Below are 115,343 nucleotides of genomic sequence, written 5' to 3'. Positions count from 1 at the left end.
GCAGATCAAAATAGCCGTTATCCCATTGGGTTGGGTTGCTGGTCCAGGCACCTTCGATGCCGCTGGTGACGGTATCACGACCAATGCCACGGCTTTTATGGTTCATCCAGCCGAAACCTTGTTCGTGAATATCGGCCCCTTCCGGATCGGCTCCCAGATTCGCGGCATCACCATTGCCGTGGGCTTTACCAACAGTGTGGCCGCCTGCGGTTAAGGCAACGGTTTCTTCATCATTCATCGCCATACGTGCAAAAGTAGTGCGCATATCCTGAGCGGTTTTTAATGGATCGGGCTTGCCGTCTACGCCTTCTGGGTTCACATAAATCAGGCCCATCATTACCGCAGCTAACGGGTTTTCTAAGCCGTTTTCAGAGCGATCTTCGCCCGCATAACGGGTACCTTCACCGCCACTTTCCTGCAGCCAGTTTTTCTCTGAACCCCAGTAGGTGTCTTTTTCCGGGTGCCAGATATCTTCACGGCCACCGGCAAAACCAAAGGTTTTAAAGCCCATGGATTCATACGCCATATTGCCTGCCAGAATCATCAGGTCGGCCCAGGAAATTGCGTTGCCGTATTGTTTTTTAATTGGCCATAACAGACGGCGGGCTTTGTCGAGGTTGCCGTTATCCGGCCAGCTATTGAGTGGTGCAAAACGCTGATTGCCTGTGTTGGCACCGCCACGACCATCGGCCACGCGATAAGAGCCTGCTGCATGCCAGGCCATGCGAATAAATAAACCGCCGTAATGGCCCCAGTCGGCTGGCCACCAGTTCTGGCTGTTGGTCATAAGCGCTTTTAAGTCGCGTTTGACCGCTTCGAGGTCCAGCTTTTTGAAGGCTTCGGCATAGTTAAAGTCATCACCGAGAGGGTTCGTTTTGTGGTCGTGCTGATGCAGGATGTCGAGGTTTAAGGCATTGGGCCACCAGGCGGTGTTGCTGGTGGAAGACGATGTGTTACTGCCGTGCATAACCGGGCATTGGCCGGTGGAATTACCGTGATTTTCCATAATACTGCTCCTCCGGAGCCACTATGAGTTGAGGGACAATATTCATAGTAGCCAGATCCGGAAATAACGCAGTTTGATTCTCTAAATAGCCTCAATAGGCAGTTATAATCAGTCAAATTCTAGTGGTGTTGACGGTACTCGGTGGGAGTCATCCCCACTTTCTTTTTAAACAGGCGCGCAAAATATTGCGGGTATTCAAATCCTATTTGATAGGCAATGGTGGCCACGGAATCGTTAGAGGCTAATAACAAATCTTTAGCAACGTCGATCAGTTTAAGATGAATATTTTCTTTAGCTGTTTTTCCGGTTTCCGCTTTCAGCGAATCGCTCAGATAACGACTGGTCATATTCAGCGCATTGGCAACTTCATCAATTTCGGGAATGCCGTCATTGGCTGACAGCAGGTCATCAAAGACAGCTTCAAACTGAGATAACGTCGATACGTTATTTTCTTTTCTCAGCAGAAACTGACGATGATAGAAGCGATCAGCGTAACGCAGAATGGTATCGATCTGTGACAGAATCAGTTCTTTAGTAAACTCATCACGATTATTCTGGTTTTCAGATTCAATGGCCTCAATCAGGCTCATGATCTGATTTTCTTCATTCGGGGAAACATGTAAGGCTTCGTGAGTGGAGTAGTCGAAGAAACGATATTTAAGTAAGCGTTCCATAATCGGATGACCATGAACAAAGTCTTCATGAATCAGAATAGTGACCGCACTGGATTCTACTTTTACTCCTGACGTTGAAACTTCCTGGCGAGGTGCCATGAACAACATTGTTCCGCTGGAGCAATCGTATTGAGTACGGCCATAATGAATCTCTCCGGCTGTAATCTTTTTCAGGGAGATCGAATAAAAATCTGTACTGATCGTTAGCTCAGACTGGCAGGTAAGCTCCTGATTGACCTCGTTACTGGAAATACGAATTACATCAAACAGTGGGTGCTCCGGAAGACGGATCCCGACTGTTTTATGATGCTCTTCTATTGAGGAAAAATGGTATTTACTCATCACGAATCCCGGTCTGTATATTAAGCCCGGTAGGCTCAGGTTTGAATTTTCATCTTAAATGACATCAGTAAAATATCCAGTGCACAAAATAACGGAATATGGATACAAAATAACCGGCAGCCATATTGTTGGAAAAGTTGTCTCAATCGAACCCGGTATAATGTTTGACGCTGCGAGGTGGCGCCCATACCCTGCATCCAAAAGCCATTGCGCTTGTATCAGATTATAAAAACAGAAACCGGAGATTCTCATGTCGACCCACGCAGTCATCATTATTGGTAGTGGTTTTGGTGGTCAATGTGCCGCCATACGTTTAAAAGAGCAGGGTATCGATGACTTTATTTTGCTTGAGCGTCGGGAGTTTATGGGGGGAACCTGGTGCCAGAACAGCTATCCGGGAGCCGCGGTGGATGTTCAGTCGCCCTTATATTCGATTGAATCAGAGCCTTATGACTGGTCTCAGATGTTTGCAGAGCAGGATGAACTTGAACGTTACACCAATCATGTTATTGATAAACATCGTTTGCGTGATCGAACTCGTACTCACTCGAACGTTGAAAAGATTCAATGGCTGGAAGCTGAGAGCTTATGGCAGATCGATGTCCGGCATATCCAAAGCGGTGAGCCGCAAACGTTAAAAGCCCGGTTTGTGATTAATGCTTCCGGGCCACTGAGTACCCCAGTGATCCCTGATTTTCCAGGTCGAGATTCATTTAAAGGCGAGTCCTTTCATACCAATAACTGGAATCACGATTTTGATTTGCGCGGAAAAAAAGTGGCGATCATTGGCAGTGGTGCCAGTGCTGCACAGATTATTCCGGCAATTGCGCCCGATGTAGGTGAATTACACATTTTCCAGCGTAGCCCTCATTGGGTGATGCCGCGTCATGATTATCAGTTTAAAGGCTGGCAGCGAAAATTATTGCGTCATAAAAAAGTCTATCGGGCATTACGGGAAGCAATTTATTGGACGCTTGAGACCCGTATTATCGGATTTAAATATTCTGAATTTATGCGTGATTTAATGGCGACCCGCCTTGCTAAAAAGCATATTCGTCAGCAAATTAAAGACCCTGAATTGCGTAAAAAAGTCACACCTGACTGGAGCATTGGCTGTAAACGTATCATTCTTTCCAATGCTCTGTATCCGGCTTATTGCCGTGATAACGTTACCTTGCACAGCCAGGACGATAGTATTGATACCATTACCGAGGTCGGCATTAACACCACGCAGGGTGAGCAGTTAGAGTTGGACTTAATTATTTATTCAACCGGCTATGATGCCACCGATGGTGTGATTTCTTATCCCGTGGTTGGTAAAGGCGGCACGACACTGGCTTCAGCCTGGGAAGATTTCCCCAGGGCTTATCTGGGTACCAGTGCGCCGGGCTTCCCGAATTTGTTTATTGTTACTGGGCCCAATACCGGGATTGGCCACACGTCGGCTATTTTTGTGATTGAAGCGCAGATGAACTACATCATGTCTGCCATTAAGTCTGTGATCCGGCAGGCGAAACAGTCAGTTGAGGTGCGTGAGGATGCGGAAGATCGTTACACCCGGCATATTCATGAAGAAATGAACAAAACCGTTTGGCAGAACGGTGGCTGCAACAGCTGGTATAAAAGCAAAAGCGGCAAAGTAATTGCGATGTTTCCGGGGTTCAGTTTTACCTTTCGTCGCTGGACGAAAAACTTCCGCAGTAAGGATCATATTTTTAGTTAAGGCGCCTCTGAATTATTCATTCAGTGAGTCTTTGCGATAAACGCTGGGCGTGACTCCTTTCCAGCGTTTAAAAGCATGGCTGAAATTAGCGCTGTTACTGTATCCCAGACGTTCAGCGGTGACCTCAATAGAGAGCGCTTGTTTCAGGAATGCTTCCGCTAAGCCCAAACGAACATCGTCCCGGACCTGCCTCCAGCTGCTGCCTTCATTGTGAAGCTGGCGGTGTAGTGTACGGGACGTACGCGCCATGGATGATGCGACCTGCTCCATACTGCTGGTCAGGCCCAAGGTCAGAATCTGATTCCGTACCTGTTCGCAAACCGATGGTGGCCGGGAAGACGCTGACTGTTTAACGGAAGATGATTGATCGGTAGAGGATAATTGCTCAACCGATGACTGCACTGTTTGTTTTTGATTCAGCAGCTCACGGCATTGTTGCTCACACAGCTGAGCAGTCATGGCATTGGCTTTGGGTAAGGGTTCATCCAATAAGGTCGACAGCCCGGCAAACGCAAAACGGCCCGCGTTAAAGTGCCAGTTAACACCGGCTTGTTGCAGCAGTTTTGCCTGTAACGAGCCAGCAAAGCCATCCGGCTCCGGCATATCCAGTTCCACCACGATGTTATGTTTGCCTTGTTCCAGCTCGGGCAATAATTCACGCATGATCACTAACACAGCCCACATATCACGACTGGCTAATAACTTGCCGGTATCCCCGGCCAGCGGACAACGTATTTCAATCAGAGCTTGTTGCGATTCAGCTTCTTCAATTAACAGCAGCTCAGAAAAAATATAAGTCAGTGCCAGGTACTGTTGGCCAAATGTAATGGCCTGACGCAGTGTGCTGCTCGACAGCAAGGCATAACCAAAAATGCCATAACTGGTCAGCTGATAACGCATGCCCAGCTCCATTCCGGTCTCGTACGGTGACCCGGTATGGCTTAGTAAGTTGTTGATGACCTGCAATTCCTGCTGTTCATCAATCTGACAGTCTTGCTGTAGTTGCTCCGAGCGGATAGCGCTGTTGGCGATTAAATCCTGCGGGGCAAGGCCAAGGCCGCTGGCGTAATCACAGATGATCTGCACGCTGGTAATGGATCGTTGGCTCATAAGCTGGAATAACGGTGTCTGAAAATCACAAATTTAAGTCTGATTCCCTCATGGCGCAAGGGTTGTCTGAGCCAGTATGCTGGTTGTTATTATCGAACTGATCATAACAACAATAAGTGAGCCACCATCATGTTGAACACCAGCGCACAGGAAGAACAGATTCAGGAACAGGTTGATGCTATCCGGAAGGGGAAGCGAAACCCTTCGGTAATTGTGATTGGTGCCGGTATGACGGGCATTCTGATGGTGATCAAGCTGCGGGAAGCTGGCATTACGAACGTTACCATTTTGGAAAAAACCGCCAATATCGGTGGTACCTGGCGCGAGAATACTTATCCCGGTGTTGCCTGCGATGTACCGGCTCACATGTACACCTACTCGTTTGAGCCCAACCCGGGTTGGTCACACTTTTTTGCTGAAGGTGCTGAAATTCAGCAATATTTTGAGCACGTTGCCAATAAATACGGTGTGATGAACAGCGTACGGTTTAATGAAGCGGTGACCGATGCTCGCTTCAAAAACGGTAAATGGTGGGTGAAAACCAGTAAAGGTGCTGCACTGGAAGCGGACTTTTTAGTGGCTGCCACCGGTATTTTGCATCACCCGGCGTATCCGGATATTGAAGGGCTGGATTCATTTAAAGGTGAGATGTTTCATACTGCCCGTTGGAATCATGATGTTGAAATTGGCCCGAATACCAAGGTTGGTGTCATTGGTACGGGTTCAACGGCGGCGCAGTTCATTCCTGAGCTGGTGAAAACCGGTGCACAAGTGAACGTCTTTCAGCGAACCCCACAGTGGTTATTGCCATTACCGAATTTTGAAATATCCGAAAAAGCAAAAAAACGGTTAAAAAATTCTCCCTTCCTGACCGCTCTGGCACGCAAAACCAGTATTGCATTTTTAGAGCATTTTTTTACTAAAGCAGTTACTGGTCATAAGGTTCAGCGCTGGTTATTAGAGACGGCTTGCAAACTGAACCTGCGCATCAGCATTAAAGATAAAACATTACGTGACAAGCTGACGCCAAACTATCGGGTAGGCTGTAAGCGGGTGGTCATCAACAAAACCTTTTACAACGGTATCCAACAGCCGAATGCACACTTAATTACCGAAGGTATTAAACGTATCACGGAAAAAGGCATTGTTACCAAAGACGCTAATGGTAACGAACAGGAGCATGAACTGGATGTATTAGTGTTATCCACTGGTTTTAATCCATTTAATTTTATGCGCCCCATGAACATGATCGGCCGTGAAGAGCTGCACATTGACGATGCCTGGTCAGAGCGTATTAAAGCCTATCGTTCGTTAATGCTGCCGAATTATCCGAATTTTTTCCTGATGTTGGGACCCAATACGCCGATTGGTAATTTTTCGGTGATTGCCATGAGTGAAGTACAAACGGATTGGGTGATTAAGTTGATGGATCGCTGGCGCCAGGGTGAATACGATGAAGTAGAAGCGCCCTGGGAATCGGTCAATCAGTTTAATGCTTATGTGAAAGAAGGTTTACAAGGTACCGCCTGGGTTGGAGGTTGCCAAAGCTGGTACCTGGATGCTGACGGTGATCCGATTTTATGGCCTTACACCTGGCAACGTTGGGTTGATGAAATGGCCGAGCCAAAAATGCAGGATCTGATGACCCGACAGAATGAAACCATTAGTCAGCCAACGGCTGCGGCAGAAGTGGTGTAACACTCTGATTACGATCTTAGCTTTATCGAAGCAGTTCTTTTGCTAATCTTAAAGTGTCGTCATCAATGATTGGGGTAAGGAGCACGTGCAGCGTCCGGCGCCAGGTTTTACATTAATCGAGTTAATATCCGTTATCGTGCTGTTGGGGATACTGGCGGCGACGGCTTTGTCGTTGTTTGCCGATGTCGACTCCGACGCCGATGATGCTGTGTTTATGGCTCATGTGGGGGCCATGCGCAGTGCGGTTCAGATATATCATGCAACCTGGCGGGCAAGTGCTGAACCCTCCACGGCGTTTGCTAACTACCAGAGTATTCCTTCTGTATCAGGTTACCCGGCTGGGTTGTCCAACTTGAACACGGCTTTTGAAGGTGACTGTACGCTTATTTGGAGTGATCTGTTGCAAGTGTCTGACCCTGTCTTACCGTTTATCTCAGGTAATAATGGCTGGCAGGGGGCATTAGCGGAAAGCGAGTGGGCCAGAAATGCAGGTCGTATTGCTCTATTGGGAGAAAGTGCTGATATCTTTTGTCACTTTGTTTATACCGGCGCCTTTTTTCGGGGCAATGTGTCCGGGTTGGCGGGCGATCGTGTACCGGTGATTCAATACAATATTCAGACTGGTGAAACAGCGGCTCTGAGCTGGCCTTATAACCCTTAATGACGAGTAATTAATCGGGGTTGTTAATTAATTCTCTTTGTTAATTAATTCTCTTTGTTAATTAATAGAGGCGACACGGCATAAAAACGATAAGCAAAATAACTATCCTGAATTTTAAAATGCCTGACGCCGTTACCCTGAAAAACATACGATCCCAGTGCGGCTTGTTTATTTCCTAATACAAAATTTTCAGCCTGCTCACCATTAGCCATTAAACCGGTCCATACCAGTAAGGGGGATGCAGCATGGCTACCGGTTTCGGTGTATTTGATTTTACTAAATAGCCGGCCCGACAACAGCTGTTCGGCATTGTCAGCCACCTTTTCTCCCTGAAGATTATAAATCGGCCGGTTTGGCGCAAGATTAAAAACAGCGTGTGTCTGATTTGCTTGTTTTGTTGCTACCAGAGCTTTCCATTCGATATCCGGGTGATTGGTTGCTTTAACTGATGAACTATCGGCTACACTATTCACAAAATTATTATAGGTTTGTGGTGAGTCAGACTCAGCATCATGCAAGCCGGAAGTGACAAAAATCGCATAAAATAATTCGCCATTAGTTAAAGACTCTGGCACCAGCTCTGCCGGAGCTGGAATGGCTTGAGCATTGTTGTGAATTGCACGTGTCGCGATACTTGTCTGAGCCAGCGCAGTGGCTGAAATGAAGAGCAGAAGCAGCAGAAGATATGTCGGAAACTTCATAGCGACCTGATACTGTTTGATATGCGCTACATTGTATTTTTGCAGCACCAGCCTGCTATAATCAGCGTCCCATTTTTCTGTTCTTGTTGTCTATGTACCCGGATCATGATGCTGTTTTGCCTTCTGCTGTGTTTGCAACACAAGGGCTTGAGAGTGAAGAGGCCTACTGGCATTGGCAACAGAATATGGCTCCATTATTTGATGCTCAGCTAACCGCTGACGAGCGTCAGTCTTTTTCTGCCGGTGCAACCGTCTATCTGGCGGATCATTGTGTTATTTCTCAAAGCCACTTTTCTGAGCAGACATTTGAGCGTGACCGGTACTGGAGTGAACAATACGACCCGGATCATATTGTGGTGCAGCTGTACCTTAAAGGAGGGTTCAGTGGCTTTAGTGCTGGTAAAGGTATTGCGGTAAACCCGGGTGACATTGCGGTGCTGGATCTGCGTTATCCGCTGAAGACCCGTGATTTGACATCCGATGTGTTGTGCATAGTGATACCTCGTTCGGTCTATCAGTCTTATGGCGGTAAACGCGCTGAGTTAACCTCCATGGTAATCCCAGCTCAACACTCGCTGGCGCAGTTAATTGCTGAGCAGATTCAGCTGTTATGGCGGAAACTTCCGAATATGCCTGCAGCTTTAGCGAACCGGGTGGTGGACAGTAACCTGGAGTTGTTACTGGATTACCTGACGATGGCACAACGTCAGATAAGTGGTTGCTATCAGGGCAAACAACAGCAGAAAAAGCAGCGGGTTCTGGCATTAATTGAGGCCAATCTGAGCAGTGATAACCTGAGCGTAAAATCTCTGGCGCATGAATCCAACCTGTCGCGCTCGGCCATTTACCGTTTATTCGAAGAAGAAGGTGGGTTGGTGAGTTATATTCAGCGTCGCCGACTGGAAAAATGTTACCGTCTATTAGAAAAAGGCTACAGCGGCAAAATTACCGATATTGCCACGGACTGGGGATTTAACGATCACAGTCACTTTTCCTCACGTTTCAAACAAATGTTTTCAGTCACCCCTACTGAATTGCGTCGTCAGGCGAGCGTGTTATTTGGCAATCACTTTAACGGCTTAAATGTCAGCCGGCATAAATCAGAAATTCAGAACTGGTTGTTGTCACTTTAATGTGTCTATTTGGTGCGTTCGCTCCGGGCTTTTTAAGTAAGTTTGCATTCTTATGGTGCAATGTCTTCAGGAAATCATCGTTAAACCCGTTAAAAAGCTGGCATCAAATTTGTAACACTTAAGTTGTCCGTACCCTTGTCACAGCGGGCAACAATTGAACGAAATAGAACGCTAGGGTTCCGGTCTTATTGGTCTGAAATACATATCAAACCGTAAGATGGCTGGTCCGAGAGCGTTCGACCTCTCCTTTTTCTGCAACGCAATTGATTGTAGAAAAAACACAGGTTACACGGCGGGATAAAAGCCCGGGAGACTTGCTTGGCTTTGCCAGGGGTACTCCGTTTTAAACACAGCTTTTAAACCCAGTAATCTCAGAGGTTCATGATGAAACGTCTCGCTACTGCCGCTTTAACACTCTCGCTTGCTTCTTTTTCTTCCCTTGCCAGTGCTGCCGACAGCTACAAAGTGTGCTGGTCGATTTACGTTGGCTGGATGCCCTGGGCCTATGGCGCTGAAGAAGGCATCGTTGAAAAATGGGGAAAAAAATATGGCCTCGACATCGATGTTGTACAAATCAACGACTATATCGAATCCATTAACCAATACACGGCGGGCGAATTTGATGCTTGCACCATGACCAATATGGATGCGTTAACCATTCCGGCAGCGGGTGGTGTTGACAGCACCGCGTTGGTGGTTGGCGACTTCTCCAATGGTAACGATGGTGTGGTATTAAAAGGTGCTGACTCGTTAAAAGACATCAAAGGTCAGAAGGTGAATCTGGTTGAGTTGAGTGTTTCCCACTACTTATTAGCGCGCGGCTTAGACAGCGTTGGCCTGAGTGAAAAAGACATCTCTGTGGTGAACACCTCCGATGCCGATATGGTAGCCGTTTATGGTACCGATGACGTTACCGCGGTATCGACCTGGAATCCGCTGTTAAGTGAAATTGAAAACATGCCAAACAGCACTAAGGTATTTGATTCGTCAAAAATCCCGGGTGAAATCATCGACTTATTGGTTGTGAATACCGATACCCTGAAAAAAGAACCTAAATTAGGTAAAGCGTTGGTTGGTGCCTGGTATGAAATTATGGCCACCATGAGCGGCACCGATAAGGCGGCTGAAAAAGCCAAAACCTTTATGGCAGAAGCTTCAGGTACTGACTTAGCAGGTTATGAAGCTCAACTGGCCAGCACCGAAATGTTTTATACCCCATCCACTGCACTGGAATTAACCAACAGCAAACAGTTAGTTACCACCATGAAAAACGTGGCGGAATTTTCCTTTGAACATGGCCTGTTAGGAGAAGGTGCACCAGACGCTGGCTTTATTGGTATTGAAATGCCAGCCGGTGTTTACGGCGATAAAGGCAATATTCAGTTCCGTTTTGATCCAACCTATATGCAGATGGCTGCTGACGGCAAGCTGTAATCTTCCCGTTCGTTCATTGTTTTATTTCCCGGCAACTCTTGTTGTCGGGCAAACATAAATATGGCGGATATTGAGAACGGTTATGAAAAAATTAATTAATCAAGCGCCGGGCCGTTCGTTAGGGTTATTCCTGGGGTTCGCTCCGTTTATTGCCCTGCTGATTCTGTATCTGATGGGTTCAGATGCCCGGCTTGAACTTAATCCAAACGATAAATTATTACCGGCTTTTGGTCAGATTGGTGATGCCATTGAGCGTATGGCGTTTGAGCCCAGCCGCCGCACGGGTGAATATTTATTCTGGAATGATACCGCCGCCAGTCTGTATCGCCTTGGTTTGGGTGTCTTAATCGCAGCAGTTATTGGACTCATGTTAGGTGTGGTAACCGGCGCATTGCCTTTGTTTGCTTCCTGGCTTTCGCCGTTATTAACGGTAGTGTCTCTGGTACCACCATTAGCGATTTTACCGATTTTATTTATTGTCTTTGGCCTTGGCGAATTATCAAAAGTTGCACTGATTGCGATTGGTATTACCCCGTTTATTGCGCGTGATATTCAACGCCGAACTCAGGAAATTCCAACCGAACAGTTGGTGAAAGCACAAACACTGGGGGCTAACACCTCTCAGATTTTGGTGCGCGTTATTTTGCCGCAAATTATGCCCAAACTGATTGATGCAGTGCGTTTGTCGTTGGGGGCTGGCTGGTTATTTTTAATTGCCGCTGAAGCCGTTGCTTCGACTGAAGGATTGGGCTATCGCATTTTCCTGGTACGACGTTATATGGCGATGGATGTGATTTTACCCTATGTCGCCTGGATTACTTTTCTTGCGTTTGTGATTGATTACGGATTGAGAAAACTGAATCAGCGTTTATTCCCATGGGCGGAGGGAAAATCATGAGTGAAGCCCATAAGAGTGGAATCAATATGATTGAAGTGCAAAACGTCTGGAAAACCTACGGCGATAACGTTGTGTTAGAACGCCTGAACCTGACAGTAAAAGAAGGCGAATTTGTGACCTTAGTAGGTGCTTCGGGCTGTGGTAAAAGTACCTTTCTGAATATGTTGTTGGGCACAGTCACGCCAAGTCAGGGCAATATTTTATTGGATGGAAAACCCATCAGTGATGAGCCGGACGATGAGCGTGGCATCGTTTTTCAACAATATTCGGTTTTTCCACACATGACGGTACTCGACAATGTGATGGCGGCCAAAGGTTTTAAACAACCCGGTATCACAGGTTGGTTATTGGGTGAAAAACGTAAGCAGGCAAAAAAAGACGCCGAGGAAATTTTAGAACAAGTGGGCCTAAGCCATGCACTGAATAAGTACCCACATGAATTATCCGGTGGCATGAAACAGCGATTAGCCATTGCTCAGGCGCTATTGGGTAAACCAAGAATCTTATTATTGGATGAACCTTTTGGTGCTCTGGACCCGGGCATTCGTGCCGATATGCACGAACTGGTGCTTAAACTCTGGAAAGAATACCAGCTCACGGTTTTTATGGTGACTCATGACCTGAGTGAAGGTTTTTATCTGGGAACCCGGTTGTGGGTATTTGATAAACACCGGTTAGACCCTCAAGCTCCCGGACGTTATGGCGCTGGGGTCACTTACGACTTAGCGGTTGGTAACACCGCCGAAAAAGAATTTAACGCCATTAATAAAGATGTCAAAGAAACAGCCTTGGCTGTCAATGCATAACCTGAAGGCAGTTTTTGAATAAAAGTGGTAGCGAGTTAACTATGTCTGAATTAATTAAATCCATCGACTATACAACGGTTATTCCGGGTGGTAGCCATTGGTCGTTGCGGGTACGTCGTGGCACGGTATTACGCCTGACGGATATGGAAGGCAGCGCCAATATGGGCATGTTGTTCTACAACCCGGAGAACCTGCTGGAGCGTTATAACGCCCCTGATTCGTTAAAGTGTCAGCACACCTTTAAATTAACTAAAGGCAACTGCCTGTACTCCGATATGGGGCGTATTTTTGCCTCGGTTATTGGTGATGATCTGGGCTGGCATGAAACCGTGTGTGGTAACAGCCACGCCAGTCATATCGAACAGCAGTGGGGCAAGCGTGATTATCAAAGCGACCGTAATGACTGGTACCAGAATGGCAACGATGCGTTTTTAGTCGAATTAGCCAAGTACGGTTTAACCAGCGCTGATATGGCAGCCAATATCAACTGGTTCAGCAAAGTGGCGGTGGATGATGGAGGCAATATGAGCTTGGCTGCTGAGCATTCTCAGGCTGGTAATCAGGTTACTTTGCGCTTTGAAATGGACACGCTGGTGGTGTTGCACACCTGCCCACACCCATTGAATAAAGCCGAGCAATATCCACGTTTACCGGTTCAGGTTGAACTCGGTGTTGCACAGCCGATTGCGGATGATGATTTTTGCAAAAACTTCCGTCCGGAAAATCAGCGCGGTTTTGATAATAACCGTTTATATCATATTGCCGCTGGCTTCTAATTTAAGGGCTTTATTATGTTAGACAGTACGCTGAATAAAAACGAGCTAGTCACCTCTGAATTAATTCCGGAAAATGCCATTCAACGCGATACCGTTGATGCCGGTGATTATTATATTGGAATGGTAAAAGCCGGCCAGACATTCCGTATTCTGGATCTGGAAGGTAACCAGGCCGCCGATACCTTATTTTATAATGCCAACGATCCGCAGGAACGTTACAGCGCGACCGATACCATTCGTGAACAGGGTAACGTGTATTTAACCACCGGCTCACAATTACGTTCTGATCGTAATAATGTGATGCTGGAAATTGTCGCCGACACTTGTGGCCGTCATGATACCTTAGGCGGTGCTTGTGCCACCGAAAGTAATACCGTGCGTTATGATCTGGAAAAGCGCTGTATGCACGCCTGCCGTGACAGCTGGATGTTAGCCATTGCTGAACACCCGGAATACGGCTTAAGTAAACGCGACATCAGCCACAATATTAATTTCTTTATGAACGTGCCGGTAACAGCCGCTGGTGGTTTAACCTTTGAAGATGGTATTTCCGGCGCGGGTAAATACGTCGAGTTAAAGGCGGAGATGGACGTGATTGTTTTAATCTCAAATTGCCCACAGCTGAATAACCCTTGTAACGGTTATAACCCAACACCGGTTGAAGTTCTGGTTTGGAATGAATAAAAAGCATTTTTTATTAACGATAATTTTTTAAGTTATTCACCTTATTAAGATCAAACCCTTCGGTGGACGACCACCGTCGCAAGCCAGCAGAAAGTGATCCCTAAAATACAGGATCTTGGCTAACACACCGGGACGACCCGGTTTGGAAGACTTATGTCCGTCATACCTTCTTCGCCTGAGTTCAGCAAAGTTTTGATTGCGAATCGTGGTGCCATTGCGGTGCGTATTATCCGCACTCTGAAAAAGCTGAATATTCAATCTGTTGCTGTTTATGCCCAATCTGATGCAGATAGCTTACATGTCCGCGATGCCGATGAAGCCTATTGTTTAGGCGACGGAACTGCCAAAGAAACCTATCTGGATATTGAAAAAATTCTGGATTTCGCCCAACAAAGCGGCGCTCAAGCGATTCATCCGGGTTATGGTTTTTTAAGTGAAAACCCAGAGTTTGTGCAACGCTGTGAACAGCAGAGCATTGCTTTTATTGGCCCAACCGCAGAGCAAATGCTGGCGTTTGGTTTGAAGCATAAAGCCCGTGAATTAGCGATTGCGGCGAATGTTCCGTTATCACCGGGCACAGATTTATTAGCAAGTCTGGATGACGCGTTACAACAAGCCGATGAGATTGGTTATCCGGTGATGTTAAAAAGCACCGCTGGTGGTGGTGGTATTGGTATGCAATTGTGTCACAGTGCTGAGGAGTTACAGGGAGCGTTTGACAGCGTAAAACGTCTGGGTGCCAATAACTTTGTCGATGACGGTGTCTTTTTAGAAAAATTTATTCAGCGTGCACGGCATATTGAAGTACAGGTGTTTGCCGATGGCCAGGGCAATGCATTAGCCATTGGTGAACGTGACTGCTCCAGCCAACGTCGTAATCAGAAAGTGGTGGAAGAGTGCCCGGCACCCAATTTAACCGATGATATTCGCCAGCAGCTTTATCAAACGGCTGAGACTTTATTAGCCAGTGTGAATTACCGCAATGCCGGTACGGTCGAATTTATTTTTGATGCCGACAGCAATGAATTTTATTTCCTAGAAGTAAATACCCGCTTACAGGTTGAGCATGGTGTTACTGAAGAAGTATATGGCATTGATCTGGTGGAATGGATGGTGCAGTTAGCCGCTGGTCAGTCGCCAAACCTTGATCAGCAGAGAAAGCAGCTAACACCTTCCTGCCATGCTATTCAGGTACGTTTGTACGCCGAAGATCCTTATCGGGATTTTCAGCCTTGTGCCGGATTATTATCTCAGGTGCAATTCCCACAAGGTGAAGGTATTCGTATTGATCGCTGGGTTGAAAGTGGTATCGAAGTACCGCCCTTTTTTGATCCGATGTTAGCCAAAGTGATTGTGCATGCCGATGACCGGCAAGCGGCTCTGAATAAATTACAAGCAACACTGGATGAGGTGGTTTTATACGGCAGTGAAACCAATCTGGATTATTTACGGTCATTAAGCCGTGATGCTGTTTTAGCGGCTGGAGAAGTCACCACCCGTTATTTAAATGACTTTGCTTTTTATCCACAACGTATGGATGTGCTGGTGGCGGGCACACAAACAACCATTCAGGATTATCCGGCGCGCTCCGGTTATTGGGATGTGGGTGTTCCACCTTCAGGGCCGTTTGATAATTATTCATTCCGTTTATTAAATTGCCTGCTGGATAATGATCAGGATTGTGCCGGATTAGAAATCACCATGCAGGGGCCAACGCTGAAATTCTCAGCAGATACCGTGATTGCACTGGGTGGTACTGAGATTTCTGCCGAGCTGACCCAGGCAGAAAATGGCGAAACCATTGCGCTATCACTGTGGCAAACAATCAACATTAAAGCCGGTGATGTTTTAGCTTTGGGTCGTGTGAGTGAACAGGGTGCGCGCAGCTACTTAGCGGTAAAAGGGGGTATTCAATGCCCGGAATATCTGGGCTCTCGTTCTACCTTTACCTTAGGTCAGTTTGGTGGTCATAACGGTCGGGCGTTACGGGTTGGTGATGTATTAAAACTCAGCCCTGTGGATATCCCGGCGACATCAGAAAAAGCAGCGCTTAAAAAATTATTACCCACGATCAGTAATGAATGGCAATTGCATGTGATGCCGGGGCCACATGGCGCGCCTGATTTCTTCACCGATGAGGATATTAATACTTTTTATGAACACAGCTGGGAAGTGCATTACAACTCCAGCCGTACCGGCGTGCGTTTAATTGGCCCTAAACCCAAATGGGCACGAGCCGACGGTGGTGAAGCAGGATTACATCCATCCAATATTCACGATAATGCCTATGCTTTTGGCACTGTCGATTTTACCGGAGATATGCCGGTAATTCTCGGCCCGGACGGCCCATCGCTGGGTGGTTTTGTTTGCCCGGCAACCGTGATTACCGCTGATTTATGGAAATTAGGGCAGTTACGTGCGGGCGATAAAATTCGTTTTGTTCCGGTAAGCCGTGATACTGCTAATCAGTTAGAAGCTCAGCAGATCCACCAGTTAGCAACACTAACAGTCGATTCTGAACTGACCATTCAGGCTGATGATAATCGCTCGCCGTTATTGGGTGAATTAAGCGCCAACAGTGTGGGTGAAAAAGTGGTGTATCGTCAGGCCGGTGATCACTTCTTACTGGTGGAATATGGCGAACAACAGCTTGATATTGCGCTACGCTTCCGTGCTCATGCATTAATGCAATGGTTACAAAAAAATCCAAAATCGGGCCTCCGAGAATTAACGCCGGGTATTCGTTCGTTACAAGTGCATTACGACAGCCAGGTGATCAGCACTGATGAATTATTAGCGTATTTGCAGCAGGCCGAACAACAGTTAGCTACACAGGTTCAGGAATTATCGGTACCTTCGCGTATTGTGCATATTCCGTTGTCGTGGGATGACGAAGCGTGCCAACTTGCGATTGAAAAATACGATCAATCTGTGCGTACAAATGCGCCCTGGTGTCCGAGTAATTTAGAATTTATTCGTCGTATTAATGGGTTGGATAGCATCGATGAAGTGAAAAAAATCGTCTTTGATGCGTCTTACTTAGTGATGGGATTAGGTGATGTGTACCTTGGTGCGCCGGTGGCAACGCCGGTTGATCCTCGTCACCGTTTAGTGACCACAAAATATAACCCGGCACGCACCTGGACGGCTGAAAACTCCGTTGGTATTGGTGGCTCGTATTTATGTGTTTATGGCATGGAAGGGCCGGGTGGTTATCAGTTTGTCGGCCGTACATTACAAATGTGGAACCGTTATCGCCAGACTCGCGAATTTGCCAAGCCCTGGCTGTTACGTTTCTTCGATCAGATTCGTTTTTACCCGGTATCGGGCGATGAACTGTTGGATATTCGCCAGAATTTTCCACAAGGACGCTATCCAATTACCATCGAAGAAAGCAGCTTTAGCTTATCGGAATACCAACAATTTATTGCCGATAACCAGCAGGATATTAATCAGTTTCAACAAGCACGCCAGCAGGCATTCGATAATGAATTGGCGAATTGGCATGCCACAGGCCAGTTTAATTACGAAGCCGAAGAAGCCGATATTCAACAAACTGAAGCCGACTGGCCGGAAGATTCTATCGTGATTGATAGCCCGGTATCCGGCAGTGTTTGGCAGTCTGAAGTGGCTGTGGGGGATACGGTTAAGGCTGGGCAGTGTCTGATGATTTTGGAATCGATGAAAATGGAAATTCCGGTGTTCGCCCATTGTGATGGCGTTGTAACACACACCTTATTAACGGCTGGGCAACGCGTCAATGCGGGGCAAGCGTTAGTGGTCATTGAGCAGGAATAAAATACGATGAAACATACTTTAACCATTACCGCACTGCAGCAAGCGTATCAGTCTGGTGAAACAACTCCTGAGCAGGTGATCGCCGCCATAAGCGAATTGAGGAAGCAATATCAGGATCATAATATCTGGATCCATCAATTAACCGCGACTGAATTAACGCCTTATTTGGACGGTTTAAAAAATAAAGATCCACAAAGTCATCCATTATGGGGTATTCCGTTTGCGATTAAAGATAATATTGATTTAGCAGGAATTCCAACAACAGCGGCATGTGATGCCTTTGCGTATACACCAGAAAAATCAGCAGCTGTGGTACAGCAGCTGATTGATGCTGGTGCTATTCCTGTGGGTAAAACCAATCTGGATCAATTTGCCACCGGATTAAACGGCACTCGTTCACCCTATGGCGCCTGTAAAAATTCGTTTAACCCGGAATACATCAGTGGTGGTTCCAGCTCCGGCTCGTCGGTTGCGGTTGCGTTAGGGTTAGCCAGTTTCAGCTTAGGCACGGATACTGCCGGTTCTGGTCGTGTGCCGGCGTGTTTTAATAATCTGGTGGGGTTAAAACCATCCCTGGGTTTATTATCCGCTACGGGTATGTTACCAGCGTGTCGCAGCCTTGATTGTATGACCATTTTTGCACTCAACAGTGATGACGCTAACTCGGTATTTTCTGTTGCCGAAGGCTTTGACGACAGTGATGCCTACAGCCGGAAAAATACCTATTTAAATAATCCGCGCCATTATGGCCAGCATGATTTATCCAATAAAACATCGCCATTAACGGTGGGTATTATTCCAGAGGCGCAACTGAAATTTTTTGGTGATGAACATTACCAAAATGCTTATCAAAAAACCTTGACGGTTTTGCAACAGCAGAATATCAAACTGGTTGAAATCGACTTTGCTCCGTTTGATGAAGCCGCTCGGTTATTATACGAAGGCCCTTGGGTGTCTGAGCGTTACCTGGCCACACTGCCACTCATTGCGGAACAGCCAGAGGCTGTTTTCCCAGTGGTGCGCGATATTATTGCACCGGGTGGTGAACATAAAGCAACCGATTTATTCAAAGCGCAATATCGGTTAAATGCATTAAAAACAATTTGCGGCCAACAATTGGCAGATGTGGATTGTTTATTAACACCAACAGCCGGACGCTGTTTTACCATTGAAGAAATGCTGGCCGAGCCGATTCAACACAACAGCGAGTTAGGTTATTACACTAACTTTATGAACTTGCTGGATATGGCGTCGGTGGCGGTGCCGACTCAGATTACTGAACACGGTTTGCCGTTTGGTATCACGCTGGTTGGCCATGCCTTCAGTGATCGCGCACTGCTGTCGATTGCCCGCTGCATACAGCCACTGTTTGATTTACCGCTGGGCGCAAGTGACAGTAAAGCTTCTACACCAGAAGCGGTGGTAATCGGCAAAACAGACACCATTGATGTACTGGTATGTGGTGCCCACCTCGATGGCTTGCCACTTAACTGGCAGCTAAAAGAGCGCGGTGCGGTATTAAAAACCGTTACCCAAACCGCACCTGTGTATCGTATGTATGCACTGGCCGGAGGGCCACCGTTCCGCCCGGGACTGATTCTGGATGAAGAACAGGGCGCAGCAATTGATGTCGAGATCTGGTCGGTGCCAACCGCTGAGTTCGGTAGCTTTGTTGCCGGTATTCCAGCCCCGCTAGGTATTGGTAAAGTCCGTGTGGCAGATGGCTCTGTGGTTAGTGGTTTTATCTGTGAGCCTTATGGCTTGGAAGGTGCGGAGGAGATTACTCAGCTGGGCGGCTGGAAGGCGTATCTGGCTGGTAAATAGCTAATAGCGTGTTTAAAAAAAGGCCGCATTAAGCGGCCTTTTTATATAACACAATCCGAGCGTTACATGGCTTTATAAGGCTTAGTATTCACCTCAATTTCAGCTGCTTCTACTTGGTACTGGTTGGTTAAGGTTTTTACGGCATCCAATAAGTTAACGTCTTCCGAAAACTGCAACAGGTAAAATCCACCGCCAATGGTGATGGTTTCTGTTTGCCCAACTGTAATCTGGTCAATATTGTTATCGGTTTTAACAATGATTGAGCCGGTTACATTTCCCACAATATTAGAATTCAGCTGTTGAACTTGCAGGCCTTTTTTAACAACCACTGTGTCAGTATCAGCATTTTGAGCAGACTTTTGTGACGGAATTACGTAAGCCTTTCCATTGCTGTTAAATAAGCTGCGATCATTTTGATTAGTCGATAAAGGTGCTTGATCGCTTGTCTGCGACAAACTGGACTCAACGACCTCGGACTTTGGTGGTTTGCTAAAAGAAATTGCAGGCGCAGCATAACTTAATGAGCTGAAAGCTGTGCAAGAGACTAATAGGAATTTTGTAATATTTTTCATCATAACATCCTGATTAATAAAATTAATGTCCGTAAATTTTTAGTTCGGCTTTGGTTAGCTTGCCTGCATCGACATTGTTTGTTTCTCTGTATCTTGTTATCTGGCGGGTCGTCGCGTTATAACCGTAGAAGAAGAAGTCACCACTATTGGTATCAGTTACTTTAATTTTCCAATCACCAGAACTTGGCTCACCATAAAAAGCGTTTGATAACAGAACAGTGTTATTAAACTCCGTCGTCGTATCAATACGGTCTGCAATCAACAAACTTCTTGGCTGCTGAACAACAGATCTGGTTCCTGACGGCGATTCAACTTCAATCATAATATCGTTGTCACGTCGGTGCTCGATAGATACTTTGATTTGTACGGATTCGACAGTGATGTCCTCAGTTACTGACACGGTTTTTTCTACACCAGTATTATTTTCCGGAATGGTGACTTCACTGATATCGGCAGAAGCAATAAATGCCGTTTCTTGCAGTGGTGATAATAACTGATAGTTACTTTGCTCAGCCATTCGGACTGCAGCTTCTGCGTCTACCATGCCGAAGCCATACCAGTTATGGAAGTTATAGCCAGCATCATTTTTAACCCAACCAGGTTCTACTGTTAGTGTTTGCTGGTCGTTTTGAACGGTAATCGGTTGGAAATCATCATCAATTTTCTTTGCCGTTGATGCCAGGATATGGCGCACATCACGCCAGGTGAGTTGATCATTAGCTTGCATGACTAACGCGGCGACACCTGAAGCAACCGGAGCGGCTGATGAAGTACCGTTAAATGTAGAGGTGTAATGGCAGTCTTGGTTATCGCTGTTGCCACCATTAAAGCCGCTTTGTGATGCATTTGCATAACCACGGCCGCAACCTTCCAGGTCGGTTGTGATCATTGCCGGCGCATCTTGTCCATACTCACCACCAGGGGCGGATACCCACACGGACGACCCAATAGAGGAATATGACGATAATGGATTATCTGCATCGGCATTCAGTGCAGAAATCACAGTTTGATAAAAACTGGAAGACATAGGCTCATTGCCTGCCATAGATGCACTTAATTTAGGGCCGCTTCCATCATAGGCATATTCGGTCAAAATAACTTCAATTCCTCTGATGCCTGTTTGAATCTCACCAAATGAATTACCTGCTGCTTTAACAAATAAAACACCACGGTCGTTATTATTGCTCAATGTATTTTGGTAGTGCGCTTCTTCAGCTTGTGTTCCCAGCTCTTCAAAGCTCAACGGCGCAATGGGAGTTGCACCATAACTTTCGTTAATAATATGGGCATCATTACTTTTGCTTCCGCCCTGGGCTTCAATCCACTGAGAAAACTGCTGTGTTTCCAGCCAGTTGAAACCCATCAGATTAGCGTCTGGAGCAACACCACGGCCACCTTTACCGTTGAAGCCTTCTGCAGCGATTAACCCGGCAACAGAAGTTCCGTGGTCACCACCAACGGTCGCTGGTGTCGGGTCAGCATCATCATTTTTAAAATCGTAAGAGCGGCCTGCCAAAACGTTGTTAACCAAATCTTCGTGAGCAATTTCAAGTCCACTATCTACAACAGCGATATTAATGATATCTGCGGTTTTGCCAGCATGATGAAGGCTACCGATATTAATATCGTGGCCAGCTGTGCCACCCGTGTTCGAAAAAGCAGTCTGTGCAATGTTATGCATATGCCATTGTTGTGAATACAGAGGGTCAGTATTGGCGGTAAAATAAAGTGAGCCGGTATTGGTGAGTGTCCCATCGGAAACTTCTAGTTCTATCTCAATCGGACTTTTGATAGTCGATTCATTTTTAAAGCTGTACTGTCCATTAGCCTGGATAGTGAAACTTACTTGAGAAGGCAAGCTACCTGTCAGACTGAAAGTCAGGTCGTCCTGATCTGCATCAGTTGCTGACACTGAACCACTGATATCTGTATTAAGATCAGCAGTGACAGGGACTAACTGATTAAATTCGGGTGCGTCATTTACGGGGTTAATTGTAATTTGTATGTCAGTGATGGCCGATAAATCACCATCACTAACTGCAATGAAGGCCTGATCATTGCCGTTTGCATTCAGGTCAGGGATGTAAGTGATCATTCCTGAATTAGAAATATCAATTGTCCCTTTATTCGTTTGAGTGACCACTGAATATGTTAAATCAGAGTTTTCAGCATCGGATGCCTGTAGTTGAAGAGTGCTGCTGGTATCTTCATCCAGGTTTATTGTTAATGGTGTATCAGCTAACTCTGGGGCATCATTTACCGGATTAATGGTAATCAGAATCTCAGCCTGTACCAAATCCTCTCCATCGCTAATTGCAATAGTGGCTGTATCGTTACCATTTTCATTTTCATTGGGGGTATAGGTAACATTGCCTTGGCTGTTCAGGTCGAATATCCCTTTACTAGCTGGCGTAATCAGGGAGTAGCTGAGTGATTCACCTTCTACGTCTGAAGCGATAAGGCTAGTGCTGATTGGTGTATCTTCATTCAGAGTTAAAGAAGCTGAGTTCTCATGGAGAACAGGCAGGTCATTAACGGATAAAACGTCAATGGAAAAAACAGCGGAAGACGTCTGCTGTCCATCCGAAACTGATACGGTTAATTGATCATCACCATGGTAGTTCTCTGAGGGTGTATAAGTCAGTAAGCCCAGAGATGAGATACTGACATCACCATGGATGGGGTCGCTTTGGATCGCGAATGTCAGATTATCACCGTCTGCATCCGATGCGCTTACCGTATGGTTCAGTGTGCTGTCTTCGCGGGTATTCAGAGAATCACCGGTGATGTTTGGTGCATTGTTTGACGGTGTTTCACCGCCACCACCACCGCCACCGCCACCACAGGCAGATAACGATGCGATCGATAAAGCCAACAGGCTCCGCATGAGTGTGATCTTATACATATAAGTCCCTTTACTGATAGGTTTGATTACGGAGTCGGATTCTCTACGAAATTGGAATGACTATCAATAAAAAAACATACTACTTATCTGGTTAATACTGACCATAAAAAAGCCGCGTTTGCATCAGCAAACGCGGCTTGGTTTTTTAATGTGTGTACTTACTTACGACACACTACTGTTGTTATCAACGGTCTTCGTAACGTTGGTGTTTAAAGAACACACCGCCATCACCAAAGGCAGAGGTCGTCATGTCGGAGGTCAGACGAATGGTGCCTACCTTAACGGCACTGTCACGACGTTGCTTGGCATACTTCTTATTCCAGTAGCTGAACCAGCTGGTGCGAATGGTTTTATCGGTTGCATACACATCGTACAGCGCTGTACCGGCTGTCAGTGTGGTCAGGTCATCACGGAAATCATGCGCTGAACTGCTGAAGCGGTTGCTGACTTCGCTGCGGGGAACAAAATAAATCTGAGTCGGTGCTTTAGCCGAGCCCTCATCATCCCCGTTAGCGCGGGTTGCCGCCAGGTTTTCGGTCATCAGGCGCGTTGGCTTGCGGCTGACGAGAGAGAACAGGGCTGTGCTGCCCAGGGTGTCGTTGGCTTCCGCCGAGACGTACTGTGACAGTTCGTTGGCGAAGAAGTCATGGTTATCGCCCTGGCCCGACAGGGTATACAGTGCCGACACATTGCGTGACTCTTTGCCGTCAATAAAGGTCTTCCACGCCAGGCCAGGTGCAAAGCCACGATCCGCCGGATCACCGGTGACCGATAAGCGCAGCAGGCCACATTCGGCTCCTTTAAAGATGCCGGTATAAGGGTGGCCGTTACTGGCTTCAAAAGCGACGGTGGCCATTGCACCATAAGGATGGATGGGTTTTTCATAACCCAGCGGGGCAACGTCACTATCACGTTTTACTTTTTTCCATAATACGGCATCGATCAGACCACCAATATCAACGGGTTCCAGAGCAGGGCGCTCACCGTCATCATACTGGCTCGGAATAACACCGTTCTGCCACAATAAGGTTTGTTTGTCGCACGCTGCCATACTCTGGTAGTTATCCGGAATTTTAAGTCCCCAGGGCTTAAACGCATTGTCGATACCCGTGAGGCTGACTTTTAATTCCGGGAAATGACGTTCCAATACATGTTTCATATCGTTGTCTTCTACCCAGTCGATACCTTCCTGAGTGTAAATTTCAGCGCGATAATCCGACGTGTAAAAACGATCCGTCATTAAGCGGCGTGATGCGTTAAGAATAAAAATCTGGAACGCGGTTTCACCAAAAGCAAAGCCTTCTGGGCGAACCGTTTCGGCTAACTGACCAACCAAAGCGTCGATCTGCTCGATATCATTGTTATAAATGCGTTTCAGCTGAGACAGGGTTTCTGCATCACTGGTTAAATCTTCAAATTTCGTAATAGGATTCAAACCAATCTGACGGCGGAACTCATTATAGCGAGGCACGCCACGCTCACGGTCGCGAAGAATATCAATGGTGGCTAAATCAATATCATCCGAAAAAGGAATGCTCAGGTTGCGCAGAAATTCCGGATAATTATGCAGCGTTAATGAACCCGGGTACGTGGTACCAAAGGAATACCACAAACGTTCACCACCTTCGTCATCGAGAATTTCTTCGGCCTCGCCATCACGGGTATCCATCATATCGATGCGACGAGCAACTTCATTAGAACCAATGTCATACACTTCCACGTCATCACGCAATAGCGGATGCATGCGGTATACCGCGGTAAATTCTTCGGTCAGTGTGTAATCGGTACCAGCATTATAGGCTTCACGTGTACCAACTAAGCCACCTAAGGCAAAGTCGATAAAGTTAGGATCGTCGAGCTTGTCGGCCAGATCCGGACGTTTAATCAATAAGGCTTTCAGGAGCGGTGAACCGGTCAGGCCACTGGACAGGCCATCAAGAATTTTTTGTACTTCATCGCGGCTCTCACGGCTGTCTGTTAAGCCATACCAGTTTGAGCGCATCGCGCGTTCTGTCACCGGGTTCGCAATAATAGCTGGCGTCCATTCAATGGTATGAATTTTGGCCATCAGGGCAGCATTAATCAGACGTGCTTTATCGTATAACCATTGGTCACTGCGGCCTGGGTTATTGGCCTTCAGCATGTCAGCAATGGCGTTGTGTTCCAGAGTAAACAACTGGTGCAACATCGACAAACCTAACCACCAGTTTTTATTAAACCCTGTCACGGGTACACCACTCCAGTATTCGGTGGGTAAGGTGCCATCAGCGTCTAATGCTAATTTACCGTCTACAAAAGAACGGATTTTGTCATTAGTCGCTTTATCACTGCCGTAAATCTGAGAGCCATCCCACCAGTGGGTATTGGTATTGCGATACGTCGCAGGCAGTGTGGCATCTTCTTCCGGGGTACGGTCTGTATCGGCCAGAGTACGTTTGACACTCATCACTCCAGGACCTTGTGGGTCGTCGGCCGGACGCGTCACTAAAATGGGGTTGTTGTCTTCACCATCACCATGATCAACCCAGTCATGCACCATAAACTGAATCCAGGCGGCGGCAATAAAGTTAACACTCGTGGCCGGTTTAAATTCCTGGCGCGCCATTAATACGTTAGAGACTTCGCGAGGGTTCGGCTCCAGCAGTGTATCGGCTTCGGTTTCTCCGTAAGCGGCCTCCAGTGCAACGTTACGGCCAAAACGGCGATTAACAGAACCTTCGGCTGGGTTGTCCAGAATATTACAGGTACCGTCTTCTGTACGTGCTCCGAGGCTACGTTCATCACAAACAATGGTGTTGTTCAGTGACGACAGATTTTCGGTTGCAATCAGATTGTTGTCCTGAAGTTGTTGTCGTTCAAAGGCAAGAATTAATAAGCCTGCGACAACCCCGAGGCTGCCGCCAGCCTTAGCTAGGGTTGGCCAGGTGACCCAAACGGAAGTGCTCATGCGTGATCCTCTTATCTTTATTATTGAGTGGGCTGAGCAGGCTAAAAGAAAGCGTTATGAGTTACTCCCCCCCTCAGGGAGGGGGAGGGGGGATCGGTATTTAAGGAGGGGTGTGCTAAATTCATGGCAACACATGATTAAAAAACAATAAAAAAAGTGTGGCTAAGGATGAAAGAGACAATCACCACGATGGATAACGCCGGTGCAAAAGCCTCAGTGACGCTGATGGTTGCCGCTCCGGGCTTTGGAAAAACCGCTGAATTACAAAAAGCCATTGCTGACTGGAATTTAGAATCAGCCCGGGCAACTGCAATTATTCAGTGTGATGCTTGCGATACTGTTGAATCTATTATTATTAAAATTGATGAGCAGTGGAAACCGGCGAGTGACTCTGGCATTGGTTCCCGGGCTCTGTTTCTTGATAATACGCACCATCTGGAAATATCAGTCGAAAGCCAGCTGCTACGCCGTCTTATTCATGCGATGAAGCCTACTGATTATTTATGGGTTGCTTCACGAAGAATGCCCGACTTGCCCTTGCTGCAGTGGCAAAACAGTCATCAGATTCGCCTCATACAGGAAGCCGAATTAGTCAGCAATACTGAAGGTTGCTGGCCTTTGGTTTATGGCATGAGAAAAAATAACTGGCACCAGGCCGCACTGCATTCACAGATCAATCAATATTTACAGCAAGAGTTCATGCTTGCGTTGTCTGACGAAGAAATCCGGTTTTTGTCGCAATTAGCCTGGTTTGAAGAGCTGACTCCGGCATTATGGAAGCGCCTTAATATTTCAGCTGTTAGTTTATTTGATGTATGGCAGAAATATCGTTTTATATATCCGGCAGGAGCCGACTCTGAAACCTTTGTCTGGGTCGATGAGGTCAGAATATTTATATTGCAATATTATCCTCTTAATCCGGCAGGAAAAAAAAGCCTGCTTGTTAATGCCAGTGATTATTGGCTGAGAAACGGCTGCTTCCAGTTATTGATTGATACCTTGTATGACGATAGTGAAGCCTACCTGCATGATAATGGCATTATTATTCCACTGGTGATTGCACTGATCTTTACCCGGAGATTTCATCAGGCCCGTTTTGTACTGGAACAGATTTCGGTAACACAAAAAGACATCTTCATAACCGATGATACCATCCTGGTGCTCACCCGGATTCTGGCTTTGTTCTCAGCCGATGAAAATGATCCGGTATATCATGAGGACGTGCCAGAGGTCGTGACATCTGATAATGATGTCATTCATTCGTTATCCATGCTGCTATCGATCTATCAGGATTTTTATCACGGATGCCTCGATGAGGCAGCAAGACAAGCGCGGGATGCGTTGTCTTATATGAATGAGCATCAACAATTCTATCTTACCAGTCTGACCGAAATGTTATTAATCGCCTGTGATAAGTATCGCGGTTATACCCTGCAGGCATCGCAACAGCTTGAGCTGGCTTATCATAATAAAAAACAAGAACCACATGACCCGGCCTGGCAAAACTATGCCGCCGGAATTGTCGTTTTATCGTATGAAAAAAATGACATTGGGCGAGCCCGGGAGTTGTGTGAAAAAGTCATTCCTCATGTTAATCAGGCTTGTTCCACAGAAGTGATCGTCCACTTTTATATTTATTACTCACGACTACTGACGTTATCCGGAGAACATGAAAAAAGTTTTGAGTACCTGGTCCGGTTACAGCGATTTTTATCGTTAGGACATTACCCCAGGTATCAGGGGAAACTCGTGGTTGAAAGAATGCGTCAGTCAGTAATGAAAGATGATCAGAAGTCCATGCGTTATCTGCATGAAAAATTTGACCTGGCTTGTGTTGAGTCCGTTAAAGTGAATGAGATGCGGCTGGATGTTCGTGATTATTTGTCTCAGGCTAAAGCGATGCAGCTGGTTTATGATCAGCAATGTGATGCGGCTATTGCCTTGCTGGTACCCTTACGGGATATTTTGCTGAAACATGACTATCAAGTGCGTGCACTCGTTGCCGAAGCTCAGATTATTGTTGCTTATGCGCATAAAGGAGAAGCCGGGTTGGCGGCAGAGAAACTGATCGAAGCCGTTATCTTTTATGGCTGGTCGTTGTTCAATCGAACGTTATTTGATGAAGTCCCTGGTATTACTCCAGTATTAATGTCGTTGATTCAGGAGGGACGACTGCGTCCGGATAAACACTACCTTGGACGTTATCAGGATATCTTAACTGCGCAGGACAATACCGAAAGTCCCTGTATGAGTGAAAAACTTCAATTGCTGACTCTCAAAGAGCGAGAAGTACTGTTTGCATTGACCAATGGCCAGAGTAATCAAGATATCGCAAATCGGTTGGGCATTGCTGCAACAACGATTAAATGGCATTTAAAAAATATCTACCGCAAGCTAGAAGTAGAAAACCGCGCTGCGGCCATTGCCATGGTTTACCAGAATAAGCAGGGGTTGGTTTAGTGAATAATGCCCAGCTGCTGGGCATTATTCGTTTTAAGTAAACGATTTAAATTGTATCACCAACCCATATGATAATATGCCCAGACTCGCTCAATATTCATTGGTAGCCATTTATCATAAGAGCGCCAATGCTCATACTTAGGTAGTTTGATGGTTTGGCGGAGTTTATCCGGGCTGTGTACACCATTATCCATGGCCGTTTTTACGGCTGTCATTAAATCTTCAATATATTCTCTTTGTTCCGTGATCACCGAGGCCGAGTCAATCGCCGGTTGTGTTTCAGGCCCATGTGCCGCAATAACGTAATCGATATCGAGTTGTTCCAGTTCTTTCAGGGTTCGTACCCATTCATCTGGCCAGAAATCCGGCATGTTACGGAAGGCAACCCGACGTGGTGTCACGATATCAACAACAAATAAGATTTTTTCTTGTGGGAAGCGCATCACAATCAGGCTGTTGCCATGGTTGGGGCCAAAGTATTCCAATTGTAGTGTTCTTCCTCCTAAAGTTAAGGTGTAGTTTTTATCAAAGGTGATATCAGGCATTGGAATTGCCGTGTTGGGATGGTCTTTTAACTCTTTTAATAAATTGCTGTGGCCAATATAGGTGGCTCCTTCTTCTTGGTATACGGTACCTCCTGAAATATGGTCGTGATGGTTGTGGCTATACACAACATATTTTACCGGTTTATCGGTGCGTTTACGGATTTCAGCCTGCATCAGCTTGGCCGCTTTGGGGTTTATCGGATCGGCAGCAATAACGCCTTCATCAGTAATCACAAAAAAGCTGCGATACACCCACCAGCGGAATACATAAATTCCATTACCAATAGGTTTAACACTGTGCCCCCAGGTCTCACCTCCAATGGGGTCATTAATTGCGGCCTCGAATGTTTGAGATGAGGTGGCTGTTTGCGCAACTGCCATCACACTCAACAATAATCCAATAATAAATAGGGTTTGTTGAAAGTATCTTTTCATGATTGCTTGCTCCTTCTTCAGATATTTAAATTAATTACGTGGCTTTATAATGGGTAACATTCGCGGTAAGACATCGGCTTCTGGACTATCCAGAAAACGGTGTTTAAGGGCGCCGGCGATATGTGCAAAAAGGGCTATCAGCAAGCAATAAACCAAGATGATATGAGCTTGTTTTGCGAGCATCCCTAGTTCAGGGTCTTCGGAGAACAACACTGGCAAGGGTAGTACGCCAAACAAACTGACTGAATGGCCAAACAGATTGCTCATCGCGTAACCGCTTAAGGGGATGGCGAACATTAAAAGATAGAGCGTGACGGTGATTGTTTGGGATAACCCTTTCTCCCAACGATTTAACACCGTTGGGAGCTCTGGACCACGGCTGATACGACTCCAGATAACCCGGATAATGGCCAGTTGCATAAATATCACTCCAAATGACTTATGCAGCCCAATGAGCTGGAACTTGGCAGGGTCTGTTTTATCCAGGCCCGTCATATAACTTCCCAGTGTGATTAAACTGATGGCTGTTAAAGCCATAAACCAGTGCAAGGTGATGGCGACTGTATCGTAGGTTTTAGCGGCTGCGTTCATAGGCATCTCTCCTCGTGCTCTCTCTTTGTTTTAGTGTCGGCGCCCTCCGATTAGATAAGCTTATTGTTTTTAAGAGGCGTCATATATAAGCTCTGAGTTGATTAATTGTTCACTGTCAGGTTCTAATTTGAATATTCTGATGCTTATGGAGACTTTTTCTGTGGTGGTTGAGACGGGCAGTTTTACCGCCGCTGCAGAAAAACTGGGTTTATCAAAATCATTTGTCAGTAAACAGGTGTCGCTGCTGGAGCAGGACTTAGGGGCTCGTTTGTTATACCGAACAACGCGCAAACTCAGTCTGTCTGAAGAAGGCAGTCAGTTTTACAATCATTGCCAACTGATCATGCAGGAAGCAGAAAGCGCTCGTGCTGAGTTGCTCGATAGTCATAGCTCTCCTAAGGGTAAGATTCGCATGACCTTGCCACAAAGCCTGATTATTTCTGGCTTGGGTGTCATATTGATCCGATTCCAGCAGCGCTACCCGGATATTGAACTCGAAGTCATCGCCAGTGGGCGTGTAGAAGACCTGGTTGAGTCAGGTATTGATATTGCGATACGAGTTGGGCAGCTCGAAGATTCTAGCCTGATGTCGAAGCGATTAGCGGATTGCCGTTTTCAGGTAGTGGCAGCTCCACAATATATTGAACGTTTTGGTGAACCCGCTCAGCCTGCGGATCTGCTGAATCATAATTGCTTAATTTATGGTGACTCTAAGGTAAACAAAGGCTGGCCTTTCCGTTCATTCAGCGGTGAAGTCTTGACCGTAAAAACAAAAGGAAATCTAATCAGCAATGATGGTCACCTCATTGTCGAAAGCATGTTAAATAGCCTCGGAATTGGTTTTGGCCCCGACTTTTTATTTGCCCGTTACGTTGCTGAGGGAAAGTTAAAACCTTTGCTTGAGGAATATTCGTCGCCGCCGACTATGATTTCAGCGCTCTACCCAATGAATCGGAATTTACCTCGTCGAGTCAGAATACTGATTGATTACCTGGCCGATCATCTAGATGGCTCGAATGGTGAATGAACCACTACAACTTCACCAATAAACTCACACCGGATATCAGCAACATCCCCCGGCACATCCGCATAAAATTATCCTGAGAAATCAGTTTTTGAATACGGTATCCCAGGCTGACACCGATTAAAGCAAAAGGAATCAGGGCCATACTGGTCAGCAGCAGCTCGGTGCTCCAGCTGTTATTGAGGGTGTAAGGCACTAACTTGCTGAAATTAATCATGGCGAAAAAGATAGCCGCCTGCCCCAACCATTGTTGTTTCTCCAGTTTTTGCGCCAGAAAATAAATACTGATCGGCGGGCCTCCGGCATGTAATAAGGTGCTGGTAATGCCTGCGAATGTACCCCAGATCATGGCCGACCCTGGCAGTTTGGCAAGTATCGGTGCCAGCTGATCCCATAACGCAAAGCTGATGCAGAGGATTGCCAGAATCAGCTGCAGGCTTTCGGTAGGAAGCGACCCCATGGCACTGCCCGCGATAACAACACCCAATAATCCGGCGATGACGATGGTGGCAATTGAACGATAATTTTTGATGGCATGGCGATACAAACTGATGGTGCGTACATCCATAATCAGCAACAGTGGCAACATCAGCGCCGCTGCTTCCGGAATGGAAATCACTAAAGCCAATAACGGAACTGCAACCACTCCGGCTCCTCCAGCCAGGCCGGACTTAGAAATCCCGGTGAAAATGACACCAATAATGGCTAAGAGCCAGAAGAGTGGGTCGCTACTTAACATCGTTAGCGTTTTCCTGCTGTTAAGGACACGTTCAAATGAATACGTTAATCATTAGTGGGTAAGTCAAACCACAATGCAACCACAGGCTCTTTGGCATCCAGTTGTAGCGATTCTTTAAAGGCTCCCATGGCATTACCAGCGCGCAGTGTGTTGTCGTTAATGGTTACTTCGCCTTCAATCAGGTGAAAGTAACCCGGGCGCTGTCTGGTATCCAATTGCAGAGATTCACCAGCCGCTAACGCGATGCGATAAAGGCTGGCATCCTGCTGCATGGATAATGAACCGTCACGACCATCGGGTGTTACCAGTGGCGTCAGTGCTCCTCGTTGTTCTATCTTTTGTTGCTGGTAACCCGGTGTGATCCCGAGTTTGTTGGGTTGAATCCAGATCTGCAGAAAACGCAGGCGTTCCGTTTTTGAGTGGTTAAACTCTGAGTGAGTAACGCCGGTGCCCGCACTCATGCGCTGCACTTCGCCAGCGGGTACCACGTAGCTGTGCCCCAGGCTGTCTTTGTGTTCGATGGCTCCTTCGAGTATGTACGAAATAATTTCCATATCTCGATGGCCATGGGTATCAAAACCCGCCCCTGGTGAAACGATGTCATCATTGATCACGCGTAGTGCGGAAAATCCCATGTGTTTAGGGTCGTAATAATGGCCAAAAGAAAATGAGTGTTGACTGTCGAGCCAGCCAAAGTTTGCGCGGCCACGTTCGTTACCAGGACGAAAATACAACATAATAAATACCTCTCAGAATGAATACTATTTATAGTATTGGCACTGACCCGGATAAAAAATTGCAAAGAATTGAGCGGTTTGTTCGCAAATTTCGATTGTTGTCAGTAGCCTCAGTTTTCAGACGTGGGCATATCCAGAGTTAATAACCGCAGCTCACCAATAAATTCACGGGCTGCCGGGCCAACCTGATCTTTGTCCTGATAATTCAGATAAAAACTGGCACTGCGAAAAGCCCCTTCGGTTAATGGCAAACGTTTTAACAAACCTTGTTCTAAGACATCGTTAACCAAAGGAAAAGGCAACCAGGCAAAGCCCAGATTCTGGCTGATTAAATCGAATGAGGCGCGCAAACTCCCTACCGTCCAGCGTTGTTCAGAGCCTTGCCAGCCAGCCGTGCGTTGATTCTCACTGGCGCGTTTTTCGACAGAAGAATCGCGGGTAATAATCTGACGATAAGACTTTAAGTCTTCGTAGCTGAGTGGGCGATCAAACTGATGCAGAGGATGATCTTTATGCGCAACGGCGACAAATTCCAATGTGCAGATTTCTTCGTTAAGGCCGGATGGCATCTGGAAGCCGGATAAACCAATATCTGCTTCACGATTTTGAATCAGTTCATTGGTGCCCGACAGTACCGTATCAATAATATCGATACGGATTTGTGGAAATAACGACGACACTTTTTCCAGTGCCTGATACACAATGGTTTGCGGAAAGGCGCCATCAACAGCAATGCGTAATTCCGATTCCACCCCGGAGCTGACCGATTCTGCGACAGCTTCAATCCGTGATACTTCGTCGAGTAAATATTCCCCCCGGCGTAGCAGCAGTTTCCCTGCTTCGGTCAGTACGGTTTTTCGTCCCTCGACTTCAAACAGCTTTACGCCCAGTGATTCTTCCAGTTTGCTCACGGCATGGTGAATACTGGATTGGCTTTTATGCACGGTACTGGCTGCCTGGTTAAAGCCGCCAGCGTCAACAACGGCTTTGAACATGCGCCACTGTTCGAGTGTGGTTTTCTGCATCAAAGTGTCCTGCTGCTTTAATTCGGAAAAAGTTCAGCCCGATTATGAGGCGAAAAATAATTAATATCCGGGCCAAGTGGTATCACCTGAGTTGGATTAATCATGGTGTGGCTGAAATAGTAATGGCGTTTGATGTGATAAAAATCCACCGTTTCTGATACGTCTGGCCACTGATAGAGTTCGCGCACATAGTTAGAAATATGCGGATAGTCCTCCAGCCGCTGACGATTGGTTTTGAAATGACCGTGATACACCGCATCAAAGCGGATTAAGGTCGTGAATAAACGCCAGTCGGCTTCGGTTATCTGATTACCGGCCAGGTAGCGTTGCTTGCTGAGAGTGTCTTCAACCTGATCCAGCGCTGCAAACAATTGCTGGTAAGCACTTTCGTAAGCTTCTTGAGTGGTAGCAAAACCACAACGATAAACACCGTTATTAATGCTGTTGTAAATTAATTTATTCAGTTCATCGGTTTTTGAGCGTAAAGCGACAGGATAAAAATCCTGGGTATCACCGGTGATGTCATTAAAAGCCGAATTAAACATACGGATAATTTCAGATGATTCGTTACTGACGATGCGATTCTGCTGTTTATCCCATAACACTGGCACAGTCACCCGCCCGCTGTAATCGGATTTATGGCGGGTATAAATCTGATGCATATAATCCAAGCCGAATAACGCATCACCTGTGCTGCCCTTAGCTGGGTCGTCAACCTGTTGTGTAAAGCTCCAGCCCTGATCCAACATATCCGGGGCAACAACGGAGACACTGATATGCGCTTCCAGCTGTTTTAATTTACGAAAAATTAAGGTGCGATGAGCCCAGGGGCAAGCCAGTGATACATACAGGTGATAACGCCCTGACTCAGCCTGGAATCCGGCTTCACCGCTTGGGCCTGCTTCGCCGTTACTGGTGACCCAGTTACGCAATTGTGCTGCTTCGCGCTGAAAAGCACCGCCGGATGTTTTGGTTTCGTACCATTGGTCGTGCCACTGACCATTCACTAACAGTCCCATAGGAGCCTCATCTAACTGGATAAATAGTGTGGTTATTCGTCGTTGATTACCAGTTTACTGATGTTATCTAGAATGAATATAGCAAATAAACGAGCGATTCATTCGTAAAAATAGAATGTTTATTGCGGGTCTTGTTTGTAAGGTTTTTTGGTCGCTCGCTTTGCTGTGGATTTTAACTGGATTGATATATGATGCGCCGCGCCAGACACCTGGCGTTTAATTCATTACATGGAGTAAGTGTAAAATGGCGAATCGTACGAAGTTAGCCTTGTTGGCAAGCCCGGTTTTAATCAGCGCTTGTGGGCAAGACGTTAATCCAGAATGGGAAACGTACTTTTCGACCTCGGATAATAAAAATAATATCGAATGGTTGAACCACGTTATTGCTGATAATAATGATGATTTGATTTTGGCGGGTAGTGTTGTCATTACCGGAGTTAACCGTAATCAGAACTCGTTATTGGCGAAATTTGATCAAAACGGAAATAAGATCTGGGATCGCACCTTTGATTTTAAATCCAACCCTCAGGCGTCCAAATCGGATGACTCGGTTGTTGATGTTGTTACTGATAATAATGGCAATATTTATGCGCTGGGCCAGACGATTGAAACCGTCAACGGGGATGCGGAATTTTCTTCTTTTATTATTAAAACCAATCAGGATGGTGATCTGATTTGGCAACAGTCGATCAGTGCTGCTCAGGATAGTTTTGATATCGAGCTGAAAGATAACGCCTTATTTGTTACCGGCCTGGCAACTCAGAAGTTATCTCTGGATGGTGAAGTCCTGTTGAGCATCGATCACTCGGATCGAAACTGGGATGTTGAGATTGATGACCTGGGTAATATTTATGTCGCTGGTCGAACCGGTGTCAGCCAGTACAGCAGCACTGGCGAGCTGGTATGGTCTCAGCCAACCACCGACAGTAACCTGAGCTATCGCGTTAACATCGAACTGGATGAATACAATAATGCGATTTTATTGGCACAGTCTGATCTGAATACCAATACACAATATATTCGCAGCTATTCATTATTCGGTGAGTCGAACTGGAGTAAATCCGTTTCGATTGGCGGTTCGAATGAGCTCGTGGGTCATCCGGCGATTGTGGTGAGCAATAATCAATATTGGTTTGCGTTATCGGATAGCAGTGAGAGAACGGTACTCAGCCTGACCGTGAATGGCGCGCAGAACTGGCGTTTTGAAGACGCTCAAGGGCCAATTCAGGCGATGGCTCGACTGGCTAACGGTAATATTGCGATCACTGGTGCTGGTAAAAGTGCTCTGCTGGGTAGCCGCGGTGATGTTGTGGCCACCAATACAGCTCAGTATTCTGGCAGCACAACCTCAGGTAGTTTGGTCGTTGATGGCAATCAAATGTTTGTGGGTACGTCGGTATCCACGCCAAATGGCATTGATATTCATCTGGCTAAGTTCGAGCAATAATCCGCACTGTGTCTGTTAACAGGCCTAAACATTCGCAGGGGTTATGCCTCTGCGAATGATCTGACTGACGTAATGATCAGGATAGTACTCCCAAAAGCGTTCAAAATGGATTTGAACACTGACACCGGATAGACTCCAGTCTCTTCTCCCTCCTTAACCTTTTTTCTTTTGCTCTGAGGAAGTGTTATGAGCCGCAAGGTATTGGTGCTGTATGCCCATCCGTCGCAACACCGGTCGGAAGTAAATCAGCCGATGTTTGATGCTGCACGTGATATTACGGGTGTCACTTTGGTCGATTTGTATCAACAATATCCAACTTACCAGATTGATATTGAGCGTGAACAACAACGTTTGCTTGAGCACGATGTGGTGGTGTTTCAGTTTCCATTGTACTGGTACTCAACTCCTTCGATTTTAAAAGAGTGGCAAGATCTTGTGCTGGAATATGGCTTTGCTTATGGCAATGAGGGTACAGCATTGCAGGGGAAACAATTTATTTGTGCAATCAGTGCTGGTGGGGCTGAACAAGCATACAAAATGGAGGGATATAATCATTATCCGCTCGAAGATTTATTACGTCCTATTGAACAGATGGCGGGTATAACCGGGATGAAGTATTTGCCACCGTTGGCTCTGTTTGGTGCCAGAACGGCAGTGGAAGAAGGGCGTATGTCACAACATATTGAGCGTTGGAAAACCTTGCTGACTTTGTTGCAAGAAGGGGCGTTAGATACTCAGAGCTGCGACGACCTGATCGCGTTACTTGATCAGCAAGCCGGAGAAGCTAAATGACGGGTTACTTTATTCAGGCCTTTATTTTTCTGTTTGCCGCAGTGGTAATGGTGCCATTGGCTAAACGTCTGGGGTTAGGTTCGGTGCTGGGTTATTTAATTGCCGGCGTTATTATTGGCCCGGTAACCGGTCTGGTGGGGCAGGAAACGAACACCATTCAGCATTTCGCTGAGTTTGGTGTGGTAATGATGCTATTTCTGGTGGGGCTGGAATTGCAGCCTGCAATGTTATGGCAAATGCGTCACAAATTATTAGGCTTAGGTGGTTTACAGGTTGGCTTAACCACTCTGGCGGTAACGGGCATTACGCTGTTGCTGGGACAGAGCTGGAGCATTGCGCTGGCTATTGGTTTGATTTTTTCTTTGTCTTCTACCGCCATTGTTTTGCAGACCTTTAATGAAAAAGGCCTGACAAAAACCGAAGGCGGTAACAGTGCTTTTTCAGTGCTGTTATTCCAGGATATTGCTGTCATTCCTATGTTGGCATTAATGCCACTGTTGGCGTTACCTGAGCTGCAGTCGGTTGGTTCAGCTGCGGCAGACCATCACGAAGAAATCAGTTTAGTGGCGCATTTACCTGGGTGGGCAACGGGTTTGGTGGTGTTAGGTACCATTGTTGGCTTAGTGCTGGCAGGCCATTATTTAAGTCGCCCACTGTTTCGTTATGTGGCTGATTCCGGATTGCGTGAAGCTTTTATTGCGGCGGCATTAATGCTGGTGATTGGTATTGCCGCGTTAATGGGGCTGGTGGGGTTATCTCCGGCACTCGGAACCTTCCTCGCTGGTGTGGTGTTATCCAACAGCGAATTCCGTCATGAATTAGAAGCCAATATCGAACCGTTTAAAGGTTTATTGCTGGGGCTGTTTTTTATTACCGTGGGCGCTGGTGTGAATTTCACCGTGTTGGGCGACAATTTCACCACCATCATTGCGTTGACGCTGGGTTTAATGTTGTTAAAAGCCGCGGTGTTATTTGTTCTCGCACTGATATTTAAAGTGCATGCCGGAGATCGCTGGTTATTTACCTTAAGCCTGGCCCAGGCGGGTGAATTTGGTTTTGTGTTACTGACCTACGCAGTTAGCCATAGTGTGTTGCCCACCGAGTTAGCTCAGCTGTTATCTCTGGTGGTTGCGTTATCGATGTTTCTGACACCTGCGTTATTTATTGTATTGGAGAAAGTCATCTTTCCGCGTTACGAACAGCAACAACAGCAGCGCGATATGGACGATATTGACGAACAGGGCAGTGTGATTATTGCCGGGATCGGACGTTTTGGACAGATCGTGAACCGGTTGCTGGTGGCCAATGGCGTGCCGACCGTGGTACTTGACCATCAGGCCGCCCAGGTTGACCGACTGCGCTCTATCAATATCAAAAGTTTTTATGGTGATGCCACACGGACAGATTTATTACATTCGGCAGGAATAGAAGACGCTAAATTACTGGTAGTGGCTATCGATGATAAGGATCGTGCTCTAGCGCTGGTTAAACAGGTGAAACATGAATTTCCACACGTTGGTATTCTCGCCCGTGCTTATGACCGTGGCCACCATTACGAGCTGAAAGATGCGGGTGCGGATTATGTGATTAGTGAAACTTATCCGTCTGCTCTGCAGTTGGGTGGAGAAGCGTTGCAGCGTCTGGGGTATCACCCGTTCCGTGCCGAGCAAATCAAGCAGCGCTTCAGCAAGCTGGAAAAACAGCACTTTGAATCGTTATTTTCCAGCTGGCTTCATGAAGGTGAGGCGCGTGACTTCAGCGACCATTACCGCTCTTTATTCTTGCAATTAGAAAGTAAGATTCTGACCGCGATGAAGCAGGAAAGCGAAGATACACGTAGCGATGAAGAGAGAGGCTGGACGCCACCACCTAAAACGTATCAGGATGATTTCAACCGTTGATTTGAAAAATGGTGTACATGGACGTCTTTCAGACACTTTCCGGATCTTGGCTATACTGAATTCCATCGTGATTATTCATCGTGCAGCGTGATACCGCAGCCGTTATGGGGTTGATTCGTGGAATTTCTGTCAAAAAGTATTGTTTGGAAGCTGGTACTGCCAATTATTGGCTTTTTTCTGCTGGTATTGGCGGCGCTGATGTTCTTTTTACCAACAGTGCTGCATTCCAACACCGCTGAAGTTGTCGTGGCAGATGCTGTTGATAATGCCAAACAGCTGAAACGGTTACGCACCTATTACTCCACTAATATTCTTCAGTCGGTCGTCTCAGACAGCGATATTTCGGCTTCAACTCAGCATAAACAACAAAAGGGGGTGATCCCGGTTCCGGCTACTTTCCTGCATGATGTCAGTCAGGAGATGAGTGACGAGAATACCCAGTTTGCTTTTTATAGTCCGTACCCATTTGCAAATCGCAGTAGCCGCCAGATGGATGAGTTTGGCCGTAATGCCTGGGCTTATCTGAATGATAACCCGGATGCGGCTTACGCTGAGATGATTGAGCGTGATGGGCAGCAGTTTATGCGGGTTGGGGTGGCCGACCATCTCAGTGCTGAATCCTGTGTAGCGTGCCACAACAGTCATCCGGGTTCCCCAAAGCGTGATTGGCAACTGGGACAGGTACGCGGCGTGTTGGAAATGACCGTGAATATTGATGAACAATATAATAAAGACAATAACCTGGTAGGTATCATCGCTGCTATTTTGTGTCTTTTGCTGGTGGCTGTGCTTGCGGTGGTTAGCTTCAGTTTCTCGCGTTTTATTAAAAGTAAGGTGTGTCAGATAACCAAAGCGGTTGATCGCGTGGTTGGCGGTGATTTAAGTGTGGAGTTAAAACAGGGTAAATCACAGGATGAATTATCGGTGATTATGGCTTCCTTTAACCGCTTAACGCATCAATACCATCAAACTGTAGAGCTGATCAGTGCCTCATCTCTGACGTTGCAGGATAAAGCCAACGCCTTACACGACATCACTTTGCGTACCCGTGATGGCAGCCAACAGCAATTCCAGCTCACTGCCGATACCGAAACATCGATGGTTCAGATGTTGGATACTGTGCAGCAGGTCGTTGATAGTTCATCACATGCCACCGATATTGCGGTGGCGACCGAAGCGGTATCGGCTCAGGGAAAACAAGTGGTGGATGATTCCGTGGTGGTGATTAAGGAGATGTCGGAGCAAGCGGAGCAATCGACACAAATTATTCATCAGCTGCAGGAAAACGTAGAACAAATTGGCGATATGTCATCGGTAATTGGTTCCATTGCCGAACAAACCAATTTGTTAGCGCTTAACGCCGCCATTGAAGCTGCCCGAGCTGGTGAGCAAGGGCGTGGCTTTGCCGTGGTGGCCGATGAAGTGCGTTCTCTGGCGAGTAAAACCAAAGATTCTACCGATAAGATTGATCAAATTCTGACGGACCTGAAAGGCACAACTGGGGTGATGGTTGAGTCGATGGAGCTGACCAATGACAAAGCTACAAATGCGGTTATTCAAATTCAGAATACCGAAGAATCGCTGTCATCCATTAGTCAGCAGGTGGCTGAAATTACTCAGGCGAACCAGCAGATTAAACAATCAACCGACGCTCAGGTTGCGGTATCGGATACGGTGAACGGTAATATTTCACGGATTGCGGATATCTCCAAAGCAGTCTCCGGTGGTGCCGAAGACATTGCTCAGAGCACGGAAGCGTTGAATGAAATCTCGCGTCAGATGTCTGAGCAGTGTCGTCACTTCACGTTAAAATAGCAACCAGGGCCTGTTAACACGGTTTACGGCGCCAGTTTCTTTTTCAGTGCCCGGGTCAGTGGCAACGGTAAGCCGGGTAACGATTTTAAGATCCACGGTAACACTTTGCGTTTGGTACCATTTAACGATTCCGGAATCATCACTTCGATCAGGTTCGGGCCGTTATGCGCCAGCGCATATTCCAGCGCTTTGTTCAGCTCTTCAGCCGTTGTGATGCGTGTGCCATGCACGCCCATGCCCTGCGCCAGCTGGGCAAAGTTTAATGCTGCACCACCAATATTCAGTTGTGATTTGGCTTTTTCTCCCACGGATTCTGCACCGACGCGCTCTAACTCAATATTCAGTACCGAATAAGAAGCATTGTTAAAAATGATACTGGTGACATTGAGGTTTTCATTCGCCATGGTCCACAACGCCTGGTTGGTATACATCGAGCTGCCATCACCAATCAGAGCCAATACTGGCCGATCGGGGCAGGCAACGGCAGCGCCAACGGCGCTGGGTAATCCCTGGCCGATTGCGCCACCGGTTAAGGTCAGCATGTCGTGACGTGGTGCCCCTGCGGTCATGGTGTTCAGCATTAACCCGGAGGTGATGGATTCATCGACAATAATGGCGTTATCGGGTAAGAAATGACCGACGGCTTTGCAGACTTTTTCAGCAGTCAGTTTGCCTTTAGGACGAACCGGGCGGTCGGCTGGCTGAAGCTGTGGCAGGGTATCGTTTGCTGCTAAAGCGGCTACCAGTTTTTGCAGACTTTTGATGGTGTCTTGTTCCGGCGTTGCAAGTTCAAACAGGTTACAACCATCCGGTACCAGGTAGCTTTTTTTGCCGGGATAGGCAAAAAAAGAAACCGGTGCTTTAGCATCCACGGTAATCAGATTTTTAATATCGGCCAGCTGTACGCCCACCAGTTCGGCCAGATAGGCGATGCGCTCAACCGGTGGTAATCCGGCTCCGCGTTCGATACGGGTTGGGAAGGTTTCGGCAAATAATTTTACCCCGTGTTTGGCGGCAATTTTGGCGGCTTCCATCAGGCTTGGCTCACGTAACGCACGGCCTCCTAATAACAGGGCGGTCTTTTTACCGCCGCTTTTGGTAGAGAGTATCGCTTTGGCAATTTTTTCAATAACCGCGTCTTCTGCTACAGGTGCTGCAGGCAGTGCCGGAACAGCAGCAGGCGTAGCCCCTTCACCCCAGGACACATCGGCGGGCAGAATTAAGGTTGAGATTTTATTCGGGTAAGTTTGCGCTGCGGTTAATGCATCAGCGGCATCCTGGCATAACGCTTCGGTCGTTTGTGAGGTGCGTACAAATTCTGGTGAAACATTACGGGCAACGGTTTCGATATCCGATTGCAGCTGAGCGTCGTACTGTACGTGGTAGGTGGCATGATCACCGACGATATTAATCATCGGTACCTTGCCTTTACGGGCATTGTGTAGGTTGGCTAAGCCGTTACCCAGACCGCAGCCCAGGTGTAACAAGGTTGCCGCTGGTTTATCAGCCATACGTGCGTAACCATCGGCAGCACCGGTAGCAACACCTTCAAACAGTGCCAGAACAGCGCGCATTTTGGGTTCGTTATCCAGTGCCGCAACAAAATGCATTTCGCTGGTGCCCGGGTTGGTAAAACAGACGTCAACGCCAGAATCGACCAGAGTTTTCATTAACGCTTGAGCGCCATTCATTTTTTTTGCCATGGTAGTTAACTCGTTTATATTCTTATTTTTGAAATTATTGCCGCTATTAAGCGATCAGGCACTTTCGTTGATAATAGATCTCGCCGCTGCCCGGGCGGTCATAATACACCCGGGTAAAAAAGTGCCTTCTAATGAACGTTTGCCATTTGAGCCGCCGCCACCAAAACCAGCGGCTTCACCCACACAATATAACCCTCGCACTGGCCGGTTGTTCTCTGCCAGTACTTTGCACTGTAAATCGGTGCGTAACCCCCCCAGACTTTTGCGGGTAATTAATTGCATACGAATTGCAATATACGGCCCGGAGCCCGGCTTTTGAAGCGGTGCTGGTTTGCAGGTGCGCAGTTTATCCGGCCCCCATTGGCGCGCATGTAGAATACGACGAATCTGATCGTCATTTTCCAGTGCGCTGCCTTTAGCAAAATTGGCATCAAACTCGTCGGCAGTTTGTTGCAGTTGCACTGGATCAATATCGTGTGAGCAGGTGAGGGCATTCATTTTTTCAGCCAGCTCCTGCAATGTATCCGCAACAATAAAATCATCGCACTCGACTGCCATTTGTTTGATTAAATTTTGGTTGCCGGTGATTAATAATTCATAAATAAAACGAATAAATTGTTTGTCGCGAATACGCTGATTATGTTCCGCACCGGAAAGGGCAAATTCTTTAATGGCAATGCGCCAGTTTAATAAATGCCAGGTCCAGGGCTTTTCCTGCTCTGCCACCCGCTGACACAATTCATGGGTATCAAAGCCAGTGACCAATGGTTCCGGACCCATTCGCTCACCTTTATGATTCAACCACAAGGCGGATTTACACGGAATGGTGGATAACCCATGACCGTCAAAATGCGGATAAGGGTGTGGGAAGCCGGCGGCGTAGTTCCACATTTCTCCGGCGTTGACGATATGGCCACCCAGCTTATTAGCTACTTCATGATGTAATGCACCATCAGCATAAGGGTGTGCACCGTTGAGCATGGTGTCTGGCATGGCGCGCTCAACCGGCCAGTTTTGTCGAACCTGCTGGTGGCTGCCGTTAATACCACCGGTGGCGAGCACCACGTTATGGGCTTTGAATTCGATCCGTTCGCCAGTGTCCAGATGATGGCCGATGGCACCGTTTACAACGCCGTTCATAAAGTTGCCTGCCTGAATCAGTTCATCAATGCTGCAGCGGTGTAATAAGGTCAGTTGATCGTTTTTATTCGCTGCATGCATGGCAGTAATCAGGGTGCGGGTTAATTCGCGTGAGGTTCCCCACACCACATGGTAACGCGGTACGCTGTTGCCGTTACCGTATAAACCACGTTCAACCCAATTGACCGCAGGCATAAATTTGATGCCTTCATTGCGCAGCCAGTCGTAGACTTCAGTACGGGAATGTTCAACGTAGTATTTAGCCCAATCGAGCGAGTGGCTGTCATTTTTATTCAGTTCACCAAAACGCAGCCAGTCGCGGTATGCGCGTTCAGGGGTATCGGCAATCCCCATCTTTTTCTGCAGCGGTGTGCCAACTAAAGTCATGCCGCCAAAGGCCCACAGTGCCAGCCCGCCAAGGCGTTCGGGTGTGTCTTTATCAACCAAGGCAACCGACTGACCAGCGCGAAGCAGCTCAAGGGCCGATACAATACCGGCGATACCACCACCGACTACCAAGGCATCGGATGAGATGAGTTTTGCCATAGCAACTGCCTTATCTGATTATTGTTATGGCAGCCAGTCTACGGCAATAAAGGACAAGTCGCTTGACCCTGTGCGACGCACTTTTTGACTCTGGAGGACAGAGTCAAAAAGTGGTTTAGGTGTTATTCACTGACGGGTGGCTCGACCCGGTCATAAGCAGTTGGTTTGGCATACACTAAGCGGCCATCCACAACGGTGGCTTGTACTTCGATATCGCGTAATGCTGCTGCGTCAATGCTTAAGGGGTCCGCATCTAATACAACAAAGTCCGCTTTTTTGCCCACTTCCAGTGATCCGAGCTGATCTTCAACGCCAAACTGATAAGCCGCATTGGTGGTGTACGCGGCCAGTGCTTGTTGTGCCGTGATTGCCTGGTCTTTGCCGATCTCTCGGCCGGAAGAGCTGGTACGGTTAACCGTGATCCACATGTTAAAAATCGGATCGACGGGGGTTACCGGCGGATCGTTATGCATGGTTGGTTGAATGCCTGCTTTGTAGGCATCGGCCATGGCACTTAAACGCTCTGAACGATCTGGGCCAACGGTGCGCTCATAATGTAAATCTCCCCAATAATAAACGTGCGTTGGGAAAAAGGTGATGCCGGTATTCAGTGCTTTGGCTTTTTGAATTTGTTCCGGACGAGTATATAGCGCATGAATTAAATGCGGACGTATTGCGGCCACATCACCGCCGTTTTCTTTATAGCTGGCTTGTGCCGATTCAATCGCGGCTAACGCAACATCGGTTGCACCATCGCCATTGGCGTGAACCGCAGGCCATAAATTGTTTTGGTAAAAATCATTGAGGATTTCATTAAAGTGTTCTTGTGAACCTTGTGCTTCTGCACCGCCAAATTCCGGATCATGATAGCCATGGCTGAAAAATGCAGTACCGCCCTGTGGTGAGCCATCGGTCCAGGTTTTACCAAAACGAATGGTGAGGCGATCCGTCTCATACGCTTTGATATTTTCAGCGACTTCATCAAAGTTTTTGGTATTACTGGTTAATGCGCCCATCACCCGAATCGGAAAATCATGCTGGGCCGTGGTTGCTCGCGCCAGTTCCAGGCTGGTGGTATCCATAAAGCCCATTTCAGAGGCGGTGGTTACCCCTTCTTTTGCTCGTGCATTCGCGGCTTTGAGTAAATTGTCTGGGTTTGTTGGTGGGTAGCCATGCACCTGGAAAAAGGCTGGTTGGCCACTGAGATAACCGGTTAACTCACCATGTTCATCTTTTTCAAAATAGCCGCCATCCGGATTTGGTGTGTTGTTATCAATGCCTGCCCGGCGTAAGGCTTCACTGTTGGCAAAAGCACCGTGACCACTCAAGTGGAAAATCAACACCGGAACGTCAGGGTGCAGCTTATCCAGTACATCACGGGTTGGCCCTTTCTTTTCTTCATACAATTGTGGGTCAGCACCAAATGCCAGAATCCAGCCATCATCATTTGGTTTGGCCGATGCGATCACTTCCAGAGCGCTGGCCAGGGTTGGATAATTAAAGGGTTCAACGTTGGCAATACCGTATGACAATGACCCTAATACGATGTGATCATGGGTCTCGATAAAACCGGGCACAACCGTTTGGCCAGATAATGAATAGGTGCGGTGTAAACCAGATAGCTGCTGGCGTATCGTTGCTTCATCGCCCACAGCCGTGATTTCACCCTGGTGGAAAATCATCGCGTTTGCGCGTGGTTGGTCTGGATTCATGGTGATGATATTGGCGTCGACTACCAATACCGGAGTTTCCTCCGCATCACCGGAATCAAATAACGAGCGGGTGGATGAGCAGGCAGTTACCGCTGATACCAACCCGGCCAGTAATAACAGCTTGGCGTTTTTCCTGAACCTTTCTTTATGTTTCAGCATTGTGGTCTCCATACATGTATTCATCGGTGTGGAATTTCAGGTTATGACGAGATTCGTGGTACTGCTCATTACCACGGCAGAGGGACAACCGGGGTGACTGAAAAGCGAAGTTGGTATTCCGGCCCAAAAGCATCGGGGGCGTCGGTGTAGTGCCATAATTGCAGGCCAAACTTCCAGGGAGCGCCACCGATAATTTCCGTTTTAGCCACACCAATGGCCAGTGGGAAGGTCAGCTCCTGGCCTTTTTCTGCATTATGGTTGTAAGAGTAGGTTGGCTGCATCTGGATTTGCCACGCGTTTTCCAGGTTATATGTGAAGAAGTACTGGCCGCCCGTGATGCTGGTGTTGTAGTCGTCCTCACCGGCAATGTCCCACTGGTGAGTCACAAGAATGCCCATATGGCCAAAGCTGGTGTTGCGGCCATAATAAAATTCAGGGCCCAGCAGCCATTGATCTAAACCCACATCGTCATCCGTTGCGGTCGGTAAGGTACCGGTCACACCCGCAATCAAAACGTTTTTATCCACGGTTTTGCCAATCGCCACATCAAAACCAATATCGCCCAGTACCAGTTCGCTGGTATTGAAGTTATCCGGCGCTACCGATGGGTTCTGATCACCAATCACGGGTGCAGGTTGCTCGATTAACAAGGGTATCAATGGGCGTACAAACAGGTTGGTACCTTCTCCCAGGGAGTAGGGCAGGGATGGTTGAAAGCTGATTTTTTGAGCCGATTGGTCATTGGCGCCAGGCAGGTCACCATCGTAACTGACATGATCAAAGTTAAAGGTCATCAGGCCCATATTGGCATTTGGGTCCGCCATCTTTTTAGCTGCGGCACTGGCATCGGATGCCGATTCTGCTGAAGCAGTTGTGGTAAGTACGGCACAGGATAGCGCTAAAAGCGTTTTGCTAGGGGTAGGCATGGATTGACCTCCGTGTGAGTGACCTTTATCAGTTTATGGTTATTTTTAAATAAAACGTTGAAAAAGGTAATACCAATAGTGAGGATTTTGTGACTAGGAGACCAGAACTTGATCTGAGGCACCTCTGAATCATTCAGTGCTCGCCTCAGCTTGTTCAAATCTTAGCTGCGGATGTTAATTCCTGACGAACAATTTCCGTTCCGGCACTCAGTGCTTTCAGCTTCTCGCGTGCAATATCTCGCGCTAATGGCGCCATGCCGCAGTTGGTACAAGGGTAGAGTTTATCCGCATTAACGTATTTCAACGCTTCACGCAGAGTGGCGGCAACCTCGTCTGGAGTTTCGATTGTATCTGTGGCGACATCGATTGCACCTACCATGACTTTTTTACCCCGAATCAGTTCCAATACTTCGAACGGTACCCGGCCGTTGTGGCATTCCAGTGAAATAATATCGATGGATGATTGTTGCAGTGCCGGGAAGGTTTTTTCGTAGTGACGCCATTCATCCCCGAGTGTTTTTTTCCAGTCGGTATTGGCCTTAATGCCATAGCCGTAACAAATATGAACAGCGGTTTCGCACTTTAAACCTTCGGTGGCTTTTTCCAGTGCTTCGATGCCCCAATCAACGACGTCATCAAGAAACACGTTAAACGCTGGCTCGTCGAACTGAATAATATTAACACCTGCCGCTTCCAGTTCTTTTGCTTCCTGATTCAGCGCCTTGGCAAATTCAAACGCCAGCGTTTTACGATCTTTGTAATAATCATCATACAAGGTGTCGACCATGGTCATTGGGCCGGGTAAGGCCCATTTAATTGGCTGATTCGTTTGTGAACGTAAGAATTTTGCGTCTGCAACAAATACCGGTTTTTGGCGTGACACCGGGCCTACAATGCCTGGTACTTCTGCATCGTAGCGGTTGCGGATGAAAACCGTTTTTTTGTTCTGCCAGTCAACACCACTCAGGTGTTCGATAAAAGTGGTGACAAAATGCTGACGGGTTTGTTCACCATCACTGATGATATCGACTCCGGTTTGCGTCTGCTCCTGCAATGTGACGTGAAGTGCATCCTTTTTAGCAGCAATTAATTCTTCACCTTCCAGCTTCCAGGGCGACCAGAGTGTTTCCGGCTCTGCCAGCCAGGAGGGTTTTGGTAAGCTGCCAGCGGTTGACGTGGGCAATAGCGTTTTCATATTTTTTATCAGGCCTTATAACACGTGATTTTCAGACCATTGATCCAGTAATATCTGGAACGGTTTAATAAAGTTTTCTTCGGCAAACTTGCCTTGTTTTATCGCCAGCTGGCTGCGTTCTACCCGGTCATACACGATTTGAGTTAGTGAATGATCCGGGTGTTTTAAATTCGGTTGATAACGAGTTCCAGCAACGGCGTTGGCGTTGTAAATTTCCGGGCGATAAATTTTCTGGAAGGTTTCCATGGTACTGATGGTACTGATCAGCTCCAGATTGGTGTAATCCGTCAGCAAGTCACCAAAGAAATAAAACGCCAGTGGGGCAACGCTGTTCGGTGGCATAAAGTAACGCACCTCAAGGCCCATCTTTTTAAAATACTGCTCGGTCAGAGACGATTCATTTGGCAGGTATTCCACACCCAATATCGGATGTTGGTTTTCTGTTCGCTGATACACCTTATTGTCGGAAACACTCAAACAAATAACCGGTGGTTTACTGAAGTGTTGCTGGTAGGTTTTTGAATGCACAAAGTCTTGAAATAATTTACCGTGTAAATCACCGAAGTTATCCGGAATCGTGAACTTAGGCTGATTTTTGTTGTGATCTGGCAATAACACGCTGAAATCGTAATCACGCACGTACGATGAGAAGTTATTCCCGACAATGCCTTCAATACGTTTGTTGGTTTGGTGATCAACAATATTGGTTTTTAATATCTCAATGGTCGGAAAGGTTTCTCCTGTGCCCGCGATATCGATATCTACCGAAACAATTTCCAGCTCCACAGAATAGCGATCACCTTTTGGGTTATCCCAGGGGGTCAGTGCGTTAAAGCGGCTATTCACCATCCTTAGTGCATTGCGCAGGTTCTGTTCGCGACTGTCGCCACGTGCCAGGTTAGCGAAGTTAGTGGTAATGCGGGTACCATCGGCGGGTTGGTAGCTTTCGTTGAAGCGGATTTTTTTGATGCTGTAGTTAAAGTTGCTGCCGGTAAAGCCGCTGTTGAATTCGTTATTCATGATCCGGTATCCAGTAGGAAGATAAATCTGGAGGTGCGTTGTTAACTGCACTGTTAAGTGTGATTTATACGCGGATCTATTTATGAGTAAAAACGATATTAATTCAATTTAAGGTGAGATTTTCTAATGATTGTGTGATGAAAGGTTGGTTGTATCGTAGGTTTCCGTATTGTGGACGGGGGTTCAAATCCCCCCATCCCACCAGTCCGGCCTCGGTTGCCATGTGTCTTTATAATCCAGATTTCAGCCAATAAAAAACCCCCGACGTTTTAACGTCGAGGGTTCTTTGTGTGGTGGAGATGGGGGGATTTGAACCCCCGTCCGCCAATCCTCCACTAGAGAATCTACATGCTTAGCCGTCTCTATTCATTTAACTCATCACGACCCGAGGGGCAGGGTGTTTAGAGCTGTCTCGATTAAGTTTTAACCTGTTGGACTACGAGCGAAGTCCGCGAGGCGAGGCTATAAGACGATGCCACCGTCCCCCGGCTATAGCCACCCGAGTTCTGGTGTAAGCGGGCTTATGCCGCTAGTGCGTAGTTTTCGTCGTTTGCGACTATAACTAATGTACAGCGTTTATTTACGAGATCACCGTACGCTCTCGACATGCATCCATAGCTTTGTAATCAACGTCGAATCCTAATCATCCCCGAATTCTTGTGCTTACCAGCATGGTGTCATCAGTCTCTAACCTGACGACGTACTACTTAAATGGTGGCGAGACTGAAAAATTCAACCCGCGATCCACTTAGTAGTGAAAAACGCCTTAGATATTAGCACGTTAGCGTACTGAATGCTTCATCAGGCGTTCTTTTTGTTTGTTCCAGTCTTTGTCTTTGGTTGCCGCACGTTTGTCGTGGTTCTGCTTACCTTTGGCCAGTGCCACTTCGGCTTTCACATTCGGGCCTTTCCAGTACAGTGCTGTGCACACGCAGGTATGACCTTTAGCTGCGATTTTCTGTTGCAGGCGATCCAGCTCTTTACGGTGCATCAACAACTTACGTTCACGACGGGGTTCACAGATGACGTGAGTCGATGCTTCTTTTAACGGCGTGATTAATGCGCCGGTCAGCCAGGCCTCACCTTTGTGAAAAACAATGTAGCTGTCGACCAGCTGCACTTTGCCCTGGCGCAGGGCTTTGACTTCCCAACCTGTCAGGGCAATGCCAGCTTCGAGCTTATCTTCGATAAAATAATCGTGGCGGGCTTTTTTATTCAGGGCAATGGTATTGCCACTTGGCTTTGGTTTCTTTTTGCTCATGGGCGCCATTATAGAGGAGGATGCTGTGGCTGGTAAGCCTTGGCGAGCGTTTGTGGATAAGTCTTTGATTGGACTGACCTTTTCATTCCTCTGAAAGCATGTTTGGAATTAAAACCTGACTATCTGGTTTACCAGGTTACTATTGTCCTTTTTTTAATCAGAAAGCGTGGATTCGTGCTTGAGCAGACATAACAAATCTTTAACAATACGCCCCGAATTGAATGAATCGTAACCGCATAACGGATAATAAAATTATGAATAACGATAAACGGGGAATGCACGGCATTTGGAACAATCGCTGGACCTTTATTCTGGCCGCGACGGGTTCTGCTGTGGGCTTGGGGAATATCTGGAAGTTTCCGTATATCACCGGTGAAAATGGTGGTGGTGCGTTTGTACTGATGTACTTACTGTGTATTCTGGCAGCGGGTATCCCGGTCATGTTGGCAGAGGTGTTGATTGGTCGTAAGACACGCCTGAGTCCGATTCATGCAATGCAATCGATGACCAGTGAATACGATGCGCCTAAGTTCTTCCGTGTTATCGGTTGGATGGGTGCACTGGCTGGTTTCTTTATTTTGTCTTTTTACAGTGTGATTGCTGGCTGGACACTGGAATACATCGGTGAGATGGCGGCAGGTACCTTCGCTGGTGCCGATGGTGATAAAGCTGGTGCTGTGTTTAACGAACTGTTAGCTAACCCGGTGATGCTGACGGTCTACCACACCATCTTTATGGTTCTGACCGCCTTTGTGATTGCACGGGGTGTGAACAAAGGGTTGGAAAACACCATTCGTGTTCTGATGCCAATGCTGTTTATTATGCTGATCCTGTTGTTGGGTTATGCCATGACAACCGAAGGTTTCACTCAGGCATTACATTTCCTGTTCGACTTTGACTTCAGCAAGTTAACCGGCGAAAGCGTGGTGGTTGCTCTGGGTCACTCCTTCTTTACCCTGTCTCTGGGTATGGGTGCCATCATGGCGTATGGCGCGTACATGCCAGAAAAAGAGTCGCTGGGTAAAACCGTGTTAACCGTTGGTTTCCTCGATACGCTGGTGGCGCTGGTTGCCGGTATCATTGTGTTCTCTATCGTATTTACCAACAACCTTGAGCCAGGTGCTGGCCCGGGTCTGATGTTTGTGACTTTCCCTCTGGCTCTGGGTGGTCTGCCGGGTGGTGACATTCTGGGTGTGTTGTTCTTTGTGCTGGTTGCCATTGCGGCCTGGAGTTCGGCGATTTCAATTGCCGAACCAGCAGTCGCCTGGGCGGTTGAGCGTGGTTTGAGCCGTGTACAGGCAACGGTTGTGATTTGTGGCCTGGCGTGGATTCTGGGTATTGGTACCGTGTTGTCATTTAATGAATGGGCTGAAGTGAAATTCTTCGGTAAAACCATTTTCGATAATCTGGACTTTGTTTCTTCCAACATCATGTTGCCTCTGGGCGGTATTCTGATTGCGATTTTTGTTGGCTGGTTTATGAAAGAAAGCCACACCGCTGCGGAAGTGGATAAGGGTCGCTCGGCTATTTACAACATCTGGCGTGTGATGGTTCGTTTTGTGTCACCAATTCTGGTGGGCATCATCTTCCTGAACGGCTTGGGTGTTTTTGGCTAAGCAAATAACGCCTTAATGCTCTGATACGCCGGAGCGGGTATACTCCCGCTCCGGCGTTTTTGTATCGGTTTGCCATGCCGTTTGAATAAGTGAGGTGCCATGACCACGATTACCCGCAGTGCTTTGGTAATGCACACTGCTGAGCAGATGTTTGATCTGGTTAACGACGTTCGTCGTTATCCTGAATTCCTCAGCGGCTGTGAAAAAACACATGTGATTGATGAGGGCGATGACTTTATCAAGGCGGAGTTAACCATCTCTAAGGCCGGTATTCATCAGAGTTTCTCTACCCATAACACACTGGAGCGCCCGGCACGTATGGAAATGCGTTTGCTCGACGGTCCTTTCAGTCACTTTTATGGCGTGTGGACGTTTGAAGCCTTGTCAGAGGAAGCCAGCAAAGTATCACTCGATCTTGAGTTCGAAATGGGCAACAAGGTAAAGGCAATGGCAATGGCGGCGGTCTTTAAGCAGGTCGCAAATATGATGGTTGATTCGTTTGTGAAGCGGGCAGCTCAAGTTTACTGACAGCATCAGGAGAAAATAATGGATGACGTAGCCATGATTGAAGTTGAAGTCGCGTATGCCTTACCTGAGAAGCAGAAGATTCTGACGGTGCAGGTGGAAGAGGGCTCAACTATTTTGCAGGCGGTACAGCAATCGCCGATTCTGGAAGAGTTTCCGGAGCTGAATCTCGATGAGGCCAAGTTCGGTATTTTTGGTAAGGCGTCACGTGCGCCACAAACGGATACGGTACGGGATGGTGATCGTATTGAAATTTATCGACCACTGCTAATCGATCCAAAACAAGCCCGGGCGAACCGGGCTGCTAAAACAAAGAAGTAATAATGTAACGGTAATCAGGAGGCGAGCAGGCCTTCTGCTTTAACCGGTTTTTCCTGTTCTTCCTCAGCTGGCAACTGTTGCTTTTTCTCTTTCAGAGGATCAACCGGCAGCTGACCTTCGTAATGTGTATAAATGCCCTGTTCATCAAAATACACACGGATATGATAGCGCTTGGTGACTTCGTCGTTTTGTTCCAGAGAGTAGAGATAATCCCAGCGTTGTTGTTGATACGGGGTTTTCACTACCGGTGTTCCCATCACATATTCTACCTGACGCTGAGTCATGCCTGTTTCCAGCTGAGCCAGCATGTCGTCGGTCACAATGTTGCCTTGTTGGACGTTCAATTTATAAACACCAGGAAACGCGCAGCCCGCAAGGGTTGCAATACCCAGTAAAACAGTCAGAATTGACGCTCTCATACATACACTCGTTATTGGCAAATCGTATGTCGCCGCAGTAAGCTGACAAGCAAACGCTTATCAGTTGCGAAGGGCGACTCATACCAGCGATAATACCCGATAATACAACTGGCTGTGAAATATTCGAGGAAAGCATGTCCGATCAAAATGTGGAGCTGCGTAAAGCGGGACTGAAGGTCACCCTGCCACGGGTAAAAATCCTGAGCATTCTGGAAAGCAACCCAGAGGCCCACATGAGCGCGGAAGATGTGTACCGTTCTCTGATTGATGCCGGGGAAGACGTGGGTCTGGCAACAGTTTACCGGGTTCTGACTCAGTTCGAGAGTGCTGGTCTGGTTGAACGTCATAACTTTGATGGTGGCCATTCTGTGTTTGAATTGGCGCGTGGCGAACACCACGACCATATGGTGAACGTTGATGATGGCACGGTTATCGAGTTCTCTAATGAGCAGATCGAACGTTTGCAGCACGAAATTGCTGAGCAGCATGGATTCGACTTGGTGGATCACAGCCTGGTACTGTACGTTCGCAAAAAATAATGGCGCTGCCATTACGTTGAACATTTTGATGGCCTCTGATGTTACGGTGAAAATCGTTAATGTCAGAGGCCATTTTCATTCTAACTGCCCAAGAGATACATATGACAACCGGAAAAACAGACCACCTTCACGGCATAACGCTTGAAAAATTGTTAACTGAGTTGGTCGAACACTATGGCTGGAAGACGTTATCAGGCTGGGTTCGTATTAATTGTTTTCGATCGAATCCCAGTGTTAAGTCCAGCTTGAAATTTCTGCGTCGGACTCCTTGGGCAAGAGCACAGGTTGAAGCGGTATTTATTGCTTACAAAGAAGGTAGTAATAACCAGCAAATTACTGACATCATAAAAAAAATGGCAGGCTTTTCTGCGAAGAAAACTGCTTCAACTTCTGTTTCTGAAAAAAGCCCGGTTAACCCCTGGAAAAAATAATCTCTGTTTTTGCGGATTTTGCATTGAGATTATATAAACGGTTGAGTTCTCTTTTTTCAGAATAATAAAATAATATTAAATTTTTACTCTGATGACCCCTTTGTCGTAAATAATTGAAAAATGACCTTGTAGTTATTTGGCGTATCGCATGTTTTGCGTTTTTATAGCGCCACAAATTATTCACAGTATTTCGGCACAATGTGCTGAAGTAACAACGGAGGTTATGATGAAAAAAACATTCCTTTCTTCTGCAATTGCAGTTTCTTTAATAGCGCCAGCAGTATCGGCTAATGACAACGCTGGCTGGGTTGGTGTTTTTGGCGAATATTATAATCCTGATAATAATAAACCAGAGCCAACGGGTTACCTGGAAGACGGTAATGGTGTCGGTATCGAAGCGGGCTGGCACTTATCAGAAGACTGGGCGGTGCGTGCTGAACTGGCAAAAAACTACTTAGGCCGCAAGAAAAGTGATATCCGTGGTTTGGATGTTGAAGATGAAGGCATCCGCGTTGGTGCCGATGTACTGTATTTCCTGACGGATGATCAGTGGTATGTTTTCTCCGGTTTAAAACATCAGGAAATCGAAGGACAGCGCACATTGCTGGATTTGGGCTTCGGTAAACACTGGGAACTGTCCGAACGTTGGCAGGGTATTACCGAAGTGGCCGCTTATCAGGATATCGATGAAAGCTTATTGGACTTCGGCCTGAAGCTGGGCATCGCATATAAGTTTGGTTTCTCTGATGATGAAGGAAACAATGCCGCTGCAGCTGCTGTCGCGGCAGGTGGCGCAGCGGCAGTTGCAGCAACCAGTGGTACGGAAGCTGATTCGTTAACAAAAGATTCCGATGGTGATGGCGTTGTTGATGCTAAAGATTTATGTGCCGGCTCCGAAGCGGGTGTTGCAGTCGATGCTGCTGGTTGTGCGGTGGTCGCTTCTACAGCTGCAGCAGTGATCGACTCTGATGCTGATGGCATCGCTGATGAAATGGATAAGTGTGCCGACACGCCAGCAACTGATAAGGTGGGTGCTGATGGCTGTAGTGTGCTGACTGAACAGGAAGTATCAGTTGCTCTGAACGTTAATTTCGCTAACAACAGTGTTGAAGTGGCGAACCCGAATGACCCTCAGTTTGCAGAGTTTGCGGCATTTATGAAGCGTTTTGGTAAAGCAAACGCAGAAGTTGAAGGTCATTCTTCTGCTGGCGGCGCAGCCTCTTATAACCAGAAACTTTCACAGCAGCGTGCCGAAGCCGTCCGTACCTTGTTGATTGAGCAGTATGGTGTCGATGCATCACGCCTGACTGCAAAAGGCTATGGCGAAAGTCGTTTACTGGATACCTCTGGTACGGCAGCAGCGGCTAAGCGTAACCGTCGTATTGAAGTAAAAGTATCGGCGACTCAGGTATCCGCTGAGCAGCGTTAATTTAGCTGACTTTATTCGTGCTTTTATACTCATGCTCGGGTGGCTTCCGGTTTTCGGAACTCCCTGAGTATGAGTTTTATCATTTATAAGCAACAGTGCGTTGCTTTTCTTCTTCTTTGTTCCCTTCTATTGTTGTTCCCATAGCAGCTGATTTGCAGTTCTTAATTGGAGAATAACCATGATTAAAGCCTATGCAGCGACAGAAGCCGGTGGCGAGCTGAAACCGTTTGAATACGACCCTGGCCCATTGGCTGATCACGATGTTGAAATTGACGTTGAATATTGCGGCATTTGTCACAGTGATCTGAGCATGCTGAATAATGAATGGGGTATTACTCAATATCCGTTTGTTCCCGGCCATGAAGTGGCGGGTAAAATTTCCGCCGTTGGCAAACACGTCAGCAAGTTCAACGTCGGCGATCGTGTTGGTTTAGGTTGGCATGCGGGCTACTGCAATGACTGCCAAACCTGTACCGAAGGTGATCATAATCTGTGCTCCTCCGTCCAGGGCACCATTATTGGTCGCCATGGTGGTTTTGCTGATAAGGTTCGCGCACAAGCCACCAGTGTGGTGGCATTGCCGGAAGGGCTGGATAGTGAACAAGCCGGGCCACTGTTTTGTGGTGGCATCACGGTTTACAACCCGATGGTGCAGTTTGATGTGAAACCAACTGCCCGTGTGGGGGTGGTGGGCATTGGTGGTTTAGGCCATCTGGCATTGCAGTTTCTGAATGCCTGGGGTTGTGAGGTAACGGCTTTTACCTCATCGGAGGCCAAGCGTCAGGAAGCTCTGGAGCTGGGTGCGCATCACACACTCGATTCGCGTGACAGTGAAGCACTGAAAGCAGCGGCGGGTAGTTTTGATCTGATTTTATCCACCGTGAATGTGTCTCTGGACTGGAATGGTTATATCAACACGTTGAAGCCACGTGGCCGTTTGCATCTGGTGGGGGCGGTACTGGAACCGGTCGCGGTGAGCGTGTTTGCACTGATGGGCGGGCAACGCAGTATTTCCTCGTCGCCAGTTGGCAGCCCGGCCGTGATTGCGCAAATGCTGGACTTTGCTGAGCGTCATGATATCGCGCCAAAAGTGGAGGTATTTGATATGGCGGATGTGAACAAAGCCATTGAGCATCTGGAAAACGGCAGCCCACGTTATCGGGTGGTTTTGAGGAAGTAAGCGAAACCTCAGGTGCAGCCGGGCGAAAGCAGCGCGGCTGTGCCATAAATGTACACGAAAAAACACGCAAAGAAATTTACCCCGAATACCTCTTCTGGTATCCTGCCCTCCCATCTTGAGTGAAGCTTTGACGGCCCTTTCCCAGCAGGGGGAGTGACCTTAAAGTCTTCCAAAATATATTCATCTTCTCGTTCTGCGGACCTTCTATGACACGTTTTATCTTTGTCACGGGTGGTGTTGTTTCTTCTTTGGGGAAAGGCATCGCTTCTGCTTCTTTGGCTGCTATTCTGGAGGCGCGTGGCCTCAAGGTAACCATGCTCAAGCTGGATCCATACATTAACGTGGACCCGGGCACCATGAGCCCGTTCCAACACGGTGAAGTATTCGTAACCGAAGATGGTGCTGAAACCGATTTGGACCTTGGTCACTATGAGCGTTTCATTCGTACCAAGATGTCACGTCGTAATAACTTCACTACCGGCCGTATTTACACCGACGTGTTAGCCAAAGAGCGTCGTGGTGATTATCTCGGCGGTACCGTTCAGGTAATTCCGCACATCACGGACGAGATCAAGCGTCGTGTCTTAGAAGGTGCTGAAGGTGCCGATGTAGCGCTGGTGGAAATTGGCGGTACTGTGGGTGATATCGAATCTCAGCCATTCCTGGAAGCGGTTCGTCAGATGAAGGTAGAGCTGGGTTCCAAGCGTGCATTGTCGATGCACCTGACGCTGGTTCCTTACATTGCGACAGCAGGCGAAACTAAAACCAAGCCGACTCAGCACTCGGTAAAAGAGATGCGTACCATTGGTCTGCAGCCAGACATCCTGATCTGTCGCAGCGATCACACCATTGATGCCTCTTCCCTGCGTAAAATTGCTTTGTTCACCAATGTGGAAGAGCGTGCCGTGATTCCGCTGGAAGATGCCGACACCATTTATAAAATCCCGGCGATGCTGAATAAGGCTGGCTTGGATGAGTACATCGTTGAAAAGTTTGATTTAACCTGCAACGAAGCGGATCTGTCCGAATGGGCGGACGTTGCGGATGCCAAGCTGAACCCTGAGCGTGAAATTAATATCGCCATGGTTGGCAAATACATGGAGCTACTAGACGCATATAAGTCTTTGATCGAAGCGATTGATCACGCCGGCATCCACCATAAAGTAAAAGTGAAAATTGATTACATCGATGCTGAAGATGTCGAGCGCAAAGGCACCGATATTCTTAAAGGCAAAGATGCGATTCTGGTTCCGGGTGGTTTTGGTAACCGCGGTGTGGAAGGCAAGATCAAAACGGTTCAGTACGCTCGCGAAAACAAAGTGCCATTCCTGGGGATCTGCCTGGGGATGCAGAGTGCGGTGATTGAATTTGCCCGTAACGTTGTTGGCTGGGAAGATGCGCATTCTTCGGAATTCAGCAGTGGCACTCAACATCCGGTTGTTGGTTTGATTACCGAATGGACGGATGCGTCGGGTAACACCGAAACCCGTACTGAAAATTCTGACCTGGGTGGTACGATGCGACTGGGTGGCCAGGAGTGTCGTCTGACCGAAGGGTCGAATACCGCGCTGGCTTATGGTTCTGATGTCATTGTTGAGCGTCACCGTCACCGTTATGAGGTGAATGCCACCATGATCGCAGAGCTGGAAAAAGCGGGTTTACGCATTGCCGGTCGCTCCATTGATGGCGATCTGGTCGAAGTGGTTGAGGTTGCTGATCACCCTTGGTTTGTGGGTTGTCAGTTCCACCCTGAGTTTACGTCTACACCACGTGATGGACACGGACTGTTTAAAGCATTTATTAACGCAGCCATTGATCAGGCTGACAAATAAGATTTTTTTACGGAGATTAAAATAGCATGGCTAACATTATCGACATCAAAGCACGCGAAGTTCTGGATTCCCGTGGTAACCCAACCATCGAAGCAGACGTGACTCTGGAAGGTGGTTTCTTTGGTACTGCTTGTGCGCCAAGTGGTGCATCGACCGGTACTCGTGAAGCACTGGAACTGCGTGATGGCGATAAAAGCCGCTACCTGGGCAAGGGTGTTCTGAAAGCGGTTGAAAACGTAAACACTACTATCAAGTCTGCACTGGTGGGCATGGACGGTACTGATCAACGTGCTTTGGATAACAAAATGCTGGAGCTAGACGGTACTGACAACAAAGCTAACTTAGGTGCCAACGCGATCCTTGCTGTATCTCTGGCGGCGGCTAAAGCAGCTGCAACTGCTAAAGGTGTTGAGCTGTACGAACACATCGCTGACATCAACGGTACTGCTGGCCAGTACTCTATGCCAGTACCAATGATGAACATCATCAACGGTGGTGAGCACGCAGATAACAACGTTGATATTCAGGAATTTATGGTGCAGCCAGTGGGAGCTCCAACGTTCGCTGAAGCGCTGCGCGCTGGTGCTGAAATCTTCCACAGCCTGAAAAAAGTGCTGTCTTCTCAGGGCCTGAACACTGCTGTTGGTGACGAAGGTGGTTTTGCTCCTAACTTAGCTTCTAACGCTGATGCTCTGGCTGCAATTAAAGAAGCCGTTGCTAACGCTGGTTACGAGCTGGGTAAAGACACTACGCTGGCTCTGGACTGTGCCTCTTCTGAATTCTACGTTGACGGCAAGTACGACCTGAAAGGTGAAGGCAAAGTATTCTCTGCTGAAGAGTTCTCTGACTATCTGGCAGAACTGTGTGACCAGTACCCAATCGTTTCTATCGAAGACGGTCAGGACGAATCTGACTGGGATGGCTGGAAGTACCAGACCGAAAAATTGGGCGCTAAAGTACAGCTGGTGGGAGACGACCTGTTCGTGACCAACACCAAGATCCTGAAAGAAGGTATCGAAAAAGATATCGCGAACTCTATCCTGATCAAGTTCAACCAGATCGGTTCTCTGACCGAAACTCTGGAAGCGATTAAGATGGCGAAAGACGCGGGTTACACGGCTGTGATTTCTCACCGTTCTGGTGAAACCGAAGACACAACCATTGCTGATCTGGCTGTTGGTACTTGTGCTGGTCAGATTAAGACGGGTTCTTTGTGTCGTTCTGACCGTGTTGCTAAGTACAACCGTCTGCTGCGTATTGAAGAGCAGCTGGGCGCAAAAGCACCGTACAATGGTCTGAAAGAAATTAAAGGCCAATAATCTGAGCTAGCTGCGTTGTTGTCGCGGCGTTAAAAAAAATCTCAAAATGCTCACTTATTTCAATAAGCTCCGCGTTTGAGATCTTTTTTGCCTTGCGACAACGGCCTCGCTAACGCTCAGACATTCAAGCTGAGGTGTTAGCAAAAAATAAGAAAGAGGTTGTTTATATATTCTTAAAACAGCGACAGGATGTCGCGGTAGGATCGAGGGCCATGGATGGCCCACCGATCCGGTGGCTAAGAATATATAAGTAACCTCTTTCCCTATTTAGGAAATCTTTAAAAGGAGGGAAAATGCGCTGGCTGATTTACACCTTAATACCTGCAGCATTACTGCTGATCCTCCTCTATCGGTTGTGGTTTGATGATACTGGTCTGGTTGCCAGTAACGAACTGCAGCAAAAAATCGAACAACTACAGCAGGATAATGAGGTTCAGCAAAATCAGAACCGTGCATTAATGGCTGAAGTCAGAGATTTAAAAACCGGTAATGAAATTCTTGAAGAAAAAGCCCGCGAAGATCTGGGTTTAATTCGTGAAGGTGAAACCTTTATTCTCTTTGTTGATCCCGCCAAAAAATGACCAACACGAACAACTCTTTAAATTCGGCTTCCTCAAAAGCTTCACCTAAATGCTGGCCAATTTTACCCGCTGCCGGTGTTGGCAGCCGGATGCAGGCCGATCGCCCTAAGCAATACTTGCCGTTACATGATCAGTTTCTGATGGATCATACTTTGCGACTGATGTTGAGTTATCCAAAGTTTGAGCAGCTGGTGCTGGTGTTATCTGAAACCGACCCCTATTGGCCGGACAGTGCATTTGCCAATGATCCACGCATCATTCGTGCGCCGGGCGGCAGCGAGCGTTGTTATTCGGTTTTAAACGGCTTGCGGGCACTGGAAGGCATGGCTGCTGAAGATGACTGGGTTGCCGTGCATGATGTGGCTCGCCCGTGTTTGCATCACTCAGATTTAGATGCGCTGTTTTCGGCAGTAGAAAATTCAGCCATCAACAATACCGGGGCTTGCGGCGCGATCTTAGCGTCTCCGACACGCGATACCATGAAACGTGGCATTAAACAGCCGGATGGAACCATCACCATTGATCACACGGTTGAGCGTGACCAACTCTGGCACGCATTAACGCCGCAGGTATTTCGTTACGCTGAATTAAAACAGGCACTGGAATTCTGTTTGCAGAATCATCTGGAAGTGACCGACGAAGCTTCTGCGATGGAGCAGGTTAACAAGCAGCCATTACTCGTCGCAGGCCGATCCGATAATATTAAAGTGACCCGTCCGGAAGATCTGGCACTGGCTGAGCTGTTTTTAGCTCAGTCCTTAAACCAGTCTTAAATTGATTAACCATACTGAATAAAACAGAGATCAGATTATGCGTATTGGCCACGGTTTTGATGTTCATAAATTTGGTGAAGGGGAGTTTGTTACCCTGGGTGGCCTACAAATCCCTTATGAAAAAGGTCTGATTGCACATTCAGATGGTGACGTCGCTTTGCATGCATTAGCGGATGCATTATTGGGCGCAGCAGCGTTAGGTGATATTGGCAAACATTTCCCTGATACTGATGATGCCTACTCCGGTGCTGACAGCCGGGTTTTATTACGTCATGTGGTCGGTTTAATTCGTGATAAAGGTTACCGCGTGGGTAATGTGGATATCACTATCATTGCTCAGGCACCCAAAATGGCACCTCATATCCAGGCGATGCGCGAACATATCGCAGCGGATTTACAGGTTCGCCTCGACGATGTGAACGTCAAAGCCACAACCACTGAAAAACTGGGTTTTGAAGGCCGTAAAGAAGGTATCTCGACACACGCTGTGGCGTTATTGCTGGCAGCCGAATAAAGAATCAATGACATGACTGAATCTGCATTACCCGTTTGGCCCAAACTCTATCCGGATACCCACGCCACTGGTTGGCTGAAATGTCATAACCAGGACTTCAAAGTGGTAGAGATTCCACTGAGCTTACCCTGTGGTGAGGGCGAACATATCTGGCTGGAAATTGAAAAAAACGGTGTAAATACCGGTTGGATTGCCAAACAATTGGCTGAGCTGGTAGGTGTTAAAGAAATGGATGTGGGTTACGCCGGTTTAAAAGATCGTCATGCCATTACCCGCCAGTGGTTCAGTATTTATTTACCGCTGGTGCGTTTGCCCAACGGTGAGCCGGATTTTTCTTCAATTGAAAAAAATGAAGATGGCGAACAAATCCGTATTCTTCAGGTAACCCGTCATTCGAAAAAATTACGCCGTGGCGAATTACTGGGCAATCGTTTCGAGATTCGTTTACGTGATATCAGTTATCGAGAAGGTGGTGATAAAGCCGCACTGGAACGTAATCTGGAAGCCGTAAAACAAGGCGGTGTACCCAATTATTTTGGCGAGCAGCGCTTCGGCCATAATGGCGGCAATATTGAAGCCGCACGGCAGATGTTGACGGGAGAAGCCAGCGTTAAAAACCGCAGTAAAAAAAGCATTTATTTATCGGCGGCGCGCTCTTTAATTTTTAACGAAGTTGTCGCTGCTCGTATTCAGCAGCAAACTTATTCTCAGGTTTCTGAAGACGATATTGCCGCCGAACAACAGCTTAATGGTCAGGCAATTCCGACCGCGCCGTTATGGGGGCGAGGCCGATTGCAAACCCAAGGCGATGTATTGGCACTGGAGACTGAAATCGCTGAGCGGTATGCCGATATCTGTGATGGCCTCGAACATCGTGGATTAAATCAGGAACGTCGGGCTGTGATCGCTGGGGTGGAGAACTTTACCTGGCAATGGTCGGTATCAGACTCTGAAATGGCGGCCAGTGGTGATCCGGCTTGGCAAGGCACCAGTGGAGACGATTTAACGCTCTGCTTTTCTTTGCCAAGTGGGTATTATGCAACGTCTGTCATTCGTGAGTTGTTATCTCCATTAGAGAAGACACCCGCTTGGCAAACTGACAACAAGCCACGCACCGACGATAAACCATAAACCGACGATAAATAGTTTTTTACGAACAGAGACATAATCATGAAACTGATGCTTTCCAATGATGATGGTGTACATGCACCGGGCCTGAGAACACTGGCGCAAACATTGGAACAACAAGGTCATCAGATTCATGTCGTTGCCCCCGACCGTGATCGCAGCGGTGCCAGCAATTCATTAACACTGGATCGGCCGCTACATCCCACTCATCTCGATAACGGCTTTATCAGCATCAACGGTACGCCGACGGATTGTGTTCATCTGGGTGTGAACGCTTTTTTTGATGGCGAATGTGAGCGTGTGATTTCCGGTATCAACGCTGGAGCCAATTTGGGCGATGATGTGCTGTATTCCGGCACGGTAGCAGCCGCAATGGAAGGGCGCTTCCTGGGGAAAACCCCAATTGCGGTGTCTCTGGTTGGTAAACAACATTTTGTCACGGCGGCACGGGTCATTATTGAGTTGTTGCCACATGTTGAACAACTGGCGCTGCCTGCCAACTCTGTGATTAATATCAATGTGCCGGATCTTCCCTATGAGCAATTGCAGGGATTTGTTGTCACCCGTCTGGGCCATCGTCAGCGTTCCGATAATCCGGTGTTAACCACCAACCCGCGTGGCAAGGAGTGTTACTGGATCTCTGCCGCGGGTGATGCCGCCGATGCAGGAGAAGGCACCGACTTTTATGCGATAAAGCAGCAACAGGTTTCCATCAGCATTATCCATATGGATATGACCTTACATACGGCCCAAACGGATGTTGCTGAGCAGCTACAGACATTGATTGGTCAGCAGAATGGAATGGGTGGATAACCGTCGTGAACGAAAAATATTTCGCCGGCATTGGCATGACCTCACAACGTACCCGTAATCGTCTGGTGGATCGGTTGCGGGAATCCGGTATTAAAAACGATGACGTGTTACAGGTGATTGCCACCACGCCGCGTCACTTTTTTATTGATGAAGCTTTAGCCCATCGTGCGTATGAAGATACCGCGCTGCCGATTGGTAATGGTCAGACGATCTCTCAACCCTACACCGTTGCACGTATGACCGAAGTACTATTGGCGGCTGGCCCGCTGAATAAAGTCTTGGAAATTGGTACTGGCTCCGGCTACCAGACAGCGGTGCTCAGCCCGTTAGTGACGCATTTATACAGTGTTGAGCGCATTGAAGCTTTGCATAAAAAGGCGGCCATGCGTCTGGAGGCGTTACAAATGCGTAATGTCACGCTGGCATTATCGGATGGTACCTGGGGCTGGCCTGAGCATGGCCCGTATGACGGTATTCTGGCTGCGGCAGCACCGGAAGACGTCCCTCAGTCTCTGTTGGATCAGTTGGCAGAGGGTGGCCGTCTGGTATTGCCAGTGGGTACGGAAGAGCAAAAGCTGGTGTTGATCACCCGTCGGGGCAATCACTTCTCACGGAAAACATTGGAGCCAGCGCGTTTTGTACCGTTTTTGTCGGGCGTTCAGCGTTAAGGCTCTCAATTAGCCGGTACATATTTATCACTTTTACCTTTAAGGAAACCTTATGAAGCACCTATGGCTGTTTCTGAAAGGCATTGCTATGGGAGCGGCAGATGTAGTTCCCGGTGTGTCTGGTGGCACAATCGCCTTTATTACCGGCATCTATACCGAGCTGCTGGATTCGATTAAAAGCATTAATCTGAATGCGCTGCAAACCTTGTTTAAGCAGGGGCCAAAGGCGGCCTGGCAAGCTATTAATGGTACCTTTCTGCTGGTATTAGGCAGTGGTGTATTACTGGCGTTGTTATCCTTGGCGAAAGTGCTGCATTACTTATTACTGACACAGCCGGAATTATTATGGTCTTTCTTCTTTGGTTTGATCATTGCCTCCAGCTGGCATATCGGCAAAGAGATTCGGGGCTGGAACCTCCGTAAAGGAATGACGTTACTTGCAGGTATTATCATCGCAGCGGGCATCAGCCTGGCATCGCCGTCCTCACTTGAGCCGACGCCGTTGGTTCTGTTTGGTGCTGGGAGTATTGCTATTTGTGCCATGATTCTGCCTGGGATTTCCGGCAGCTTTATTCTGCTGCTGATGGGCCTGTATGAACCGGTTCTGAGTGCATTAAAAGCGCTGGATCTTGGTGTCATGGTGTTGTTTGCTGGTGGTGCTGGGGTTGGCCTGCTGGTGTTTTCCCGTATTCTCAGTTGGTGCTTGCATCATTATAAAGATGTCATGTTCTCACTCTTGACCGGGTTTATGTTGGGCTCACTGACAAAAGTCTGGCCCTGGAAAGAAACGATCAGTACTCGGATCAACTCCAAAGGAGAGGAAGTTCCTTTCCTGCAGAGCAATATTTTGCCGCTTGAGCAGCCAGTCGATGCCATCATTGTTGCCGCTGCTTTGATGATTGTTGGTGCTGCATGCGTGCTTATATTAGAAAAAGTGGCACAATCACGTTGATGAAAGCGGTAGTTGCTGTTTGAAAAATATGCAAACAAGTGTTCAGTAAAAGAATGAAGCGGCAGGTTAGTTCTGCCGCTTTTTTGTATCTGAGCGTATGACTAGCGTATAGAAAGATCTTTTGGAGTAAAAAAATTCTTTTTTTTAGAGTTTTTTGGAATAACTATTTTAATTTTAATTTTGAATGGTTAGAAAGAGCGTGGAATTCGTCACAAAACAAAAAGCTGTCGTTTCTGAGTGTCAAAAAATAACCATCTATGGGCAATCATGAAAATTACCTCCCCTGTCATATTAGTCATGTTAGTTACACTCGTAACAGGATGCCTCTCCAGTCGAGATTTTGTTTCAGTTGAAAGAAAGTTCAGTAGTGAGGAAAAGACGCCGGGATTCCATCATGTGAAAAAAGGTGAGACCTTGTTCTCGATTGCCTGGCGCTACGGGCTAGACTTTAGAACGTTAGCAAACACTAACTCGATATCAGCCCCCTATACCATCTACCCAGGACAAAAAATTGACGTTCGTAATGTACCAAGGCCTAAGACGACTCAGGCCAGTCGCAGTGTCGAAAAACCGTCAAAACCACCAGTGCCGAACACCGTCAAATCTCAGCCTGAAGTTAAAAACAGTCATAGCGCGCCACTTACTGCTGCCAGCACTTCGAATGCAAAGTGGATGTGGCCAGTGAACGGTCGTTTAATTAGCCGTTTTTCGACCAAAAAGCCGGTGAATAAGGGGATTGATATCGACGGTGCTTTGGGTGAATCTGTTTTGGCAGCAGCGGCTGGAACCGTAGTTTACGCGGGACGTGGACTACGGGGTTATGGCAACCTGGTAATCGTCAAACACAATGAGACATACCTCAGTGCCTACGCCCATACCAGCCGGATTGTGGTCAGTGAACAAGACGTTGTTAAAGCTGGCCAGAAGATTGCCGAAATAGGATCTACTGGTACCGACAAAGTGAAACTTCACTTTGAGATCCGCAAAAACGGCAAGCCGGTTGATCCACTTAAGCACTTACCTGCCAAACGGAGGTAAGGATTCCGAATCCCGGACTTGAGTGGATAAAAAGTAATCAATCGTTCTGGTATGAAATCTGTTTCGGTTCAGATTCAGGATGATCACACTAAACAAGGCGGGAAACGACATGGCAGCACAACAACGTGAATTACGCGAAGAAGACGTTTTTGAAGATGTAGAAGCACTGGCTCTGGTTGAAGAGTCAGGCGATGAGGCAAAATCAGACGAACGTTTTGCCGCAGATACCTCATATAAAGCACTGGACGCAACTCAGTTATATCTGAACGAAATTGGCTTCTCACCGTTATTGTCAGCCGAAGAAGAAGTGCATTACGCACGTCTGGCTCGCAAAGGTGACGAAATGGGCCGTCGTCGTATGATCGAAAGTAACCTGCGACTGGTGGTAAAAATCTCCCGTCGTTACGTGAATCGTGGTTTATCACTGCTGGATCTGATCGAAGAAGGCAACCTGGGCCTGATTCGTGCCGTTGAAAAGTTCGATCCGGAGCGTGGTTTCCGTTTCTCAACCTACGCAACCTGGTGGATTCGCCAGACCATCGAACGTGCCATCATGAATCAGACCCGCACCATCCGTCTGCCGATTCATGTAGTCAAAGAATTAAATGTTTACCTGCGTGCTGCCCGCGAGCTGACTCAGAAGCTGGATCATGAGCCAACCGCAGAAGAGATTGCTGAGCTGTTAGAAAAGCCGGTAGCGGACGTTAAGCGCATGCTGAAGCTGAATGAGCGTGTTACTTCGGTAGACACGCCATTAGGTCCAAGCTCTGACAAGTCTGTACTGGATACCATTGCAGATGAACGTGTGTCTGACCCAAGTGAAGAGCTGCAGAATCAGGACATTCACGCCAACCTGGGCCAGTGGATTGAAGAGCTGCCAGAAAAACAACGTGAGGTATTATCCCGTCGCTTCGGTCTGCGCGGTTACGAAACCAGCACCTTGGAAGATGTGGGCCGTGAAATTGGTCTGACCCGTGAGCGTGTTCGCCAGATTCAGGTTGAAGCTCTGAAGCGTCTGCGCGAGATCATGGAAAAACAAGGTCTGAACGCGATGACCCTTTTTGGTGAAATTTGAGAGTGGCAAAATCTGAGTTTGGTGAAATCTAAGCAGCAGATATAAAAAACAACCAGCTGACATACTAATGGCGATAGCTTGATAACCGAATTACAAGGTATCGGTTGAGCATGCCGGAGAGGCAAATGAACTCCCGCATTGTGTTTGTTTTAACGGCATGTTGTGAGTTGGTGTTATAGCGATAAAAGTTATAACAATAAAAAAGCGGAAGCTGGTAAGGCTTCCGCTTTTTTTATGCTTTGAAGAAGGTGCTAAAACACCGTGCTACAACAATAGTTTGCTCGGTTAGCGTTCCAGATGTTCCAGCTTGTCGGGTACGCCATCCCATTCTTCAGCATCCGGTAACGGGTCTTTTTGTTCGGTGATGTTGTTATCCACCCATTCTTCCGCCAGTTCCGCGTTCAGTTCAATGTATTGTTCCTGACCAGCCGGTACTTCATCTTCTGAGAAAATCGCCTGTGCCGGACATTCTGGTTCACACAGCGCGCAATCAATACATTCATCCGGGTGAATTACCAGAAAATTCGGGCCTTCGTAGAAGCAATCAACCGGGCACACCTCAACACAGTCGGTGTACTTACATTTCACACAGTTATCAGTCACCACAAAAGCCATGCGGTAATCTCCTAGTTGTCATCAAATAATTCGGTTTGCCGCTGCAATCAAAATCGAGCGAGTCAGCATATTTTTAATAATTAGTCGGCAATTTTAGGTAGCCCTTGCCCGGGCCGCAAGCTTCCGACCAGACCAATGGGTTATAGTTTCCATTAGTCTGGTTCTAAAAAGACCACCTTATATAAGTGGTTTTCATAAGTAATTTTTAAAACGGGAGTGGAATCAGAGCAACTCTTTTAAGTGATACAAGCTCTCCAGCGCTTGTCGTGGCGTCATATTATCCAGATCCAGTGTGCCGAGTTTCTCTTCCACAACCGATGGCATCACAGAGAACATATCACCTTGCTGGGGCTGATGTTGGGACTGGGGTTGATGTTGGATGTCGGTTTGTGATTGGTTTTGAGGCTGAGCTGGCTGTTCGGCAGCGGCCTGAGCGCTAGCGGCCGGTTCTTGTGACGCAGGTTGTACCTGAGTCGGCGCTTGCTGCTCCAGTTGTTGTAGTTGCGTTTTGGCCTGAGTGATGACATTGGTCGGCACACCGGCTAACTGTGCGACCTGCAAACCATAACTCTGGTTGGCTGGCCCTTGTTCAACCGAATGCAGGAAGATAATTTTATCGTCGTGCTCGGTCGCTTTCAGATGGACATTGCAGGCATTGTCATGCTGTTCGGGCAGAGCAGTCATTTCAAAGTAGTGAGTGGCGAACAAGGTAAACGCATTAATGGAATCGGCCAGGTGGGCTGCACTGGCCCAGGCCAGAGATAAGCCATCAAAGGTGCTGGTGCCACGACCGACCTCATCCATCAGCACCAGGCTATTTTCGCTGGCGTTATGAAGGATGTTGGCGGTTTCGGTCATTTCCACCATAAAGGTTGAACGGCCACCGGCGACATCATCGGCGCTGCCCATGCGGGTAAAGATACGATCAATCGGCCCCAAAGTGACAGCTTCCGCCGGAACATAGCTGCCAACATAGGCCAGCAGGGTGATTACTGCCACCTGACGCATATAGGTCGATTTACCGCCCATGTTGGGGCCGGTAATAATCTGCATCCGTTGTTGCTGATCTAGCTGGGTGTCGTTGGCGACAAACGGGTCGGTAATCAGGTTTTCCACCACCGGATGGCGGCCTTGCTGAATATGTAAGACCGATTCATCAACCAGTTGTGGTTGTGCAAAGCGTAAGGTTTCCGCCCGTTCCGCTAGGTTAGTGAGCACGTCGAGTTCGGATAAGGCCGCTGCACTGACCTGCAAATTGATCAGGTCTTCGCCTAACTCGCGAACCAGAGTTTCATACAGCATTTTTTCCCGGCTTAATGCGCGGCTTTTGGCACTCAGTGCTTTGTCTTCAAACTCTTTTAATTCGGGAGTGATAAAACGTTCAGCATTTTTCAGTGTCTGGCGACGGATGTACTCGGTAGGCGCCTGATCCGACTGAGCTTTGCTGATTTCAATATAGTAACCATGCACCCGGTTGTAGCCGACTTTTAAGGTGTTCAGGCCGGTGCGCTGTTTTTCCCGCTCTTCCAGTTTGACCAGAAAGTCTCCGGCGTTTTCACTCAGGCCACGCAGCTCATCCAGCTCGGCATCGTAACCTTCGGCAATCACTCCGCCATCACGAATCACCACCGGCGGATTTTCAATAATGGCTTGGGTTAAACGCTCAACCCAATGCGGAAATTCCTGCGCCCGATCGTGTAACGCCGCTGCCAGTGGTGTATCCAGGTCACGCAATTGTTGGCGAATATCAGGTAATACGGTGTACGCATCGCGCAAACGTGCCAGATCCCGAGGGCGGGCAGAACCCAATGCCACGCGAGATAAAATTCGTTCGATATCGCCTACCTGTTTTAGCGCTTTATGGATGCCTTCCCAAGCGTAGCCATCAATCAGTTGGCGAATAAAGCCTTGGCGTTGTTGCAGTTGTTGCTGATCCCGAATTGGCCGGTTGAGCCAGCGTTTTAACAAACGGCTGCCCATGGCGGTGGCGGTTTTATCCATAATCCAGGTCAGGGTGTACTGATCATCACCTTTCTGGTTGATGTCGATTTCCAGATTACGGCGCGATGCAGGGTCAATCACAATGGCATCGTCTGGCTGCTCCACGGTGAGTGTACGAATGTGTGGCAGATTGTTACGTTGGGTGTCTTGAGCGTAATGCAACAAGGCGCCAGCGGCACGAATGGCTACTGTCATGGCTTCACAGCCAAAGCCCCGTAAATCGCGGGTTTTTAATTGTTGCGTTAGCAGTCGTAGCGCGGTGTCTGATTCAAAATGCCAGGGCGCCATGCGCTTAAAGCCCATGCGCTCGCTGATCATCTCCGGATAAACATTCTCTTCATTTGCCAATAATTCCGCCGGACGCAGACGCTAAACTTCGGCCAGTAAAGCTTCTTCACCATCGACTTCTAATACCGAAAACCGTCCTGAGCTGATTTCCAATACCGCCAGGCCATGGCGTTGCTGATCTGAGCACAAGGCAACCAGTAGGTTGTCACTGCGTTCATCTAATAACGCTTCATCGGTTAGTGTGCCGGGTGTTAATACCCGAACCACTTTGCGTTCTACCGGTCCTTTGCTGGTCGCCGGGTCACCGATTTGTTCAGCAATGGCGACCGATACTCCTTGCTTGACCAGCTTGGCAACATAGTTCTCTGCGGCATGAAATGGCACACCGGCCATCGGGATTGGCTGACCATCGCCGCTTTTACCACGAGCCGTTAAGGTGATGTCGAGCAGTTGCGCTGCCTTTTTGGCATCGTCATAAAACAGCTCATAAAAGTCGCCCATGCGATAGAACAGAATAGTGTCAGGAAAGTCGGCCTTAATACGCAGGTATTGCTGCATCATTGGAGTATGTTTGGTGCTGGGCTGAGCTGCCATGACAGGTGTCCTTAATCGCGTAGATAGTGGATACAAATACGAGTGAAAAATGAAAGAGGGAATTGTAAGGGAGAGGGGTGAAAAAAGCCGTTAAAAAATTCCTGTATATCTTTCCAGTATTTTTTACTCCGAAGGGGTTGGCGACTAAAAAAAGCTATGGTTAAATACTGGTTAAATTTACAGTGATCGAAACAGGTGTTTCACCCGCCGGTCTGAATGGTTAAACATTAAAGGAATTCTTTATGGACGCGAATAAGCAAAAAGCGCTTGATGCTGCACTGGGCCAGATTGAACGTCAGTTTGGTAAAGGCGCCATCATGAAGATGGGTGAACAACCACGTGAAGCGATTCCGGCGGTTTCCACTGGTTCTCTGGGGCTTGATATTGCTTTGGGCATTGGCGGTCTGCCAATGGGCCGTATTGTTGAGATTTATGGCCCGGAAAGCTCAGGTAAAACCACCATGTGTTTGTCAGCGATGGCACAGGCGCAAAAGGCTGGCAAAACCGTTGCCATCATTGATGCGGAGCACGCGTTAGATCCACTGTATGCCGAGAAGCTGGGTATTGATCTGGATAGCCTGCTGGTATCACAGCCGGATACGGGTGAACAGGCACTGGAAATCTGTGACAGCTTGGTTCGTTCTGGTGCGGTTGATGTGATTGTGGTGGACTCCGTTGCGGCGTTAACACCAAAAGCTGAAATTGAAGGCGATATGGGTGATTCCCACGTTGGCTTACAGGCTCGTCTGATGTCTCAGGCGCTGCGTAAAATTACCGCCAACGTTAAAAATGCGAACTGTCTGGTGATCTTTATTAACCAGATTCGTATGAAAATTGGTGTGATGTTTGGTAGCCCGGAAACCACCACCGGTGGTAATGCATTAAAATTCTACTCATCTGTTCGTTTGGATATTCGTCGTACCGGTTCAGTGAAGCAGGGTGATGAAATTGTTGGTAACGAAACCCGGGTGAAAGTGGTGAAAAACAAAGTATCACCACCGTTCCGCCAGGCAGAATTCCAGATTATGTATGGTCAGGGCATTTACCACATGGGTGAGGTTATTGACCTGGGTGTGAAATGTGAGCTGGTTGAGAAGTCTGGAGCCTGGTATAGCTACAAAGGCAATAAGATTGGTCAGGGTAAAGCTAACGCTTCCAAGTTCCTGGAAGAAAATCCTGAAATGGCCGCTGAAATTGAAGCTCAGATTCGTGCCCAGTTGCTAAATATCTCAAATGAAGAATCGGCTGCCGAAGATGTGGATGCAGCAGAAGAAGCCTGATTTCCTCGATGAAAATGAATTGCGTCGGGCAGCGGTCGATCTGCTGTCGCGGCGTGATTATTCCCGCCTTGAATTATTTCGAAAACTTAAGTCTCGTTGCGAAAAGATTGAAATACTTGAGCAGTTGTTAGACGACCTTCAGCAACGTCAGTGGCAATCAGATTTACGCTTTGCGGAGTCATTTCTGAACTCACGCTTTGCTCGTGGCCTTGGTCCTTTGCGCATTCGCCAGGAACTGAAAGAAAAAGGAATTAATGCCCAGACGATTACTTTGACGTTTGAGTCTTTTGAGGGCGATTGGTATGACAGTGCCTTGCAAACACTGAAAAAAAAATACCATTCACTGAAAGAAAATGACCCGAATCGTAAGCAGAAACTTTATCGTTTTATGGCGTATCGTGGTTTTTCTCAGGACTATATTACTTACGCACTGGATGAGCTGAATAATACTCAGTAATAAAAAACTTTTATTTTTTGTCGCATATTTCCAGTCTTTGTAACGTCACTGGATATTTTACGCTGACATTTGTTTCTCTGTCGTCTCAGTCTATTGACAGAACACCCACTGGAAAACACACTCGCAGGTATATGCCTAAAATCTGTATCTCTGTATCTATATTCTTACAGCGATATGTTTATAAGCTTATTTACCGGGAAGTGATAATAAATAATCAAAAATCCACGTTGAGAAAGGATATAAACTCAACAGCTCAGGTTGATGTGTCCATCATTCAGCATTTGCTGGCGTTCTGGGAAAGCCGGGGCATAAACACTACTCCTGTTTGGCAACTACTTAAATTAAATCAAACTCAGACATTGCCACGCTGGGTGGCTGCTGCGCGCCTGTCTGACGTCTATTTGTATATGGTGCAGCAAGGTTTTGACTATCGTTTATTAGTCTCTACCGGGAAATACCTGGCAGCTCAGGATTTATCTCTGATTCGTTTATTGCATTATGGCGATAGCTTTGAAAATGTACTGCCACAATACTGTCGGTTTTCACATTCTGTTGTCGGCAGAATTGCGTTTGATATAGAAAGTGATGCCGGAGAAAAACGGATTGTGTTGAAGCCTTTGGCCTCAGACAATACGCTGAATTATGCCGCTGTTCTGGTCGCATCAACATTGTATTTTGTTTGTCAGACGATGCTCGAAGGTACTGAATTTTCAAATGACCTGACATTATATTTGCCTTCCGATTGTTACCAGAAAATTGGTTTTTCTGGCCTGTCAGATTCTTCGGGGCAGCCCGACTCTTTAGCGTTGGCGAATATTTCTGTGATGGAAGCCGATGTATTTGCGTTAGGCTTTTCCAGAGTTTTGTGGCAACGCAATAATCCTTTTCAGCAGCCTGAATTGTACCGCAATGAATTACGCAATCTTGAGAAAGGCAATCATAAATTCAGAGAATATCTGGATGTCTACGGTGAACTTAAGGGCATGCTTCAGGCGTGTTTACTTGAGCGTCAGGTTTCTCAGGAATACATGGCTGAGCGTTTAGGAATCAGTGTTCGTAACTTGCAACGACGTTTGAAAGCCTTAGGGACTAACTACCAGAATTTGTTGGATGAGGCTCGCCATACGTTATCGCTGGAGTTATTGAAAAGCGAAGAACTGCCTTTATACGAAGTGGCGTATATGGTGGGGTATACAGAGCCCAGCGCTTTTTATAAAGCGTTTAAACGCTGGACCGGGATGACGCCAGGCGATTATCGCCTGGCGGATGATCAGCCGTTAATGCAGCTTCAGTCTGGGTCTGATGACCTTGTTGATATGGCCGACCAGTGACAGCAGTATAGTGTGCCAATAACCATGTAATGCAATCTGATGTAATCGGTATAACGATACATAAACCAGTCTTGCCAGTCGGCCTTCAATCATCATTGAGCCTTGAGTCAGGTTACCCATCAAGCTGCCAACGGTACTGTAACGACTGAGTGAAACGAGTGAACCTTTGTCCTTGTAAACAAACTCAGGCATTGGCTTATTTTTATGCCGGGCTTTGAGTGCTTTAAACAGATGGCTGGCTTGTTGATGTGCAGCCTGCGCCCGAGGTGGTACGGGTTTGCCATCCTCTTGCAGCATACTGGCACAGTCACCCAGTGCAAAAATGTTGTCATCCTCTGTCTGCAAATGTCGGTTCACAACAATCTGATTGACGCGGTTTGTTTCCAGTCCCAGTGTTTTCATAAACTCAGGCGCTTTCACCCCTGCAGCCCAGACCTTTAACTTGGCTTTGATCGGCCCCTGGTCTTTTGTTTCAAAGCCTTCTGCTGTTGCAGCTGTAATCAGAGTATTGGTTCTGACGGTGACTCCCAGCTTTTCCAGCTCTTTTGTGGCTGCGGCTGAAATACGTTGTGGCAATGCTGGAAGAATGCGTTCGCCGGCTTCGATCAGGGTAACCTTCAGGTTTTGTGGCTTCAGGTTTTTTAAGCCATAACTGACTAATTCTTCAGCCGTGTTGTATAGCTCAGCGGATAATTCGACGCCGGTTGCACCTGCGCCAACAATCGCGATATCCAGATCGCGAATCTGATCATTGTCGCCACTTTTGGCATTAGCTCTGAGAAATTCATTCAACAACGTCTGGTGGAATTTATCCGCTTGTTTGCGGCTATCCAGAAAGACACAATGCTCTTTGGCACCAAGGGTGCCAAAATCATTGGTGACACTGCCCAGTGCCAGTACCAGGGTGTCATAACTCACTTTGCGTTCAGCCAGAACTTCATCACCCTGATCATCCACCATAGGGGACAGAATGATGTGCTTATTGTCGCGGTCAAGGCCCGACATCCGGCCTAACTGGAAGTTAAATCCATGTTTTTTACCATGGGCACGATAATTCAGTTCATCAATTCCTGAATCTAAAGCGCCGGTGGCAACTTCATGTAGTAATGGCTTCCACAAGTGAGTCGGATTGGCATCAATCAGTTCAATCTCTGCTTTGCTCGTTCGGCCTAATGACCGTCCGAGTTGAGTTGCCAGTTCCAATCCGCCTGCGCCACCGCCAACAATGACGATACGTTGCATAAAACGAACTCCGAAAAGTGAATGCTAAGGGCCTTAGAATCATTCTCAGGGCCCTGAGTGAAAAAACTGCAAATATTATACGGGTAATAGGCGGTTTTTATAACGCTTGAGATGGTTATTCGGCGGGTAAAAAAGAGATAGCGCCCAGTAAATGCGCAGTCGCAATAAGAATAATTATTATTGCTGCTGAGCTTAATGTCTTTCGTAATGGAGCCGGGTATTTAAGGTAGGATTGGTGAAGGTGAATAAAGCGAACATGGCCAAAAGGTCCAACGGCCAATTGCAGCATCAATAATGCTGCTGAAAATATCAGTGCAATCAGAATAACAGGGGTTGCGATATCGGCCGGAAAAGGAAGAGTCATTCAGTTACCTGCAAGAGTGAGCGTTGATAGCTTATTCTGACATGCTTGTTGATTTAATGCTTCTTCTGCGCTGTATACCGGCAGGCTGACACAGCTTGTCAGAGCCTGGCCAATCTCCTTGGCATATTTGCGGGAATCAAGGCGGGTCATTGCTGTGGCATATTCATTAAAAATAACAGGCAATTCACTCTCTAATTGCAGAGCTGCCTGAAAATGTGCAATCGCTCTGCTTTCTGTTGAGCCGTAAGTAATGCGACCAACAAACGATCCTACGCGCTCAACAACGCCAGCATGGAGGCCGCCAAGCATGGCCGGATAGATGGCTCGTTGAGGAAACTGCTCCCGCATCTGAGTTAATAAATCATTGGCTGCTTCAAGGTGACCACTACTAACAGCGGCTGATGTTGGTAATAGTTCTAGTTCCCGGGCATAGGCATAGGTGAGGCCAAACAAGGCCGGTTGGTAATTGTTTACATGCTCCGCAATGGTTTCTGACAGTCCTATAATTTCCTGAAAATTGGCGAGTCGGCGTTCCGGGTCACTCTCTAATAAAGTGGTGTACATCATTTTTGCGTAAAACGCCGGTATTAAACCGGCATAACCCAGTTGAATACCCAAGGTATATGCTTCTTCAAACTCTCCCTGGTAGTGGTGACGCCACACCTGAGTAATGGCTTCAGATAACGCATTAAAATCTCCGGCCTGCGCTTGTTCCACCGCTGGGTGCAATGATGTTTGATGTTCAGCTTGTTGCGTGATCAGAGAAGGGAATTGTAACGCAACAGACTTGAGTTGATCCGGGCTGGGGTAAGGAATGAAGCTACTTTTGGTTAACTGTGGCCAATGGTGTTTTAGTTTGTCGCCGCTGTAATCAAACTTTGGGAGTGTGTCAGGGTAACTAACCCAATGGCCCGGCTCGGTTGCCATCACGTCCGTGACTCTTATCATCAGCGGAACAAAAATCATCAGGATCAAAAAACGGAGCAACATATTCAACGCCTCTGGTTTGAAGGGAAGGATAGAAGGGCGTGATTATAGAAGCTCCGTTTTTGTGTGGTAGGTGTGATCCAGCCAACTCTAATTAAACGCGTTACCTGGTTTGACTCCCAGCTTTTTCAGCACTAATGCCATGGGGCAAAACCCGGTGAAGGCAGATTGCAGCATGACAAAGCCAATAAACCCGGTAAACCCAAGCCAATAAACGCTGTGTACCTGAGATAAAATAACGCTGAGCAGGATCAGTGTGCCTGCTCCGGCAAAAACACTTCGGTCAAGATTCATAGTGGTCTCCAACTTTTATTTAAATATGAATATATGGTTATTTATGATTCATTCTAAGTCAAGTAATGAGATCTGATCGCAGGCGTTAGCCCCCGCCTGGGGAAACCGCTATACTTCCGCTTTTTATTTTATCCGTTCGGATTTAGCACCGTATGAAAAGCTCTGAGATTCGCCAAAAGTTCCTCGACTTCTTTGCTTCCAAAGGCCACGAAGTGGTTGCTTCCAGCCCTCTGGTTCCGGGTAATGACCCGACTTTGTTGTTCACTAACGCCGGTATGGTGCAGTTTAAAGACTGTTTTCTCGGCCAGGATAAGCGCAGCTATACCCGCGCCACGTCTTCTCAGCGCTGTGTGCGTGCGGGTGGTAAACACAATGACCTGGAAAACGTGGGTTACACCGCACGTCACCACACCTTCTTTGAAATGTTGGGTAACTTCAGCTTTGGTGACTACTTCAAGCAAGATGCGATCAAATACGCTTGGGAATTCCTGACGTCAGATCAGTGGCTGAACTTGCCAACCGAAAAACTGTTGGTGACGGTGTACGCTGAAGACGACGAAGCGTTTGATATCTGGAATAAAGAAGTGGGTATCCCGGCAGACAGCATTATCCGCATCGGTGACAACAAAGGTGCGAAATACGCCTCGGATAACTTCTGGCAGATGGGTGACACCGGTCCTTGTGGCCCATGTACCGAAATTTTCTACGATCACGGTGAGCATATCTGGGGTGGTAAGCCAGGTACGCCGGAAGAAGACGGCGACCGTTTTATCGAGATCTGGAACAACGTATTTATGCAGTTTAACCGTACCGAAGACGGTGAAATGCAGCCGCTGCCAAAACCATCGGTGGATACCGGTATGGGTCTGGAGCGTATCTCGGCGATTATGCAGGGTGTGCACTCTAACTACGAAATTGACCTGTTCCAGGCGCTGTTAAAAGCGGCGGGAGATGTCACCGGTTGCACCGATACTGAGAACAAATCTCTGCGCGTTATTGCTGACCACATTCGTTCAACCGCATTCCTGGTGGTGGATGGTGTCTACCCATCGAACGAAGGCCGTGGTTATGTATTGCGCCGTATTATTCGTCGTGCGGTACGTCACGGTCATATGTTGGGTGCTCCGGCTGGTTTCTTCCACAAGCTGGTTCCGGCGTTAGCGGAACAAATGGGCGAAGCTTACCCAGAGCTGGTGAAGCTGCAGGATCAGGTATCCAAGGTATTACGTTTAGAAGAAGAACAGTTCGCTAAAACGCTGGATAAAGGCATGGGCATTCTTAACGATGCCATTGCCAAGCTGGAAGGCGACACCATTCCGGGTGAAACCGTATTTAAGTTGTACGACACCTATGGCTTCCCGGTGGATTTAACCGCTGACGTGGCCCGTGAAAAAGACCTGAAAGTGGATGAAGAAGGCTTTGATAAAGCCATGACTCATCAGCGTGAAACCGCCCGTGCAGCCGGTAACTTCTCAGCTAAAGCAGCGAGTGGTTTAGGTCTGGAAGGTGAAACCGAATTCTGTGGTTACGATCAGCTGAGCAACACAGGTTCCGTTCAAGCGCTGATTAAAAATGGCGAAAAAGTGGATGTCCTGACTGCTGGCGACGAAGCGCTGCTAGTGCTGGATGCAACTGCGTTCTACGGCGAGAGTGGTGGTCAGGCCGGTGATAGTGGCTTCCTGAAAGCCGCTGGTGTTGTATTCCAGGTTAAGAACACCACCAAAGAGGACGGTAATCACGTTCACCACGGTGTACTGGTAGAAGGCAACATTAAGGTTGGTGATCAGCTGACCGCTGAAGTGGATGCGGAAAAACGTGCGGCAACCACGCTGCATCATACGGCCACTCACTTATTACACGCGGCGTTGCGCACTGTATTGGGTGAGCATGTTGCTCAAAAAGGCTCGTTAGTAACCTACGACAAACTGCGTTTTGACTTCTCTAATCTGGAAGCCATGACCCCGGAAGAAATCACCGCGGTTGAAACCATGGTGAATGACCAGATTCGCGATAACAGTGAAGTGGTGACCAAGTTGATGAATATCGACGATGCCAAAAACAGCGGTGCAATGGCGTTATTCGGTGAGAAATACGACGACGAAGTTCGCGTATTGTCGATGGGTACCGGTGAAGGTGCTGAGCAGTTCTCAATCGAATTATGTGGTGGTACTCACGCCAAACGTACTGGTGACTTAGGTCTGCTTAAGATTACGACCGAAGCTTCAGCAGCAGCGGGTGTCCGCCGTATTGAGGCGGTGGCTGGTCAGGCGGCGTTGGATTTTGTGGCCGAACAGGAAGCGGCGTTAGGCGGTATTGCTCGTCTGGTGAAAGGCAGCACCGATAACGTTGGCGATAAAGTAGAGCAGTTGGTGGCTCGCAGCCGTCAGCTGGAAAAAGAAATCGAAGCGCTCAAAGCTAAGCTTGCCAGCTCTGCGGGTTCGGATCTGGCCGCACAGGCAAAAGACATTGCTGGAGTGAAAGTTCTGACAGCCCGTATTGACGGCACCGATGTGCCAACTATGAAAACTACGATGGATGGCCTGAAAGACAAGTTGGGTTCTGCGCTGATTCTGCTGGCGGCTGATAACGATGGCAAAGTGACGTTACTGGCCGGTGCGACCAAAGATGTGATTGGTAAAGCCAAAGCCGGTGATGCGGTGAAAGCCGTTGCTGAATATGTGGATGGCCGTGGTGGCGGCAAGCCGGAAATGGCCCAGGCAGGTGGTCAGAAGCCGGAAGGTATCGATCAGGCACTGGAAGCATTTGAAACTTGGGCTGCTGAAAAGCTGGCTTAATGTTCTGCGCTGTCTCTGTTTGAGATTGAAGCCGTGTTATTGATATTCGATAACACGGCTTTTTATTGCCAGATATTTGAGTTGGGTCAGGAGTTATTCGTTAAATCCCGACTTACTTTGTTAAATGCCCTTGAAAATTGCCTGAATTACCACCAAATCTTTTCTGAATGGGCCAATTAGTGTTTAATTAGCGCCCCTTAAATTCAGTCGACCCAGTGAATTATCATGGCGTTATACGTACAGAAATACGGTGGAACCTCGGTTGGTTCGATCGAACGCATCGAGCACGTGGCAGACAAAGTGAAGTCTTTCCACGACGCTGGTCATCAGGTTGTGGTTGCCGTCTCGGCAATGAGCGGTGAAACCAACCGTCTGATTGGTCTGGCAAAAGATATTTCAGATAACCCAACTCCCCGTGAAATGGATGTGTTGGTATCGACCGGTGAGCAAGTCACCATTGCTTTATTATCGATGGCATTACAAAAGCGTGGCATTGATGCCCGTTCTTTCACCGGCTGGCAAGCGGGTATGAAAACCGATAATGCCTATATGAAAGCCCGTATTGAAGATATCGATACCGATGCCATGCGCGCTCAGTTGGATGCTGGCGGTGTATGTGTGGTTGCTGGTTTCCAGGGTATCGACGAAGACAATAATATTACCACGTTGGGTCGTGGTGGTTCTGACACCACGGGTGTGGCACTGGCTGCGGCATTAAAGGCCGATGAATGTCAGATCTATACCGATGTTGATGGTGTGTATACCACTGACCCGCGTGTTGTGCCTTCTGCCAAACGTATGGAAAAGGTTACGTTTGAAGAAATGCTGGAAATGGCCAGCTTAGGCTCTAAGATTCTGCAGATTCGTTCGGTTGAATTTGCAGGCAAATACAAAGTTCCGCTCCGTGTTCTTTCCAGCTTTAAGGAAGGAAACGGCACTCTGATCACAATGGAGGAGAACAGCTCCGTGGAAAATCCAGTTATTTCCGGTATTGCTTTTAACCGTGATGAAGCCAAAGTGACCGTAAAAGGTGTGCCTGATATCCCAGGTGTTGCTTCAAAAATTCTGGTTCCTGTCAGTGATCAGAATGTTGAAGTCGATATGATCATCCAGAACGTTTCTGCAGATGGCACCACCGATTTTACTTTTACCGTACACCGTAATGACTACCAGAAAGCTCTGGAAATTTTACGTACGACCGCCGCTGAGTTAAATGCACGTGAAGTTACGGGAACCGATGACATCTGTAAGGTGTCTATGGTGGGTGTCGGTATGCGTTCCCATGCCGGTGTTGCCAGTAAAATGTTTAAAGTTCTGGCGGATGAAAATATTAATATTCTGGCGATCACTACTTCTGAAATTAAAATCTCAGTAGTGATTGAAGAAAAATATCTGGAATTGGCCGTGCGCGCCCTGCATACAGCATTTGGACTAGACGCTGAAGCAGACGCCTGATTTCTGCCTTTCCTGATTAGTATTAAAGAGAGCTCAATGATTGGTCTCTCTTTAATAACTAAAAATTCTCAATAACCCTAAAGTTGTAGCTTTCAATCTGACCAGACTGGTCAATACTGGATGCAAGGGATGAGAACTCGGCTAACGCCAACAGCACCCTAAAATCGAACAGGAATGTTAGGAGAATCCTATGCTTATTTTAACCCGTCGTGTAGGCGAAACACTGATGGTTGGTGACGATGTGACCGTTACTGTCCTTGGTGTCAAAGGAAATCAGGTACGAATTGGTGTGAATGCACCAAAAGAAGTGGCTGTTCACCGTGAAGAAATCTATCAGCGCATTCAGCGTGAAAAAGATGGTGATGGAGAGGCAAACGGTAACTACTGATCCCTCGTATTTCATCAAAGGAAAATTTCTAAAGCATTAATTTCTTTGAAATTTTTCTTTGATTTTCAAAATAACGTGGTATTATGCGCGCCGTGACATGGAGAGATGGCCGAGTGGCTGAAGGCGCGCCCCTGCTAAGGGCGTATAGGTTTACCCCTATCGAGGGTTCGAATCCCTCTCTCTCCGCCACGTTTTTCTGCTTCTTGCAGAAGCGTATAAAGTTAGTTGACAGTTATTGTTTACTCTCTATAATACGCGCCCCACGATGCGCGCTCGTAGCTCAGCTGGATAGAGTACCTGGCTACGAACCAGGCGGTCGAAGGTTCGAATCCTTCCGAGCGCGCCATTCTTTATTGAATGATTCCAATCGTGATTTATCTCTGTATCAGAGAATGCTTTAAGAGACGCGCTCGTAGCTCAGCTGGATAGAGTACCTGGCTACGAACCAGGCGGTCGAAGGTTCGAATCCTTCCGAGCGCGCCAATTAAGCAACCTTCCTCGAAATTAAATACTCCTGATTATCTTCAACTGTTTAGTTTCTTCGCTTTAGCGACGAAGGTGAGAACCTTCTGGTTCGTACCGAGCGCAGCTAATTAAGCCATTCAAATCATTCAATCCTTCATCTCCTAGTCTCTCTGCTAGTCTTAAATGACATTCCAGGAGAACGTTATGAGCTGGTCGCATTTACCCCTGAAACGAAAATTGCTGTTGGCGATGGCCGGAGCTTTATTTATTTCTATCACCTTATCCACCATTCTGACGACCGTATTGGTGCGTGACAGTACTATCGAGCGTATTTCAGAAGCTGAAATCCCTGCAACTTTGTCAGCAGTTTCCGCTCAGGTAGCCCGAGAAATTGAAACCCGACTTGCGGTTGCCAGTACGATGGCAATGAATGTACCTGTTAATCAATGGTTGAGCGATGGTGAGCCAGAGCTTCAGCGGACTCAGGTTATTCAATATCTCAGTAATGTGCTGGAGCAGGAGTCTGCGTTAACGACTTTTTTAATATCCGGAAAAACGGGTAGTTATTACACTCGAGATGGGCTTGCCAGGAAGCTCGACCCTAATAATGACACCTGGTTTTATGATTTTGTTAATAGTGGCAAAGCATACAGCCTGGATCTGGATATTGATGACACGACTAAGGTGCCGACATTATTTATTAATTACCGCATTCCCGGGCAACAGGCAATTACAGGGATTGGTTTAAAAATCAGCGAGCTATCGAATTTTATTCGCAACTATCAGGTGGGGCAGTCTGGCTTGGTTTATCTGGTTGATCCGGAAGGCGCTATTAAAATTCACCCTCAGGTGGATGTGTCTGGTGAAAAAAGCCTGACTGAAAGAAGTGAGCTTTCTGGTCTATTGGGAGAGTTGCTGAACCCTGTCGGGAGTCAGGTACTGACTGTACAGCAACCAACGGAGCGGTTGATGGCAGCTCAATATATTGAATCGCTGGGTTGGTATGTGGTGGCTGAATTACCAACCAGTGAGCTTTTTTCTGCGTTGCGTGACATGACCATGCTGACGATCGTGCTTAATCTGATTCTGGTAGGCGGTTTTATTTTGATTGCTATGTGGCAGTCATCAACTATTACACGCCCGATTGCAAATGCGGCTGATATGTTACAGGGCATTGCCGATGGTGACGCCGATTTGACTCGCCGGCTAACGATTTACAGTCACGATGAAGTAGGAACACTTTCCAGCGCTTTTAATCGCTTCAGTGAAAATATGAGGAGTTTAATTGCACAGTTAGCGGGTACTGCTGAGCAGGTCCATAATGCTGCCTCTCAGGTACAACAATCATCAAAAGACTCTCATCACAACTCGCAAGAACAGGTTGAGAGTATTGCACTGGTAGCCACAGCCATTACTGAGATGGGGGCCACCGTAAAGGAAATTGCTGCAAACGCGGAGCAAACTGCCACTGCCAGTCATACCGCAGTGCAGGAGTCAGATTCCGGCCAGCAATTAATGCAACATACAACGCAGGAAATGGAGGCGCTGAATACTGAACTGCAGGATGTTGCAGCAGCGGTTGAGCGATTAGCTGATGACGTGGGTCAGATCAGCTCGGTTTTAGGTGTTATCTCAGGCATATCTGAGCAAACCAATTTATTAGCGCTTAATGCGGCCATTGAAGCAGCGCGTGCCGGAGAACAGGGGCGTGGTTTTGCAGTTGTTGCTGATGAAGTGCGTAATCTGGCGCAGAAATCTCACCAGGCGACAGAAGAAATTGGCAGTATGATTGAAAAGCTGCAGTCGACTTCTGCTGCAGCGGTCAATGCGATGCAAAAAGGCGGCGAGCGTTGTGCTACGGTCGTGTCACAATCGTCGCAAGCATCTGAAGCATTGGATGCTATCCGTCATTCCATCAGCACCATGACGGACATGGCCACCTTGGTGGCAACAGCAACGGTAGAGCAATCCAGTGTTGTAGCGGATCTTGAGAAACACGTTACTCGTATTAACGTGTTGGCTGAACAAACTTCAGAAGCTTCGGAAGTCACTGCTCAAGTTGCCGAACAGCAACTGGATACCGCGTCGTCGGATCTGAATACCATTGTGGCTAATTTCCGCTACTGAATCTGCTTATCAAAGCGGTTCCTATCCGAAACAAAATCCGCGAAAATAGTGCATTAAGCATTATTTTTGCGGATTTTCTGTGACTTCTTTTGATTCGGACATTTCACAACCTTCTACATCTAAAATGACTCGTGTTGCTATTAACGGTTTTGGTCGAATTGGCCGTTGTGTGCTGCGTGCTCTGTATGAAAACGGCTACCGTGATCAGTTGCAGGTCGTGGTTATTAATGAATTGGCCGATATCGAATCACTAAGCTATATGTTGCGTTATGACAGCACGCATGGCCGCTTCCCTGGGGAGGTCAGTGTGGCGGATGAGCGTCATTTATTAGTAAACGGTGATCGCATCTGTGTGCGTCATATTGAAGATCCTACAGAGCTGAACTGGGACGAACTGAATATTGATCTGGTGCTGGAATGTACTGGCCAGATCACTCATCGTGATGGCGCACAATTGCACCTGGATCGCGGCGCATCCAAAGTGCTGATCTCCAACCCCGCAGACGCCTCTGTGGATAACACCATTATTTATGGCCTTAATCACGACACCCTGACTTCAGAGCAGAGCATTATTTCCAATGGTTCCTGCTCAACCAACTGTTTGATACCGGTACTGACTCTGTTGGATCAGGCTTATGGTGTGGAAGCAGGAGTCACCACTACCATTCACTCAGCCATGAACGACCAACCCGTGATTGATGCTTACCACTCGGATTTACGCCGTACCCGTGCCGCCGGGCAAAGCATTATTCCGGTAGAAACGGGTTTATCCAAAGGCATTGGCCGTTTAATGCCACATCTCGATGGCAAAATAGAAAGTCTGCATGTGAGGGTGCCCACCGCCAATGTGTCAGCATTGGATCTGAGTATTCAGTTAAAACAAAACACCACCTCACAAGCGGTGAATGACCTGATACAATCCGCCGCCGAAGGTGAGCTCAGCAGCCTGAATCTGAAAGGCATTGTTGGTATTAGTGCTGAACCTCATGCTTCCATTGATTTTAACCATGACCCCAGATCTGGGGTGGTGGATGCCACGCAAACTCGTGTGAGTGGTGGCAAGTTATTAAAGCTGCTGGTGTGGTTTGATAACGAGTGGGGATTTGCCAATCGCATGCTCGATACCGCACGTTTGATGGCGAAACACTTCTAGTTAATTTAGTTAGGACATTACAATGACTGTATTAAAAATGACTGATCTGGACCTGAAAGGAAAACGCGTCCTGATTCGTGAAGACTTAAATGTGCCGGTAAAAGACGGTAAGGTAACTTCTGACGTGCGTATTCGTGCGTCTTTACCAACCATTCAACACGCGCTGGAAGCGGGTGCCAAAGTCATTGTGATGTCTCACTTAGGCCGCCCAACCGAAGGTGAATACGAAGAAAAATTCTCCATGCAACCGGTGGCTGATCACTTAGGTGGTTTGCTGGGTCGTGATGTTAATGTGGTTAAAGACTTTAAAGCCGGTGTTGAAGTGGCTGAAGGCGAATTAGTACTGCTGGACAACGTTCGTTTTAACCCGGGCGAAAAGAAAGACGAAGACGAACTGGCTAAAGCCTATGCTGAGCTGTGTGACGTATTTGTTATGGATGCGTTTGGTACCGCTCACCGTGCACAAGCGTCTACTCACGGTGTAGCTAAGTTTGCTCCGGTTGCTTGTGCTGGCCCGTTGCTGGCAGCTGAGTTGGACGCATTAGGTAAAGCGCTGGATAACCCGGCTCGTCCGCTGGTAGCAATTGTGGGTGGTTCTAAGGTTTCGAGCAAGCTGGAAGTGCTGGAAAGCCTGTCTGACATCTGTGATCAGATCATCGTTGGTGGTGGCATTGCTAACACCTTCCTGGCAGCGGCAGGCAAACCAGTGGGTAAGTCTCTGTGTGAAAATGACCTGATTCCAAATGCTAAAGCGCTGATGGAAAAAGTATCCATTCCGGTTCCAACTGACGTAGTGTGTGGTAAAGAGTTCTCCGAAACGGCAGAAGCGACTCTGAAATCTGCGGATGACGTGGCTGAAGACGATATGATTTTCGACATCGGCCCAGACTCAGCCAAAGCACTGGCTGAGCAGCTGAAAGAAGCAAAAACCATTATCTGGAATGGCCCGGTGGGTGTGTTTGAATTTGATCAGTTTGGCGAAGGTACTAAAGCCCTGTCACTGGCGATTGCGGACTCTGATGGCTTCTCTATCGCCGGTGGCGGTGACACCTTAGCCGCCGTTGATAAGTATGAAATCGCTGACAAGGTTTCTTATATCTCCACGGGCGGTGGTGCTTTCCTGGAGTTTGTTGAAGGAAAAACGCTGCCAGCAGTTGCCATTCTGGAAGAGCGCGCTAAGTAAGCCGAAATTCCTGTTTGTGTCTGAATAAAAAACCGGCTCTGTTCTGCAGAGCCGGTTTTTTATTGCACAGAAATCGCTTTCATCTATTCCTGATCCGCAGAAACCGCTAGAATAGCGCGCAATTGAAATACACCAGATAAGGTATTTATACATGGCTCTGATCAGCATGCGTCAGATGCTGGATCACGCCGCCGAATTCGGCTACGGCGTACCAGCTTTCAACGTTAACAACCTGGAACAAATGCGCGCCATCATGGAAGCGGCCGACAAAACCGATTCTCCGGTTATTGTTCAGGCTTCTGCTGGTGCCCGTAAATACGCCGGTGCGCCTTTCCTGCGTCACCTGATTCTGGCGGCGATCGAAGAATTCCCGCATATTCCTGTGTGTATGCATCAGGACCATGGTGCTTCACCGACCGTATGTCAACGTTCTATCCAGCTGGGCTTCAGCTCAGTAATGATGGACGGTTCTTTGGGTGAAGATGGCAAAACGCCAATGTCTTATGAATATAACGTCGATGTTACTAAACGCACCGTTGAAATGGCCCACGGTTGTGGTGTGTCGGTTGAGGGTGAGCTGGGTGTGTTAGGCTCTCTGGAAACTGGCCAGGCCGGTGAAGAAGATGGCGTTGGCGCAGAAGGTACGCTGACCCATGATCAGATGCTAACTGACCCAGAAGAAGCAGCTGATTTCGTTAAGCAAACAGGTGTGGATGCTCTGGCTATTGCCTGTGGTACTTCTCACGGCGCTTATAAGTTCACTCGCCCACCAACAGGTGACATTCTGGCTATCGACCAGATTAAAGAAATCCACAAGCGTATTCCTAATACTCACCTGGTGATGCACGGTTCGTCTTCTGTGCCGCAGGAATGGCTGGCCATTATTAACGAGTTTGGTGGTGATATCCCGGAAACTTATGGTGTGCCGGTTGAGCAGATCGTTGAAGGTATCAAACATGGTGTTCGTAAAGTGAACATTGATACCGACCTGCGTTTGGCCTCTACTGGTGCGATCCGTCGCTTTATGGCGGAGAACCCAGGTGAATTCGATCCACGTAAATATCTGGCTCAGTCCGTTAAGGCGATGTCTCAGGTTTGTATCGACCGTTATGAAGCCTTTGGTACTGCTGGTAACGCGTCTAAGATCAAAGCGCTGTCTCTGGATGCGATGTTCGATCGTTACCAGTCGGGCGAGTTAGACCCTAAAGTTAACTAATACTTTTTGGGTTTTTAAAAAATAAAAAAGCGGCTCAACTTTTTGAGCCGCCAGACTGCTGACAAAGTCCTCGCCCTAAGCGGCGGGGATTTTCTATAGTGGGTCATGCTTAAAGATCGCCCACAAACCCAGTCCTCAATCGAATTCGTCTGTATTGATGAACTCGTTCCTCAATACCACCTGCTGCGTAAAATCGATAAGCACATCGATTTTTCCTTTATTCACGACCTCGTTAAAGACCTCTATTGCCAGAATAACGGCCGTCCAGCTCTTGATCCCACATTGATGTTCAAGCTTTTGCTGCTCGGATATTTGTTTGGTGTTCGTAGTGAGCGCCAGTTAATTCGGGAAGTGGAAGTCAATGTCGCCTATCGCTGGTTTTTAGGATTGGGGCTGACCGACAGAATTCCGGATGCCTCCACCTTGAGTCAAAACCGCCGACGTCGCTTTAATGACTCGGATGTTTACCAGCAAATATTTGATCAAATCGTATTGCATGCGATGCGTAAAAAACTGGTCTCAGGCCACGTGCTCTACACCGATTCGACACACATTAAAGCCAGTGCCAACAAAAACAAGCATCTAAAGGTCACGGTAAAACAAGAGCGCCAGGCGCATATGACCCAGCTGGATCAAGCGGTTGAAGAGGAGCGGATACGTCATGGAAAAAAGCCCTTAGCGCCGCCATCGAAGGCGCCAGCCGAGAAGACGATTAAGCAAAGCACAACAGATCCAGAAAGTAGCTACATGGTGCGCGACCATTTTTCTATCTGGATCATCGCACGGTTGATGGTAAAACCAATATCATTACCGACGTCCACGTTACTGCCGGTAACGTACACGACAGCGTGCCTTATATAGAACGGCTGAAATGTCAGCAAGCACGGTTTGGCTTTAACATTAAAGCGGTTGGTCTGGATGCTGGCTACAACTCCGCACCGATCTGTAAACAACTTGAAGATAAGCAGATTTTCGCTGCCATCGCCTATCGCCGGTTAAATCATAAGCCTGGGATGTTCTATAAACGAGAGTTTGTGTATGACTCAGAACACGATCATTACACCTGCCCTGAAGGCCAGATTCTAATTTATAAAACCACGAGCCGAGAGGGCTATCACCATTACCAGTCCGATGGCTCACAATGCAAAAACTGCCCATCACTAAAACGCTGCAACCAAAATGCGAAACACGTTAAAACCGTAACTCGTCACATCTGGCAAGGCAGTAAAGAACGAGCAAGAGAACAGCGGCTGAGTGACTATGGAAAAGCCATTTACGAACGCAGAAAAGAAACCGTTGAACGCAGTTTTGGTGATGCAAAAGAATTAAATGGCTATCGCTATGCGCGCTTCCGTGGTCGAGATAAAGTTCAGGCTCAGGCGTTGTTGACGGCAGCAGCGCAGAATATGAAGAAAATGGCGTTATTGGCAGCCTGACGGCTCGCCAGTCATTATTTTTTACTGATCTTGAGCCCTCAGTGGTCATCAGAAACCGTACCAACAGCTCTCAAAAAGAAAAAGTCTGTAGAGAATCATGTCCTTATAAACGACAAACCCCGGCTAAAAGCCGGGGTTTGTCAGCGATCTGAATCACCTTTGAGGGTGATCACACTTCTGAAAATATTCTTATTCTTTGTTTCCGTAAAAAATCTTTTTCTTTTGGTGCTTTATGAACAAATTCAATTTTTTATTTTCAGGCGTTGCCATTTTAGCCTGTTTAACGGCTTGTGGTGGTGGCGGTGGTTCAAGCTCTAGCCCAGAGCCTACACCTACACCTACACCGACGCCTACACCTACACCTACACCTACACCTACACCGACGCCTACACCGACGCCTACACCTACACCTACACCGACGCCTACACCTACACCTACACCTACACCTACACCGACGCCTACGCCTACGCCTACGCCTACGCCTACGCCTACGCCTACGCCGACGCCGACGCCGACGCCTACGCCGGATCCGGTAAGCGCAAGTAACTCGGTGCTTCGCGTGTTAAGCAATAATGTCAATACGGCTAGCTTTGTTCCTTTGCAGGTCAGAGCACTGGATGAAAATGGACAGCCAGTTGAAAACACAACCGTTGATTTCTCTGCATCCGATAGCAATATCTCGTTTTCACAAGCGAGCTGCCAAACCAATCGCGTTGGTGTATGTAGTGTGAATGTGAACACACAAGCTGCTGGCAGCTATGATGTTGATGTGAAAATTGATAACGAAGAGGTGCGCAATAGCCCAGCCAATATCACCTTTAATACAGAATCATCGGTTACCGTCATCAACAATGGTGCTTTCGCGAATAACATCGATGCGATTACGCTGCGTGCTCACATTGTTGATAGCAGCAACGCGCCCGTTGCCAGCGAGGTTGTTACGTTTGATAACTCCAATATCAATGCACCTGCCAATGGTGAGATTAATTTTTCGGCGCTTACCTGCACCACCGATACATCGGGTATCTGTGAAGTAAATGTTCGCTCTTTAAACTTGGGCTTTAACTACAACGTAGGTGTCAGCACCAGCAATGGTGCCGTGGGTAGTGGGCCAGTCGGCTTTTACTTTAGTCGCATCGGTAAAACTGATGGCCTATTTACGAGCATGACCCCACGTATCGTCAATAACACCAGCGGTTCTGATGACGGAATTTTGATTTATGTGGTGGTTTCTGATGCCTTTAATCAGCTTGTAGATTACGAAGAAGTGAGCTTTCAAGGTAACTCGTCGGATGTCACACTTTCAAACACACGCTGCTTTACCAAGGGGGCTAGTGGTTGCTCAATCAAGCTGACATCCAATCAAGCTGGTAGCTATAACATTACTGCTAGTATTGCCGATGACGCACTGAATGGTGGCCAGCCAATACAAGTCGAATTTTTTGCTCCGGTAACCAATGCCACACCCAGCCAGGGTTTTAACGACACAGGCATCACCATTGGCGGTAACTTCCCAAGTGGTAACAACGCCACGTGTATTGGAGAAAGTGTGGCGTACCAAGACTGTTCACACGGGCGCGATAACACCAGCAACAATGGTAGTAATGGCCTTGGTGGTTTTGATTTCACCAAGCTTGACGCTAACGGCAACGCTTTAGCAGCGAATGCCAGCAGCTGGAGTTGCGTGCGCGATAACGTGACAGGCCTGATCTGGGAAGTGAAAACCACCGATGGAGGTTTACGCGACCGAAACCACCTCTACACCAGTTACGACTCACGCTTCTCCGATGGCGATAGTACGACTGACAGCAGCAACGTTGGCACCGATAAAATCTGGGCAGGCCCCGTCGATACAGGCATTAATAGTGGTGAGGATAACTGCGGAGATAACAATCGGGTATGTACCACTGAGCAGTACGTCACCAACGTGAACAACGCGACTCTTTGCGGTGCAAGCGACTGGCGTATGCCAACCGTCAACGAGCTGCAAGATATGGCTAACCTTGGCCAGCGCGGCACCAGCCTTGATCGTGGCTATTTCCCGAATCAAATCAGCACCACAACCAATTCTTTTGTTTGGAGCTCAACGCCGAGATATATCAACAACTCAAATAGAGAAGTGCTTGGGTTCCGTTACTATACCGGCTTCATCGCGCAGGACAGCCGAAACGACAGCGGAGCTGTTCGCTTAGTTCGCAAAGCGCAAGCAGTCCGCTAACTCAATAGAGTAGAAGCACAACTGAATCGATACATATTATTTAATGATGCTTTAGTGCGTATGAACGTGCTAAAGCATGGAGAAACACAATGAAAACGAAACATCTTTTTTCGCCCAAAGCGCTTATCCCGAAATTCATGTTAATCCTAACGGCAGGACTGGGCAGCGTAAGCGTTAATGCAAATTGCTCCGATGCCATCACGCCCACAGCAGCGCTAAATAACTTCAGAGTCCTGGACTCCGCGAACGAAGTGCAAGATTTACGTTCCGGGCTGATCTGGAAACGCTGTGTGGTTGGCAGAAGCTTTGATAAAAGCACCGCCTCTTGCAGCGGTACCAGCGGTCGCTATGACTGGCAAGGTGCCTTACAGCAAGCCGAACAAGCGGCAAACAATTCAGGCTTAGCCTGGCGCCTACCAAGTATTAAAGAACTCAATAGCATTGTGGAACATGCGTGTACGCCAAAAACAAACAGCTTGTTCAGTTTCCCGTCGCCAGTCTGGTCTGGAACGCCCTATACAGGTTTTGGTAGTCAAAACAGAAGCTACCTTGTTGACTTTAGATTTGGCGTGCTGTTTGGAAGTCGTTCTATCAACAACATGTATGAAGTGATCCTGGTGCGCGAAGCTCCGCAACCCAGTTCTCAAATTTAAGCAACTGGCCCGTTAAATCATGGATTTAATGGGCATATTTTGCTCCTTTACCGCTATCGCCCCAAGCAGCTCAGCCCCTCTGTTATTGATGATCAATATCTGACTTTAATTTGATATATTATAATGTTTTATAATTCGTCGGTCGTAATATTCACTTAGGAAATGTGGAGCCAGCTTGCTCGTTATTGGTACTTATGTATTGCAAGGAGATGGTAGGAAGAAGTAATCTTTACGGCTAATGAATCGTGGGTTTGCGCCGTTGGTGCCAACCCATTATAAAATAAGCCAATAATAAAAATACAGGTGACTCACCATGAAAACTTCCCTGACTGTTGCTATGACGGGTGCATTAGCATTAGCCGCTGTGAATGGGCATGCGTTTACGCAGCCAACACACAAGCGCATTGTCACCGATGCCGTTGCTTATATGCAGGCCAACCCAGACACCACTAACTTTGCCAAGCTTCAAGCCGCCGCCAATGCTGCGGGTTATAGTATTGATGAGTTTGCGGATGCCATCGGCCAGGGAGCCTATGATGTTGATGACTTTAAAGATACTTACCTGTGTGGTTCTGTCACGGGCGATTGTGTTCAGGCACCTGTCTTTGGCATTGGTAGCTTCATAGCGACCTACACCGCATGGTGGCATTTTCAGAATCATTCCCGTAGTGGCGATGTGCATGGAAATGATATTCCGGGTTACAACAACAGCCATATTCCAGTGAAAGGTATTGAAGATCGTTTATTAAGTACCTGGCTGGTGGGTGATCATCTGGATGATGGTAAAGGTGGCATGACGGGTTGGTGCTTCTGGTGGAGTTGCGCCGAAGACTCCGAATATAACTCCTATGGCATTACCGAAAAAAATTATCGTCTCGACACGCACTCATCAAAGTCACATTACGATGATTTTGAAGATGCGGCATTTCAACCCATCGATAATCTCGGCCAGTATTGGTACAACGAGTTTCTGAAACGACCAACGGCTCAGACTCTGGGTTTTGCGTTGCATACAACCGATTTATTACAACCTCATCACACTTGGTCAACCTCGGGTAATCACCATGGCGGTTGGGAATCCTGGGTTCAGGATCATTACGACCAGAAAAACATGAATGATACAGCCGCCGTTACGGACGCGTTAAATTCATTTACCCCTATCGCTGCAGAGCAAAAAGACATTCGACCTCTGTTGACCGAGGGTGGTGCTATCTCCTATGGCCGTGGCGGTATTATTCTGAGCAGCACCAGTGATGCTGACCGCTCCGAAGTTGCTGCGATTGTGATTCCTCATGCCATTGCAATGACAGTGCATGTTTTGAATCATGCGGCTGAGCAGTTCTGACAACCGCTTATCGAGGGCCTGTTAACAGGCCCTGGCATGGAAGGCGGGCAAAGGTCCGCCTTTTTTATTTCTGAATAAGGGGGCATGGAAATCTTGTGAAGACGTTATTAACGCTGCTGTTTAATGGCTTGCTTGTGGTTAATGTCATGGCGGCAGTTCATTATGATATTTCTGACCCTGATGTGGTTGCTCAGGTTGATGATCTGATATTAAGCCCTCAGGTGATCGACATATTCTGGCAGGCTTATAATCACCCGAGTCGTCCGATCACTCCGCCTCAGGCTATGCAACGTATTGTGGATGAGGCTTTGTTAGCTCAGCATGCTCGTGCCGTGTTGGCAGACTCACAACTGAATCAGGAAAATAAGGTGGGTTTCCTGAAGCAGGTCGAACAGCAAGATCGGGCGACCGCACTACTGCGTAAATTCTTTGAAAAACCTTTATATAACGCGATTCAGAATCTTCCCGGAAAAAGTTTGGATGGCATCTATCAGTTCAATGACGATGTGAATATTACCTGGCTGAAAAAGCACTTTGTTCTTGAATCAAAACTGCGGGTGGAAGCCACCCCGGAACAAATTCAGCTGGCCAAAAACACAACACTGGCTTCCGTAACATTGAGTTCTGGAGCGCAGACCTCATTAACTCAGACCTCAGAAGAAACGGAGAAGTCGATCAAAATACTGTCGCTGTGGGATATTTATCAGCGCTTAAATGTTCAGGGGCGGGTGGCCGTTCATAATGGCGATCTGAATTTTCTCAAAGCTCAGGTTCGCCAGCATGTTGGTTCCTTATTTGTCCTTTTCTGGGCGCAATCGAATATGGCAGAGCAGGATTATCAGGCTGTTTTCCAGATTGTGATGAACGAAAGTGATAAAACCACGCTGATGAAAAACCTCGGTCTGCACACGGATATTCATAATGACAATCCGGTGTTACGCGAAAAGGCGAAGCAGGTTTCTGAGGAAGAAATCCTGGCTTTTTATAACGAGCATAAAGAAGAATTCCGGGTGATTGAAAAAGTCAAAGCGCGTCATTTGCAGTTAACGTCCCAACAACAAGCCGACGATGTGTATCAGGAAATTAAACGTGGGTTATCGTTTGAAGCGGCGGTGTTAAAATATTCTGTGGCGGATGACAAAAGCAAACAGCCTGCCGGGAATCTGGGATGGCTAAAGCGCAATGATAAACAACGCAGCTGGTTACATTCTGTGGCATTTACACAACCTGCAGGTAAGGTGTCGGTGCCATTTCGTAGTCCACAAAATGCTGGTGCGATTGTTTATGAAATTCTTTATATTGATGAGCGTGTGGAAGGTTATTTACCGGTAACAGACCCAACGGTGAACTATGAAGCCAGTCGTGATATCGCTTTAAAAAAACTGAAACGCAATTTTTCAATACTACAGGCTGAGTTACGTAAAAATGCGCACATTCGCTTAAACCAGTCGTTAAAGGGTAATGGGAGATAAAGATTTGAAAGTCGTTTGGGGTGCTGTCATCGTTGTGTTGGCAGCTGTTTATTTTTTTGTATCGGACCAGTCACGTGTCGCCATAGAAGACGCTTCTGTGTTTGCTCAGAAAAATAACATACTGATTAAAGATGCTGTACCAAGCGAAAATACGCAGCCTGTTTTGATTTCGGAGTCACATACACATACTGAGAGTGAAGAATCTGCTCACACTGAGGGCTTTTCTTTCTCAGAAGAAAAAATTGCGGCATTAAGAGAGAGTCGAATCAATGGGGATGATCGAACCCCCACACTGAACCAAACCCGTGTTAGGGATGAGTTACCCTCATCCGAAGAGCTGGCAGATCCGGAGCTGTATCAGCAGTTTGAGCGACGTCAGCAAAACCGCATGTTTCGTGCATTTGTTGAATCCAGTAAAGCGAAAGTACTGGAGCTCGAAAAAATGATTGAGCAGGGCAGAGAGCAAGGTATCAGTGATGAGCAAATAACATTTGCTGAGCAAAAAATAGCAGGAATAAAAGCAATGGCTGAGCAACTCAAGCAAGAACATCCGGAAATTATGGACGACAGCTATGCACCACCAGAAGATTGGCTGCTGCATTCATCTCAGGACGGTATTGATTAATGATTTCTGAATGCTTGTTAATAATATCAGTAAGAACGACAGGCAAAAAAAATGGGCGAAGACTTACTTCGCCCGGAATAGAGTGGATTCGTTCAAATTACATGTAAAATAGTGTGATCACAATACGACTTTTACATTAGCTTTAATAATTTTGTAACTGTCGACATTTTGACTGAGATGTTCGTCAGAAAATCAGCTTTTTTGAGCCGTTTCTTGTATTTTGTGTACCATCGCACGCAAACCATTGCCCCGGGTTGGACTCAGGTGTTTGACCAGATCAACCCCTTCAAAGTAGGCATCAATATCAAATTCGAGAATCTGCTGAGCGGTTTTATGATTGTAAGCCGCCAGAACCATCCCTAATAAACCACGCACAATATGAGCGTCAGAGTCGGCTTCAAAACTTAACACGCCATTATTATTCTGGCTGTCGATCCACACCTGGCTCTGACAGCCGCGCAGCAGGTAATCGTCATTTTTTTTATCATCGGCCATAGCCGGTAACTGTTTACCAAGATCAATGATGTATTTGTATCTCTCTTCCCAATCATCAAAAAAGCCAAGGGTATCCAGGACATCCTCACTGGTGATGGTTTTGCCGAAATCGTTTTCCGTGATGCTCATGGTTAAATGGTTCGCTTTTATTCAGTGACTGAGAGATTCGATAAACTGGCGGATACGTTGTGCTGCTTCAATACATTCATCAACGCTGGCAACCAGTGCCATACGAACCCTGCCAGCGCCAGGGTTAATGCCATCAACCGTGCGTGATAAGTACGAGCCTGGTAACACAGTGACATTTTGCTGAGCAAACAATTGCTGCGCGAACTCTTCCTCATGGATAGGCGTTTTCAGCCATAAATAGAAGCTGGCATCGGTTTGTCGGACATCTGCAACCGGTTGCAGAATGTCGAGTACTGCAGCAAATTTCTGGGTGTATTGGCGACGGTTTTCTTCAACGTGTGTTTCATCATTCCAGGCAGCAATGCTGGCCAACTGTGTCTGAATCGGCATGGCACAGCCATGATAGGTTCGATACAGCAAAAAAGGTTTGAGTAAATCCGCATCACCGGCAATAAAACCAGAGCGCAGGCCAGGTAGATTGGAGCGCTTCGACAATGAATGAAAGACGACACAGCGCTTGTAATCATGACGGCCAAGGCGTTGACACGCTTCCAGTAATCCCAGCGGTGCTTCTGTACCGTCGACATAAATTTCGGAGTAACACTCATCACTGGCAATAATGAAATTATGTTTATCGGCCAGGGCAATCAGCTTTTCCAGAGTCGCAAACGGAATGACAGAGCCTGTTGGGTTGCCAGGAGAGCATAAGAACAGAAGCTGGCAGTTTTCCCAGGTAGTGGCATCCACGGCGTCGAAGTCCGGAATAAAATTGTGCTCTTCAAGGCACGGCAAGAAATGTGGCTCAGCGCCTGCCAGGTAGGCTGCCCCTTCATAAATCTGATAAAACGGATTCGGGCTGACGACCAATGGTTGGCTGGCAGTGCGATCAACCGCGGCCTGAGTAAAAGCAAAAATGGCTTCGCGGGTACCGTTCACCGGAATCACCTGGGCAACCGGATCAATACTCTTCAGCTGAAAACGCTGTTGCAGCCATTGTGCAATGCTTTCGTTCAGTTCAGGCAGACCTTTAGTAGTCGGGTAATTCTCAAGACGATGGATATTATCAATCAGGGTTTGCTGTACAAAATCGGGGGCCGGGTGTTTAGGCTCGCCAATCGAAAGTGCGATATGTGTCAGCTCTGTATTTTCTGATACGGCCGCTTTTAATTTTGTTAGTTTTTCGAACGGATAAGGCTGTAATTTGTTAAGATCCGGATTCATACCACACCAGTGTTTTGCAAGCATTATTCAGGGCGGCAGTATATCAGTTTGTCGTTATGATTGCTGAATATGCCAATTTCTTCTGGGACCATCAGGGAATTTGATATGTACCAAGTTGTTAATGGACTAACTGTATTCTAATAATTATATGAGCCATCTATTGATAAGTTATTTTCGTAAGCTGTCTGTCATCGGTGTGTCATTGTTACTGCTGCTGGCCGCGCCTGGCGCATTATCCCGGGCAGTATCCGGGCAGCTGGACGCGTTTGACTGGGACCCTCGTGAAGAGCCACTGCCGTTAGTCGGTGAATGGGGCATGAATTGGGGCGAACTGACTCCGGCTGATCAGTGGCAGCCACCACGGGCTCCCTGGTTTGAGATGCCATCTACCTGGGATAGTAGTGCTGGACGTCAATATCCAGGGGTTGGTTATGCCACGTTTACACTCAACGTCAGTCACCTTTCATCGCGTTATGAATATGCGCTGCTCATTCCGGAGTTATCCACCGCATTTCGTTTGTATGTGAATGAGCGAATGGTGGCTGAGGGAGGCACTGTCGCGGATCAGCAAGCACACGCACAGCCCTATAGTGGTAATCAGTTAGTGATGATCCCACCTCCAGATCGTGGCCAACTTCGTCTGAAGCTGCAGGTCTCAAACTTTCATCACAATAATGGCGGGCCGTGGCAGGCTATTGCTTTAGGCCAGCGTGAAATGATGGTGGATGACTTTTTCTCGGTGACCGTTTATGAGGCCATTGTGGCGGCGTTAATGGTGATCATGGCCATCTTATTAGTGCTCGAATATCATGTTGATCCAAAAGATCGTTCTGGTTTGTGGCTTGGGTTATTCGCTCTGGTGTTAGGAGTTCGCCTGGGGGTCACAGGTTATACCCCGTTTTATTGGTTATTGGATGGGCAGCTTACCTGGGAGCTGCATATGACAATTGAATACCTGTGTATGCTGACGGCACCAATGTTTTTTCTGTATTGGATTCATGCTTGTTTCCCGCAAGATCTATCGTTACGTGTCGTCAGGCTGATCAGCTTTCCATTTGCCATCAGTGCGATCACGTGTTTGTTGTTGCCAACCCTGTACTTCAGCGTGTTGTTTGATGTCTTCATTTATATGCTGATGATCACAACGGTGGGAGGCATTCTCCTGTTGTTGCGGATCAGCTGGCGTGGACGCGAAGGTGCCGTACTGCTGTTAGTCGGAGTGCTTACCTTAGGCATTGCTGTGACGCACGATATCCTGTTGAACCTGCAGCTGATACTTGGTGCGGAATGGATTGCTGCCGGGCTGTTGTTTTTTGTATTGATGCAAACCAGTAATTTATTAAATTTGCGGGTTAAACAACGTCGTCAGATTGAATTTCTGAGTACTGAATTAGCCAACGCCAATCAGGAGCTTGAATCCCGTGTTGAATTGCGTACCCGGGATCTGGCTGACAAAGCTCAGGCGCTTGAGCGTGCCAACAATCAGCTGCAGGTACTGGCGAATGTTGATGGTTTAACCGGTTTGCTGAATCGCCGTGCGTTTCTTGAACAAATGCAACAGCTCAGTGATTTATCGGTTCGGGTTGCGTTGTTATGGATCGACCTGGATCACTTCAAGCACATCAACGATACCTACGGTCATGCCGCTGGCGATAAAGTACTGAAAAAATTCGGTCATATTCTCAGGCATTTGGGGCGTGACCAGGATCGCACAGGGCGATTGGGAGGAGAGGAGTTCGCTCTGTTATTGCTGGATTGTGATAAAGCGGGTGCGGAACATTATGCACAACGTTTACAGCAGTCCATGAAAGAGATGACTTTCCCAGACTGGCCTGAGCTGCAGGGGATTACTGCCAGTATCGGTATTGCCATTGGTCGTTTGGGAGATGATATTTGGGAAGAGCTGGTGCGCGATGCCGATGAGGCCATGTATCAGGTCAAACACGATGGCCGCAATGGTTATCGGTTTGCGGAGTAACGCAAACCGATAGACCTGTGGTTAAAAAAACAGCAGCGATCCTTTAACACCCTGTACATACCAGTTCATCCGATGCAGTGCTTCATCATCCAGCGCTTGTCCCTGGCGGACCCGTGTACGACCCCGGTGGTTGGTGATCGGCCCGGCAAACACTTGCTTTTTTCCTTCGGTAATCTGACGCTGCAACTGCTCCACATCCTGCAGAACATCGGCCGGAATTTTGCGGCTCAGATGCACTAATCGTGAGGTCGATTCTTTCATACCGGTCCATTCACTGCCGCTTTGCCAGTTATTATTCAGCAGTGCTTCGATGCGTTTAACGTAGTACGGTGCCCAGTCATGAATGACGGAGGCTAGGTGGTACTCCGGGGCAAAGGATGACATATCCGCATGATAACTGATCACATATGTCTGACGCTTCTCCGCAACCTCTGCCACGGCAGGAGAGTCTGTATGATGAGTCATCACATCCGCTCCCTGATCAATAAGTTTGTTTGCCAGCGAGGCAGCCTTTTCAGGGGCGTACCACGACTTGGTCCATTCCAGTAAAACTTCGGCATTCGGGTTGGCAGCCTTCACTCCCAGTGTAAAAGCATTAATGCCACGGATGACTTCTGGAATGGCATGGGCGGCAACATAACCAATTTTATTACTGCGGCTCATTTTGCCGGCAATATAGCCCGCCAGGTAACGCGGTTCATAGGCCCGGGTGGCGTAGTTGGCCAGGTTCACTGAGCTGCGGTCGCCGGTGGCGTGTTCGAACTTCACATCTGGGTTCTGGCGCGCAATATGAGCAGACGACACCATATAGCCCATGGATGTGGTGAAAATAATGTCATTTTCATCCGCCAGTTTTTGCAGTGTTTCGCGAGAGGAGCGACCTTCAGGTACAAACTCAACATAGCTGGTTTCCACTTTGCCGCCAAAGTGTTCATCAATTGCCTGACGGCCCTGGTCATGGGCGTAACTCCAGCCAACGTGATTAGCAGGGCCAACATATACAAAGGCTGCTTTTAATGGTGCGGCATGTGCTATTCCAGAAAGAGTGGCGAGGGCTGTAGTGAGGGTTAAGATGCTTGTAATTGTTGTAGTTATTATCAGCAGTATTCGTTTTAGGTAGGTAAGTCGACTTGCCATAGTGAAACCTCGTTGCTTCATTTGCTGATTATTTGGTCAGGCCGGGATTTTCCTGATTGAGTGGTCAGGAATCAATTGTGAGTGTTGCATTTGTCAATGCGGGCTGAGGTTTGCGCTTCCTGTTGTTGCTTTTGTGGACAATTAGCAAAGCTTTATAATTAAGCAGGCATAAAAAAGCAGCCGGTTGGCTGCTTAGAAAGGTGTGTCAGCATTTTTGCTGTAAGGCGTGTTAAACGCCTAACGTATGCTTCAGGTGATCGTTCAGGAAACGGCCCTCTGGGTCCATTTCCTGACGCACTTTGAGAAAGTCATCAAAACGCTCGTAACGGGCAGCCAACTCTTTCGCTCCCAGGGTATGAATTTTCCCCCAATGTGGACGGCCATCGTATTTCCAGAAGATTGGCTCAATGGCAGCAAAGTATTTTTTATAGTCTTTATCGTGGAAGTTATGACAACTGATTGAGAAACCATCGCGCTTATAGAACGGGCTTAACCAGAAATCATCACCTTTGACATAACGGGCTTCAATCGGGAATACCACCGGAATATTTTTTTCTTTGATCGTTGCCAAGACTTCGCGTAAACATTCAGGGCCAACTTCAGCCGGAACCGTGTACTCCATTTCGTTAAACAGAATGTCGCGCAAGTTGCCGAAAATCTCCCAGGATTTGCCGTAGCGGGTTTCCGGTTCAACGCCACTGGCGCCAAAGTTAACCAGCCAGCTACGCATGAAAGGCAGGTAGTCGATCACATTGGATAAGGTTCGGAACGCTTCATAAGCATCGCCGGAGTTGGCCGGTTCTTCTGCCGGAATATCGGCCGGATCCACCTTATCGATGGCAACACCTAACATGTAGTCGCTGTGTGGCAACGCAAACATTTCGTAATGACGATGTTGATCGCGCAGCTCCGCCGCTCGTGCCAGCCCTTCTTCCTCTGACATCATCCAGCTGTGTTCTTTCAGGTGGTAGGCTTTATCGGTTTTGATACGCGCTTTGGTTAAGATGCCCAGCGCACCCAGGTTATTACCGCCAGCGTAGAATAAATCGCTGTTGTTGGACTCGGAGCACTCAACAATGTCGCCGGCCGCATTGGCAAAACGCATTTGGGTCATATGGGTGGATATTGAGCCCAGGTTTTTACCCGTACCATGAGTTGAAGTGGCAACGGCGCCACCAAAGGCCTGAGTATCAATATCGGATAAGTTGATCATCGACATATCATGCTCCCACAGCTTTTTGCCCAGCTGTGAGAGTCGGGTACCGGCCCAAACATCGGCTTCCATGGCTTGTGGATCAACATTCTCGATGCCGCGTAACCGTGCTAATGACAATAAAGTTTGGTCGGTAGGGACCAGGCCGGAGAAGCTGTGGCCAGAGCCAACCGAGCGAATGTTCTGACTGGCGTTGCGGATAGCATCGAGCAACTGATCTTCATTGCGGGGGACCCAACGGTCACTAGGCTGACAACTCTGATTGCCTGACCAGTTGCTCCAGGGTAAAACCCGTTTCCCGTTCTTATTCACAATGCCAACCGGTGCGGCTGGTTTTGGTTGTGATGAACAACCCGAACTGCCAACAGCGGTGCCGGCTAACATGCCCAGTCCCGCCGACTTTAATAACTGGCGGCGGCTGAGTGGGATGCGATCAAAATTCATATTATTTCTCCTGCGCCATATAACGAATCAGGTCTTCCATATCTTCAGCGGCACACTCACCACAAGTTCCCATGGCTGGCATATTTCCAATGCCGGTAATGGAGTTGTTCACTAAGGTGTCCATACCCTTGTCCAGGCGATCCTGCCAGTCGCTGGTGAAGGCCTGGGGTGCGCCAGAGGCTGCTACTGCATGACACGCTGTGCAATAAAGTTCGTACAGTTCAACGGTGTATTCATCAACTTCATCATTGGCTGTGGCGCTGGTGGTGAACGCCAATTGACTGGTCAGTCCCAGCACTAAGAGCAATAAACGGTGCATAAGGTAGATCTCATAATTGTTGTTATAAAGTACTGTTTATTCAGCTTTTAACGGAGGGTACCCAAATTGGAACTCTCGTACAAATTAAAAGTTGTAATAACAGCCATAGAGAATGATTTATGGTGTGTTGTCAGTGTGTTGTTCTGGCCTCAAATGCGGGTCGGTGGAAGGGCTGAAGTTGGTATTTTGATGGCGTGAAGTGATCGCTTTGATTGCCATACCAGAAGTTGTCATTCCAGATGTTGTCCTGCCAAAGGTGCTGTTTCAGGTATTGGCTGGCACCGACCAGGCTGACGTTATGTTGTGACAAATTGGGCAATTCACGTTTCAGCACGCTCAGAGTTTCCGGGTATGGATGACCAATCGCGACTGAAATTCCCCGTTTTTGAGCGCGTTTGATGGCTTTGTCTAATTGTTGCTGAATGGCATCTTCTTCGGCGACATGATCGAGAAAAATATCGCGTTTGAGACTGGGAAGTCCTGCCTTAAGTGCTTCGCGCTGAGCGACACTGTGCGCCGTGGTCAGGCTATCGACAAAAAATAATCCCTGCTGTTGCAGTACCTGCATCACAACCGACATGGCTTCGGTATTTTCGGTCAGCTGACTGCCCATATGATTGTTAATGCCTTCAACGTAAGGAATTGCCTGAATATTATCCAGTAATGTCGCTCGCCATTGTTCCGGGTTCATCTCTTCGGTCAAACCACCCGGGCCTAATTTAGCCTGAGCTTTATTGGCCATGGGCGCATGTAGCATAACCGTGTGCCCTGACTGATGGGCTTGTTCGGCCAGCGAGCGCGAAAACGGGGTGTGCGGTAAAAACGCCAGGTTCAGTGGCCCTGGAAGTTCCAGTGTTTGTTGGCCCAGCGCACGGTTATAACCAATATCATCAATAATCAGGATGAGTTGCGGCTCAGCCAGAAGCCGGTGTGATGTGGTCAGTAAGGTCAGCAGAAATAAAAAGCCGGGCAGTTTGCCCGGCCAGTATCGAGAGTGTAACAAAGCCATCATTGGTCGTTTTCAGTAATCCGTTTAGCTTTCTTTTGCGTGATTCGCGTCTTGTGTGATTTTAACTGCTGAAGCTTCAGATTTAGACGTTTTAGGTGCCAAAATGGTCACACCACGCAATAAAGTGTGCGCTTCATACAGCTGAAAATCCTGTTTCAGCAGCTCATTAGAACTGATGGCTTTTTCTTTTGCAGACACTGTATTGTTATCTTGCGGCTGGCCATTGTTCTCTTGTGGTTGGTCATTGCTGTTTTTCAGATGGCCGTGTAAGTCCGACTCTTTATACACCCGACGCTCGTAAGGGGTGACTTCACTTTGTTCGACCCAGATATCCGGCTTGATGCCTTGTGCCTGAATTGAGCGGCCATTGGGCGTGAAATAACGCGCCGTCGTTAACTTGATGGCTTTCTCTTCGGTAATGGGCAACACGCTTTGCACCGACCCTTTACCAAACGAGCGGGTACCCACAATCACCGCTCGCTGATGATCTTGCAGAGCACCGGCAACAATCTCAGACGCTGAGGCTGAACCACCATTAATCAGTACCACCACCGGGATATCTGCTGCGGATGTCTGCTCAGTGGCGGAGAAGCGCAGTTCAGAATTGGCCGCACGGCCTTCGGTATACACAATCAAACCGTCATCGATAAACACGTCGGTAACTTCAACGGCGGCATCCAAAACACCGCCCGGGTTATTACGCAGGTCAAGGATCAGGCCGTTTAACGGCTCATCCGCTTGGGTCCACTTTTCAATGGCCTTGTTCAGCTCCGGGCCGGTTTTTTCCTGAAACTGAGTGATGCGAACATAACCGATACCACCACTCAGAGTTTCGGTACGCACGCTGGCGACTTTGATTTCGGCGCGCTCAAGGGTAAAGGTCAACAGTTCTTTTTCATTGGCGCGGCGAATTTCTAAGGTGATCTCTGAACCCGGTTCACCGCGCATGCGATCGACTGCTTCACTGAGGTTCATGCCCATCACGGCTTCGCCGTCTAACGTGACAATCAGGTCGCCACTTTTAATGCCAGCTTTTTCTGCTGGAGTATCATCAATCGGGGTGACCACACGAATCAGGCCATCTTCCATGCCCACTTCAATGCCCAGGCCACCAAACTTACCTGAGGTGCTTTCCTGCAGGTCATTAAAAGCTTCGGGTTGCAGGTACACAGAATGCGGGTCTAACGAGGTCAGCATGCCGTTAATGGCATACTCCAATAAGGTTTTGTCGTCCACTTCTTCGACGTAGGAACTGCGGATGCGCTCAAAAATTTCAGTGAAGTTTCGCAGTTCACGTAACGGCAAGCGGCCCTGTTCGGCATTATTGGCAGCAGTATCCTCTGCTGCTTCGATATGAGGTTCAGTACCGTTATCAGCAAACGCTGGTTGAGTTAACGACAGGCCGAATAACGACATTCCGATAAATAACGGGCTGATTCGCTTTAAAGATGAAGAAAGCAAGCTGGGCATCCAATCACTCAGTTTTAATAATGAATCCGAAGAATGGCACAAAAGCAGCACTTTCAAAACCTTAGCGCCTGAGAAAGTCTTTACCAGCGAAGTTGATGCAACTATTTACCAGTGAGTTTGATGTACCTTTTGAAGTGCTTATTTGCGGCTTAGCCAGGCCGCCGGATCTTTTGGCCGCCCTTGATGGCGTATCTCAAAATACAGGTTGGAGCGGCCGCTATCAGCGTTAATTCCCGCTAATGACAGGGTATCGCCTTGATTGACCCAGGCTCCCACATCATGGAACAAGGTTTGATTGTGGGCATACAGACTCAAATACCCCTGGCCATGATCAATAATGGTTAACAAACCAAAGCCGCGTAGCCAGTCTGCAAACACGACACGGCCGTGGTGCACCGCGCTAACTTTTTGCCCTTCACGGGTATTAATTAACCAACCATCCCAGCGTGCGTGTTGATCGCGACGATTACCAAAGGCTTTGGCGACGCGACCACTGGTGGGGCGGGGTAACTTGCCTTTCATTGAGCGGAACGGGCGTTCGTCGTTTTTGCGCACGCTGTTGCTGATCAGGTTTTGTACTTCACCCAATAAGTGTTCCAGTCGTTTGCGGTCGGCTTGTTTACGTTTTAACTGTTGTTCACGGCCGGATAACTGGCGGCTTAAACTGGCTAACAGTTTCTTTTGTTCAGATTTGCGGGCACTGAGTTTGCGGTTCTGTTGCAGCAACCGGCCTTCGGTTTGTTGCAACTGACGCTCTTGTGCTTCGATTTGTTCGGCGATGGTGTCGAGGCGCTGTAATTCCGCAATCAGGGTTTCGATATGTTCAATCCGGGCCTGATTAAAATAGCTGAAATAGCGCATCATGCGTTGCGCTTGTTGTGGATCATCCTGATTCAGTAGCAGTTTTAATGGCCCCTGATCGCCCAACTGTTGCGCCGCGCGCAATTGCTCGGCCAGATGAGTACGATGCTGTTCACGGAGTTGGCGTAGCTGGGATTGCTCCCGGCGCAGCTTTTTTAGGCGGGCCTGCTCCTCCTTAAGCTCGGCACGGGTGGACTCGATTTTTTTCAGCAGTTCGGCAATTTCCAGATCGGATTGGCGTAATGCCTGGTCGAGCTGGCTGTATTCGTCTTTGGCCTGATTCAGCCATTGTTCCAGCTTTTTGATTTCCTGCTTCAGGTTGTTCAGCTGCTGCTCATCATTGGCGAACGCCAAAGGATGAAACAACAACGCACCAGAAAACAGCAACAGCAGTGATATCAGACGCATAGTCAGCCCGCTCTTATGAAAAAACCGACGCCATCAGGAGAAATTGATCAGCGCATTGCCGCTCATTTCTTCTGGCTGCTGTAAGCCCATCATGGCCAGCAAAGTTGGGGCGACATCACACAAACGACCCGGTTGCAGCTGCAGAGCTTGTTCACGGCCGTGCACATAAATCATATCCACCGGGCCGGTGGTGTGTTGTGTCATCGGGCGACCCTGATCATCCACCATCATTTCCGCGTTGCCATGGTCGGCGGTGATCAGACATTCGCCACCCACTTCTAATAGTGCCTCGGTCACACGTTTGATGCTGGCATCAATGGCTTCAGCGGCTTTTAGCGTCGCTTCGTAAGAACCGGTATGACCAACCATATCGCCATTGGCGTAGTTGCATACAATCAGGTCATATTCCTGCTCTTTGATAGCCGCCACCAGTTTGTCGGTGACTTCCGGAGCGCTCATTTCTGGCTGCAAATCGTAGGTGGCTACATCCGGCGATTTGATCAGTTCACGGGTCTCGCCGTCGTACAGATCTTCACGGCCACCGGAGAAGAAGAAGGTAACGTGAGCGTATTTTTCGGTTTCCGCAATACGCAGCTGCTTCAGACCCAGATTCGACACGTACTCGCCTAAGCCGTTGGTCAGCGCTTCCGGTGGAAAGGCGCAATTAGCAGGAATCGTAGCGGCGTATTCGGTCATCATCACAAAGTCGGATAACGCTGGCGTTACCGCACGCTCAAAACCATCGAAGTCGTTACCGTCCACAAACGCACGGGTTAACTCACGGGCGCGGTCCGGGCGGAAGTTAAAGAAGATAATACTGTCGCCATCTTTTACCTGGGCATCGGCATCGCCAATAATGGTGGCCTGAACAAATTCGTCGTTTTCATCACGGGCATACGCGGCGTTTAACGCGTCGATGCCATTGGCGGCGCTGAACGGCGCTTTGCCTTCGGTCATGGCGACATAACCTTGTTCAACACGATCCCAACGGTTATCACGATCCATCGAATAGAAGCGGCCAATTAAGGTCGCCAGCTTGCCGTTGCCCAGTTCTGCCAGTTTGTCTTCAATCAGTTGAATTGACGGTTCTGCAGAACGCGGTGGCATATCACGACCATCGAGAATGCCGTGCACGTTAGAGCGTTTAACCCCTTTGGCTTTGGCCATTTCCAGCAGTGCAACCAGGTGGTCTTCGTGGCTGTGAACACCACCGGGAGACAGCAGGCCAACAAAATGCACCGCGCCGTCATTGGCGATAGCTTTGTCCATCGCAGCGACCAGAGCGTCGTTGTTTTGCAGCTCGTTATCGGCGATGGATTTGTTAATACGGGTGTAGTTCTGATAGACGATACGACCCGCGCCCAGATTCATATGGCCGACTTCGGAGTTACCCATTTGTCCATCTGGCAGGCCAACGGCAGCGCCGGAGGTCTGGATCAGTGCATTCGGATATTCTGCTAACAGACGATCCCAGGTGGGCGTTGGAGCGTTAGCAATGGCGTTATGTTCGGTTTCTTCACGATGGCCCCAGCCATCCAGAATGATCAGTGCAGTTGGAGTAGGACGTGATGTCATGCGGGCAAACTCAACTCAGAAAATAAGAGGGAACGGGCAAGCCGATGTTCAAAAGCCGCAGTGTACCTGAATTGCCGGTGTGCGGCATCTTTCGCATGGTTATGCCGCCAGCCGTTGAGATTTATCAGGCGAAGTGATTCAGAATTATTCAAGCGGCCCTTGTATTTGCCACAAACGCTCCCAGATACATTAGCAATGACCCATGCAGCGGTGGAGCCGGATAGGCTTGAGCGCTATACTGCGCGCTCATTTTTATACGCCGATGATATGACGCCATGTCATCTGCAGGTCATTTAACCGGTTAACAATATAGGTCTTGTATGGATCAGCTTTTTGAATTCATTGGAAATCACTGGTGGTTAGTAGGCATCTGGGGTGCTTTTCTGGCAGCGTTGTTGTGGGACAACAATCAGCGTGCTGGTCAGTCGCTGTCTACCGCCCAGGCTACCCAGCTGATCAACAAAGAAGATGCCGTGGTACTGGATATTCGTGATAAAGGTGAATTTGGTCAGGGTCATTTGGCCAATGCCATTAATATCCCTTACGCCAATCTGGCAAACCGTATGACTGAGTTATCCGTTCATAAAGAAAAGCCCATCATTCTGGTGTGTAAAACCGGCCAGACGGTGAGCATGGCGGGCAAAATGTTGCGTGAGCAAGGCTACAATGCTGTGCGTCTGAGTGGCGGCATGATGGAGTGGAATGCGCAAAACTTACCCGTCGTTAAAAAATAATCCGGGTGTGAACCTGGTCAGATAAAAGATTTAAGGAATTAAGACAATGGCAGAGAATCATCCACAATTTGCCCTGCAGCGTATCTATGTGAAAGATGCTTCATTTGAAGCGCCTAATGCACCGGCAGCTTTTACCAAAGAGTGGAAGCCAGAGATTAAACTGGATCTGAACTCCGGTGCCCGTAAGCTGGACGAACAGCACTACGAAGTGACCGTTAAAGTGACTGTAACCGCAACCAACGCTGAAGAAACGGCTTTCCTGGTGGAGCTGGAGCAAGCTGGCCTGTTCACCATGACCAATATTCCTGAAGACCAGCTGAAGCCGATGCTAGGTGCGATGTGCCCGAACATCCTGTTCCCGTACCTGCGCGAAAGCATTGATAGCATGGTCGTTAAAGGTGGTTTCCCGGCACTGATGCTGGCGCCGATTAACTTCGATGCCCTGTATCAGCAACGCTTGCAGCAAGAACAGCAAAAAGCGGCTGAGTCTGCAGAAAGCTCAGAAACCATTCAGTAATACTGAACTGGTCTTCGGCTTATAAAAACGCCGTTCGTGAAAACGAACGGCGTTTTTTGTATTGGATATCCCCTGGGTTGAGTTAAGAAATTGCTCCTTCATAACCCAGCTGGCGCCAGGCCTCATATACCATCACGGATACACAGTTGGATAAGTTCATACTACGGCTGTCGGCCATCATTGGCAGACGCAGCCATTGCTCTTGCGGAAACTGCATTCGCACATCTTCTGGTAGGCCACGGGTTTCCGGGCCAAACATCAAATAGTCGTCTTTCTTAAACGCAACCGATGAATGAGTCGTTTTGCCCTTGGTCGTTAAGCAGTACAGGGTTTCAGGCTGTTCTTTGTTCATAAATTCATCAAAGTTTGGATGAATTTTCACCTTGGCCCATTCGTGATAATCCAGTCCGGCACGGCGCAGTGCCTTTTCTTCCATGTTAAATCCGAGCGGTTCAATCAGATGCAGCTGACATCCGGTATTGGCACATAAACGAATGATGTTGCCGGTATTCGGAGGGATCTCAGGCTCAAATAAAACGATATTAAACATGGGCTTAGGTCATGTAATCAAAGAATTTAGTGACGACATTATAGTCACGTGAGGCGGGTAAGACTATGTCTGCCAAAAGCTGGTCTACACTCAATACAGATAAGTCAGATGATCGAGGAGTCTATGTCTGGTTTTGGGTCTGGTTTTGGGTCTGGTTTTGGGAATGGGTTCTGGAAAAAAATGCCCTGGAGTAAGCGTCAGTCTGATAGTGGCCGTTGCTTAGGCATTGAGCTGCATAATGGTCAGGCGTTTGCGGTTCTGAGGGACGTTTCGGGCGTCACTCACTGCTTTCGTTCTGAAGCAGGAGAGGCCGCTTTAACAGGATTAGCAAGCTGGATTGAGCAGCATGGCTTCGAGCATTTGCCGGTCTTTGTTTCTCTTGATCATCAGGATTATGAACTTCATCTGCTGGATGCGCCCGTCGTACCTGACCACGAGTTAAGTGATGCATTGCGTTTTCGGGTAAAAGACATGATCAGCCAACCGATCGAACAAAAAGTGGTGCAGGGTTTCCGTTTACCAGCCGATGCCTATCGTGGCCGCATGGACATGGCGTTTGCGGCTGTGATTGATCGCCAGCGAATCCAGCAGCTGGTGGGGTGGGCAGAAGAGTTAAGCCTGGAGTTAAAGGAAGTCACGATTCCCGAGCTAAGCATTCTGCAGTTAGTTGCGGCGATGGAGCCTGAAACCAGTGTGGGGGTGTTACGTTTAGATCATAACGAAGGTGATTTTTACCTGTTTCAGAACGGCGGTTTATACATGACCCGCCATTTAGGCGTGGGAACCGATGACTTGGGTCTGAAAACTCCAGCAGATGGCGACCTGTCGTCGGTGGATGGAGGGCTGTCGTTGGAAACCGATAGCCGCCTGGAAAACCTGGCCTTAGAAGTTCAGCGCTCAATGGATTATTTCGAAAGTCAGCTTGGCATGGGGAGTGTGGGCCAGATCTGGGCCATGGTGCCGGATGCGGTTGAAATTGATTCAGTCTTGCCTGAGCTGGAAACCGCGGTTAACACTCCCATTCGTACTTTCTCACTGGACAGCGCGTTTAACCGTATGTCCCCTCCGGATTCGTTAACAGCCTCGTTAGCGACGGCACTGGGAGGGAGCTTGTCTTATGAATTGGCAGGTTAAGCAGCAAATTAATTTTTACACCGATGACTTTAAACCACCGCAATTACCCAAAGACATTGCCTATGTGCTGCTTGGTGTTGGCATTAATGTTGTTGTGATGTTGTTGCTGACATTGATTTCCTGGGGGTATGAACACTGGGAGGAGCGTCAGCTCAAGGTAATTCAGAGGCAGGAAATATTTCTGCAGCAGCAGATTGAGCAGGTTATGTCTGAGCGACCAACGCTGGAGGTGGATTCATCTCTTGAGCAGAGAAAAGCTCAGAGTCAGAAAAACCTGGAAGGCAGCCGGAAAATACTCAGCTATCTGACCCAGGGGCACCTTAAACAAAGCCATTCTTATTCAAACAAAGTCGCACAGCTAGGGGACCAGTCTGTTGAGGGAGTCTGGTTGCAGCGTTTTGTGATTGCCGATCAGGGGCAGCAGGTTGTTTTGCAGGGTTTTTTGGATGACCCATCCAAATTATCACCTTATATCTCAACACTGGTTGAAAAGGATGCCTACCAGGATGTGTCTTTTCGCTTTATCGATGTGCAAAAGCAGGAAACACACTCCTGGTTGTTATTTGAATTAGACACAAAGTCACGCGATGGCAATGATGAAAATACTATCGCTACTGAACGTCATTTGGTTCAGGGAGAAAGTCGATGAGTTGGTGGCAACATCCTAATGCTGAGCGTGTCATTGAACATTATCAGGCACTGAGCCAGCGAGAGAAGTTGTTGGCTCTGATCACAATCCATGTTGTTTTGTTCTTTATTTTTATTTTGTTTTTTATTGAACCTTCCTTTAAACGGGGGCAAATGAAACAAACGGAAGCCGAAGAACATTTTGCATTAAACCTGAAACTGGAGCAGCAACTGGGTAATTTACAAAACTCACCTATTTTAGATCCTAATCAGGATCTCAGAAACGAAATTGATGTGCTGCTTGAAGAACATCGACAGGTCGAAAAACGTATCAGTATGCTCACTGATGCGCTGGTTTCACCGGAAGATATGGCAACCGTGCTGAAACAAATGTTAACCCAGGATAAAGCACTGAAAGTAACGAGCCTGGCAACATTGCCTCGAGAAAAAGTAGCGTTAGAGAACAGTGATCAAGGTATTTATTTGTACCGTCATAGTATGGAAATTCGTTTATCGACGACTTACGACAGCTTGTTGGCCTATTTAAAACGACTGGATGCTTTGCCCTGGCGTTTGTATTGGCAACTGCTGGATTATGAAGTGACGGATTATCCGAGGGGTGATTTAACGTTACAGGTATACACCCTGAGTAGCCGCGAAGATCTGGTGGGAGGGTAACCGATGATGAGAATGATTTTACTATGGGTATTCGTGATTCTGAGTACCAGCTTGCACGCCGCCGACCCAACACGCCCACCTGCCTGGTTGACATCAGAACCACGTGCCGTGGCTCCGGTATCCCAAAGATCATTAAATCTGCAGCAAATTCTGGTGCGTGATACACAACGTTTTGCCGTGATTAATGATGAAATTCTTGCCGTCGGAGATCGTATCAAACAAGCGACGGTTATTGCGATTGATCAAACGAGTGTAACGTTAAAAACGACAAAAAATCGTTTTGTACTATCTTTATTAGAGAGTGCATCTGTATCTGAGGTCAACTCAGGAAGAATCACAAAGCCAGCCGTTAAGCAGCAGTCAGAATATTACGGGAAGTAGCAGGTTTTATGAATACAGTAAGAATGAATCCAGGACTGATGTCGGTTATACCGTTGCCACACGTATTAGCGTGTGTTTTATGCCTGCTGATCTCTGCTTGTGCAACACCGACTTCACGTCTGGATGATGACAAAGAAGCCTTGCACAGCAGTGGCCAACCTGAGCAATTACTACAGGCTGATCCACTGCCGCGCAGGGCGACGTTGTTTAACCCTGAACAATTATTGCCATCACTGAGTGAAGACGATGCATTGCTGGAAAAACGCTTCGACGTGATTGCCCGACAGGTTCCGGCACAAACGTTTTTTAACAGCCTGGTGCAGGGTACAGATCAGAATCTGGTGGTTCATCCACAAGTCAGTGGTGAAATTTCTTTAAACATTAAAGATGTCACCCTGCAGGAAGCATTAAGTGCAGTTCGTGATATTTATGGTTTTGATTTTGTGATGTCGGAATATGGCATTCAGATTTTACCCAGCCTGCAGCAAACCCGTATTTATCCAATCAATTACCTGAACGTAAAGCGAAATGGTAATTCTGGTATGCGCGTCAGTAGTGGTCAGGTTAGTAGTACCACCAGTGATTCTAATTCATCGAATCGCAGTCGAACGGAAACAGAAACCAGTACCATTAATGTCAGTCAGGTTGAAACTGAATCGGGTACCGATTTCTGGACCAACCTGAGAACAACACTGCAGCTGATGACCAGCTCTGAGCAGGACGCACAGGTGGTTGTGGATGCACATGCGGGCATCGTCATTGTCAAAGGTCAGCCTAATACACTGAATATGATTGAAAAATATCTGGAGCGCGCAGAGTTAAGTGTACAGAAGCAGGTGTTGATCGAAGCAAAAATTCTGGAAGTAACGTTAAACGATGGCTATCAGGCTGGTATTAACTGGAACACACTTTCGGCTCGTAGTGATAAAAACTCCTGGGATACCAGTCTGCGCTCGATTCCTTTATTAAACCCGGATCGGATTGGTGGTGTTTTTTCACTGGACTTCAGTGTCGGTGACTTTAGTGGAGCACTTGAACTATTACAAACTCAGGGAGAAGTGAAAGTACTTTCCAGCCCTCGCATTGCTACAGTGAATAACCAGAAAGCAGTGATTAAAGTGGGTACGGATGAGTTTTTTGTTACGGAAGTAACCAACAGCACCACCACCAGTTCGACCGGTACTACCGATGCACCTGAAATCGAATTGACACCTTTTTTCTCTGGCATCGCGCTGGATGTAACCCCACAAGTGGGTGAAAAAGATGAAGTGATTCTGCACGTTCACCCAACCGTGACGGAAGTAGAAGAGCGGGTGAAAGTGATCGAACTCGGCGATGATGATTATACTCTGCCATTAGCATTCAGCCGTGTGCGTGAAACCGACTCCATTGTTAAAGCACGTTCCGGTCAGATCGTGGTGATTGGTGGTTTGATTCAACATCGTAAAGACGTAACAACCGCCAGTGTGCCGATTTTAGGTGATATCCCGGTATTGGGTTGGTTATTCCGCCAGGAGCGTGAGCAGATTCGTGAAAGTGAATTAGTGATTTTATTACAACCGCGTGTGGTTGGCTCCGGTTTATCAGATCAACAAATTGAGTACCTGAATGATCGCTATTCACAGGTGATGTTGCAGGGGAGTTGATCATGGAAGTTATGCAGCTGGCCGATTCTTGCTCACGATTTTATGGACTATCTCAGGCACCGTTTGGCCTGACCCCGAACACGGATTTTTATGTCGACCTGCCCAGTCAGCGCAAAGCATTCGATATGTTGGTGTATGCATTATCGTCGGGTGAAGGCTTTATTAAAGTAACCGGAGAAGTAGGCACAGGAAAAACCATGTTGTGCCGGCGCCTGTTAAATACGCTGGATCATAAGGGCTTTCATACGGCTTATATTCCTAATCCGGCAGTTGATCCTGAGGGCTTATGGCAGGCGATTGCCCGTGAACTGGAAATTTCGTATCAACATCACGGTGACCCGGTTCAGCTGCGCGCTGATATCGAAAATTTTTTATTGATACAGGCAAAGAACCAACATCAGGTGGTATTGATTATTGATGAAGCTCAGTCGATGCCAAGAGAAACACTGGAAGCGCTCAGACTGATTTCAAATTTGGAAACTGAAAAACAAAAACTGATTCAGATCGTTTTATTTGGTCAGCCCGAGCTGGATGTGACGTTATCCCAGCCCGAACTTCGTCAGCTGTATCAACGTATTACTTCGTCATCGCGTTTGAACCCATTGTGTGATGATGAAAGTCTTGGCCTGTATCTACAACAACGTATGTGTCTTGCCGGTTATACCGGTATTCCGGTTTTTACCAATAAAGCCATCAGTGCCTTATGGCAGGCAACACAGGGAATTCCTCGTTTAGTGAATGTGATTGCCAGTAAGGCCTTACTGGTCGGTTATGGTGCCGGCACACAACGTTTAGATGTACGGCATGTGAACTTAGCCATAGAAGACACCGAGTTTTCATTTCGTCAGTCACAACCTGTTCGCCGTTGGCCTCACTTGTTAGCGCTGGCGGTAACGGCCGTGGTGTGTTTATGAGTCTGGTGCATCAGGTTCTGAAAGACATTGATCGGCGTGAGCAGCTTGAGCCGGTTGTGCCACAGGCATTTGTCTTGCCTCAGGAAAATACACGCCGAGCTTTTTTTTCTCCATGGTTAATGATTCCAGCTTTTTTGATCGTGGGTGGTATTGCCGGGTATGTTATAAATCAGAAATCCCCAGCTGACAGCCCAACAATTGTGAAGCTGCAATATCAGACGGTTCCGGAAATTCAGCCTGAGGTCAATTTTTCGTTCGTCGAAAATGTTGCAAATAGCTCACAAACAGAGATGAATTCAGTTTCTGAAATCATCAGTGTTGCTGAAACATCAGAAAAATCCCCCCAGCTTGAAGAAGTTACCTCGACTGCAAAAACAGCCTTGGTTAAAACAACAGATTCACAGACCAGTGAACCAATAGCGGCCGCTTCTGTTGGGGAATCCTTGTCAGTAACAACCATTGCTCCTCCAATTGTGAAAGCGGTTGAACCAAAAGAAGCGCCAATAGCCGAGGCTAAAGCTAGAGAAACGATTAAGCCAAAGGTTGTGACAGCAACTGAATCTACTATTGAAAAAGATAAATCGGACCCAAACTCGTCCCACTTTGAAATTCATCGTGATGACCAGAAACTTCGTACGCAATATCTGAGTGTCAAAAACGCCATGCGTTATGGCCAATGGCAAAAAGCAGAAGCGTTGAATGCTGAAATATTGGCTCAAAAAAAATTACCTGATGATATTAAAAATAAATCACTGAGCAATCAGCTACGTATTTATCTTGAGCAACAAAAGTTTGATCAGTTTATTAATTTTTATCAGCAGCACCCGCAACAAAAAAATCAGGCCTGGTTTGCCACACTGGCGCCGGGTTTACATATGGCAG

The 115,343-nt window shown here is 47.6% G+C and carries 95 protein-coding genes, 3 tRNA genes, 1 other RNA gene, 3 pseudogenes and 1 riboswitch (2 of these 103 only partly in view); of the genes and pseudogenes, 64 read left to right on the top strand and 38 right to left on the bottom strand.

The window, feature by feature from the left end; all coding sequences use genetic code 11:
- On the bottom strand, nucleotides 1–1,006 hold the beginning of the coding sequence (gene katG, locus KFF03_RS14230; protein ID WP_255857579.1) for a catalase/peroxidase HPI. 1,193 nt of this gene lie to the left of the window's left edge; 1,006 of the gene's 2,199 nt are visible here — the first part of the coding sequence; the start codon lies at nucleotides 1,004–1,006; the stop codon falls past the left edge of the window.
- Nucleotides 1,007–1,125: 119 nt separating this feature from the next.
- Entirely contained in the window at nucleotides 1,126–2,022 is an 897-nt protein-coding gene (locus KFF03_RS14225) for an AraC family transcriptional regulator (protein WP_255857578.1), read from the bottom strand.
- A gap of 250 nt (nucleotides 2,023–2,272) precedes the next feature.
- On the opposite strand from KFF03_RS14225, the gene KFF03_RS14220 reads away from it, so the two are divergent.
- Nucleotides 2,273–3,745, top strand: a complete 1,473-nt coding sequence (locus KFF03_RS14220) for an NAD(P)/FAD-dependent oxidoreductase (protein ID WP_255857577.1) — start codon at nucleotides 2,273–2,275, stop codon at nucleotides 3,743–3,745.
- 12 nt (nucleotides 3,746–3,757) lie between these two features.
- On the opposite strand, the gene KFF03_RS14215 is transcribed toward KFF03_RS14220, so the two are convergent.
- Entirely contained in the window at nucleotides 3,758–4,855 is a 1,098-nt protein-coding gene (locus KFF03_RS14215; protein ID WP_255857576.1) for an AraC family transcriptional regulator, read from the bottom strand.
- Between the two features lie 129 nt (nucleotides 4,856–4,984).
- Here KFF03_RS14215 and KFF03_RS14210 point away from each other — a divergent pair, with 129 nt between their 5' ends.
- Nucleotides 4,985–6,553, top strand: a complete 1,569-nt coding sequence (locus KFF03_RS14210; RefSeq protein WP_255857575.1) for an NAD(P)/FAD-dependent oxidoreductase — start codon at nucleotides 4,985–4,987, stop codon at nucleotides 6,551–6,553.
- A gap of 85 nt (nucleotides 6,554–6,638) precedes the next feature.
- Nucleotides 6,639–7,214: a type II secretion system protein gene (locus KFF03_RS17700; protein WP_304941504.1), complete on the top strand. Its 576-nt coding sequence runs from the start codon at nucleotides 6,639–6,641 to the stop codon at nucleotides 7,212–7,214.
- Nucleotides 7,215–7,258: 44 nt separating this feature from the next.
- Here KFF03_RS17700 and KFF03_RS14200 read toward each other — a convergent pair whose 3' ends face one another.
- Complete coding sequence (locus KFF03_RS14200; protein ID WP_255857574.1) at nucleotides 7,259–7,915, bottom strand: hypothetical protein; 657 nt, start codon at nucleotides 7,913–7,915, stop codon at nucleotides 7,259–7,261.
- Nucleotides 7,916–8,031: 116 nt separating this feature from the next.
- Here KFF03_RS14200 and KFF03_RS14195 point away from each other — a divergent pair, with 116 nt between their 5' ends.
- The 8 genes from KFF03_RS14195 to atzF all read left to right on the top strand — a co-directional run bounded on the left by KFF03_RS14195 (nucleotide 8,032) and on the right by atzF (nucleotide 19,268).
- Nucleotides 8,032–9,048 carry a helix-turn-helix domain-containing protein gene (locus tag KFF03_RS14195; RefSeq protein ID WP_255857573.1) on the top strand — a complete coding sequence of 339 codons (1,017 nt, stop codon included), beginning with the start codon at nucleotides 8,032–8,034 and terminating at the stop codon, nucleotides 9,046–9,048.
- Nucleotides 9,049–9,208: 160 nt separating this feature from the next.
- Nucleotides 9,209–9,362, top strand: a riboswitch (guanidine-I (ykkC/yxkD leader).
- A gap of 70 nt (nucleotides 9,363–9,432) precedes the next feature.
- On the top strand, nucleotides 9,433–10,482 hold the full coding sequence (locus tag KFF03_RS14190) for a putative urea ABC transporter substrate-binding protein (RefSeq protein WP_255860930.1): 1,050 nt from the start codon (nucleotides 9,433–9,435) through the stop codon (nucleotides 10,480–10,482).
- An 82-nt stretch (nucleotides 10,483–10,564) separates the two neighbouring features.
- Complete coding sequence (locus KFF03_RS14185; protein WP_255857572.1) at nucleotides 10,565–11,380, top strand: ABC transporter permease; 816 nt, start codon at nucleotides 10,565–10,567, stop codon at nucleotides 11,378–11,380.
- Entirely contained in the window at nucleotides 11,377–12,186 is an 810-nt protein-coding gene (locus tag KFF03_RS14180) for an ABC transporter ATP-binding protein (protein WP_370647412.1), read from the top strand. Before KFF03_RS14185 ends, KFF03_RS14180 begins: the two co-directional genes overlap by 4 nt.
- A gap of 41 nt (nucleotides 12,187–12,227) precedes the next feature.
- Complete coding sequence (locus tag KFF03_RS14175) at nucleotides 12,228–12,962, top strand: urea amidolyase associated protein UAAP1 (RefSeq protein ID WP_255857571.1); 735 nt, start codon at nucleotides 12,228–12,230, stop codon at nucleotides 12,960–12,962.
- Between the two features lie 15 nt (nucleotides 12,963–12,977).
- Nucleotides 12,978–13,646 (top strand): urea amidolyase associated protein UAAP2, encoded by a 669-nt coding sequence (locus KFF03_RS14170; protein ID WP_255857570.1) that lies wholly within the window; start codon nucleotides 12,978–12,980, stop codon nucleotides 13,644–13,646.
- A gap of 153 nt (nucleotides 13,647–13,799) precedes the next feature.
- Nucleotides 13,800–17,444 carry an urea carboxylase gene (gene uca / locus KFF03_RS14165; RefSeq protein WP_255857569.1) on the top strand — a complete coding sequence of 1,215 codons (3,645 nt, stop codon included), beginning with the start codon at nucleotides 13,800–13,802 and terminating at the stop codon, nucleotides 17,442–17,444.
- Nucleotides 17,445–17,450: 6 nt separating this feature from the next.
- The gene (gene atzF, locus KFF03_RS14160; protein WP_255857568.1) at nucleotides 17,451–19,268 is read left to right on the top strand and encodes an allophanate hydrolase; all 1,818 of its coding nucleotides are present in this window, start codon (nucleotides 17,451–17,453) and stop codon (nucleotides 19,266–19,268) included.
- A 62-nt stretch (nucleotides 19,269–19,330) separates the two neighbouring features.
- On the opposite strand, the gene KFF03_RS14155 is transcribed toward atzF, so the two are convergent.
- The 3 genes from KFF03_RS14155 to KFF03_RS14145 form a co-directional block, all read right to left on the bottom strand.
- The gene (locus KFF03_RS14155) at nucleotides 19,331–19,843 is read right to left on the bottom strand and encodes a hypothetical protein (RefSeq protein ID WP_255857567.1); all 513 of its coding nucleotides are present in this window, start codon (nucleotides 19,841–19,843) and stop codon (nucleotides 19,331–19,333) included.
- A 19-nt stretch (nucleotides 19,844–19,862) separates the two neighbouring features.
- Nucleotides 19,863–22,727 carry an Ig-like domain-containing protein gene (locus KFF03_RS14150; RefSeq protein WP_255857566.1) on the bottom strand — a complete coding sequence of 955 codons (2,865 nt, stop codon included), beginning with the start codon at nucleotides 22,725–22,727 and terminating at the stop codon, nucleotides 19,863–19,865.
- A 202-nt stretch (nucleotides 22,728–22,929) separates the two neighbouring features.
- Nucleotides 22,930–25,692, bottom strand: coding sequence for a peroxidase family protein (locus KFF03_RS14145; protein ID WP_255857565.1), 2,763 nt, complete (start codon nucleotides 25,690–25,692; stop codon nucleotides 22,930–22,932).
- Between the two features lie 168 nt (nucleotides 25,693–25,860).
- On the opposite strand from KFF03_RS14145, the gene KFF03_RS14140 reads away from it, so the two are divergent.
- Nucleotides 25,861–28,152 (top strand): LuxR C-terminal-related transcriptional regulator, encoded by a 2,292-nt coding sequence (locus tag KFF03_RS14140; protein ID WP_255857564.1) that lies wholly within the window; start codon nucleotides 25,861–25,863, stop codon nucleotides 28,150–28,152.
- Between the two features lie 56 nt (nucleotides 28,153–28,208).
- On the opposite strand, the gene KFF03_RS14135 is transcribed toward KFF03_RS14140, so the two are convergent.
- On the bottom strand, nucleotides 28,209–29,132 hold the full coding sequence (locus KFF03_RS14135; RefSeq protein ID WP_255857563.1) for an MBL fold metallo-hydrolase: 924 nt from the start codon (nucleotides 29,130–29,132) through the stop codon (nucleotides 28,209–28,211).
- Between the two features lie 30 nt (nucleotides 29,133–29,162).
- Nucleotides 29,163–29,723: a cytochrome b gene (locus KFF03_RS14130; protein ID WP_255857562.1), complete on the bottom strand. Its 561-nt coding sequence runs from the start codon at nucleotides 29,721–29,723 to the stop codon at nucleotides 29,163–29,165.
- Between the two features lie 127 nt (nucleotides 29,724–29,850).
- On the opposite strand from KFF03_RS14130, the gene KFF03_RS14125 reads away from it, so the two are divergent.
- Nucleotides 29,851–30,750 carry a LysR family transcriptional regulator gene (locus KFF03_RS14125; RefSeq protein WP_255857561.1) on the top strand — a complete coding sequence of 300 codons (900 nt, stop codon included), beginning with the start codon at nucleotides 29,851–29,853 and terminating at the stop codon, nucleotides 30,748–30,750.
- A gap of 4 nt (nucleotides 30,751–30,754) precedes the next feature.
- Here the strand turns inward: KFF03_RS14125 and KFF03_RS14120 are convergent, their stop codons facing one another.
- The 4 genes from KFF03_RS14120 to KFF03_RS14105 all read right to left on the bottom strand — a co-directional run bounded on the left by KFF03_RS14120 (nucleotide 30,755) and on the right by KFF03_RS14105 (nucleotide 34,267).
- On the bottom strand, nucleotides 30,755–31,486 hold the full coding sequence (locus tag KFF03_RS14120) for a sulfite exporter TauE/SafE family protein (RefSeq protein ID WP_255857560.1): 732 nt from the start codon (nucleotides 31,484–31,486) through the stop codon (nucleotides 30,755–30,757).
- Nucleotides 31,487–31,530: 44 nt separating this feature from the next.
- Entirely contained in the window at nucleotides 31,531–32,223 is a 693-nt protein-coding gene (locus tag KFF03_RS14115) for a pirin family protein (RefSeq protein WP_255857559.1), read from the bottom strand.
- A gap of 110 nt (nucleotides 32,224–32,333) precedes the next feature.
- Nucleotides 32,334–33,248: a LysR family transcriptional regulator gene (locus KFF03_RS14110; protein ID WP_255857558.1), complete on the bottom strand. Its 915-nt coding sequence runs from the start codon at nucleotides 33,246–33,248 to the stop codon at nucleotides 32,334–32,336.
- Between the two features lie 17 nt (nucleotides 33,249–33,265).
- Nucleotides 33,266–34,267, bottom strand: coding sequence for a glutathione S-transferase family protein (locus tag KFF03_RS14105; protein WP_255857557.1), 1,002 nt, complete (start codon nucleotides 34,265–34,267; stop codon nucleotides 33,266–33,268).
- Nucleotides 34,268–34,511: 244 nt separating this feature from the next.
- Between KFF03_RS14105 and KFF03_RS14100 the strand changes: the two genes are divergently transcribed.
- The 4 genes from KFF03_RS14100 (at nucleotide 34,512) to KFF03_RS14085 (ending at nucleotide 40,222) form a co-directional block, all read left to right on the top strand.
- Nucleotides 34,512–35,714 (top strand): hypothetical protein, encoded by a 1,203-nt coding sequence (locus KFF03_RS14100; RefSeq protein WP_255857556.1) that lies wholly within the window; start codon nucleotides 34,512–34,514, stop codon nucleotides 35,712–35,714.
- A gap of 186 nt (nucleotides 35,715–35,900) precedes the next feature.
- Complete coding sequence (locus KFF03_RS14095) at nucleotides 35,901–36,506, top strand: NAD(P)H-dependent oxidoreductase (protein ID WP_255857555.1); 606 nt, start codon at nucleotides 35,901–35,903, stop codon at nucleotides 36,504–36,506.
- Nucleotides 36,503–38,407: a monovalent cation:proton antiporter-2 (CPA2) family protein gene (locus tag KFF03_RS14090; RefSeq protein ID WP_255857554.1), complete on the top strand. Its 1,905-nt coding sequence runs from the start codon at nucleotides 36,503–36,505 to the stop codon at nucleotides 38,405–38,407. Before KFF03_RS14095 ends, KFF03_RS14090 begins: the two co-directional genes overlap by 4 nt.
- A 117-nt stretch (nucleotides 38,408–38,524) precedes the next feature.
- A complete protein-coding gene (locus KFF03_RS14085; RefSeq protein WP_255857553.1) occupies nucleotides 38,525–40,222 on the top strand; it encodes a methyl-accepting chemotaxis protein in 1,698 nt (565 codons plus the stop codon).
- A 23-nt stretch (nucleotides 40,223–40,245) separates the two neighbouring features.
- On the opposite strand, the gene KFF03_RS14080 is transcribed toward KFF03_RS14085, so the two are convergent.
- The 8 genes from KFF03_RS14080 to smpB all read right to left on the bottom strand — a co-directional run bounded on the left by KFF03_RS14080 (nucleotide 40,246) and on the right by smpB (nucleotide 49,884).
- Nucleotides 40,246–41,925, bottom strand: coding sequence for an acetolactate synthase large subunit (locus tag KFF03_RS14080; protein WP_255857552.1), 1,680 nt, complete (start codon nucleotides 41,923–41,925; stop codon nucleotides 40,246–40,248).
- A 54-nt stretch (nucleotides 41,926–41,979) separates the two neighbouring features.
- Entirely contained in the window at nucleotides 41,980–43,611 is a 1,632-nt protein-coding gene (locus tag KFF03_RS14075) for an FAD-dependent oxidoreductase (RefSeq protein WP_255857551.1), read from the bottom strand.
- Nucleotides 43,612–43,733: 122 nt separating this feature from the next.
- Entirely contained in the window at nucleotides 43,734–45,482 is a 1,749-nt protein-coding gene (locus KFF03_RS14070; RefSeq protein ID WP_255857550.1) for an amidohydrolase, read from the bottom strand.
- A gap of 68 nt (nucleotides 45,483–45,550) precedes the next feature.
- On the bottom strand, nucleotides 45,551–46,408 hold the full coding sequence (locus KFF03_RS14065; protein WP_255857549.1) for a hypothetical protein: 858 nt from the start codon (nucleotides 46,406–46,408) through the stop codon (nucleotides 45,551–45,553).
- Nucleotides 46,409–46,562: 154 nt separating this feature from the next.
- Nucleotides 46,563–47,603 carry a methionine synthase gene (locus KFF03_RS14060; protein WP_255857548.1) on the bottom strand — a complete coding sequence of 347 codons (1,041 nt, stop codon included), beginning with the start codon at nucleotides 47,601–47,603 and terminating at the stop codon, nucleotides 46,563–46,565.
- Between the two features lie 15 nt (nucleotides 47,604–47,618).
- Nucleotides 47,619–48,623 (bottom strand): DUF1852 domain-containing protein, encoded by a 1,005-nt coding sequence (locus tag KFF03_RS14055; RefSeq protein WP_255857547.1) that lies wholly within the window; start codon nucleotides 48,621–48,623, stop codon nucleotides 47,619–47,621.
- A gap of 291 nt (nucleotides 48,624–48,914) precedes the next feature.
- Nucleotides 48,915–49,274, bottom strand: a transfer-messenger RNA (tmRNA) gene (ssrA, locus tag KFF03_RS14050).
- A gap of 130 nt (nucleotides 49,275–49,404) precedes the next feature.
- Entirely contained in the window at nucleotides 49,405–49,884 is a 480-nt protein-coding gene (smpB, locus tag KFF03_RS14045) for an SsrA-binding protein SmpB (RefSeq protein ID WP_255857546.1), read from the bottom strand.
- 254 nt (nucleotides 49,885–50,138) lie between these two features.
- Between smpB and KFF03_RS14040 the strand changes: the two genes are divergently transcribed.
- The 3 genes from KFF03_RS14040 (at nucleotide 50,139) to KFF03_RS14030 (ending at nucleotide 52,346) form a co-directional block, all read left to right on the top strand.
- A complete protein-coding gene (locus KFF03_RS14040; protein ID WP_255857545.1) occupies nucleotides 50,139–51,500 on the top strand; it encodes a sodium-dependent transporter in 1,362 nt (453 codons plus the stop codon).
- A gap of 99 nt (nucleotides 51,501–51,599) precedes the next feature.
- Nucleotides 51,600–52,028: a type II toxin-antitoxin system RatA family toxin gene (locus KFF03_RS14035; protein WP_255857544.1), complete on the top strand. Its 429-nt coding sequence runs from the start codon at nucleotides 51,600–51,602 to the stop codon at nucleotides 52,026–52,028.
- An 18-nt stretch (nucleotides 52,029–52,046) separates the two neighbouring features.
- Nucleotides 52,047–52,346, top strand: coding sequence for an RnfH family protein (locus KFF03_RS14030; RefSeq protein ID WP_255857543.1), 300 nt, complete (start codon nucleotides 52,047–52,049; stop codon nucleotides 52,344–52,346).
- 14 nt (nucleotides 52,347–52,360) lie between these two features.
- On the opposite strand, the gene KFF03_RS14025 is transcribed toward KFF03_RS14030, so the two are convergent.
- Entirely contained in the window at nucleotides 52,361–52,765 is a 405-nt protein-coding gene (locus KFF03_RS14025) for an outer membrane protein assembly factor BamE (RefSeq protein ID WP_255857542.1), read from the bottom strand.
- Nucleotides 52,766–52,899: 134 nt separating this feature from the next.
- Here KFF03_RS14025 and fur point away from each other — a divergent pair, with 134 nt between their 5' ends.
- The 15 genes and pseudogenes from fur (at nucleotide 52,900) to rpoS (ending at nucleotide 67,037) form a co-directional block, all read left to right on the top strand.
- A complete protein-coding gene (gene fur / locus KFF03_RS14020; protein WP_255857541.1) occupies nucleotides 52,900–53,304 on the top strand; it encodes a ferric iron uptake transcriptional regulator in 405 nt (134 codons plus the stop codon).
- 101 nt (nucleotides 53,305–53,405) lie between these two features.
- Nucleotides 53,406–53,606, top strand: a pseudogene (locus KFF03_RS14015) (VF530 family DNA-binding protein); the annotation flags it as partial.
- Nucleotides 53,607–53,958: 352 nt separating this feature from the next.
- Nucleotides 53,959–55,164 (top strand): OmpA family protein, encoded by a 1,206-nt coding sequence (locus KFF03_RS14010; RefSeq protein ID WP_255857540.1) that lies wholly within the window; start codon nucleotides 53,959–53,961, stop codon nucleotides 55,162–55,164.
- Nucleotides 55,165–55,342: 178 nt separating this feature from the next.
- Nucleotides 55,343–56,344 (top strand): NAD(P)-dependent alcohol dehydrogenase, encoded by a 1,002-nt coding sequence (locus KFF03_RS14005; RefSeq protein ID WP_255857539.1) that lies wholly within the window; start codon nucleotides 55,343–55,345, stop codon nucleotides 56,342–56,344.
- A gap of 206 nt (nucleotides 56,345–56,550) precedes the next feature.
- Nucleotides 56,551–58,176, top strand: a complete 1,626-nt coding sequence (locus KFF03_RS14000) for a CTP synthase (protein WP_255857538.1) — start codon at nucleotides 56,551–56,553, stop codon at nucleotides 58,174–58,176.
- A 26-nt stretch (nucleotides 58,177–58,202) separates the two neighbouring features.
- Complete coding sequence (gene eno, locus KFF03_RS13995) at nucleotides 58,203–59,495, top strand: phosphopyruvate hydratase (protein WP_255857537.1); 1,293 nt, start codon at nucleotides 58,203–58,205, stop codon at nucleotides 59,493–59,495.
- A gap of 293 nt (nucleotides 59,496–59,788) precedes the next feature.
- Nucleotides 59,789–60,076, top strand: coding sequence for a septum formation initiator family protein (locus KFF03_RS13990; RefSeq protein WP_255857536.1), 288 nt, complete (start codon nucleotides 59,789–59,791; stop codon nucleotides 60,074–60,076).
- The gene (ispD, locus tag KFF03_RS13985; protein WP_255857535.1) at nucleotides 60,073–60,849 is read left to right on the top strand and encodes a 2-C-methyl-D-erythritol 4-phosphate cytidylyltransferase; all 777 of its coding nucleotides are present in this window, start codon (nucleotides 60,073–60,075) and stop codon (nucleotides 60,847–60,849) included. The genes KFF03_RS13990 and ispD overlap by 4 nt, the downstream gene beginning before the upstream one ends.
- A 37-nt stretch (nucleotides 60,850–60,886) precedes the next feature.
- The gene (ispF, locus tag KFF03_RS13980; RefSeq protein ID WP_304941503.1) at nucleotides 60,887–61,363 is read left to right on the top strand and encodes a 2-C-methyl-D-erythritol 2,4-cyclodiphosphate synthase; all 477 of its coding nucleotides are present in this window, start codon (nucleotides 60,887–60,889) and stop codon (nucleotides 61,361–61,363) included.
- Nucleotides 61,364–61,375: 12 nt separating this feature from the next.
- Nucleotides 61,376–62,494, top strand: a complete 1,119-nt coding sequence (gene truD, locus KFF03_RS13975; protein ID WP_255857534.1) for a tRNA pseudouridine(13) synthase TruD — start codon at nucleotides 61,376–61,378, stop codon at nucleotides 62,492–62,494.
- A gap of 39 nt (nucleotides 62,495–62,533) precedes the next feature.
- The gene (gene surE / locus KFF03_RS13970; RefSeq protein WP_255857533.1) at nucleotides 62,534–63,304 is read left to right on the top strand and encodes a 5'/3'-nucleotidase SurE; all 771 of its coding nucleotides are present in this window, start codon (nucleotides 62,534–62,536) and stop codon (nucleotides 63,302–63,304) included.
- Nucleotides 63,305–63,339: 35 nt separating this feature from the next.
- The gene (locus KFF03_RS13965; protein WP_255860926.1) at nucleotides 63,340–63,972 is read left to right on the top strand and encodes a protein-L-isoaspartate(D-aspartate) O-methyltransferase; all 633 of its coding nucleotides are present in this window, start codon (nucleotides 63,340–63,342) and stop codon (nucleotides 63,970–63,972) included.
- A gap of 52 nt (nucleotides 63,973–64,024) precedes the next feature.
- The gene (locus tag KFF03_RS13960) at nucleotides 64,025–64,924 is read left to right on the top strand and encodes a DUF368 domain-containing protein (RefSeq protein WP_255857532.1); all 900 of its coding nucleotides are present in this window, start codon (nucleotides 64,025–64,027) and stop codon (nucleotides 64,922–64,924) included.
- Between the two features lie 267 nt (nucleotides 64,925–65,191).
- The gene (locus KFF03_RS13955; RefSeq protein WP_255857531.1) at nucleotides 65,192–65,962 is read left to right on the top strand and encodes a peptidoglycan DD-metalloendopeptidase family protein; all 771 of its coding nucleotides are present in this window, start codon (nucleotides 65,192–65,194) and stop codon (nucleotides 65,960–65,962) included.
- A 109-nt stretch (nucleotides 65,963–66,071) separates the two neighbouring features.
- A complete protein-coding gene (gene rpoS, locus KFF03_RS13950; protein ID WP_255857530.1) occupies nucleotides 66,072–67,037 on the top strand; it encodes an RNA polymerase sigma factor RpoS in 966 nt (321 codons plus the stop codon).
- Between the two features lie 285 nt (nucleotides 67,038–67,322).
- Here the strand turns inward: rpoS and fdxA are convergent, their stop codons facing one another.
- Nucleotides 67,323–67,652 carry a ferredoxin FdxA gene (gene fdxA, locus KFF03_RS13945; protein ID WP_255857529.1) on the bottom strand — a complete coding sequence of 110 codons (330 nt, stop codon included), beginning with the start codon at nucleotides 67,650–67,652 and terminating at the stop codon, nucleotides 67,323–67,325.
- Nucleotides 67,653–67,874: 222 nt separating this feature from the next.
- Nucleotides 67,875–70,535, bottom strand: a pseudogene (mutS, locus tag KFF03_RS13940) (DNA mismatch repair protein MutS).
- A gap of 242 nt (nucleotides 70,536–70,777) precedes the next feature.
- On the opposite strand from mutS, the gene recA reads away from it, so the two are divergent.
- From recA to KFF03_RS13925, 3 genes are all read left to right on the top strand, one after another.
- Entirely contained in the window at nucleotides 70,778–71,815 is a 1,038-nt protein-coding gene (recA, locus tag KFF03_RS13935; RefSeq protein ID WP_255857528.1) for a recombinase RecA, read from the top strand.
- Nucleotides 71,796–72,272 (top strand): regulatory protein RecX, encoded by a 477-nt coding sequence (locus KFF03_RS13930; protein ID WP_255857527.1) that lies wholly within the window; start codon nucleotides 71,796–71,798, stop codon nucleotides 72,270–72,272. Before recA ends, KFF03_RS13930 begins: the two co-directional genes overlap by 20 nt.
- Nucleotides 72,273–72,535: 263 nt before the next feature.
- A complete protein-coding gene (locus KFF03_RS13925) occupies nucleotides 72,536–73,603 on the top strand; it encodes an AraC family transcriptional regulator (protein ID WP_255857526.1) in 1,068 nt (355 codons plus the stop codon).
- Here the strand turns inward: KFF03_RS13925 and KFF03_RS13920 are convergent.
- From KFF03_RS13920 to KFF03_RS13905, 4 genes are all read right to left on the bottom strand, one after another.
- Nucleotides 73,550–74,845 (bottom strand): NAD(P)/FAD-dependent oxidoreductase, encoded by a 1,296-nt coding sequence (locus KFF03_RS13920; protein ID WP_255857525.1) that lies wholly within the window; start codon nucleotides 74,843–74,845, stop codon nucleotides 73,550–73,552. The two genes, KFF03_RS13925 and KFF03_RS13920, sit on opposite strands and share 54 nt — an antisense overlap.
- A 115-nt stretch (nucleotides 74,846–74,960) precedes the next feature.
- The gene (locus KFF03_RS13915; RefSeq protein WP_255857524.1) at nucleotides 74,961–75,209 is read right to left on the bottom strand and encodes a hypothetical protein; all 249 of its coding nucleotides are present in this window, start codon (nucleotides 75,207–75,209) and stop codon (nucleotides 74,961–74,963) included.
- On the bottom strand, nucleotides 75,210–76,199 hold the full coding sequence (locus tag KFF03_RS13910; protein WP_255857523.1) for a hypothetical protein: 990 nt from the start codon (nucleotides 76,197–76,199) through the stop codon (nucleotides 75,210–75,212). It lies immediately after the preceding gene.
- A gap of 87 nt (nucleotides 76,200–76,286) precedes the next feature.
- The gene (locus tag KFF03_RS13905) at nucleotides 76,287–76,490 is read right to left on the bottom strand and encodes a DUF2892 domain-containing protein (protein ID WP_255857522.1); all 204 of its coding nucleotides are present in this window, start codon (nucleotides 76,488–76,490) and stop codon (nucleotides 76,287–76,289) included.
- A gap of 152 nt (nucleotides 76,491–76,642) precedes the next feature.
- Between KFF03_RS13905 and alaS the strand changes: the two genes are divergently transcribed.
- The 16 genes and pseudogenes from alaS to KFF03_RS13825 all read left to right on the top strand — a co-directional run bounded on the left by alaS (nucleotide 76,643) and on the right by KFF03_RS13825 (nucleotide 95,021).
- Nucleotides 76,643–79,285: an alanine--tRNA ligase gene (gene alaS, locus KFF03_RS13900; RefSeq protein WP_255857521.1), complete on the top strand. Its 2,643-nt coding sequence runs from the start codon at nucleotides 76,643–76,645 to the stop codon at nucleotides 79,283–79,285.
- 225 nt (nucleotides 79,286–79,510) lie between these two features.
- Nucleotides 79,511–80,740 carry an aspartate kinase gene (locus KFF03_RS13895; RefSeq protein ID WP_255857520.1) on the top strand — a complete coding sequence of 410 codons (1,230 nt, stop codon included), beginning with the start codon at nucleotides 79,511–79,513 and terminating at the stop codon, nucleotides 80,738–80,740.
- 190 nt (nucleotides 80,741–80,930) lie between these two features.
- The gene (csrA, locus tag KFF03_RS13890; RefSeq protein WP_255857519.1) at nucleotides 80,931–81,128 is read left to right on the top strand and encodes a carbon storage regulator CsrA; all 198 of its coding nucleotides are present in this window, start codon (nucleotides 80,931–80,933) and stop codon (nucleotides 81,126–81,128) included.
- Between the two features lie 99 nt (nucleotides 81,129–81,227).
- Nucleotides 81,228–81,317: transfer RNA gene (locus KFF03_RS13885), tRNA-Ser, on the top strand.
- 80 nt (nucleotides 81,318–81,397) lie between these two features.
- Nucleotides 81,398–81,474, top strand: a tRNA-Arg gene (locus KFF03_RS13880).
- A gap of 60 nt (nucleotides 81,475–81,534) precedes the next feature.
- A tRNA-Arg gene (locus KFF03_RS13875) sits at nucleotides 81,535–81,611 on the top strand.
- Between the two features lie 186 nt (nucleotides 81,612–81,797).
- The gene (locus tag KFF03_RS13870; RefSeq protein WP_255857518.1) at nucleotides 81,798–83,720 is read left to right on the top strand and encodes a methyl-accepting chemotaxis protein; all 1,923 of its coding nucleotides are present in this window, start codon (nucleotides 81,798–81,800) and stop codon (nucleotides 83,718–83,720) included.
- Between the two features lie 124 nt (nucleotides 83,721–83,844).
- A complete protein-coding gene (locus tag KFF03_RS13865; RefSeq protein ID WP_255860925.1) occupies nucleotides 83,845–84,873 on the top strand; it encodes a type I glyceraldehyde-3-phosphate dehydrogenase in 1,029 nt (342 codons plus the stop codon).
- Between the two features lie 22 nt (nucleotides 84,874–84,895).
- A complete protein-coding gene (locus KFF03_RS13860) occupies nucleotides 84,896–86,056 on the top strand; it encodes a phosphoglycerate kinase (protein ID WP_255857517.1) in 1,161 nt (386 codons plus the stop codon).
- Between the two features lie 151 nt (nucleotides 86,057–86,207).
- On the top strand, nucleotides 86,208–87,272 hold the full coding sequence (gene fba, locus KFF03_RS13855) for a class II fructose-bisphosphate aldolase (protein ID WP_255857516.1): 1,065 nt from the start codon (nucleotides 86,208–86,210) through the stop codon (nucleotides 87,270–87,272).
- Nucleotides 87,273–87,377: 105 nt separating this feature from the next.
- Nucleotides 87,378–88,708, top strand: a pseudogene (locus KFF03_RS13850) (IS1182 family transposase).
- Between the two features lie 559 nt (nucleotides 88,709–89,267).
- Nucleotides 89,268–90,926, top strand: a complete 1,659-nt coding sequence (locus tag KFF03_RS13845) for an Ig-like domain-containing protein (RefSeq protein WP_255860924.1) — start codon at nucleotides 89,268–89,270, stop codon at nucleotides 90,924–90,926.
- 89 nt (nucleotides 90,927–91,015) lie between these two features.
- Nucleotides 91,016–91,579: a DUF1566 domain-containing protein gene (locus KFF03_RS13840; protein ID WP_255857515.1), complete on the top strand. Its 564-nt coding sequence runs from the start codon at nucleotides 91,016–91,018 to the stop codon at nucleotides 91,577–91,579.
- 313 nt (nucleotides 91,580–91,892) lie between these two features.
- Nucleotides 91,893–92,924 carry a phospholipase gene (locus KFF03_RS13835; protein WP_255857514.1) on the top strand — a complete coding sequence of 344 codons (1,032 nt, stop codon included), beginning with the start codon at nucleotides 91,893–91,895 and terminating at the stop codon, nucleotides 92,922–92,924.
- Between the two features lie 95 nt (nucleotides 92,925–93,019).
- The gene (locus KFF03_RS13830) at nucleotides 93,020–94,396 is read left to right on the top strand and encodes a peptidylprolyl isomerase (protein ID WP_255857513.1); all 1,377 of its coding nucleotides are present in this window, start codon (nucleotides 93,020–93,022) and stop codon (nucleotides 94,394–94,396) included.
- A gap of 4 nt (nucleotides 94,397–94,400) precedes the next feature.
- Nucleotides 94,401–95,021 (top strand): hypothetical protein, encoded by a 621-nt coding sequence (locus tag KFF03_RS13825; protein WP_255857512.1) that lies wholly within the window; start codon nucleotides 94,401–94,403, stop codon nucleotides 95,019–95,021.
- A gap of 192 nt (nucleotides 95,022–95,213) precedes the next feature.
- Here the strand turns inward: KFF03_RS13825 and KFF03_RS13820 are convergent, their stop codons facing one another.
- A complete protein-coding gene (locus tag KFF03_RS13820; protein ID WP_255857511.1) occupies nucleotides 95,214–95,645 on the bottom strand; it encodes a SufE family protein in 432 nt (143 codons plus the stop codon).
- A 21-nt stretch (nucleotides 95,646–95,666) separates the two neighbouring features.
- Nucleotides 95,667–96,866, bottom strand: a complete 1,200-nt coding sequence (gene dapC / locus KFF03_RS13815) for a succinyldiaminopimelate transaminase (protein WP_255857510.1) — start codon at nucleotides 96,864–96,866, stop codon at nucleotides 95,667–95,669.
- Nucleotides 96,867–97,062: 196 nt separating this feature from the next.
- Between dapC and KFF03_RS13810 the strand changes: the two genes are divergently transcribed.
- Entirely contained in the window at nucleotides 97,063–98,844 is a 1,782-nt protein-coding gene (locus KFF03_RS13810; protein WP_255857509.1) for a diguanylate cyclase, read from the top strand.
- A gap of 21 nt (nucleotides 98,845–98,865) precedes the next feature.
- On the opposite strand, the gene KFF03_RS13805 is transcribed toward KFF03_RS13810, so the two are convergent.
- From KFF03_RS13805 to gpmI, 7 genes are all read right to left on the bottom strand, one after another.
- Nucleotides 98,866–99,981 (bottom strand): BMP family ABC transporter substrate-binding protein, encoded by a 1,116-nt coding sequence (locus KFF03_RS13805; protein ID WP_255857508.1) that lies wholly within the window; start codon nucleotides 99,979–99,981, stop codon nucleotides 98,866–98,868.
- A gap of 229 nt (nucleotides 99,982–100,210) precedes the next feature.
- Nucleotides 100,211–101,638 (bottom strand): D-arabinono-1,4-lactone oxidase, encoded by a 1,428-nt coding sequence (locus tag KFF03_RS13800; protein ID WP_255857507.1) that lies wholly within the window; start codon nucleotides 101,636–101,638, stop codon nucleotides 100,211–100,213.
- A 1-nt stretch (nucleotide 101,639) separates the two neighbouring features.
- On the bottom strand, nucleotides 101,640–101,957 hold the full coding sequence (locus KFF03_RS13795; RefSeq protein WP_255857506.1) for a cytochrome c5 family protein: 318 nt from the start codon (nucleotides 101,955–101,957) through the stop codon (nucleotides 101,640–101,642).
- Between the two features lie 130 nt (nucleotides 101,958–102,087).
- Nucleotides 102,088–102,969, bottom strand: a complete 882-nt coding sequence (locus tag KFF03_RS13790; RefSeq protein ID WP_255857505.1) for a divergent polysaccharide deacetylase family protein — start codon at nucleotides 102,967–102,969, stop codon at nucleotides 102,088–102,090.
- A 21-nt stretch (nucleotides 102,970–102,990) separates the two neighbouring features.
- Nucleotides 102,991–104,487 (bottom strand): S41 family peptidase, encoded by a 1,497-nt coding sequence (locus KFF03_RS13785; RefSeq protein WP_370647481.1) that lies wholly within the window; start codon nucleotides 104,485–104,487, stop codon nucleotides 102,991–102,993.
- 87 nt (nucleotides 104,488–104,574) lie between these two features.
- Nucleotides 104,575–105,705 (bottom strand): murein hydrolase activator EnvC, encoded by a 1,131-nt coding sequence (locus KFF03_RS13780; protein ID WP_255857504.1) that lies wholly within the window; start codon nucleotides 105,703–105,705, stop codon nucleotides 104,575–104,577.
- Nucleotides 105,706–105,738: 33 nt separating this feature from the next.
- Nucleotides 105,739–107,280 carry a 2,3-bisphosphoglycerate-independent phosphoglycerate mutase gene (gene gpmI / locus KFF03_RS13775; RefSeq protein WP_255857503.1) on the bottom strand — a complete coding sequence of 514 codons (1,542 nt, stop codon included), beginning with the start codon at nucleotides 107,278–107,280 and terminating at the stop codon, nucleotides 105,739–105,741.
- 320 nt (nucleotides 107,281–107,600) lie between these two features.
- On the opposite strand from gpmI, the gene KFF03_RS13770 reads away from it, so the two are divergent.
- Both KFF03_RS13770 and secB read left to right on the top strand, forming a co-directional pair.
- Entirely contained in the window at nucleotides 107,601–108,014 is a 414-nt protein-coding gene (locus KFF03_RS13770; protein WP_255857502.1) for a rhodanese-like domain-containing protein, read from the top strand.
- A 46-nt stretch (nucleotides 108,015–108,060) separates the two neighbouring features.
- A complete protein-coding gene (secB, locus tag KFF03_RS13765; protein WP_255857501.1) occupies nucleotides 108,061–108,531 on the top strand; it encodes a protein-export chaperone SecB in 471 nt (156 codons plus the stop codon).
- Between the two features lie 82 nt (nucleotides 108,532–108,613).
- Here the strand turns inward: secB and trmL are convergent, their stop codons facing one another.
- Nucleotides 108,614–109,081: a tRNA (uridine(34)/cytosine(34)/5-carboxymethylaminomethyluridine(34)-2'-O)-methyltransferase TrmL gene (gene trmL, locus KFF03_RS13760; protein ID WP_255857500.1), complete on the bottom strand. Its 468-nt coding sequence runs from the start codon at nucleotides 109,079–109,081 to the stop codon at nucleotides 108,614–108,616.
- A gap of 123 nt (nucleotides 109,082–109,204) precedes the next feature.
- Here trmL and KFF03_RS13755 point away from each other — a divergent pair, with 123 nt between their 5' ends.
- The 7 genes in view from KFF03_RS13755 to KFF03_RS13725 are tightly spaced (at most 8 nt apart) and all read left to right on the top strand, a layout consistent with a single transcriptional unit that may run on beyond the window.
- The gene (locus KFF03_RS13755) at nucleotides 109,205–110,215 is read left to right on the top strand and encodes a hypothetical protein (protein WP_255857499.1); all 1,011 of its coding nucleotides are present in this window, start codon (nucleotides 109,205–109,207) and stop codon (nucleotides 110,213–110,215) included.
- Nucleotides 110,199–110,864: a hypothetical protein gene (locus KFF03_RS13750; protein ID WP_255857498.1), complete on the top strand. Its 666-nt coding sequence runs from the start codon at nucleotides 110,199–110,201 to the stop codon at nucleotides 110,862–110,864. The genes KFF03_RS13755 and KFF03_RS13750 overlap by 17 nt, the downstream gene beginning before the upstream one ends.
- Complete coding sequence (locus KFF03_RS13745; protein WP_255857497.1) at nucleotides 110,861–111,520, top strand: hypothetical protein; 660 nt, start codon at nucleotides 110,861–110,863, stop codon at nucleotides 111,518–111,520. Before KFF03_RS13750 ends, KFF03_RS13745 begins: the two co-directional genes overlap by 4 nt.
- Before the next feature lie 3 nt (nucleotides 111,521–111,523).
- Nucleotides 111,524–111,901 carry a hypothetical protein gene (locus KFF03_RS13740; RefSeq protein WP_255857496.1) on the top strand — a complete coding sequence of 126 codons (378 nt, stop codon included), beginning with the start codon at nucleotides 111,524–111,526 and terminating at the stop codon, nucleotides 111,899–111,901.
- Nucleotides 111,902–111,909: 8 nt separating this feature from the next.
- On the top strand, nucleotides 111,910–113,547 hold the full coding sequence (gene mshL, locus KFF03_RS13735) for a pilus (MSHA type) biogenesis protein MshL (protein WP_255857495.1): 1,638 nt from the start codon (nucleotides 111,910–111,912) through the stop codon (nucleotides 113,545–113,547).
- A 2-nt stretch (nucleotides 113,548–113,549) separates the two neighbouring features.
- Nucleotides 113,550–114,461: an ExeA family protein gene (locus KFF03_RS13730; protein ID WP_255857494.1), complete on the top strand. Its 912-nt coding sequence runs from the start codon at nucleotides 113,550–113,552 to the stop codon at nucleotides 114,459–114,461.
- A protein-coding gene (locus KFF03_RS13725) for a lipopolysaccharide assembly protein LapB (protein ID WP_255857493.1) crosses the window boundary here: on the top strand, nucleotides 114,458–115,343 show its 5' portion. Its footprint extends 209 nt past the window's final position; 886 of the gene's 1,095 nt are visible here — the first part of the coding sequence; it begins with the start codon at nucleotides 114,458–114,460; its stop codon lies beyond the right edge, outside the window. The genes KFF03_RS13730 and KFF03_RS13725 overlap by 4 nt, the downstream gene beginning before the upstream one ends.

It is taken from the genome of Bacterioplanoides sp. SCSIO 12839 (assembly GCF_024397975.1).
Taxonomy (GTDB): Bacteria; Pseudomonadota; Gammaproteobacteria; order Pseudomonadales; family Oceanobacteraceae; genus Bacterioplanoides.
The sequence above is the reverse complement of the archived record's forward strand: the minus strand, read 5'-3'. Positions and strand labels throughout refer to the sequence as shown.

Excerpts from the sequence above, each read along its gene's own strand:
- KFF03_RS13780 (WP_255857504.1), bottom strand. The coding sequence starts at position 105,705 with ATGCGTCTGATATCACTGCTGTTGCTGTTTTCTGGTGCGTTGTTGTTT.
- KFF03_RS14115 (WP_255857559.1), bottom strand. The coding sequence starts at position 32,223 with ATGTTGTATTTTCGTCCTGGTAACGAACGTGGCCGCGCAAACTTTGGC.
- KFF03_RS13915 (WP_255857524.1), bottom strand. The coding sequence starts at position 75,209 with ATGACTCTTCCTTTTCCGGCCGATATCGCAACCCCTGTTATTCTGATT.
- uca (WP_255857569.1), top strand. The coding sequence starts at position 13,800 with ATGTCCGTCATACCTTCTTCGCCTGAGTTCAGCAAAGTTTTGATTGCG.
- eno (WP_255857537.1), top strand. The coding sequence starts at position 58,203 with ATGGCTAACATTATCGACATCAAAGCACGCGAAGTTCTGGATTCCCGT.
- KFF03_RS13800 (WP_255857507.1), bottom strand. The coding sequence starts at position 101,638 with ATGAATTTTGATCGCATCCCACTCAGCCGCCGCCAGTTATTAAAGTCG.
- KFF03_RS14095 (WP_255857555.1), top strand. The coding sequence starts at position 35,901 with ATGAGCCGCAAGGTATTGGTGCTGTATGCCCATCCGTCGCAACACCGG.
- KFF03_RS14175 (WP_255857571.1), top strand. The coding sequence starts at position 12,228 with ATGTCTGAATTAATTAAATCCATCGACTATACAACGGTTATTCCGGGT.
- ispF (WP_304941503.1), top strand. The coding sequence starts at position 60,887 with ATGCGTATTGGCCACGGTTTTGATGTTCATAAATTTGGTGAAGGGGAG.
- KFF03_RS13910 (WP_255857523.1), bottom strand. The coding sequence starts at position 76,199 with ATGTTGCTCCGTTTTTTGATCCTGATGATTTTTGTTCCGCTGATGATA.
- KFF03_RS13820 (WP_255857511.1), bottom strand. The coding sequence starts at position 95,645 with ATGAGCATCACGGAAAACGATTTCGGCAAAACCATCACCAGTGAGGAT.
- KFF03_RS14065 (WP_255857549.1), bottom strand. The coding sequence starts at position 46,408 with ATGCCTACCCCTAGCAAAACGCTTTTAGCGCTATCCTGTGCCGTACTT.
- surE (WP_255857533.1), top strand. The coding sequence starts at position 62,534 with ATGAAACTGATGCTTTCCAATGATGATGGTGTACATGCACCGGGCCTG.
- smpB (WP_255857546.1), bottom strand. The coding sequence starts at position 49,884 with ATGAGCAAAAAGAAACCAAAGCCAAGTGGCAATACCATTGCCCTGAAT.
- KFF03_RS13965 (WP_255860926.1), top strand. The coding sequence starts at position 63,340 with ATGACCTCACAACGTACCCGTAATCGTCTGGTGGATCGGTTGCGGGAA.
- fba (WP_255857516.1), top strand. The coding sequence starts at position 86,208 with ATGGCTCTGATCAGCATGCGTCAGATGCTGGATCACGCCGCCGAATTC.
- KFF03_RS14060 (WP_255857548.1), bottom strand. The coding sequence starts at position 47,603 with ATGAAAACGCTATTGCCCACGTCAACCGCTGGCAGCTTACCAAAACCC.
- KFF03_RS14140 (WP_255857564.1), top strand. The coding sequence starts at position 25,861 with ATGAAAGAGACAATCACCACGATGGATAACGCCGGTGCAAAAGCCTCA.
- gpmI (WP_255857503.1), bottom strand. The coding sequence starts at position 107,280 with ATGACATCACGTCCTACTCCAACTGCACTGATCATTCTGGATGGCTGG.
- KFF03_RS13835 (WP_255857514.1), top strand. The coding sequence starts at position 91,893 with ATGAAAACTTCCCTGACTGTTGCTATGACGGGTGCATTAGCATTAGCC.
- KFF03_RS14155 (WP_255857567.1), bottom strand. The coding sequence starts at position 19,843 with ATGATGAAAAATATTACAAAATTCCTATTAGTCTCTTGCACAGCTTTC.
- KFF03_RS14100 (WP_255857556.1), top strand. The coding sequence starts at position 34,512 with ATGGCGAATCGTACGAAGTTAGCCTTGTTGGCAAGCCCGGTTTTAATC.
- KFF03_RS14035 (WP_255857544.1), top strand. The coding sequence starts at position 51,600 with ATGACCACGATTACCCGCAGTGCTTTGGTAATGCACACTGCTGAGCAG.
- KFF03_RS14215 (WP_255857576.1), bottom strand. The coding sequence starts at position 4,855 with ATGAGCCAACGATCCATTACCAGCGTGCAGATCATCTGTGATTACGCC.
- KFF03_RS13905 (WP_255857522.1), bottom strand. The coding sequence starts at position 76,490 with ATGAATCTTGACCGAAGTGTTTTTGCCGGAGCAGGCACACTGATCCTG.
- atzF (WP_255857568.1), top strand. The coding sequence starts at position 17,451 with ATGAAACATACTTTAACCATTACCGCACTGCAGCAAGCGTATCAGTCT.
- KFF03_RS14005 (WP_255857539.1), top strand. The coding sequence starts at position 55,343 with ATGATTAAAGCCTATGCAGCGACAGAAGCCGGTGGCGAGCTGAAACCG.
- KFF03_RS14070 (WP_255857550.1), bottom strand. The coding sequence starts at position 45,482 with ATGCTGAAACATAAAGAAAGGTTCAGGAAAAACGCCAAGCTGTTATTA.
- fdxA (WP_255857529.1), bottom strand. The coding sequence starts at position 67,652 with ATGGCTTTTGTGGTGACTGATAACTGTGTGAAATGTAAGTACACCGAC.
- KFF03_RS14110 (WP_255857558.1), bottom strand. The coding sequence starts at position 33,248 with ATGCAGAAAACCACACTCGAACAGTGGCGCATGTTCAAAGCCGTTGTT.
- KFF03_RS14090 (WP_255857554.1), top strand. The coding sequence starts at position 36,503 with ATGACGGGTTACTTTATTCAGGCCTTTATTTTTCTGTTTGCCGCAGTG.
- KFF03_RS14225 (WP_255857578.1), bottom strand. The coding sequence starts at position 2,022 with ATGAGTAAATACCATTTTTCCTCAATAGAAGAGCATCATAAAACAGTC.
- rpoS (WP_255857530.1), top strand. The coding sequence starts at position 66,072 with ATGGCAGCACAACAACGTGAATTACGCGAAGAAGACGTTTTTGAAGAT.
- KFF03_RS14185 (WP_255857572.1), top strand. The coding sequence starts at position 10,565 with ATGAAAAAATTAATTAATCAAGCGCCGGGCCGTTCGTTAGGGTTATTC.
- KFF03_RS13960 (WP_255857532.1), top strand. The coding sequence starts at position 64,025 with ATGAAGCACCTATGGCTGTTTCTGAAAGGCATTGCTATGGGAGCGGCA.
- secB (WP_255857501.1), top strand. The coding sequence starts at position 108,061 with ATGGCAGAGAATCATCCACAATTTGCCCTGCAGCGTATCTATGTGAAA.
- KFF03_RS14105 (WP_255857557.1), bottom strand. The coding sequence starts at position 34,267 with ATGGGACTGTTAGTGAATGGTCAGTGGCACGACCAATGGTACGAAACC.
- KFF03_RS14170 (WP_255857570.1), top strand. The coding sequence starts at position 12,978 with ATGTTAGACAGTACGCTGAATAAAAACGAGCTAGTCACCTCTGAATTA.
- KFF03_RS14040 (WP_255857545.1), top strand. The coding sequence starts at position 50,139 with ATGAATAACGATAAACGGGGAATGCACGGCATTTGGAACAATCGCTGG.
- trmL (WP_255857500.1), bottom strand. The coding sequence starts at position 109,081 with ATGTTTAATATCGTTTTATTTGAGCCTGAGATCCCTCCGAATACCGGC.
- KFF03_RS14000 (WP_255857538.1), top strand. The coding sequence starts at position 56,551 with ATGACACGTTTTATCTTTGTCACGGGTGGTGTTGTTTCTTCTTTGGGG.
- mshL (WP_255857495.1), top strand. The coding sequence starts at position 111,910 with ATGAATACAGTAAGAATGAATCCAGGACTGATGTCGGTTATACCGTTG.
- KFF03_RS13730 (WP_255857494.1), top strand. The coding sequence starts at position 113,550 with ATGGAAGTTATGCAGCTGGCCGATTCTTGCTCACGATTTTATGGACTA.
- KFF03_RS13840 (WP_255857515.1), top strand. The coding sequence starts at position 91,016 with ATGAAAACGAAACATCTTTTTTCGCCCAAAGCGCTTATCCCGAAATTC.
- KFF03_RS14010 (WP_255857540.1), top strand. The coding sequence starts at position 53,959 with ATGATGAAAAAAACATTCCTTTCTTCTGCAATTGCAGTTTCTTTAATA.
- truD (WP_255857534.1), top strand. The coding sequence starts at position 61,376 with ATGACTGAATCTGCATTACCCGTTTGGCCCAAACTCTATCCGGATACC.
- KFF03_RS14210 (WP_255857575.1), top strand. The coding sequence starts at position 4,985 with ATGTTGAACACCAGCGCACAGGAAGAACAGATTCAGGAACAGGTTGAT.
- KFF03_RS13930 (WP_255857527.1), top strand. The coding sequence starts at position 71,796 with ATGCAGCAGAAGAAGCCTGATTTCCTCGATGAAAATGAATTGCGTCGG.
- KFF03_RS14025 (WP_255857542.1), bottom strand. The coding sequence starts at position 52,765 with ATGAGAGCGTCAATTCTGACTGTTTTACTGGGTATTGCAACCCTTGCG.
- KFF03_RS13865 (WP_255860925.1), top strand. The coding sequence starts at position 83,845 with ATGACTCGTGTTGCTATTAACGGTTTTGGTCGAATTGGCCGTTGTGTG.
- dapC (WP_255857510.1), bottom strand. The coding sequence starts at position 96,866 with ATGAATCCGGATCTTAACAAATTACAGCCTTATCCGTTCGAAAAACTA.
- KFF03_RS13750 (WP_255857498.1), top strand. The coding sequence starts at position 110,199 with ATGAATTGGCAGGTTAAGCAGCAAATTAATTTTTACACCGATGACTTT.
- KFF03_RS14055 (WP_255857547.1), bottom strand. The coding sequence starts at position 48,623 with ATGAATAACGAATTCAACAGCGGCTTTACCGGCAGCAACTTTAACTAC.
- KFF03_RS13770 (WP_255857502.1), top strand. The coding sequence starts at position 107,601 with ATGGATCAGCTTTTTGAATTCATTGGAAATCACTGGTGGTTAGTAGGC.
- KFF03_RS14075 (WP_255857551.1), bottom strand. The coding sequence starts at position 43,611 with ATGGCAAAACTCATCTCATCCGATGCCTTGGTAGTCGGTGGTGGTATC.
- KFF03_RS14120 (WP_255857560.1), bottom strand. The coding sequence starts at position 31,486 with ATGTTAAGTAGCGACCCACTCTTCTGGCTCTTAGCCATTATTGGTGTC.
- KFF03_RS13790 (WP_255857505.1), bottom strand. The coding sequence starts at position 102,969 with ATGATGGCTTTGTTACACTCTCGATACTGGCCGGGCAAACTGCCCGGC.
- KFF03_RS13955 (WP_255857531.1), top strand. The coding sequence starts at position 65,192 with ATGAAAATTACCTCCCCTGTCATATTAGTCATGTTAGTTACACTCGTA.
- KFF03_RS14200 (WP_255857574.1), bottom strand. The coding sequence starts at position 7,915 with ATGAAGTTTCCGACATATCTTCTGCTGCTTCTGCTCTTCATTTCAGCC.
- KFF03_RS14150 (WP_255857566.1), bottom strand. The coding sequence starts at position 22,727 with ATGCGGAGCCTGTTGGCTTTATCGATCGCATCGTTATCTGCCTGTGGT.
- ispD (WP_255857535.1), top strand. The coding sequence starts at position 60,073 with ATGACCAACACGAACAACTCTTTAAATTCGGCTTCCTCAAAAGCTTCA.
- csrA (WP_255857519.1), top strand. The coding sequence starts at position 80,931 with ATGCTTATTTTAACCCGTCGTGTAGGCGAAACACTGATGGTTGGTGAC.
- KFF03_RS13990 (WP_255857536.1), top strand. The coding sequence starts at position 59,789 with ATGCGCTGGCTGATTTACACCTTAATACCTGCAGCATTACTGCTGATC.
- KFF03_RS14130 (WP_255857562.1), bottom strand. The coding sequence starts at position 29,723 with ATGAACGCAGCCGCTAAAACCTACGATACAGTCGCCATCACCTTGCAC.
- KFF03_RS13740 (WP_255857496.1), top strand. The coding sequence starts at position 111,524 with ATGATGAGAATGATTTTACTATGGGTATTCGTGATTCTGAGTACCAGC.
- KFF03_RS14080 (WP_255857552.1), bottom strand. The coding sequence starts at position 41,925 with ATGGCAAAAAAAATGAATGGCGCTCAAGCGTTAATGAAAACTCTGGTC.
- KFF03_RS14030 (WP_255857543.1), top strand. The coding sequence starts at position 52,047 with ATGGATGACGTAGCCATGATTGAAGTTGAAGTCGCGTATGCCTTACCT.
- alaS (WP_255857521.1), top strand. The coding sequence starts at position 76,643 with ATGAAAAGCTCTGAGATTCGCCAAAAGTTCCTCGACTTCTTTGCTTCC.
- KFF03_RS13860 (WP_255857517.1), top strand. The coding sequence starts at position 84,896 with ATGACTGTATTAAAAATGACTGATCTGGACCTGAAAGGAAAACGCGTC.
- KFF03_RS14220 (WP_255857577.1), top strand. The coding sequence starts at position 2,273 with ATGTCGACCCACGCAGTCATCATTATTGGTAGTGGTTTTGGTGGTCAA.
- KFF03_RS13895 (WP_255857520.1), top strand. The coding sequence starts at position 79,511 with ATGGCGTTATACGTACAGAAATACGGTGGAACCTCGGTTGGTTCGATC.
- KFF03_RS13795 (WP_255857506.1), bottom strand. The coding sequence starts at position 101,957 with ATGCACCGTTTATTGCTCTTAGTGCTGGGACTGACCAGTCAATTGGCG.
- KFF03_RS14145 (WP_255857565.1), bottom strand. The coding sequence starts at position 25,692 with ATGAGCACTTCCGTTTGGGTCACCTGGCCAACCCTAGCTAAGGCTGGC.
- KFF03_RS14180 (WP_370647412.1), top strand. The coding sequence starts at position 11,377 with ATGAGTGAAGCCCATAAGAGTGGAATCAATATGATTGAAGTGCAAAAC.
- KFF03_RS14190 (WP_255860930.1), top strand. The coding sequence starts at position 9,433 with ATGAAACGTCTCGCTACTGCCGCTTTAACACTCTCGCTTGCTTCTTTT.
- KFF03_RS13805 (WP_255857508.1), bottom strand. The coding sequence starts at position 99,981 with ATGGCAAGTCGACTTACCTACCTAAAACGAATACTGCTGATAATAACT.
- KFF03_RS13920 (WP_255857525.1), bottom strand. The coding sequence starts at position 74,845 with ATGCAACGTATCGTCATTGTTGGCGGTGGCGCAGGCGGATTGGAACTG.
- KFF03_RS13870 (WP_255857518.1), top strand. The coding sequence starts at position 81,798 with ATGAGCTGGTCGCATTTACCCCTGAAACGAAAATTGCTGTTGGCGATG.
- fur (WP_255857541.1), top strand. The coding sequence starts at position 52,900 with ATGTCCGATCAAAATGTGGAGCTGCGTAAAGCGGGACTGAAGGTCACC.
- KFF03_RS13745 (WP_255857497.1), top strand. The coding sequence starts at position 110,861 with ATGAGTTGGTGGCAACATCCTAATGCTGAGCGTGTCATTGAACATTAT.
- KFF03_RS14135 (WP_255857563.1), bottom strand. The coding sequence starts at position 29,132 with ATGAAAAGATACTTTCAACAAACCCTATTTATTATTGGATTATTGTTG.
- KFF03_RS13755 (WP_255857499.1), top strand. The coding sequence starts at position 109,205 with ATGTCTGGTTTTGGGTCTGGTTTTGGGTCTGGTTTTGGGAATGGGTTC.
- recA (WP_255857528.1), top strand. The coding sequence starts at position 70,778 with ATGGACGCGAATAAGCAAAAAGCGCTTGATGCTGCACTGGGCCAGATT.